This window comes from Desulfurispora sp. (genome assembly GCF_052744395.1).
The window spans coordinates 1-115343 of sequence record NZ_JBRAJI010000001.1; the positions used below are offsets into that span (position 1 = coordinate 1).

Genomic DNA, 115343 nt, shown 5'->3' on the forward strand with positions numbered 1-115343 from the left:
TGTGGATCAATTTTATTTGCACATAGTGGGTCAATTCTGTTGACAATCAACAGTCCGGTTTCGTTACTCTTATCGACGCGGTGCTCCCGCACGTGATCCCGTTGATATGTTTCGCTCTCTGTTACTAATGGAAATGACTCATTGTAATTCTGTAGATGATTGGGTCAAGGAGCTGAAAACTTTTTAAAAAGGTACGCAAACCAAAACGTAAACCTAAGAAAGGCAAGAAAAAAGGGGAAAAGGCACCAATCCGTAAGCCTGGTATTGTGAAACGTCTGGTGGATCGCTTTTTATCCCACCCGCCGAAATTTAAAATTCGTCCCCATGACCCCTTGCAGCGGATTTTTAAACAATGTTTTGTGCTGCCTTCCGCTAAGCTGGGCCTTTTGGGGGATATTGAACATCTCCGTATTGCCGGAGATGGAACTTCCGTCCGTACCGGTGCCGGCCGGTACGGAAAAATGACCTGCACCTGCAGAAAGCAGGGGGTCTTTAACTGCCGGTGTCCACGCCGTTACAGCGATCCAGACGCTTCATGGGGCTGGGATAATAACCGTGAAGAGTATTATTACGGACGCGGCCTTTACGCGTTCTCGGCAGCCGATAGCCCCTACGACATTTGTTGCGTCGATTGACATTTCGTATGACCATCCTTTCCTGTGTTTTGCCTGCTCCCGGTTGGTTATCCACCCGTGCCGCGTGGAGGCGGCAGGCTTTGCAGGCACCGACGGTCTTAACTCGCCGCCGTCATGTAGTCGTAAAGCTTGGCCGCCTTCATGGCTTCCTTCAGGCTGTCTATCTCGTAAGCGTACCTTTGGGCTCTTTCGCTGGTTTCTTCCAGCGCCTTTGTGGTGCCCCGGTGAGCGCTCTGTACACCTTCCAACTCCGTCTTGACTGTGGCAAGTTCCTTCTTGGCTCTATTCTCGTTCTCGTCGTCCTTGATGGCCCGGTCGATGTATTCCTGTGTGGTGATGCCCCAGTCGTTCTCGATGTTCTGTTCTGCGAGCTCGAATGCGCCGGTAAAGGCGGCTGCCAGGTAGCTGTTTTCGCCGAGTTCGGTGACCATCTGCTTGATTTTCTCCAGGGTCTTGCGTTCCTGTTCCTTCGTGGCTATCATTGCTGCTCCTCTTTCTTGGCTATCCAGTTTTCCTTCGCCTGTCTGCATGCTTCCAGGGTGGGTTTAACGCAGAAGAATAATTCTCCATCTGTGTGCCGGTAGTCGTATTGAACTACCGTCTTCCTGGTGATGTTGCTCTTGAAGGTTTCATACTGCTCTTGGACGTTGGCCAGGTTTCTCGGGTTTAACATTTCGCTCTCTCCTATTCTTTGTATATGTTCTTGTTTATAATATAAACATTAATGTTTATGTAGTCAATTCATTTTTTAACGTTTCTCAATAAAAGAGAAATAATAACGTTGATTTATTAAATGGTTTCGTTTATAATGAGAATATTGGAAGGAGTGGTGATATGTCAGTATCCGAACAGCTTAAAATACTGTGTGTCAAGCTCGGGATAAGCGTTTCCGAACTCGGACGAATATCAGGGAAAAGCCCGCAAGCTTTCAGCCAGAAAATGAAACGGGAGAGTTTTACTGTCGACGAATTGAAGCAAATTGCGGAGGCCGCTGGTTGCCGATATGAGGGGGCCTTTATTACGCCTTCCGGCGAGAAGGTCACGTACTGAAAAAGGAGGATTGTCCTATGAAGGTGGAGAAAAGTTCTTACACGTGCACAGCTTGCGGTAAAAATTTCAGCATATCTATTTCGAATGCCGGTTATCCGGGCGGAAAAGACCGCGAAAGCATAAACTGCCCTCGGTGCAGTACGGAAAATGGCACAATTATAACCAGCGGGTTTATTACCTCATATCGAGAGGAAAAAGGCGGTGATAGCCGGTGACCATATATGAAAAAATCGACCGCTGCCACAAGGCAATAAGCGAGGTTCGCCCCTTCGAGGGGCATATGCTGAAGCAGTTGAAGGACTATTACCGCATCGGGCTTACATGGTCGAGTAATGCCATCGAGGGGAACACCCTCACCATCAGCGAGACAAAGGTGGTGCTTGAGGACGGTCTAACCATCGGGGGCAGGCCGCTCCGGGATTTCTTTGAGACGGTGGGCCACGGCCAAGCCTATGATTTCATGTTTACCCTGATTGGGGAGCGGCGCATAACGGTGGAGGACATTAAAACCATGCATCGCTTGTTCTACAAAAGCATTGACGAGGCAAACGCCGGCACATGGAGGAAGGAGAGCGTTATCGTCTCCGGTACCGATTATGTGTTCCCCAAGCCACAGGAGATTGAGGGGCAAATGCGGAAGCTGGAGAAATGGGTAAAGGCCGAGCGAAAAAATTACCATCCCGTAACCTTTGCCGCGCTGCTGCACCTGAAGTTTGTGTCAATCCACCCGTTCATCGATGGCAACGGCAGAACAAGCCGTCTTATCATGAATTTGGCGCTGATACAAGATGGTTATCAGTTGGCAATTATTCCTCCTGTGCTCCGACTAGAATATAACGACACCATCCGGCAGTATCAGAATAAGGGTAAGTCTGAGCCGTTCTGTGAATTCATTGCCGAGCGGGTGTATGAAACGCAGAAGGAAATCATGCGGCTGCTGCACATTCCGTTTCCCGAACTGTCATAAAACGAGAGCGGGTATCCCAACACAGGAATCCCGCTCTTTCTGTATTAAAGCCGTCCTGGGCCTGCTTGGCTCGTGGCGGCTTTTGCTATTATGTTCTACGAAGGCGCCTGCAATCTGTCGCCGACGTTTAATACTCACTGGGGAATAGAATCGTCGTCGCTGACCTGTCCCATTCGGTTATAATCCAGATTTTCCCCTTGCTGGTCAGGTACGCAGCCATTACCCGGTCTCCGCTTTCAACCGCCCGATCGTTCAGGGCCTTATCCTCTTGGCAGAGGTCGCCCCAATCGTGCCGCTGGTACCTGCTAAAGGCTGCAGCAATCTCCCGAGCAAATGCCAGATCGCTCTCCATCTCTTCCGCTATGCCTCGGGTTGCCACAAGTCCGCCGTATTTCATCGTACTCGCCCCTTTCCGTTATGGTTTTAGTCCATGGTACCCGCCGGGTCGCCGATGGTTAAGGCGTACTGGGTGGGTAATTTCCTGGCTTTTGGGCCGCCGCTCCGAGAGCGCTGGCGTCAATCTTGACGTTCATCGAGCGAGGAGGTGGCTTGCCCCATGATTACCGCCACCCGCTACACAGTGGAGTAAGACGAAGCCCGGAGCGTTTATAGAATCCGAGATATGGAGGCGCCGGTTTGTCCGCAGTGTGGTCTGCTGCTCTCTGGGTATGATACAAAAAAGCGACATGTAATCGACAGCTACGGGGCAGTCCGCTGGTTCCTGTTACGTCGCCTCAGCTGCCCCGGCTGCGGCAAGCTGCACATCGAACTTCCCGACTTCATACAGCCAAAGAAGCACTATGAGGCCCAGTTGATTAAAGACATTCTGGCCGGCCACTCTGATTGCTGCCCGGCTGACGACTGTATTTGCTAGAATAAAAATTGACCACCAGAAAAGAAAATGCTAAAGAAAAAGTTGTCCACCTTGACCATCAAACCTGCTATGCTGGAAGTTGCCAAACCAACAGCAAAGGCAGGAGAAAGAGAGATGATCAAAGTGGACACATATAAGTATATCAAAGAACAGCACATCAGGGAAAGGAAATCTATCCGCCAGATATCCCGCGAAACCGGCCTGGCCCGGCAAACAATCCGCAAAATCCTGTATGGCTCGGTGGAAGAAGTTACAAAATACAAGCGCAAAATTGAGCCCCCTTATTTCCTTGCCAGTGAAATGGCTCGCGGCTGCAAGCTCTCCGGCGTTAAAAAAATACGTGTTCATGACATTCGCCACTCCCACACATCGCTGCTGATTGAACTCGGTTTTTCTCCGCTTCTATTATCTGAACGCCTTGGGCATGAAAGCGTAGAGACCACCCTACAAACCTATGCCCATTTATACCCCAATAAGCATGGCGAAGTTGCCGAAAATTGGATGCCCTCAATTCTCCAGAAAATGGCTCCAAATCAGATAAAAATCCCGAAAAACCGGAATAATGTTGCCATTCTGCTGCCACGGCCAATAATTAAAGCCTGTAAACCCTTTATTTATCTGGGTTACAGGCTTTTTCTTTCCTATTCCCACTCGATGGTGGCCGGCGGCTTGGAGGTAATATCGTAAACCACCCGGTTTACCCCCGGTACTTCGCTAACAATCCGGCTGGAGATGCGTTCCAGCACTTCATGCGGCAATCTGGCCCAGTCCGCGGTCATGCCGTCGTGACTGAGCACGGCCCGCACGGCCACCGTATAGGCATAGGTGCGCTCATCGCCCATCACACCCACACTGCGCATACCGGTAAGCACGGCGAAATACTGCCAGATTTCCCGGGCCAGGCCGGCCCGGGAAATTTCGCCGGTGACGATAGCATCGGCCCGGCGCAGGATTTCCAGCCGCTCCGCCGTCACCTCGCCAATGATGCGCACGGCCAGACCGGGGCCGGGGAAAGGCTGCCGCCAGACAATCTCGTCGGGCAGTCCCAGGCGGCTGCCCAGCACCCGCACTTCGTCCTTGAACAGCCAGCGCAGCGGCTCCACCAGGCTGAACTGCATGTCGGGCGGCAGACCACCCACATTGTGGTGCGACTTGATCACGGCCGCCGTAGCCGTACCGCTTTCCACCACATCGGGATAGAGCGTGCCCTGCACCAGAAAATCAATCTGGCCCAGGCCGCGGGCCGTCTCCTCAAAAACGCGAATAAATTCATGGCCGATGATCTTGCGCTTTTGTTCCGGGTCGGTAACACCGGCCAGTTTGCTTAAAAACCTTTCCGAGGCATCCACATGGATCAGGTTGATTTTAAATTTCTCCCGGAAGGTACTGACCACCTGCCGGGCTTCATCCAGGCGCAGCAGGCCGTGATCCACAAAAACACAGGTGAGCTGGTCCCCCACCGCCCGGTGCACCAGCACGGCGGCCACCGAGGAATCCACCCCGCCGCTTAAGGCACACAGCACAGGCCGGTTACCCACCCGGGCGCGAATTTCGGCCACAGCCGCGTCGATAAAAGAGCCCATGTTCCAGCTACCGCTGCAGCCGCAGACATCATATAAAAAGGCCCGCAGCACTTCCCGGCCACGCGGCGTGTGCACTACTTCGGGGTGGAACTGCACGGCGTACAGGCGACGGGCCGAGTCGGCCATAGCCGCCACCGGGGTTTTTTCCGTGCGGGCGGTAACGGTAAAGCCGGGCGGTGCCTGTTCCACCAGATCGCCGTGGCTCATCCAGCACTGCTCCGGATTGCCCAGACAGCCCAGCAGAACATCAGCGGGTGCGGTCTTTTCCAGCATGATTTTGCCATACTCCCGCTGTTCGGCCGGCCGTACCACACCGCCCAGCTGACGGGCCATCAATTGCATGCCGTAACAAATTCCCAGAATGGGAATGCCCAGGTGGTAGATCTGCGGATCGCACCAGGGGGCGTCTTCCTGGTAGACGCTGGCCGGCCCGCCGGAAAAGATTATCCCCCGCGGGTTTTTCTCGACCAGTTCGGACAGCGGCGTATTATAGGGCAGCATCTCACAAAAGACGTTCAACTCCCGCACACGGCGGGCAATCAGCTGGCTGTACTGGCCGCCAAAATCCAGTACAATAACCATTTCCTGCTGGCCAGACACCATGACACACAAAACCTCCAGTAAACCATGAAAGCTTTAGCTTCTATACACCTCGGGTTTTAAGACCAGGATCTCGCGCAAATTCCGGTAGCGTTCGGCATAGTCCAGACCATAGCCCACCACGAACTCATCGGGAATGACAAAACCGTTGTAGTCCACCTGTACCGGCACTTTCCGCCGCCCGGGCTTGTCCAGGAGCGTACAGATGCGCAGGCTGGCGGGCCGGCGGGTCGCCAGGTTGTCCCGCAGATATTTCAGGGTCAGACCGGTATCCACAATGTCTTCCACTATGAGCACGTGCCGGCCCTCGATGCTCTGTTCCAGGTCCTTGATAATTTGCACCACCCCGGAGGAAGCCGTAGTGGCCCCGTAGCTGGAAACCGCCATAAAGTCCAGGCAAAGGGGTACGTCAATATGCCGCACCAGGTCGGCCAGAAAGAGCACAGCGCCTTTCAGGATGCCCACCACCAGGATTTCCCGGCCGGCATAATCCCGGCTGATCTGCCGGCCCAGTTCGGCCACCCGGCTGGTTATTTGCTGTTCAGTAATCAAGATTTCTCTGGCATCGGGGTGCACAGAAAACCCTCCCATGGCTGCATTTTTCGCCAAAATACTGGATCATTATATCAAGTAGCGGTAAAGCGTGTCAATGAAAAGGGCCAGCGCCCGTTTAACTGGCGGGCGCTGGCTCGGGCACATTGATCTGCACTGGTACCCCCGGATCACGAATAGCGACCTCCAGGGTGAGCCCCGGCCGGTTGTCGGGGGGAAGGTAGGCCCGGGCCGAAAGTTTACTGATATAATGCTGCTCCTGATCGATATACACCCGGTATTCCAGGAAACTCACGCTCCGCTGTGGCCAGGCCGGAGGCAGGGAAGGGCGGAATGTGAGCACATAGCAGGATCTTCCGGCCACTTTTTCCTGACCGCTCAATTTCACCGGCCCGGTCTCCTTAAATTTCAACAACACCAGCGGGTTGAACTGCACGCCCAGCAGTTCTTGATTGCTGACCGCACCGGCCGTCTGCAGGGTGATCCACTGCTCCGACCAGGGGTCTTTCAAGTACAGTGCCTCCCCCAGCTGGATAAACTCCAGGCTGGACTTTTGCATGGCTCCCTTGATGTGCACCCGACCGGGCTCGGAACGTTCCCCGCTCAGCGCCACCAGCTCTTCGCCGCTGGCCTTGCGGATATACAGGTCAAACTTGTAACTGGAAGCGTTCAGGGTATTCTGAATGGCCGTGCTCAGCAAAGCATCGGGGGCCAGGGGAGGAGCAGCGGACCACCCCCACAGGAATTTGAGGAGCAAAAGGGCCAGCAACAGCAGGGCCCCTCCTACCGCCCACAGGAACACCCCGGGCCGGCGCCATCCGCCGTAGTAACGCCTGCCTGACCAGCGCAGCATAATGACCCCCCCGGCCTGTATATTGCTTTTATGAGCATATATACTGACCGGCAGAGCAAATTATGACCGCTTTAAACAATGGAGAGTGGCAGCCAACCGTCAATTGTGCTAAAATAACCTTGTTTTAAATCTCCGGCAAGAATTTGCCAGGTGGTGAGAATAAACTGTGCAGCTTAAAGATGTGCAGCAAATTGTCGACCGCTGGATCAGCCAGTTTGCCGAGGGATACTGGCACCCTTTGGCCATGCTGGCCCGCCTGACCGAGGAAGTGGGCGAACTGGCCCGAGAGGTCAATCACCATTACGGCCAGAAGCCCAAAAAAACCGGTGAGCCACCGGGCGATATTGCCATGGAACTGGGGGATATATTGTTCATCCTGGCCTGCTATGCCAATTCACTAAACATCGACCTGGAGGAGGCTTTCCGCCGGGTGATGGACAAGTATTATCAGCGGGACTCCGACCGCTGGACCAGAATAAATGACGATAACAACCATTGATGAAAGGAGTTTTGCCAGACATGGCCACCATCCAGCCGCTGCGCGGCCTGCGTTACCATGCCGCTCATGTACCCAACCTGGCCGACGTGATCACCCCGCCCTATGATGTAATTGACGAAGCCGCCCAGGAGGCATTTTACCGGCGCCACCCCTACAACATCATCCGCCTGGAATATGGCAGAAAGCAGCCCACAGACAGCGAGCAGGACAACCGTTATACCAGAGCAGCAGCGGATTTTGCCGCCTGGCAGGAGCAGGGCGTGCTGCAGCCCGATCCGCCGGCGGTGTACATATACCACCAGTACTTCACCCTGGGCGGCACGACCAGGGTGAGAAAGGGGCTGGTCTGCGCCGTAAAACTGGAACCATACGAAAAGGGTATTGTCCTGCCCCACGAGGAAACCCTGCCCAAACACAAAGCCGACCGCCTGGCCCTGATGCAGGCCTGCCGGGCCAATTTCAGCCCCATCTTCGCCCTCTATGAAGATGCCGCCTGCCGTGTGGAACAGCTGGCCGAAACCGGATTGTGCGGACAAAAGACCTGCCTGGACTTCACCGATGAGCAGGGGCAGCGCCACCGGCTCTGGGCGGTGTCCGATCCCAGTATGCTGCGGGAAATCGCGGCCATCTTCGACCCGCTGAAGGTTTACATTGCCGATGGGCACCACCGTTATGAAACCGCCCTACAATACGCCCAGCTGCGCCGGCAGGAGGAAAACGTCCTGCCCGGCCAGACCAGGCCCTATGATTATGTGTTGATGGTACTGGTCAATATGCACGATCCCGGGCTGGTAGTCCTGCCCACCCACCGCCTGGTGCGCAATGTAAAAGACCTCGACCCGGATCGACTGATCCAGGACCTGCAGGAACATTTTACGGTGGAGGAATATGCGATTTCCCGGTTTACGGGCGGCCTGCCCGCCTTTTTGCAGCAGATGCACAGTGCGCTGGCCGGCACAGGCAAGGCCAGCCGGCACGCCCACATATTCGGCCTCTATACCGGCCGGGACCGGCTGTTCAGACTGCAATTAAAAGAGGGGCTGGACCTGGAGGGACTGCTGCCGCCCGGCCACTGCCCGGCCTGGCAACAGCTGGACGTGACCATCCTGCACAGTCTGGTGCTGGAAAAAAGACTGGGCATCGGCCGGCAGCAGCGGGAGGGAGAAAACTTCCTCACTTACACCCGGCAGGAAGAGGAAGCACTGCAGCTGGTGGACAGCAGCAGCTACCAGATGGTCTTTTTCCTCAATCCTACACTGGTGAGCGAAGTGATGGCCGTTGCGGCAGCCGGGGACCGGATGCCCCAGAAGTCTACTTACTTCTATCCCAAACTGCCTACCGGCCTGGTGATCAACAAGCTCTAACCATTAATCAACCTGTTAGCTGACGCAGCCGGTCCTCCGGACTGATGATGCTGGTCAACCGCACGCCGAAATTTTCATTGACCACCACCACTTCGCCCCGGGCTACCAGCGTGCCGTTGACCAGCACTTCCACCGGCTCATCCACCAGCGCATTGAGCTCCACAATAGCTCCCGGGGTCAAATTGAGCACCTCGCGAATGGGCCGCCTGGTACGCCCCAGCACCACGCTGACCTTGAGCGGTACATCCAGCAGCAGTTCCAGCTTGCGCTGTTCCTCGGGGGTGAGCAGACCGGCTGATGGATAAGAAGGCGCTGCAGAAACGGCTGGCCCGGTAGCCGGCACCGCTCCGGATGAAGAATCCGGATCACGGGTTGCCGCGGCCGGAGCGCGGACGGCCGCAGCCTGCCCGGCGAATTCCTCCGGAATATCCGCGGGCGGCTCGAGCGGCAGTTGCAGGCCGTCTCCGTAAATTTCCCCGCCCAGCTGCTGCTTGACATTGTCGGCCACGGCCTGGGCGGGCGCATCACCCACCACCGCCGGCCCACCGCTCAAATAGGCCATCAGCAATGCCGCCTGCTCCCGGGCGGTTTCCAGACTCATGATCTGCATCAGTTCGGTATCCACCAGATCGCCAATTTTCATCTGGAAAGATACCACCACCACCGGATCCCCTACCGGCAGCACCAGGCTGTCCTTGTCCTCTTCGCGCAAAATAATACTGTGGGGCGGCGCAATGTTAATTGCCTGGCCAAACATATTGGCCAGGGAAGTGGAAGCCGTGCCAATCATCTGGTTCATGGCCTCGGAGGCGGCGCTCAGTTCCAGTTCGCCGATTTCACCGGTTACCTGTACTTCACCGCTGCCGCCCATCATCAGATCGGCAATAATCATGGCGTCGTGCATTTTGATGACCAGCACGTTAAAACCCTGCAGTCCTTCGGTGAATTGCACCTGAATCAGGATGTAGGGAATCTGGAAACTGGCAAACAGCTGTCGCTGGGTGAATATATGTACCCGGGGGCTGGTTATTAGAACTTTCTGGTTCAGCAACTGGGACAGCGTGGTGGCAGCCGAACCCATGGAAATATTGCCCACTTCCCCCAGAGCGTCTTTCTCCTCGGGTGAGAGCATATTTCCATAATCATCATTCCCACCGGTACCGGCCAGATTTTCCGGGAGAGGTTGATCCGGTTCATCCGCCGGAGCCAGACCCTCGGCTGCGGCGCGCAGCAGAGCGTCTATCTCAGCCTGGTCCAGAATCTTGTTGTCATTCAATGATATCCCCTCCCTCCTTCATCGACACCACCTGCACCGCCAGGTGATCCCGCACCCGTCCGGGCTGCACACCAAATTTCAGTTCCCCTTCGATATAGAGGTCGAGATCCTGGCTGACCAGGCGCTCCAGCACCAGCACATCGCCTTCCTGTAATTGCAAAAACTCCCGGATGCTGATCCGGGACTCGCCCAGCACGACATGCAATTCCAGAGGCGAAAATCCCAGCCAGTGCTTGAGCCAGTGCAACTCCTCGGGCCGGGGCTGGCGCGATTTGCGCAGGAACTGCTGCCGCACCGAAAGGTGGGATATCACCGGTTCCAGCAGCATATAGGGCAGGCACAGGTTGAGCAGGCCTCGCTGCTCATCATTGATGGAAATATTCAAAGTGATCAGCGCAATGATCTCGTTTGGCGCCAGGATCTGGCTCATGCGCGGGTTGGACTCGATGGCTTCAATGCCAGCTTCTACAGGAAACAGGTCGCTCCAGGCCTGGGACAGATGCTCCAGCACCCGGCCCAGCAGGCGACGTGCCACGGTCAATTCAATATCGGTCAGTTCGCGCAACACATCGGTGGGCGAGCCCGGTCCGCCAAACACCAGATCCAGCATGGGCAAAATGACCGGTGTCCCAGCCTCCAAAATGGCCTGGCCGTCCAGAGGTGCCAGGTTGAAAATACTCATGACCGTGGGAGTGGGTATGGAGCGGATAAACTCGTCATAGATGAGTTGCCCCACCGAAACCAGCTCGATGGACACCGGAGCCCGCAAATAACCGGAAAGAAAGCTGGAAAGCAGACGGGCGAAGTTCTGGTGCACCATTTCCAGGGTGCGCAGGTGCTCGCGGGAAAACTTGTTGGGACGGCGAAAATCGTAGGGCTTGCTGGCCGGTGCCTGTACCGACTGCTGGGCTTCCTCTGGCTGCAGCTTGCCGGAAGTGAGCGCTTCCAAAAGCTGGTCAATTTCCAATTGTGAGAGTACTTCCTGCAAGAAACCACCTCCGTCCCGCTGCGGCTATTACAAGCCAGGTTTATTTTCTGGCCAGCACACGCTCAATGGCCTGCAGCAGGCGATCCTGCTGGAAGGGCTTGACAATAAAATCCTTGGCTCCCGCCTGGATGGCCTCCATGACCATGGCCTGCTGACCCATGGCACTGCACATAATGATGCTGGCGTTGGGATCCAGGGCGCGAATGGCCTTGACGCCCTCGATGCCGTCCATTTCGGGCATGGTAATATCCATGGTTACCAGATCGGGCTTGAGCTCGGCATACATCTGTACCGCCTGTTTGCCGTTTTCCGCCTCGCCCACCACTTCATAGCCATTTTTTACAACAATATTTTTAATCATCATGCGCATAAATGCCGCGTCGTCAACAATCAAGATTCGCTTAGCCAAAGCTCCAAAACCTCCTTAAATTTTCTCCTCGAGTTTTATAAAAACGCCGTCAGGTTACGGTACGGACAGCATTGTTTAAGCCAGGCCAAGGGCTGCAAACAGTTTGTCAATGGATCCGGGGTCGGTGAGCAGGAAAAAGTGGCCGTTGATCACCATTTCTCCTTCATGCACCAGGTCGGTGCCAATCACCAGCACATGATCCTCCACCCGGCCGCTGGCAATCATTAAATCGGCCATCACCGCCCCCAGCATATCCATAGCAAACATGGGGACTGTGGTAATCATGTTCAACATGGTCAGCTGGGACAGGGCGTTAATAAAGGCTCCCGTCAGTACATTGCCAATTTCTTTAACCGCCGACTGGCCAATTTCATCCAGTTCTACCGTGGTGCCGGGTGGCATCCCCATCAGCAGGTCGACCAGCCGGCGGGCACTGTCCCCGCTGAAAACAAACAATACCGTCCCCGGCACGTCACCCAGGATGCGCAGGCTGACACAGGCGACCTCTTCTTCCAACCCCCCCACCAGGGCAATGGTTTCCTCAAAGGGCATAAACTGTGCCCGGGGCACTTTCATGTCAATGCGCCGGTTTACCAGCTGGGCCAGAGCGGTCACGGCATTGCCCATACCGATATTGCTGATCTCCCGCAGCGCATCCAGGTGCATTGCGGATAATTCCGGATAGTCGTTCATTTTTTCTCATCCTCTCCTGGCTGACTTCCGGTAGAAGCAAGGGGTCATTTTTTCCAGACCCAGCTCCTGATAATTGAAAATCATCTCGCTCCCGCCAATGAACAGCACTCCCCCCGGTACCAATGACTGGGAAAACTGCCGGTTGATTTTATCCTGGGCCTGGCGGGTGAAGTAGATGGTTACATTGCGGCAGAGAATCAAATGATAACCCGTATCGTATTTGTCGGCCAGCAAATCATGCCGGAAATACTGCACTTTGTTTTTAATCTGTTCTTTGATTATATAACTATTTCCCTGCTGCTGAAAATACCTGCTCAGGCGTCCGGGCGGGACATGGCGTACGGCGTCGGCATGGTAAATGCCCTGCTGGGCCTGCTGCAAAATGCTTTTGTCCAAATCTGTGGCCTGGATCACATGCTTCTTCCCGGGGGACAATTCCTCCAGCAGAATGGCCACGGAATAGGGCTCGGCCCCAATGGAACAGGCAGCACTCCAGATCTTCAACTGGCCGAAACGGCGTAGCAAATCGGGCAAAATATTCTGCTCCAGATCCTGCCAGCGCTGGGGATCGCGAAAAAACTCGGAAACATTGATGGTCAGGTAATCCAGAAATTCCTCGTAAGCCTGCCGTTCACGGCTGATCTGGTCGAACAGCTGCTGATAATCACCCAGTTTGCGACGCACCAGCAGGTTGTCCAGACGGCGCCTCAATTGGTTTTCCTTGTAACTGGTCAGATCCAGCCGGAAGGTCTGCAGTACCCGCTGGCGAAAAGTATCAAAATCCATGTTCAAATCACCTTTAGTTTATTACCCAGAGTGCGAATGGTCACATCCCCGGTCAACGTATCCACAATCATGGTCCGCCCCCGGTTGCCCCCCACATCTTCGGCCACTATGGGAATATGGTACCTGGCCAGCATCTCCCGCGCCTTTTCGGTATTGCGCTGGCCGATATTCAGGGTCATTTTGTCGTCCAGGCCGGAAAACATCTGCGCCCCACCCACCAGCTTGGCCTTGAGCCTCTGCAGCCGGGCACCTATTTTTTGCATTTCCTCAATCATCAGCGGAATACCCAGGTCGGCGAATTTGGCCGGTTTGGTCACATTGCTGAACTGTTTGCTGTCCGGCAGCATGATGTGCAAAAGCCCGGCAATTTTTTCCTGCGGATCGTAAAGACTGACACCCACACAGGAACCCAGTCCCAGAGTGATCAATTTTTTGGGCTGGGTGGCAATTTTATAGTCGGCAATGCCCACCTGGATTTCCAGTTCTTTTTTGCTCAGCTCCATTCTCTGCCCCCTCGGTTCTCCTTACTTGCGCAGATTATTGGCCATATTCCAGAGCTCATCGGCCGTTTTTAAACAACGGGCATTCAGCTGGTAGGCTCTCTGCACTTCCACCAGACCGGCCATCTGTTCCGCCAGATCGACATTGGACATCTCCAGGCTGGCAGGAACAATACTGCCAGCCCCCGCCTCGCCCGGCGCCAGTTCTGCCGGTTCGCCGGCCGCTGGTGCAGCCAGATAGAGATTCTCTCCCGCCCGGGTCAGGGCCTGCGGCGCCGGGAAAACTGTCAGGTAGATTTGCCCGGCCTGCTCCCGCTGGCCCTGACCGTCCAGCACCCAGACCACTCCCCGGGAATCAATCTCCACCTGCTGCCCGACCGGAACAAAGATCTCGGGCATAAGGGGGCGACCCTGGCTGTCGCAAAGGCGGCCCTGGCTGTCCAGAGTAAGACTGCCGTTTCTGGTGTAGGCTATCTGATCCTCCCCGGCCTGCACGGCCAGAAAGCCCGGACCGGCAATGGCCAAATCCAGCTGGCGACCGGTTTCCACAATCACTCCATCGGTCCAGATATGTTGAACAGCCTGAATCAGGGCACCCCCGCCCAGGAACAGGGGCTCTTTTCCCTGCGGCTGGCTGGGCAGGCGCTGGGCCGCCAGGGGAACGTAAAGAGCATCGGCAAAACTGGCTGCCGCGGCCTTGTAACCTGCCGTATTGACATTGGCCACATTGTTGGCGATTATATCCATGGCCTGTTGCTGGGCCGTCAGGCCGGCCGAGCTCACACGCATAATGCCCAGCATATTACTTGATCACTCCAATCTGGTTAATCGCTGTATGGAGCAGCTCATCGTGCACCTGAATAATTCTCTGTCCCGCCTCGTAGGCCCGCATCAGTTCCATGAGCCCGGCCGACTGTGCCACCACGTCCACATTGGACTTCTCCAGGAATCCCTGTTTGATACCCGGCTGCTGCGCCGGCAGGGGAGCCTGATCGGTAAGATAATAGTTGTTTCCCAGCTTGCGCAGCAGTTCCGGACGGGCAAAATCCACCAGCAATAGTTTCCGCCGCTGACCGTCAGCCGTTTCTACCGTCCCGTCGCTGTACACTGTAAATTTGTCCTGACCCACCTGAACGGGACCATCCTCGGCCAGCAGGAGATTTCCCTGCCGATCCTCCAGGTAACCCTGTGCATTTACCTGAAAACCGCCCGCCCGGGTATAGCATTGATAGGTCCGGCTTCCGTCACTCACCTGAACGGTGAAATATCCCGGCCCGGTGATGGCCAGATCAGTATACTGGCCGGTTTCCTGCAGCAGGCCGGGGCTCCAGTCCGTGTGCACCGCGGTAACCGCCGCGCCATAAGCCACCTCCCCCAGCTTTCTTGGAACAGCGGGCAAACCGGGACCCCGGCCTTCGCCCAGAGCCAGCAATAAATAACGGGCGAAAGGCTCAACCTCCAGCTGCTGTTGCTTAAAACCGGGAGTAGAAGCATTGGCCAGGTTGTTGCTGATCAGTTCCAGTCTGGCCTGCTGCACTCCCAGCCCGGCCAGGGCACTGTATATTCCCCGCAGCATTATACCAACCTCTCCTGTAAGATCTGCCTCAGGCGTCTGATGGCCCGCCCGTGCAACTGACAAACCCGGGACTCGCTGATGCCCAGCACCGCCCCCACTTCTTTCAGAGTCAGTTTCTGCTGGTAATACAGCGAAAGCAGGAGCTGATCCTTCTCCGGCAGTTCTCCAATGGCCTGCGCCAATTCCCGGGTTTCCACCCGGGACAGCAGGGAAGCCAGCGGCCCGGTTTCTTCTTCCGCCGCCAGAAGCTCGCCCAGGTGCAACTGGCTGCCATCGGCGGATACCACCGGTTCATCCAGCGATACCAGGCAGGACTGTTCCTGCAGCACCTGCAGGCGCCGGTACTCCTCGGCACTGATGTGCAGGCGGGAGGCCATTTCGGTTTCACTGAAACTAGCACCCTCCTCCTGCATGAGCTTTTGTTTCTGGTCCTGCCAGCGGGTAAGCTTCTGCCAGGCGGAGCGGGGCAACCAGCTCATGCGCCGCATTTCATCCAGCATGGCCCCCCGCACCCGGGCGTAAGCATAGGTGGCAAAATCCTTGCCCAGATCGGGGTCGAATTTCTCCACCGCTTCAATCAGGCCGATGATACCGCAGTTTTCCAGATCCTCGGCACTCACACCGGGCGGCAACCGCACCGCCAGGCGCCCGGCAATATGCCGGACCAGCCACAGGTAATGCAGCACCAGCTGATTGCGCAATTCGGTTTGTCTGCTATCCCTGTACTGTTGCCAGCATTCGCGCAATTCCGCCGCGTTCAACACACCCACCACCCGTCTTAACCGAAAAGGCGCAGCAGTTTGCGCACAAAACCACCCGCCCCCTGCTCCACATCCGGCATGTCCAGCCGGGCGGCAATTTCCTTGAAACACCTGGCCGCACTGGTCCGGGGGTCCAGCAAAAATACCGGCTTTTGCTGTTTGACCGCCCGTCCCACCGCCCTATCATCCGGGATGAAGCCCAACGGCAGTGTCCTGATGGTTAAAAACTGGCCAATCACCTTTTCCAGACGCTGCATGGTCTGTCTGGCCTCCTGCTGATCCTGGGCCCGGTTGACCACAATGTAAACGCTGCTGTGCAGCCGGTAACGGTCAATGATTTTGATCATGCTGTAGGCATCGGTCAGAGAAGTAGGTTCCGGAGTTAGGACGATAATCACCTCGCGGGCCGCCGCTACAAAGCCCAGCACCTCCTTGCTGATACCGGCCCCGGTATCCAGCAGCAGGTAGTCGGCTACCGCCTCCAGATAACCAATGGCCCGGGCCAGTTGCTGCCGGCGCTCCTGATTCAGGTTGGCCAGCTCCACAATGCCGGAACCGCCCGAGACCAGCCAGAGACCCCGGGTGACCGGGTAGATAATTTCTTCAATACTCCGCCCACCGTACAGGCAATCGTACATACTCAGAGGGGGAGCCACCCCCAGGAGCACCTGGGCATTGGCCAAACCCAGATCAGCATCGAAAATAACCACTTTTTTTCCCAAATCGACCAGGGCGAGAGCCAGGTTGACCGTAAGGTTGGTCTTACCCACCCCTCCTTTGCCGCTGGATATGGCCACTACCCGAGCGCCCGGCATTGCCGGAACGGTTCCGGATGTTTCCACAGCCACCTGCCCGGCGGGTTGTTTAATAATTCTGGAGAAGGTTCCGGTAGCTCTGGGCCACAAGCTGCTCCACACCCCCGATCAGCACGGCCGCCAGGCGCTGCGCATCAACCACGGCAATATCGTCGGGTATGTCCTGCCCGAAGGTGACATGGGATACCGGTACCCGGTGCCGGCAGATGATCTCCAGTGCGGCACCGCAGGAATCGGTTTCATCCAGCTTGGTCAGGATCACCTGCTCGTATTCCAGACAACGAAAATCATCCGCCAGGCGGAACAAATCGCGGCCCTTGGTGGTTGAAGACAGCACCAGCACTACCGCCGCCTTTTCCGGCAGCATGTCCAGCTGGCTGCGCAGCCGGAGCATCTGCCGGACACTGCGGGCCGGAATGCCCCGGGTGTCGATTAATATACAGTCCGCCTGCCGGTTTTTTTCCACCAGCCCCACCAGTTTTTCGGTGGAATCGGCAAAATGGAGAGGTATTCCCGCCAGCCGGGCGTGATACTTCAGGCAATCCAGATTGTGGTGGCCATTTCCGGTCAAAGCGACCAGCAGTACATTTTTTTGCTGGACCTTCTTCAGCCGCACCGCCAGCTTCACCGCCGTGGTGGTTTTACCCACCCCGGTCGGACCGACCAGCACGCAGACCCGCCCGAGCAGGGGCTGCTGGTGGCTGTACAGCGGCTGTACCAGCTGGCTCACCCGCTCCTGCAGAGCTTCCTGGATTGCCCCGACCGGCAGCTCCGCACCCGCAGGACCCCGGGAAAGGGCTCCCCTGATTTCCTCCAGCAGCTTGTGCACCCGCTGCTCCTGGAATTCCATTTCCCGCAGCGCACTGTGCCAGCGGCGCAGCTCGGCCAGCAAAACGCTTTCCGTCCCGGAAGATAGGTAGGGAGCTGTCCGTCCCGGCAAAGCCGGCGGGTCGACCGGCACAGGAGATTCATCCACCGCCGCGGTCACCTCAATCTGGCGGGGACGGAAAAAATCCCGCCAGCCCCGCCGGGGCAGCAGGCGGTTGCCGATGATCACCGCTTCCGGACCCAGTTCGGCTTTGACCTGGCGCAGCGCTTCGTGCATGCTGGCCGCTACATAGCGCTTGATTTTCATGGTTTAACCACCGTTCCCACAACCTCCACTTCATATCCCGGCACCACTTCATTCAGGGAGATTACCGCTACCTGAGGCAAATAACGCTCCAGAAAGCGCCGCAGCGGCAGCCGGATCTGGGGTGTGCAGATCAACACCGGTTGGGTTCCCTGCTGCAAAACTTTTTCCACCGCTATTTGCACCTGCTCGATCAACTGGCGGGATAGCACCGCGTCCAGCACCGGGTACTTGCCCCACTGGGTCAACTGCACAGCATCGGCAATCAGTTGTTCCCATCCCGGGTGCAGGGTGAGCACGCTGATTTTATTTTGGGCCGTGGCGTATTGGCGGCAAATGGTGCGGGCCAGCTGCTGGCGCACATGCTCGATGAGGAAGTCCTGCTCGCGGCTCAAACGCACGCCATCAGCCAGCGCTTCCAGAATAGCTACCAGGTCGCGCACGGGCAAACGCTCCCGCAAAAGCGCCTGCAGCACTTTCTGGATGTCTCCCAGGCTGATCAGTTCGGGAGGCAAATCTTCCAGCACGGCCGGATCCTTCTCTTTTACCGCATCCAGCAGCTCCCTGGTCTCCTGCCGCCCCAGCAGCTCGTGGGCGTGCACCTTGATAAACTCGGTGAGATGGGTGACCAGCACGGTGGCGCAGTCCACCACGGTCAGGCCGCGCATTTCCATCTCATTGCGCCGGGCGGCCGGCACCCACCAGGCCGGTAAGCCAAAAGTGGGCTCTTGAGTGGGAATGCCCGGTATTTCGCCGCCCATGTGCATGGGATCCATCACCAGATAGTGATCCACCAGCAATTCACCATTCGCCGCCTCCTCCCCCCGCAATTTAAACACATAGCTGTTGGGAGGAAGCTGCAGGTTGTCCCTGATCCGGATGGGCCGCACATATATGCCCAGCTCGGCGGCGCACTGGCGGCGCACCAGGGACAGGCGGGGCAACAGGTCCCCGCCGTTTTCTTCATCAGTAAGCGGGATCAGGTTATAGCCGATTTCAATTTGCAGGGGATCCACCTGAAAATAGGTAATCACATTTTCCGGCTCGCTGCGCTTTTGTGCCTGTAACTGCCGGCTGGCCTCTTGCTCCCTCTGCTCAGCTTCCGCCCTCTGCCGGCTTTTTTGCAGGCTGTAACCGGCCCAGCCGGCCAGCCCCCCGGCAGTCAGAAAAAGCAGGTTGGGCATGGCCGGCACCAGTCCCAGCAGCAGAAGAATACCGGCTACCAGAAAAAGTATTTTGGGAAACCGGCCAAACTGCCCGACCACATCGGTACCGAAGCTGGCATCCGAAGTAGCCCGGGTGACCAGAATGCCCGATGAAGTAGAGATAAGCAGAGCGGGAATCTGGGTTACCAGCCCGTCGCCGATGGTCAAAATGGTATAGGTGTGCAGGGCACCGCTTAAATCCATACCCATCTGCAGTAGCCCAATGCAAATGCCCCCCACAATATTGATCAATGTGATCACAATGCCGGCAATGGCGTCGCCCCGGACAAACTTGCTGGCACCGTCCATGGCTCCGAAAAAATCTGCTTCCCGCTGCAATCTTTTGCGCCTTTCCCGGGCTTCCGCCTCGCTGATCAGGCCAGCATTGAAATCGGCATCGATACTCATCTGCTTGCCCGGCATGGCATCCAGGGTAAAGCGAGCGGCCACTTCGGCCACCCGCCCGGCACCGCTGGTAATCACCACGAACTGGATCACCGTAATGATGAGAAAGACAATAAAGCCGACAATATAATTCCCGCCCACCACAAAGGTGCCGAAAGACTCAATCACCCGCCCGGCTTCAGCCTGTCCCAGAATCAAACGGGTGGAGGAGATGTTGAGTGCCAGCCGGTACAGGGTGGTGACCAGCAGCAGGGTGGGGAAAACGGCAAATTGCAGCGGTTCGGTGGTAAACATGGTGATGAGCAGGATCACCAGCCCCAGCGTCATGCTCAACACCAGCAAAACATCCAGCAGGCGCGGCGACAGGGGGATGATGATCATTAAAATGATCAGCAGCACCAGAGCGGCCACGGCCAGATCGGTGTTTTTCTTCACTTGTCCCAGCCAGCGCGATGTAGCAGGCGTTGCCAACCGTGTTACCCCCCGACCAACCTCAATTCCGGCGTTTTAACCGGTAAACCAGGGCCAGCACTTCGGCTACCGCCCGGTAAAGCTCTACCGGTATCTCTCGCCCTACTTCCACCTGGCGGTAAAGCTGCCGGGCCAGGGGCGGATCTTCAATCACCGGCACCCGGTGCCGGGCGGCGATCTGCTTGACCTGTACCGCCAGATCACCCGCACCTTTGGCCACCACCACCGGTGCCCGGTCCACACCATCCCGGTAGCGCAGGGCCACCGCATAGTGCACCGGGTTGGTCACCACCACGGTGGCCCGCGGCACCTCGGAACGAATGCGGTTCATGGCAATTTCCCGCTGCCGGCGCTTGAGCCAGCCCTTGACCAGCGGATCGCCCTCGGTCTGCTTGTACTCGTCCCGCACTTCCTGTTTGGTCATGCGCAGACTCTTAAAATAGTCATAACGCTGGTAAAAGTAATCCGCCGCACCCAGCAGCAGAAAGGCCGCTCCCCCCGCCGCCCCGACGGCAATCAGCACATCCAGCAGCGCCCGCAGTTCACCGGCGGCTGGACGGAAGTACAGATTGAGCAGCCCGGGGACAAAATGCAGCGCCACCTGCCAGGTGACCAGCCCCACCAGCACAATTTTCAAAATGCTTTTTACCAGTTCCAGCAGGCTGCGCAGGGAAAATATTTTTTTCATCCCTTCCAGGGGATGCAAGCGCTCCAGTTTGGGAACCAGCACGCCGGGCGCGGAGAGAAAACCAAACTGGGCCACGTTGGCCGCCAGCGCCGCCAGCACCAGCACCAGGAACAGAGGCAGCCACAGCAGCCCCTCGTCCAGAATGTACCGGATGATCACATAGGGACGGCTGCTGTCCGGCAGCTGCCAGTTCAGACAACTGCTGAAGTACCAGGCCATGTGCCGGCTGATTTTATCCAGCGCCAGGGGGCTGAGCAAATATACGGCCAGCACCCCGGCCAGCAGGATCAAGGCGGCGGACAAATCCTTGCTGCGCGCCACCTGCCCCCGGCGCCTGGCTTCCTGCAGGCGCCGGGGTGTCGGCTGTTCGGTTTTTTGCTGCGCACCGGACATCGTTCAGACCAGCCCTTTGAACAGTAAATACAGGTTGTTTTCCAGAATTCGCATCAATCCGGCTGTAAACCGGCCCAGCAGCGAGGAAACCACCAGCAGGGTCAGAAAGCCGGCAATTATTTTCAAGGGAAAACCCAGCATAAAAATATTCATCTGGGGAGCCGTGCGCCCCACCAGCCCCAGGGCGATGTCCACCAGCAGCACCACAGCCACCACCGGCAAAGCCAGCTGCACTCCCAGGGCCAGCATATCGGCAAACACCCGGATGAGCAGCAGTGCGGCGCTGCCTTTGAGCAGGGCCGTGCCCGGAGGTATCAACTGAAAACTTTTGTACAGGGCGGCAATGAGCAGGTGATGGCCATTTAAGGCCAAAAACATGACCAGCCCCAGCATATAGATCAATTTGGCCAGCAGCGTAACCTGACCGCCGCTCATCGGATCCAGAATGCTGGCCATCAAAAGACCGATGTGCATGTCGATATACTGGCCGGCAATGAGCAGGCTGTGCAGGACAAACCCGGCCACCGCCCCCATGGCCAGCCCTACCAGCACCTCCCGCACCGCCAGCGGCACCAGCACCAACCACCCGGCAAGCTGCAGATCCGGGGGAGTGACCGCCGGAGCCAGCATGGCCGCCAGCAGCACCGCCAGAAGCAGACGAAACTGCCGGGGCAGGGACGGTCCGGCCGTGACCGGCAGAACGGCCAGCGCCGTGCTCAGGCGCACCAGCACCAGCAAAAAAGTTACCACATAGGCCTGGTTCAAAACCATGGTTCATCCACTTTAACGGACCACCCGTGGCAGCTGCCCGAATATTTCCGCCGTGTAGCGCACCATAACATGGATTACCCAGGGCGCCAGCACGGCCAGAGTGAGAAAAACCGCCACCAGTTTGGGCACAAAACTGAGGGATTGCTCCTGAATCTGAGTGGCCGCCTGCAGGATGCTCACCACCAGACCCACCAGCATGCCGGCCGCCAGGGGGGGCAGAGAAATCAGCAGCACCATGTAAAAAGCATCGCGGATCAGCTTGATGACCATTGTATCGGTCAATTGTTCCACCTCACTGTCAGCGGGCAAAGCTTTCCACCAGGGACTTCACCACCAGGTACCAGCCGTCCACCATTACAAAGAGCAGAATTTTAAAAGGCAGGGAGATCATCACTGGCGGCAGCATGAACATGCCCATGGACATCAGGGTACTGGCCACCACCATATCAATGACCAGGAAGGGTATGTACAGCATCACGCCCATTTGAAAAGCGGTTTTCAGCTCGCTGATCATAAAGGCGGGGATGACCGTACCCAGTTCCAGCTCTTCAGCGTTGCGCGGCCGCTGTTTCTGGCTTAAAGCAACAAATAACTCCAGATCCTTTTCCCGCGTATTTTTTAACAGAAACTGTTTTAACGGGGCGGCCGCCGCAACAAAGGCCTCCTGCTGAGAAACCTTGTTTTGCAAGTAGGGCTCCAAGGCCTGCTGGTTGATCTGCTGGGCCACCGGCGTCATGATAAAGATGGTCAGAAAGATGGCCAGGGCAATCAGCACCTGGTTGGGCGGGGTTTGCTGGACACCCAGGGCGCTGCGCAGCAGGGAAAGCACCACAATGATGCGGGTAAATGAGGTCACGGTAATGAGAATGGCCGGGGCCAGCGACAGTACTGTCAGCAGTACCAGTATTTTGACACTATCCACCACCTGCTGGGGACTGCCGGGTGAAGTAAGCTGCAGGCTAAGGGCGGGCAACTGCATCGCCCCTACCGGACCCTGCTGGGGTGCGGCAACTGCCGGAGACGGCAGACCAATTAACCAGATGGCCAGAAATAACAGCACAATACCAAACTTTTTCATGGGTTTGAACTCCCGTCAACAGCCGCCCGGTGATCGGTCTTCGGGCAAAACAGGCAGCCCGGGGTAATGCTTGAGCAGATGCAGGCGATTTTCCTCTCTGGCCAGAAGCAGATACTCTCCGCCCACCTGCACCAGTACCAGGGCGCTGCGCGTCCCCAGGGGCAGCTGCTCCACAAAACGCAGGCAGCGCCTGTTTACCACACCCGCCGGCAGCAGCCGGCCCGAAAGTATATATTTGATCAAGAAGTAGGCCATGAGCAGCACCAGAGGCAGAAACAGAGCCAGGCGCAACGTATACAGCCACATTTCCTTATCCATCAGGTCCGGCCCTCCTCTTCCTCCCGGGTGACACTTTTTTTCTCCCGGCGGTAAATGTTTTCCATGCGCAGACCAAAATTGCTGCCCAGCACCACCACCTCGGCCCGTCCCACGGGCTGACCGTTGACACACACATCAACCGACTGGCCTACGGGTTGATCCAGCTCGATAATTGCTCCTTCTTCCAGCTTCAGGATCTCCCGGATTTTCAGAGTGGCCGAACCCAGCCGGGCCGACAGCACCACTTCAATATCGGAAAGATAATCTATGCTGATAGCCATTTGTCCGGCCGGCGGGGGCACCAGTTCGGAAAAAACCGCCCGGCGAACTGCCGGCCGGTCCTGCTGTGCTTTTTTCAGAAAATCCTTCAGCTGTTCTGCGGTCATCATCATTTACCCTGCTCCCCATCTCTGCCGGCTGGCTACTGGACAATGAAATCGGTGAAATAGACGTGTTCCACCTTGCCCAGCTTAAGCCGGGCATTGATTACCTTGAGCACTTCCTCTTTCAGCTGCTTGTCTTTGCTCAGTGGCAACACATCATCCACCTTTTTCTGGCGGAAGACATTGATGATACCCTCGATAATCTGGGGCTTTTTTTCCTCAATTTCCTTGGCCAGTTTTTCATTTTTCTGAATCTCCACCACCACTTTGATGCGCAGGTAGCGGCCGCCGCTGTCATCCAGCAGGTTGATTACCCTCTCACCCAGCTCAATATTTTCATAAACAGGCGGCTTGGCCTTGGCCAGTTTGGGAACCACTCCCGGTATGCCCACAAAATAAAGAATTAAAAAAAACACGACTGCTCCAGCCAGCAGGCCACCCAGGACGATGAACAATATTTTCAGCAAGCCGCCCGATTTTTTTTCGCCGTTATCCTCTTTGGTTTTCGCAGCCATTTTTTCACCTTTTGCTGGCCGGGCGGCCTTTTGCCGCCCGGCGTAATCTTTAGTACCCTACCGTTTCAAATTAATCAATTCCTCCAGCAATGTATCGGAAACCGTGATAATGCGGGCATTGGCCTGGTAACCGCGCTGGGTGGTGATCATGGTGGTGAACTCGTCGCTCAAGTCGGTGTTGGACATTTCCAGGTACCCGGCTTCCAGCGTACCCACACCTTCCTCACCCGGTGTGCGCGGGTTTTCCACTCCACCACCTTCTCCGGAAGCAGCTGTAGCCCGGAAAAGGTTTTTGCCCACTCGCTCCAGGCCCTCGGGATTGCTAAAGGTGGCCAGCCGGATATTTCCTCTTTCCTCGCCGTTCACCACTACTCGACCATTTTGCTCAATGTTTAATGATGTAATGGCCGGGTTGTCGGGCAGGCGCACCTGAATGGCTTCACCGTCTCCACTGACCACAAAATATCCGTCGGCCGTAACCAGGTAACCCTGATCGTTCAAATAAAAGTTGCCGTCCCGGGTATAGTACACCGTACCGGATGGCGCGCCGTCCACGCTGGCCTGCACCATGAAGAATCCTTCCCCGTTGATGGCCACATCCAGATTGCGGCCGGTCATCTGCAGTGGACCCTGCTCCATGTTGATGCCCACGGTTGCCAGGCTCATGCCTGTACCCACCTGGATAGCATTGCGACCTCCACCGGCTCCTTTCAGCGTCTGGCTGAGGGTGTCCTGAAAAGTGGCTCTGGCACCTTTAAATCCAAAAGCGTTCACGTTGGCAATATTGTTGCCAATCACATCCATGCGCACCTGGTGGTTGCGCATACCGGAAACACCGGCATAAAGCGATCTGATCATCTGCGCCCACTCCTTTTAGGCTTTAACAATCCGGCTTCTGTCGTTCCACCGGATACCAGCCTCCTTGCGGACCGGCTGGAAATTAATTTTGCTCAGTCAACAAAAACAGCACTGTCAATGTTGGTGAAAATATGCTCTTTTAATTCCTCTCTGGGCACTGCTGTGACCACCGTCCGGTTGACAATACTGGCCACCAGCGCCACATCGCCCATGATCAGCAGCGAGGAGCGCGCTCCCCGGGCCGCCGCCCTGTCCATGGCTGCGGCCACCCCGGCCAGATGTTCTCCGGCCAGCACAATCTGGCGCTCGGCCATGCGCCGCGCCGCATGGGCGGATATCTTCACCGGTTGGTTCTGAACAAGCTGCGCCTCCAGCACCCGGGCAAAAGAGGGGTTGCCGGAGGGAGCACCGGCACCGGCCCCTCGTCCGGCGGCGGGAGAGGGCTGCCCCGGCAAAGCGACCGGCGGTAGATAAAGCGGCTTAACCGCCAACCTGTCCACTTTCCCCCACCTCCTGTCCGGAAGATGCCGGCGTAATTTCCAGCAAATTTTTCAGGGGATAGGCCTTTCCCTGCACATAAACATTTACCTGCCCGTCGGTCAGGGTCACCTTTTCCACCATACCCGACACATTCTCCTGTTTTTCGCTGTCTTTGATCAGCACAGGATGGCCGATGAGCTGGGTGGCCCGCAACAGCTGGGTGCTCACATCCAGGGAATTCAGCAGTTTCAGAGTGGAAAACTGGGCCATCTGGGCGATGAACTGCTCGTTGCTCTGGGGTTCCAGGGGGTCCTGATTGCGCAGCTGGGTCATCAGGAGTTGTAGAAAGTCTTGCTGTCCCAGCTCTTTTTTGGGAACCCGGGTGGTCTTTTCCGGCAAACTGAAATCGGTTGCGTTGACCTGCATTTTATGACCCTCCTTATACCAGCCGGTCCAGGCCGGACCGCAGGGCCTGCTGTCTTTTTTCTTCCTGCTGCTCTTCCCTGTTCACCGGTGCAGCAAGTTGACTCCCGGGCTGCCTTTGACCGCCTCCGGCCCCGTAATGCCCAGCAAATTGATGCGCCAGGCCGGACTGTCCATCCGCCAGAGTTACGCTGGCCCCGGTCAACTGCAAATTATGCTGCTGCAACGCCTCCCTCAACTGGGGCAGGGCTGCCTGCAACATATCTTTAACTTCCGCACTGGAAGCCACAAAATGCACACTGGTCTGTTGACCGGATAGCTGCACTTCCACCTGCAGTTCGCCCAAACCTGCCGGGTGCAGCTTGATCTGCGCAGTCACGCCCCGACCCGCCGTGGCCCGGGCAGCCCAAACCGGCAGCTGGCTTTGCAGCAAGGGTACCAGCTCGTTGATATTGACCAAACGGATGGGTACGGGCGGATTATGATGCGCGTTTCCCAATCGTTGCAGCCCGGTAAATTGCTGAGCGGAAATCTGGTCATCAGCCGCGCCCACCGCCGTACGCCCTTTTAGCTCCGGAAAACCTTGTTCCGTCACTGCTGCCGGCTCAGAAGAAAGAGGGGGGTCCACTGGCCGGATGCCAGACCCCTGCCCAGCGCCTGCCTCAGTTCGGTCCGGCCCGGCCAATAACACAGAGCTTGCCGGGTGGACCGGCCTCACTTTTGTTTGCCCGACCGTATCAAATGTTGTGGTTTCAGAAACGTTACGCGGCGCAGGCAATTTATCACCAGCAATCTCCACGCCACCGGGGGCCGCTACTGGCAGGTTAACCGGGCGCGTCTCCCGTAAACCGGGAAGATTATACTCGACCCTTACTGCCTCGGGTGAACCGTTTGATGCAATTACTAAGCGGTCATATACCGGTAAAACACCGCCCGGCGCATGGTAATCACCGGGTTGATTTGTACCGGCAAACTGCTGAGCGACAACCGGATGTGCAGCTGTCGACCCGGGATCAGTTACCCGTCCGGAAGGAATCCGCACTTCCGCCTTTATGCTGGCTTGTGCCGGTGACCCGGATGACTCAACACTGCCTGACAGGGGATTTACCGCCGAATCTGCCGGCTGGCCCTCTTCAACAGTTCCGTAAGCGATTGCTTCAGACATAAACCCGCTGCCGGGAATAGAGGGAACTATAACATTGCTTTCGACATCTCCCGGCTTAACCAGATGCACAACAGGCGAACCGTTAATGTTAATATCAGCAGGGATAAATTCATTTCCACTGCCACATCCTGCACCCGACAACACCCCACTACCGGGAACCTGCAACGGATTACCGGTTATCCAGCCTGACCCGGCCGGCACAGTTGGCAGGGTAAACACTCCGCCATATTCCTGAGCAGAGGATTGAGGCCCAGTCAATTGACCAACGATCTCCCGGTTGATCCGGGCCGGTATTCCCCAAACACCGGTTGCGGTATCCGGCAACAGCTCCTGCCCGTCGCTCTGCGGCACAGGGCACGCTACCCCGTTTCCCACCCCAACCGGCATCACCATACCGGCCAGGAGGGCCTGCATCATCCCGGCAAAATCACCCGGCGCTTGTTTTGCTCCCGGCAGTTGCTGCACCTCTCCACCCACCAGTAATAAGCTCAAATTTTCCAAACGCACGATCTGTTTCACCTCCTTTCCATGATGGAATGGTTGCTGATATAGCCAACCCGTTACCACTCCTGAAGATGCTTATATTTCTCCAGAAGTGGAGGCGGATTGCTTTAACTAAACACCTGTCCTGGTCTTATGCCAGTGACGAACACCGGACAGGTCATCCAGCTTTTTTTGCTCGTGCACCTGCAGGCTATAACAGAAATGCTGGTACTGTTTTTCTTTTAACTTCTCCAGCACCTCTCGGTTACGGCGGCATTCCAGATACCGCTGCGTTTTTTCCGCCAGCTGCTGTTCGGCTTCCCGCAGCGCCTGGCAACAGGCCAGCACCTGCTTGTGCAAATGTTCCAGGTAAACCGCCCGGTTTTGCACATCCGCTCCTGTCAGCGGCAGAGGCGTTTGCCGGGCGGCAGCCAGCGCCCCCTCCAGAGCCTGCAGCCTTTGCCGTATCTGCTGCCAGTGACGGCGGGCCAGAACCTGCTCAGCCAGGGCCTGTTCCTCCAAATGACTGCGCCAATCCAGAGCGCTCTGGAGAGGAAAAACAAATTTCGGCAAACTGACCGCCTCCCTGCATTTACCAGATCTTTATTCCAGGGTATAAACATAAGCAGCCTTTTTTCATATCCTAGCCGGCCAGCCCGGCCAGTAGTTGCAGGGTCTCCTCCCAGTCCACCGCTTCATGCATGTGCTGCTGCAGGAAATTTACTATCTGGGAATGGCGCTGTACTGCCAGGTCAATCTGGGGGTTGGTGCCGGCTACATAGGCTCCAATACTGATCAAATCCTCCGCCTTCTGGTAAGTGGCCAGCAGGTCGCGCAACCGGCTGGCCTGCAGCAGATGCTCGGAAGTCACAATCTCCGGCATCACCCGGCTGATGCTGCTAAGAACATCAATAGCCGGATAGTGGTTGCGCGCCGCCAGCTGGCGGGAGAGGACAATGTGCCCGTCCAGAATACCGCGCACGGCATCGGCCACCGGTTCGTTCATGTCATCGCCATCCACCAGCACGGTGTAAAAGGCGGTTATGGTACCGCTGATGCCGCAACCGGAACGCTCCAGCAAACGGGGCAGCAGGGCAAAGACCGATGGAGTGTAGCCCCGGGTGGCCGGCGGTTCACCTACGGCCAGACCCACTTCCCGCTGGGCCATGGCAAAACGGGTTACCGAGTCCATCATCAGCAACACGTCCTTGCCCAGATCCCGGAAATATTCGGCTATGGCACTGGCCACAAAGGCACCTTTTAAGCGGATCAAAGCCGGTTGATCCGAAGTAGCCACTACCACCACCGAACGGGACAGGCCCTGCTCCCCCAGATCGCGCTCCAGAAACTCGCGCACCTCGCGACCCCGCTCGCCAATCAAAGCAATCACATTAACATCAGCCTGAGCCTGCCGGGCCAGCATGCCCAGCAGGGTACTTTTGCCCACGCCGCTACCGGCAAATATTCCCACCCGCTGCCCGCGCCCGCAGGTGAGCAGGGCATCAATGGCTTTTACACCGGTTACCAGTACCTCCTGAATGCGCTTGCGGGCCAGGGGGTTGGGGGGCGGTGCATCCACGGAGACCGTATCCAGTCCCTGCCAGGGAAAATGTTCCTGCCAGTCCAGGGGACGCCCCAGGCCATCCAGCACCCGGCCCAGGAGGGGCAAGCCAACCGCTACCTGCAAGGTCCTGCCCAGCGGCACCACCCGGCAGCCCGGTGCAATACCCCGCAGTTCGCCCAGGGGCATCAGGATGGTGTAGTCCTCCCCGAAGCCCACCACCTCGGCCATCACCGGCTCGGATTCTCCGGGCACCATAATGCGGCAAATCTCCCCCACCCGGGCACTCATCCCTTTCACCTGCACAGTCAGGCCAATCACCCGGGTAACCTGTCCCTGGGCCCGCAAAATGGTGGCTTGGGCCACCCGCTGCTGCAAACGGCGCAGGTCCAGCTCATTAATACCTCGCCCATCGCGCCACGGTTTCATGCTTCATTACCTTCCAGGATTTCTTTTACCGCCTGCCAGCGTGCCGCCCAGCTGGCATCCACCCGCCCGTGCGGCGACTCCAGAACGCATTCGCCCGGAGAGAGCGAGCTATCGGCCAGCAGACCCAGGCGGCTGCCGGGAGGCAAAAGCCGCTGCAGCTGTTCCAAATTCCGGCTGTACAGAGCCATTTCCTGGGGTGGCACATAGAGCACCAGCTGCTCCTGCTGGCGCAACAGCTCAATAGCCGCCCCAGCTGTGGATAACACGGTTTCCGGATCCAGCTCCAGCTGCCGGTGCACCAGCTTTTCCGCTATTTGCCGGGCCAGATCGATCACATCGCCGGCCAGCGCATCCAGGCGCTGGCGGTAGAGCTCCTCGGCCTGCCGCAGCACCTGGCGGGCCTGCTCGCGAATGGCCGTAGCGTCAGCCATGGCCTTGCTCAGAATTTCCTGCCGCCCCTGCTGGCGCGCTTTTTCTTTTTCCTCCAATGCTTCTGCGGCAGCCTGCTGGCGGGCCTGTTCTAACAAGCTTTCCGCTTCCTGCCGGGCGGCGGCAATAATCCTGTCGGCCTCCTCGCGAGCCCGCTGGAGCTCTTCCGCAGCCTGGCGCAAAAGCTGCTGGCTTTCTTCTTCCTGTTTTTTTGACGCATCGTTCTCCGGCTGAGAAAGCTCCGCCTGACCGTCCCGGGCTATAAACATGTGCACCGGCTGAATACTGGCCCTCTCTTCTTCCACCACATAAGCGGTGCGAATAATTTTACAGGATAAGGGCATCTTCTCCCCCCCGGGCGATAAAGATTTCACCGGCCTCATCCAGACGGCGGATTATCTGCACAATGCGTTGCTGGGCTTCTTCAACATCGCGCAGGCGCACCGGTCCCATAAAGGTAATTTCTTCCCGCAGCATGTCGGCCGCCCGCTTGGACATGTTCTTAAAGATGCGATTGTTCACCTCTTCTGTGGAACCGCGCATGGCCTTGGCCAGGTCTTTTTGATCTACCTCGCGCAGCACCCGCTGAATGGCCACGTCATGCAGCTTGACAATATCCTCGAAAACAAACATTAGCTTGCGAATCTCGTCGGCCAGTTCGGGGTCGCTGCCCTCCAGCTCTTCCAGAATGGTCTTTTCCGTAGCCCGGTCTACGCGATTTAGAATGTTCACCAGCGACTTGATGCCGCCGCTGGATTTGTCCTGGGGCACAATCACCGACATTTTGCGTTCCAAAATGTTTTCCACTTCTTTGATCACTTCGGGGGAAACGCGATCAATAATGGCCACCCGCCTGGCTACATCGGCCTGTACCTCGGAGGGCAATGCCGCCAGCAACATGGCCGACTGCTCGGGATGCAGATAATTGAGCACCAGCGCAATGGTCTGCGGATGCTCGTCCTTGATGAAGTTGAACAGGTGCCGGGGTTCGGTACGGCGCAGGTTGGCAAAGGGAACTTTCTGGATGCTCACGGATACCTTCTCCAGAATTTCCGCCGCTTTCTGGGGACCCACCGCTTTTTCCAGCATATCCCGGGCATAATCCAGACCGCCCTGTATCAGGTACTCCCGGGCCCGGCTGATTTGAGCAAATTCTTCCAGCACAATACGCTGCACTTCTTTAGGAACATTTTCCAACAGAGAGATCTCCTGAGTCAAGCGCTCTACTTCTTCATCGGAAAAATTCTTCTTCAATACCCGCGCGGATATTTCCGAACCCAGAGCAATCAGCACAATGGCCGCCTTCTGCCAGCCGTTCAAGTTGCCGGGCGAAAGCTCGGGCATACTTGCTCACTCCTTCAGCCACAACTTCAGAATATCCGCCACTTCCTGCGGGTGCTCGCGGGCAAATTCTTTCAACTCATCCTGCACAGTACGCTCTTTTTCCTCCGGTTTTAAGAAGGAAGAAGGCCCTTCTTCCTTCTGACCCGCCTGTTCGACCGCCCGGCGTAGCTCTTCCTGCTCCCGCAGCCAGACCTGATAGCGCCGGCGACGCCGCCAGAGCAGCAGCCCTACCAGCAGGCTGGCCAGCAGCAAACCTCCGGCCAGATAAAGCCACTGAGGCGGCACATAAAGCGTCCCCCGGCCGGAAACCGGTTCTGCGGCGGCAAATTCTTTCTGCAGGCTGTCATCAAAAGCCATTCCCGAAACCGCGATGCTATCCCCGCGTGTTTCATCATAACCCACCGCGGTAGCCACCAGTTTGCGGATCTCATCGATCCGGTTTTGCGGATAATTGCCGTTCAGCACCACGGAAACCGAAAGCTTTTTCAGTGTCCCCGGTGGTTTGATCACAGTCTGCTGCTGGGAAGGGACCTGGTAGTTGGTGGTTACCTGCTGTTTGCTGTAACTGCTGCTGTTTTCCCCGCTCTGCGCGGGGATGCTGCTGCCCGGCAGGTTGCTCTCCGCTCCCGGGACACCACCCGTTCCGCTGCCTCCACTACTGGTCTCGCTGACCTCCTGCCTGCTGAGCAACTGGCCGGCACCGTAATTGACACTGGTGGTCTGCTGCTGGCTGAAATCCAGCTCGGCACTGACCATGGCCACCGCCTGGCCGGGACCCAGGATCCGGCCAAGCAGCTGCGCTACCCGGCTCTCCAGCGCTTTTTCGTATTCCCGCTGCACCTCGTAATGCTGCAGGGCCAGGCCGGAAAGCGCCGCTGCGTCATTACCTAGATTCAGAGCATCCGTGAGAGAATTGCCGGCCAGATCGATAATATGTACGTTTTCCGGCTTCAAATCCTGGACGCTGCCGGCAATCAGATCGACCAATCCTTTGACCTGGGCCGGTTCCAGGCGGGCCCCGGGTTTAAGTTTGAGCACCACGGAAGCCGAAGGGGGCGCCTGGTCGTCCAGAAACAGGCTTTTGCGCGGCAAAACCAGATGCACCCGCGCCTGTTCCACTTCTTCCAGTTGAACAATAGTTCTTCTTAATTCTTCCTGCAGGGCTCGCTGGTAGGCTACCTGCTGTTCATAATCGGTCACGCCAAATTTTTGCTGGTCGAAAAGCTCAAAACCCGCCCCATTGAGCAGAACACCATTGCTGGCCAGTTTGATCCGGGTGCTGTAAACCTGATCGGCCGGCACCTCAATATTGCGTCCCTGATTGGTCAACCGGTATGTTACTTTTTCTTTCTCCAGTTCCGCTACAATCCGGCCAGCATCCACCGGATCCAGATCCGCAAACAGCGGCGCATACTTTACACCCCAGAGCAATTGCCCGGCCCAGACCAGCAGAGCCAGCAAAGCCACCACAATCACCGGCACGGCAACCTGCTGCCAGCGGGACATATTCTGCCAGCGCTGCCCGAGCCGGTCTCTTATTTCTTTTACATTCACTCAACCACTTCCCGCTGCTATACAGGCATACGTGATATTTCCTGGTACGATTCTACCAGCTTATTGCGCACTTCCACGGCCAGCTGCAGCATCAATTTGGCCTGTTCCATGGTTATAGTTACCTGGTGCACATCCTGCACCTGACCGGTTAGAAATTGCAGCGCAGTCCGGTCAGCCACCTGTTGCGCCTGGTTAACCTTTTCCAGAGCTTCCACCAACCAGCCGGCAAACCCCTTCTCCATCGTTTCCCGGTTACCGGAGCTGGCCGGGGCGTCCGGCACCGCTCCCGGCAACAACTGGGGTACAGGCATGATTTGCATCAAACCGTTCCCTCCCGCCCATCAGCGGCCCAGTTCCAGCGCTTTTACCGCCATGCCCTTGGCCGCATTGAAAACCGTGGCATTGGCCTCATAAAATCTGGCCGCCACCAAAAGATCGGTCATTTCATTGGCGATATTAATATTAGGGTATTCCACATACCCCCGGGCGTCGGCCAGTGGATGCCCGGGCTCGTAAACCAGGCGGGGAGGAGAGGGATCCGGCCGTACCCGGCTCACAGCCACCCCGCGCAGGTTTTCCCCTCCCTGCCTGGCCCGGCGCAACTCCTCGGCAAAAACCGGCATCAGCCTTCGATAGGCCGGCCGCCCCGGATCGCCCGGCCGGCCAGCCGTGTTCAAGTTGGCAATGTTGTTGCTGATCAAATCCAGCCACAGGCGTCCGGCCGTCATCCCGGAAGCACTGATGGCCAGATTCTCAAACAAGGACAATGCACTTACCTCCCTTTAATGGTATAGCTGAGGGTGTTCAGGCGATCCCCCAGGGCGCGGATGCTGGCATCATAGAGCAGGGTGTTGGTGGCCAGGCGCACCATCTCCTGCTCGATGTCCACATTGTTCCGGTTGGGCTGCAGCAAAGTGCCGCTCTGTTCCACCACCTGCGGCGCCAGCTCGGCCAGGGCCTGACGCCCACCCAGATGCCGGGGGTGATCCGTACGCAGGGAAAGCGTTCCTTCATCCACATCCAGCGCCCGGCGCAACAAATCGGTAAAAACCACTTCCCGCCGCTGATAGCCGGGAGTGACAGCATTGGCGATATTGTGGGCGATAACGCGCTGGGTCAGGGCGGCAGCATCCAGCTGCTTGGCCAGCACCTGCAGGACAGGGGCATCAAATAAAGCCAAGGGAATCCCTCCCTGGATTAATTTCACATATTCTCGGAAAAATTCGGGCTGCATTATAGTGTAAGTTGCTTAATTCAACAAAAAAGTGTTTTTTCCTTCCCGAAATATTTCCATTAAATACTGTTTTTCGCTGGAAAATAAAGACAAAAGTCCTGCCCTTGCTACCCGGACAGGACTTTCAGCATTTAACTTTGCCCCAAAAATAATTCAATTTTAAAACCGTGCATAGTAATGTTTACACAAAATCAAATAAATTTATCCACAATAATACCCAGCATTTCCTTAAAATAAGCCACCATTTCCAAGACCTGGTGCGGAGGTATTTCCCGGATCACGCTCTTGTCCTTCTCATTAATCACTTTTACCATATATTCGCCGCTTTTTTCATGATACTCAAAACGCAATTCGGTACCATAAGTTTCCATAGTACTGTTCAGCTTATCCACGGCTGTCTGTACCTGCTGAGAAGTGAGCACAGTTACCTGGCTCCCGACCCGGCTGTCTTTATTTTTCTCGTCCGTCTGTCCAGTATTTTCCCCCGCTATCTGTTCCGAACTGCTCCTGCTACCGCCGTTTCTCCCGGGCCACACTTTTTCTACTCCGGCCACCGCGCCATCCACAGCACGCCAACCTTCCACCCGCATTGCCGGTCTACCTCCTTGCTTTTTCCCTATTGTTTTTCTTCTACAAACATCCCCCTGGGCTGCAGCGACGGTTGCCGGTAAGTATCCAGGGCCCGGCGCATTTGCCGGCAGGATTGCCACTGCTGACGCAGGACCAGCAGCTTTTGCTCGGCCTGCTGCACCAGCCGGCGATCGACCTCCAGAATGGCCCCGGCCAGTTGCTCCCGTTCCAGCAAACCACCCGGTCTGACATCCAGACCGGCCAGCCGGTCGATAGCCGCCTGCCTTTTTTCCAGAACAGCGGCTATCGAGTCGATTTCATCCCGTTCCAGCAACCGCAGCGCCTGTTCAGTCAAATCAAGTACATCCTGCAGCAAAGCCCGGTAACTCATGTTGCCTTGCCCTTTACGGCCTGTAACGCCCTGCCCCAGGTATCGCGCAGGTCTTCCAGCAGAGGCAGGACTTCCTCCACCGGACTGGTCTCTTTTTTAATATTGGCCTGACAGAGCCGGCGCAGCATAAAATCATACAGGGCTGCCAGATTGCCGGATATTTCATACTGCATATCCAGTGTGTCATGTAAATACTGAACAATTTCCTGAGCCCGCACCAGCGCTTCGTGGGCGCCGGACACATTTCTTGTTTCCAGGGCCTCCCGGGCCTGGTAGAGAAATTTGATCGCCCCGTTATACAGCATCAGGGTCAACTCACCCGGTGCCGCACTGCTGATGGCATTCTGACGGTATTGCTGGTAAGGATTGGGTAAAGACATGGTTACTTACTACCTCCTCCCCCGAACTGCTGGGACAACCAGGCGCTTTGGGAGTTCATCTGCGCCACGGCTTTTTCCAGAGCGGTGAACTGTTTCCACAGCCGGTCTTCTTCCTTCTGCAGGCGCTCGTCATATTGCTGGATGCGCTGATCCAGGTCCTTAACTCTGCGGGCAATTTCACTGTTATCATAAAGGCTGGTGGTGGAATCATACCCCGCCTTGCCGCCCAGTTGATTGATCGCACTGTTCACCTCATCGTACAGGCGCACGGCCAGCCCTTTTTCCCCGGCCACCTCGGAAGAGTTGGCAAAAAGCTTCATCACCCCTTCCGGGTCCACCTGCAGGGCCGCCCGCAGTTTGGTTTCATCAAGATAGAGCTTGCCCCCTTCCGCATAAGAACCGGTAGTAATGCCGGCAGATGCCAGGGTGTTGTATTTGCTTCCGGTATTGCTCACGGTGGAAGACAGGGCCGTGCGCATATTACCCAGAATACTGCGCAGCAGGGGATCATTGCGCAAAAGGCCACTCCGGGCCCTTTCCTCCCATTTTTTTATTTCCTCATCCGACATTTCTTTTTTCTGTTCTTCGGTCAGGGGCTGGTAATCCTTGTAACGGGTCTCGGACAGCTTGGCATTAACTTTGGCCAGTGTATCATTGTAGGCACTGACAAAGTCCTTAAGGGAAGCGATCACCATATCGGTATCGGCAGTCACGTTAATGTTTACCGCTCCGATTTTTTTTGCATTAACTGTAATACCGTTAATTGTAAAAGTATTGCTGGCAAACTTCAGTCCAGTAGTATCACCGAAATCCACCACTGCGTCCTGGCCGGTTTTGGCCAGGCCAGTTGACAATTTCAGCCCCAGGGTGTTGGCTCCGGCACCTCCGCTATCAGAAAGAAAACTGCTGCTGTCCTCAGTCACCTTGATGTAAGCACTTTCTCCTGTAGAGGTAGTAGTCAGGTAAAACCGGTTGTTTACCGCATCATAGCCGGCACTGATCCCTAGGCCGGCGGAATTGATAGCACTGACCACACTGTAGATACTGGCGCTGGCCGCATCAAAAGAGAAACTCTTGCTTCCCTTCGCGCCTTCCAGAGTAAAATCCACTGTACCCGAAAGGCCAAACTGCTCGGCCAGCGTCTTGGTACCACCACTCCCATTATCCTCATCAGCCAACACCACCTGACTGCCCACTGTCACACCCGCAGCCAGTTGGTTAATTGTCACACTGTACACACCCGGCGCAGCAGCAGCACCGGCGCTGGCCGTGAGCACGTTTTCATCAGAACTGGCGGCCCGGCGGGCCAGGAAAGAGCTCTGCAGCTTGATATTGAAAACCTTGTCCCGAAAAGTGCGCAAAGCGCTGTTAATAGCCCGGTAGTCCTCCCTCTGCCATTCCAGGAGCTGTTTTTGCTGTTTCAGCTTATCCTGCGGTATTCGCCTGGCCTGCATGGTTTCTTTGACAATGTTATCAACATCAAGGCCCGTAGCCAGACCGCCAATGCGCAATGTGCTGGACATGGCAATTACCTTCCTTCCGGATCAAAATCGCCCCTATTAGACACGCCTCTATTTATGATTTCGGCCCGGCAACCCGGGAACTTTACTCCGCCGCCCGGTTCGCTCAAATAAAAAACGCCTCAGGCGTAGGTATCCACACTGCGGCGTCGGGGTATAGTTGCCCTGCCGGGCTGTCCGGGGTGGTATCCCTGTCCGGCAGCGCTTTTTTCTCCGGCCAGAACCGGCTTGCTCAAGTGAGGGGACTTTTTTTCTTTCTTCTCCACCTCAGCCAGGTCGCCCGGAATAATGCGGGCAGCATTGTGGTCGGTACGGGGGGAAGTAATGGTATCGTGCAGCACGGCCGATTGCAAACCACCCGAGCTTATCTTCATAGCCCACCCTCCGCTTTTTAATATTATTTTACAACCCGGCCAAACCCGTAGCAAGCGTGGTCCAGAAAATTGCTCCATAAATTCAACCTGACAACCGGAGCAGGAATATGCCTCCGGTGGCAGAATATTTGTAAAAAACCCGAAAGGGGAAGAACATGACCCGAGAGCGCCTAGCTGCCGGCAAAATTGGTGAGCAGGCGGCCGCCCGCTACCTGGCGGCCCGCGGCTATAAAATACTGCAGCTCAACTACCGCTGCCGGCTGGGAGAAGTGGACATTCTGGCCCTGGACGGAAACTGCCTGGTGCTGGTGGAAGTAAAAACCCGCCATAGCAACCGGCACGGGCTTCCCCAGGAGAGCGTGCATTACTTCAAGCAGGAGAAACTGCGCCGCCTGGCCGCCCATTTATCCTCCCTGCCGGCATACCGGCACTACCAGCTGCGCTTCGATGTGGTAGCCGTCTGGCTTACCCCGGATCACCGGCCGGCCCGCCTGCAGCATATTGTCAATGCCTTTTGCTAATGTATAAATTTTTCCGTAGTCCCATATACCAATTGGCTGGTTCCGGTTTTCGACCAAATGCAAACGACAGGAGAGAAAAACATGCTGGTATTTTTCCCGCGAGGACTGCCCGGCTTTGAGGAATGGCAGGAGTATTACCTGTACCAGACACAGCCTGAAAGCCCCTTTTACAACCTGCAATGCCGCGCCCAGCCCCGGGTGAGTTTTCTACTGCTCAACCCTTTTGGCTTTACCAGGAGCTATGAATTCGATTTACCCGAAACAGTCCGGGAACGCCTACAAATTGCCGATATGTCCGATGTGGCCGTCTTCAACATTATCAATCCCCGGAATGGGCTGGCCAGCGCTACAGTCAATATGCAGGCTCCGGTGGTAATCAACATCCGCCGCCAGCTAGGAGAGCAGGTTATACTGGAAGAAACCCGCTATTCACTGCGCACTCCGCTCCAGCAACTGATCACCCGCGGGGAGGTATGAGACGTGCTGGTGCTCTCCCGCAAGAAAAACCAGACCATTTATATCGGTGCCGATATTCAGCTGACCGTGGTGGAGATCAGCGGCGACACGGTTAAACTGGGCATCACCGCTCCGCGTCAGATAGATATTGTGCGGGCGGAAGTGCGGGATGCCGTCAGCCGGGAAAACAGGCAGGCCGCCGGCCGGGATGACAGTGCCCGGCAATTGCTGGACATGCTCAACCGCCACGCCTCCCGCCCGGACATTCCGGGGGCCAGCGACAAGCGGCACCCGCCAGAAACCGATTAGCAGACAAAAACCTCCGGACTCCGGACTAATATTTCAAATTGTTTTATTTATTTGATTATTGCATATTCCCAAAGTTATATTTTTGTTTTATCTTTTAGTTAGTAAGTGTAATTACATGAAGGAGGTTTTGTTATGTCCTACCGGCTTTCTGAAGATCTGGAAATGCTGCGCCGAACCGTGGCCAAAATGGCGGAGGACCGTGTCGCACCCCGGGCCGCAGAAATAGATGAACAGGACGCCTACCCCTGGGATCTGAAAGAGCTGTTTGCTGAGCAGGGCCTGCTGGGCGCCGGGGTACCGGAAGAGTATGGCGGCACCGGCATAGGATTGCCCGCCGTTTGTCTGATTGTGGAAGAAATCGCCCGGGTTTCAGCCTCGGCATCTTTGATCGTGGCCGCCCAGGAACTGGGACTGATGCCCATACTGGTGGGCGGTTCCGAGGAGCAAAAACGAAAATATCTGCCGGCTCTGGCCAGCGGAGAGCAAATCTGCGCCTTCGGCCTCACCGAACCCAACGCGGGCTCGGATGCCGGATCGGTGAAAACCCGCGCCGTGCGCCAGGGTGATGTTTACATCTTAAACGGCCAGAAATGTTTTATCACCAACGGCGGCATAGCCGATGTGTACACTATCTTCGCCAGCACCGATCCGGGCAAGGGTCTGAAAGGTTTAAGCGCCTTCATAGTGGAAAAGGACTACCCGGGCTTCTCCGCCGGTAAAAAAGAAAAGAAAATGGGCATCCGCGGTTCGCAAACCACGGAACTAATCCTGGACAACTGTCCCGTTCCGGCGGCCAACCTGCTGGGCAAAGAGGGCGACGGCTTTAAAATCGCCATGATGACGCTGGACCGCACCCGCCCGGTGATCGGCGCCCAGGCGGTGGGCATTGCCCAGGGCGCTCTGGATTATGCAGTGAACTATGCCCAAGAACGGGTCCAATTTGGCAAGCCCATTGCATCTTTCCAGGGCATCCAGTTTATGCTGGCCGATATGGTCACCAGGATTGAGGCTGCCCGGCAGCTGGTTTACAAAGCGGCCTTTTTCATCGAGGAGGCGGCACATGGCGGCGCCAGCCCGGCGGAAATCAGCCGTTTCTCCTCCATGGCCAAGCTGTTCGCCTCGGATGTGGCCATGCAGGTCACCGTGGATGCCGTACAGGTACTGGGCGGTTATGGCTACATGCGGGAGTACCCGCTGGAGCGCATGATGCGGGACGCCAAAATCACCCAGATTTATGAAGGCACCAACCAGATTCAGCGGCTGGTGATCGCCAGAACTTTGCTGGACTAAAACGGGCGCCGGCGGCGCAAAGCCGCCGGCGCTTTTGCTGATTACTTCCCACAATCTGCTTTCCCACCACCTGCCGGCAGACTCAAACTGCCCTGCCGGACCAAATCGCTCAAGCGGTGGGCCTGGAGGATGGTGGGAGAAATGGTATAAAGGGTATCGTTAATGTAGACAGCCCGCTGCACATTCCTGCTGCTGTCATACCAGTAATCACCAGCCCGCCGGTAATCCTCAGCGGTCAGGTGGGTGATCCGCCCTTTGTATTGCAGGCCGTGTGTCAAATCAATATTGTACACGTATACTCCCTGGAAGGCAAAACGGCCGTACTCCAGACGCTGATCGGGCAGCGGGGAACCGGTGGACTGGCTGACCGCATTTTTTTCCATAACGGTCACCGGGAAGGCCAGCAAATTTTTTTCTTTGCTGAACAGCAGCGCCCGGTGGTTGTACAGCAAATCCGAGTACGTACCCCGGTCACCGATGATTACAGGTGCGAACATCTCTTTGGGTTTGGTTACGTCGGTCACATCAAAGATGGATATTTTCATGCCGGCATAATAGGCCATGGTTTCCCCGGTATCCCGGCCCTGACCATCTTTCACGGGCAGCTCGAATGTTTCCTTGCCAAAGCCAATGATGTGGTTTTCATCATAAGGATGCAGGTAATCGCTGTACCCCGGCATTTTCAGGTAGCCCAGCACGGCGGGTTTTTGCGGATCTTTCAAATCGATGACGAACAGCGGGTCCACGGTGCGAAAGGTGACCATGTAAGCCCGGTCCCCCGCAAACCGGGTGGAGTAGATGCGCTCGCCCGGCGCCAGCCCCTCTAACTTACCTGTAACCGTCAGCTTCTCGTCCAATACGTAGAGATTATTTTTGGAGGTGTGCTCATCTCTGGCCCAGATTTCCCCGCTGGTGGTGGCAATGCGAAAATATCCGTTGTATTCATCCATGGAAAATTGGTTTAATATATCTCCCGGCACACTGCCGGCCGCCGTGTACTCCAGGCGCCCCCGGTTCAGCTTGAAAGAGTATATTTTGGTCTCCCGGCGGGATTCAGGCAGCAGCGTTTGCCGACCGTCACCGGTCAGAGGTTGCACCTGCGGCTCGGTCACCGCCACATAGAGCTTTTGCCGGGAAGCGTACACAACCTCTCCTGCCCCCAGATAGCTGCTGATGTCCAGCTGCTGATCCGGCTGCTCCAGATCCAGCCCGGCCACCACCAGGTAGCTGGGCCGGGGGATTACACCCGGGAAATAGTAAATCCGGTCATAGCCTATGTTTTTATAGCCCCGGCCTTCCCGGCTATCCCGGTAAGATGGAGCAAGGGACGGGTTGCCGCCCTGCTGCTGGATTTGATAGTACCCGGCGTAGCGGCTGCTGACCAGATAAAGGGCGCTGTCAACCAGCCGGGAGGAAATGTAGCGGCCTTCCACTTCCAGTTCCCGCTCCAGGAGCGGCCTGAACCGGTTGCTGATGTCGTAGACATACAATCTGGTTGTGCTGTTGTCGATGTAGACAGGATAAGGCAGTATGGAAATCTTGTTTTGCTGCGGCTTGACCGGTGCCGGTTCCGCAGGCTGAGGTACTTCCCGCCAGCTGCTCCCAATGATCACCAGCCTGTTGGCCCGCAAGTAGAGTTCCTGCGGCGCAAAATTCTGATCGGCAAAGGTGATGGTACTGGCCAGCTTCATCTGCTGCGGCGGGTAAACCTGGCTGATGATCACCTGCTGGTTGCTCACCTGATAAAGGTACTGGCCGTCGGTCTTGACCACGTCGGCCTCATCCACTCCCTGCACCTGCACATTGGTGGTGGAATAATCCACCCGGCCGGTATCGGCCGCGCCGGCAGCAGCCGGAGCCTGTTCGGCCGCACTTTTCAGCATAATTCCATAACCGTACGGATTACCATTTTGTGATGCTTGCTGCAATAACTGACGCAGCTTATAAAGGTTACTCACTGGCTGCGGTTTGGCCGGGGCGGCATCGGCCGGTGATACTTTCAGGTACCACGCTCCCCCGGCCAGCAGCCCGAGCACCAGTAAAAAACTGGTCACGATCAGACCCCGGTTTCTGCGCATTTTCATCTACCCCCCGTCAGTTGTTTGTGCTATATTGACGATATAATCAGATAATTGGTTCGGTAGAAAAATGCTTTTTCCGGGCCTTGCATTTTACTGTAGCATCAGCTATAATAGATAACGCAGCTTGCGCAATAGTTGATGCGCCCGTAGCTCAGGGGATAGAGCGCCGGCCTCCGGAGCCGGGTGCGCAGGTTCGATTCCTGCCGGGCGCACCATTTAAAACCCCGCAAAGCCAGTAAAGTCAAGGCTTGCGGGGTTTTGGTTTTTCAGTAAATCAAAATTTCATCCACTCGCGAACCCCGGAAGACTTCTGACAGTCTAATTATATAGAATTAATCGGGCGAAAGGTCTGGTTTAGCCGTGCCAAAATTTAAATATTTCCCTTTAATGACTATCATTTTACTCATTATGTTCCTGCTGCTTTTCTCCTCGTCCGGCTGCACCAGACCGGAACAGCAGATCACCAGCGAAAGCCTCCGGCCAGGCAGCACCAAAGTAACTGTGCCGCTTCCTATTTACATGCAACAGTCAAACAGCCAGACAACTAATTATCATAACCCTGTGCCGGCACCTTATCCAAGCAAACCCACCACCCCGACAAATGGAAAAGAGCCGGATAAAACACCCGCTCCACCAGCGGAACCAGCCGAAAAAAACCAGAACAGGCCAGCTATCGCCGAAACCAATAATCCAGAAGACAAAGTTGCCTACCTGACCTTCGATGATGGTCCCAACAGCACCTTTACCCCGCAAATCCTGGATATCCTGGAAAAATGTAATATTAAAGCTACTTTTTTTGTGATTGGCCGCAATCTGGAGAAAAACCCGGATGTAGCATCCCGGATCATATCAGAAGGACATGCCCTGCTCAACCACACCTATAGTCATGATTACAGGTACATCTACAGCTCTCCGGAAAATTTGCTGGCCGACCTGGATAAATGCCGCACCCTGCTGAAGAACCAGTATAACGTAACAAGTATGGTCTTCCGTCCTCCGGGTGGAACAAATATGCTCAATGGAGACACCCGCCGGTTGCTGGCCGAGCGCGGTTACCGGGCCGTCGGCTGGAATATCACCGGTGCCGACGCCTCTCCCCGGGAGGTACCGGCAACGCAGATATACCAGAATGTGGCCGGCGGGCTGGAAAAGGTAGAAAAAATGCACCTGGCGCCCATCATCCTGCTCCACGACGGTACCCAAATCGATCGCCGGTCTGCGCAAAAGCCCCACAGCAGCGCCGCCATTTACTGGCACAACCGGTCCAGTGTGGTGGAAGCGCTGCCTAAAATATTAGATCTGCTCAAGCAGAAAGGCTACACCTGCCGGGTGATCGATGAAAACACCCCTCCGGCCTGGCCGGAAAAAAGCAAGCTTAAAAACTAGAATTCAGTTCCAGCCACATAATGATGGCATCTTCATTGTTATCGCTGTAATATTTACGCCGCCGCCCGTTTTCCACAAAGCCCAGCTTCCGGTACAGATGGCGGGCCACCTGGTTGGACTGGCGCACTTCCAGGGTCATCCGTACCACCCCTTTTTGCCTGGCCCGCCGGATCAGTTCCTCCAGCAAACTGCGACCTAGCCCCCGCCCCCGCCAGTCCGGATGCACGGCCACATTGGTGATGTGACCCTCATCAATCACCACCCACATCCCGGCATAGCCAATTACCCGTTCAGCAGCCAGCAGGACCAGGTAATAAGCGAAATCATTGCGAGTCAGCTCAAACTCAAAGGCCTGCCTCGACCAGGGAACCGGAAAGCTCTGACGCTCAATTTCCAGCACCTGATCCAGGTGGCCAACTTCCATTTGCACTATCCGGATGGACAATTATATTCCTCCAGCATTTTGCGCCTGAAGCCTGGCCTCGGCCTCGGACAGGCGCACATATTCGGGCATCAGGTCAAAAGCGCTGCTCCAGCAGCCTTCCCGCAACATGGCCAGACCCAGCTCGGCAATGCAGTCCGCCCCCGGCAGATTTAAAGCCCCTCCGGACACGACCAGGTTCTCCACCCGGGAGAAAATTTCCCCATAAGCCAGCACACCATCGCCCACACAGAGCACTTCCTCCCCGTATCCTGCCAGCTCTCCGGCCACCTGCTGCGGTGCTGCGGCCTGGAGCGGCGTGAGCCGGGATATTTGCCCGCCGCCACAACTGTAAAGGGCGTAATACACCTCGTTTTTCCGGGCATAAAGCATGGCACACACGTAGCCCCGGGTAAAGCGCAGGCGATAGGCCAGGGCGTCCAGGGTACTAACTCCGCAGAGAGGAATGTTCAAAACCTGGCCCAGAGTTTTGGCTACGGCCAGCCCTATGCGCAAACCCGTAAAAGAGCCCGGACCACTGGACACCGCCAGCCCCTGCAAGTCAGTCATCTGCAGACCGGCCCCGGACAGAGCGGATTTGATCATGGGCCCAAGCTGCACCGAGTGCGTTCTCTGGCTGTGCAGGCTGTGTAAAACCTGCAGCTGCTCCTGCCGGTACACCGCGACGGAAGCTACCGGTGTGGCCGTTTCAAGGGCCAGCAGATTCAATCGCCCTCACCCCCTCCAAGATCTGGGCCGCCCGCGGGCCACAGGCCCGCAGGACCACTTCCCTTTCGCCGGGTGAAAGTACGCGCAACTCAACATCCAGGCGCTCCCCGGGCAAAGCCGGCGCTATCCTGTCCGCCCATTCAATCACACATACACCGCCGCCGGCCAGATATTCTTCAAAGCCCACATCAAACAGTTCATCAGCACTGGTCAGGCGGTAGACATCAAAGTGATAAAGGGGTAGCTCGCCCGGATATTCTTTCACAATAGTAAAAGTAGGGCTGTTCACCCGGGCTGCTATGCCCATACCGCGGGCCAGTCCCTGCACAAAGCAGGTTTTTCCCGCTCCCAGTTCACCGTATAAGCAAATGACATCACCCGGTTCGAGCATATTACCCAGCCGCCGGGCGATCTCCCGGGTGCTGTCGGAAGAATCACTGTGTATTCTGTACTCCAATTTAGCTTCCCCGCCCAAGTTCATTTTCCGCAGTAATAATATAACACAAAACAGCAGAGGAAAAAATAAACACCCCCGCAGCTTTTCCCGGAGGCGGCTAGAAATACAGCATCATCCTCTTACATCACCTCTAACCGTGCCGGGGGAAAAAACTTCTCCCGGGCAACGTCGGCCAACAGTTCCAGAACCTGCTGCAGTTCAAAGGGCTTTTGCATAAAAGTGCGAGCCCCACCGGCCAGTGCGCCCTCCACCGCTTCATCGGCCACAAAAGCCGACATCAACACGATTGCTGTCTGCGGCGCGATCACCTTAATACGTTCCAGGGCCTCCAGCCCATCCATGACCGGCATGCGCACATCCAGAAAAACCAGGTCGGGGGCCTTCTTCTTAACCTCATCCAGAGCCTGCCGGCCGTTTTCGGCCTGCCGTACCACATGTCCCGCCTCGCTAGCCAGAATCGACAGTAAACTGCGCACACCGGGCTGGTCATCCACTACCAGCACATCCAGCCGCATTTTCTCGCCCGACATTTTTCCCTCTCCTTCGACAAAACATAACATTACATGGTAATTTTACATTTTATTACCATTAATGAGTATTCTACATGCAAATTTATTCTCCTGCCGCATATAACAAAATTTCCCTCAGAAATTATGCCGGGCATATCGATTTATCGCCGGGAAAACATTGTGTATTCACCGCACAGGATCTTCCTGTTGCTGGTACACCGTCCGGCCGCTGATCAGCACCTGCACCACCTGGCTGCACAGGTCGAAAGGATGGCCGCGCATGAGCACTATGTCGGCCTGCTTGCCCGCCTCCAGACTGCCCAACCGGTCGGCCAGCCCCAGTATCCCGGCCGGCCGGATGGTTACCGCAGCCAGAGCCGCCGTCTCGGAAAGTCCACCCCGCAGGGTCAGGCCCGCCGACAGGGCCAGATACTGCACGGGCACCACCGGGTGGTCGGTCATCACAGCAAAGGGTACGCCCGCCTCCTCCAGCCGGGCGGCAGCCGCCAGAGAAATATCTTTCATTTCCACTTTAGCCCGGTTGGTGATGACCGGACCAATCACCGCCGGGACATCATGCCTGGCCAGAATATCGGCCACCTTGTAGCCCTCGGTACAGTGTTCGATCACCAGCTTGATGTCAAATTCCCGGGCAATGCGCAGGGCGGTAAGAATGTCGTCCGCCCGGTGAGCATGCACCCGCAGCGGAATTTCCCGCCGCAGCACCCTGGCCAAAGCCTCCTTCTTCAGGTCCTTCTCGGGCGCTTCTCCCTTGCCGTCCGCAAAGCGCCGCCATTTTTCCAGATAAACGGCGGCGCCGGTCAGGGCCTCCCGCAACAGGGCCGCCGCCGCCATGCGCGTGGCGGGCGCTTTGCTGCGGCTGCCGTAACTGCGCTTGGGATTTTCCCCCAGGGCGGCCTTCACCCCCACGGGCTGCTTAATCAGCATTTCCTCCACAGTGCGTCCCGCCGTGTGCAGAGCCACCATTTCTCCTCCCAGCACATTGGCACTGCCAGGCGCCACCACCACCGTGGTTACACCGGCCGCCAGGGCATCGGCAAAGGCCAGATCGGCAGGATTGACGGCATCCATGGCCCGCAGGTGCGGTTGCAGCGGGTCGGTCACCTCGTTGACATCATCTCCCTCCTGGCGATAAATTTCTTCCATGATGCCCACATGGCAGTGCGCATCAATAAATCCCGGCAGGACGGTCAGCCCCTCGGCATTGATCACCTGCGCACCGGCCGGCACCCGGCGGCCCGGCAGCACAGCGGCAATTTTCTCTCCTTCCACCAGCACGGTCCCGTATTCAATTACCGGTGCCGTGACCGGATATATTTTTCCCCCTGTGATGGCCAGCATCATTCACACCCCCACATAATGATTTCCGGGCATTTTCTCGCCCCGGCTGGCTTGCACCAGCGCGTTAAACAGTTCCAAAAAAACCGGGCTTTGCTGCCACATGGCTTCCGGGTGGAACTGTACGCCCAGCACAAAAGGCCAATCGACATGCTCCACCGCCTCAATCACCCCGTCGGCCGACCGGGCGGTCACCCGCAAGCCCTCAGCTAAACGGCATACGGCCTGGTGGTGAAAACTGTTCACCCGCAGTTCCCGGCAACCCAGCAATCTGTCCAGCAGTGAACCCGCGGTCAGGCAGATCTTGTGCGTGGCATAAGAGCGAGGCGCCTGCTGGCTATGTTTTAACACACCAGTCAGTTGAGTATGGATATCCTGATAAAGAGTTCCCCCCGCCGCCACATTGAGCACCTGCATCCCCCGGCAAATACCCAGCAAGGGCTTGCCATACTGCAGGCAACCGCGGGCCAGTGCCAGTTCAAACGCATCGGCGGCCGGCACAATCTCCCCGCAGCCGGGCAGCGGCTCCTCGCCCCAGTGTACCGGGTCCACATCCACCCCGCCGGCCAGGATAACCCCATCCAGGCGCTCCAAAATAACGGCCGCCCCTCCGGGATCACCGGGCAGCAGAGCCACCGGCAGGCCGCCGGCCCTGTACACGGCGGCCGCATAGGCTTCTCCCAGCAGCCAGGCCTGCCGGGCAGCATCATAATGGCAGCTGATGCCAATCAGCGGCTGGCGCACCTTCTTCCCTCCTCATATAAAAAGCACTCCTCACATAACGGGAGTGCCTTTTGAGCAAATTATGGCCGGGTACGGGCTACAAATCCACCAGTCCCAGGCTGATTTCAATGGCATGGTTGACCTTTTTCATCATCTCTTCGTTCAAAGCAGCCACTTTTTCCATCAGCCGGCTTTTATCAATAGTGCGAATTTGCTCCAGCAGAATAACCGAGTCCTTTTCCAGCCCACCCGGACCGGCAGCCATTTCTACATGGGTGGGCAGTTTGGCCTTGGCGATTTGCGAAGTAATAGCCGCCACGATGGTTGTCGGGCTGTACTGGTTGCCAATGTCATTCTGCAATATGAGCACGGGCCGGGTCCCTCCCTGCTCCGAACCCACCACCGGGCTCAGATCAGCGAAAAAAATATCGCCCCGCCGTACCAGAATATTACTTTGCCTCCGCAAATTGCTCATAGGGAATGGCCACCTCGGACTCCAGGCAATATTGCTCCACCGCCAGAGCCAGATTGATTTTCGCCATTTCCAGGTAGCCCTGTTTCATCTGTTCACGCAAGAGGCGACGCTTGCGTTCGGCAATATAGAGCTTCATAGCTTCCCGGATCAGCTCGCTGCGACTTTGCCTTTCCGCCGCCACAATACCGTCCACTTCGGCCAGCAGACTGTCCGGAAGACTAATCATGATCCTTTTCACCTGGGCCACCTGTGCTAACCTCCTGTCGGCACCAACCATGTCAGTATCATACATATGCATGACTGGTACGGGATTATGTATATATTGTTAGCAACACAGTATTTAATAATTCGCTTCTGCAGAGAAAATTCCTCTTAATAATAACTGGCAATGCCTGCTAATTTATCATATCCTGTCGTGAACCGGTTATTGATCAATATTTTTACTGGCATTGGGATTGCGCCAGAGGGCGATTTTGCCCGTGCGCACCATTTCTACAATACCGTGGTCTTCCAGAACAGCACAAAGAGCGTTGATTTTGCGTTCATCGCCCGTCAGCTCAATGACCATGGTTTCCCGGTTCACATCCACGATGTTAGCCCGAAAAATGCTGACAATATCCACAATGTCCGACCGTCTGTTGGGACAGGCCTTCACCTTGATCAGGGCCAGTTCGCGTTCAATGACCTCTTCGTCCTGCAGGCGGTGAATTTTAATCACATCAATCAATTTGGAGAGCTGCTTGATCACCTGATCCAGGATGCGGTCGTCGCCCTGGACTACAATGGTGATGCGGGTGATATCGGGCTCTTCGGTATACCCGGCGGCAATACTTTCAATGTTGAAAACCCGCCGGCTGAGCAAACCGGCAATGCGGGCCAGAACGCCCGGCTTGTTCAACACCAGAACAGCCAGTGTGTGTCGCATATTCCATAACCTCCCAACTCTACTGCCCGGCAGCATTGATTGCACTTATTTTAACACTTTATAGCCGCTCCCGACACCATTTTTTAACTGGCCGGGCAGGAACAATTCCACCCTTTCTCCCTGCGGCAGCTGCTGGCAGCGCATCCCATACTCCCGGCCGCAGAATAGCTGCAGGCGGTAATGCACGTGGCGCAAATTGCGCTCCAGGTTTTGCCCGGAAAAGGCGTTGGTCTGTACATAAAGTCGCCAGCCCGCCTTTTCCTCCCGTCCGCCAATTTCCAGATGCAGGGTACTGGTAGTATGCTCCAGAGAAAGCAGCAGTTGCTCTACCACCGGAAAAAGGGACATAAACGGGATGACCCGGCTATGCAAATTGCCGGGTATATGCATGCTGAATTCCAGCCGGTGGCAAAAGCGGATCTTCTGGATGGTCAGGAAATTGCGCACACACTCCAGTTCATCGGCCAGCACCACCAGATCGCCGTAGCGGTCCAGGTTGTAGCGCAACAGCCCGGCCATGCTGTAGACCACCTGCAGAGCCTTGTGCTTCTCCTCCAGCTCTACCAGACCGGTGATGCTGCTCAATGTGTTGTAGATAAACTGGGGCCGAATGTGGGACTGCAACTTTTTCAGCCTGGCGGTCTGCCGGCCGGTAGCCAGACGGGCCCGCGCCACTTCCCGGGTGAGTTCCCGGATTTTCTGGCTGGCCGCCTTTTCCTGTTGCCGTTGGTGATAGATCAATTCCAGGATATAATCGATCATATAACTGATCAGGCTGGTGGCCGCCTGGCATTTTTCCAGCGAGCATACCGCCACCTCCCGGTAGGTGCGCAGTAACAGCTGGCGATCCAGCCCCAGGTCCGCAGTAGCGGCCAGCATTTTTTCCTCGGCCTGATAATCCGGCTTTTGCAGGTGCATCTGCCCGCAGGTGATGGAACCAATGAACTCACCTTCCAGCATGATGGGCACCGCCACCAGCATCATGCCGGCATGACAGGTGAAGTAGGCCACCTGGCTGGTGCGGGCGGTGAGAAAACCCGCTTCGGCATTGGAAGCAATACAGCGGCGCAGACCTTCGGCTGTGGAGCGGATATAATTGCAAAAACCGTAAAAATAGTCGTGGCTGACCACGGGGAATCCTTTTTCGTCATTGATGTCGATGGTGATATCGGTGGCCCGGGTAAAATTATTAATAATTTTTAATAGTTTTTCATTTTCCAGCAGGTAGAGCGGGTTTTGCGTCTGGCCAGACAAGGCAAATACCTCCAGGATAAAAATACTGCGGCTAAAAAAGACTTCGCCGCCGACCGGAAAATACCTGCCGGCAATAACCGGTAGCCACACAGGAGCGGCCTGCACACCTGTACAGGCCGCTCCGTAAAGCGACATTTATTAGGGAAGCCGCGTTTCGCCCATCAAAAAACGATCGCACTCCCGGGCGGCACCGCGCCCCTCGTTGATGGCCCAGATCACCAGGCTCTGCCCACGGCGCATGTCGCCAGCCGCAAAAACTCCGGGTACGCTGGTGGTAAATTTGCCGTATTCGGCCGCCACATGGCCCCGCTGATCCTGCTGCACCCCCAGCTGGCGCAGCAGCTCCTCCTCGGGTCCCAGAAACCCCATGGCCAAAAGCACCAGCTGGGCCGGCCAGAGCTTTTCACTGCCGGCAATTTCCCGCGGTACCGGACGACCGTAGGCATCCTTCACCCACTCCAGCTGCACGGTCAGCACGCCCTGCACCCGGCCCTGCTCATCGCCCTGAAAGGCCCTGGTCTGTACACAGTAATGGCGCGGGTCGCTGCCGAACAGGGCGGCGGCCTCCTCCTGGCCGTAGTCCACTTTGTAAACCCGGGGGTACTGGGGCCAGGGGTTGTCGGGCGCCCGCCGCACCGGCAGGGGCGGCATGATCTCCAACTGGACCACGCTGCGGCAGCCCTGGCGCAGGGCGGTGGCCACACAGTCGGTACCCGTATCACCGCCCCCGATGACCACCACGTCCTTGCCCCGGGCGGAAATGTAGCGACCGTCCCGGTGACCGCTGTCCAGCAGGCTCCGGGTGTTGGCACTCAAGTAGTCCACGGCCATATGGATGCCGGACAGATCCCGCCCCGGTACAGGCAAATCCCGCGGCCGGGTAGCGCCACAGCACAGCACCACTGCATCGAACTCGGCCAGCAGCTTTTCGGCCGGATAATCACGTCCCACAAAAGTACCGGTAACAAAGCGTACCCCTTCGGCGGCCATCAAATCCAACCGCCGCTGCACCAGGCGCTTATCCAGCTTCATGTTGGGAATACCGTACATCAAAAGGCCCCCCGCGCGGTCGCTGCGCTCAAACACGGTCACCAAGTGACCAGCCCGGTTCAGCTGGTCAGCACAGGCCAGGCCGGACGGACCGGAGCCCACCACCGCCACCTTTTTGCCCGTGCGGCGGCGGGGCGGCCGCGGAGTCATCCACCCCTGGGCATAGGCCTTCTCAATAATCGACCATTCAATGCTTTTCGTGCACACCGGCTTGCCCACCAGGCCGGCCGTGCAGGCCCCCTCGCAGAGCGCCGGACAAACCCGGCCGGTAAATTCGGGAAAGTTGTTAGTCATAAGCAGCCGCTCCAGAGCCTCCCGCCACAGCCCGCGGTAGGCCAGATCGTTCCACTCGGGAATCAGGTTGTGGTTGGGACAGCCGGCAATCATGCCGCCCAGCACCATACCGCTGTGACAGAAGGGCACGCCGCAGTCCATGCAGCGGGCCGCCTGCTGCCGCAGCTTTTCCTCCGGCAGGGGCAGGCGGAATTCCTGCCAGTCTTTAATCCGTTCCAGCGGCGGTCTTTCCGCCGGCACTTCCCGCCGGTATTCCAGAAATGCACCCGGTTTACCCATCAGCCTGCGCCTCCCTTCAGTTACCGCTGACCCGGGTTTTATCCCGCTTGTTTTCTTCAAAGGCGGCCATAACGGCTTCCTCGCCGGTCAGACCACTCCGGCGCGCCCTCTCCATGGCTTCCAGCATACGCTTGTAGTCGCGGGGGATCACTCGCACGAAACGGGTCAGCATTTCCTCCCAGTGGGCCAGAATGCGCCAGGCATACTGGCTTCTGGTGTAGTGTACATGCCGCATAATCATATCTTTCACTTCGTTAATTTCCCGGCTGTCGGTCAGTTTTTCCAGCAGCACCATCTCTTTGTTGCAGCGGCCGGCAAAGCTGCCTTCCAGATCCAGCACATAGGCTATGCCCCCGGACATACCGGCAGCGAAGTTGCGGCCGGTCCTGCCCAGTACCACTACACGCCCGCCGGTCATATACTCGCAGCCGTGATCGCCTGTACCCTCCACCACGGCGTGTACGCCGCTGTTGCGCACACAGAACCGCTCGCCGGCCATGCCCCGGATGTAAGCCTCACCGGCCGTAGCCCCGTAAAAAGCTACGTTACCAATGATGATGTTTTCTTCAGGAGCGAAGTCAACCCCGTCCGGCGGCAGAACAATAATTTTGCCGCCCGACAGGCCCTTGCCGGTATAGTCGTTGGCATCTCCCTCCAGGATCAGCGTGATGCCCCGGGGCACAAAGGCTCCGAAACTCTGACCGGCCGAACCGGTAAAATGCAAGCGGATAGTATCTTCGGGCAACCCCTGCTCACCGTAGCGCCGCGTTACTTCACTGCCCAGAATAGTACCCACCGCGCGGTGAATATTGCGCACCGGCAGCCGCGCTTCCACCGGCTTTCGCTCCTCCAGAGCGAGACGGCAAATATCCAGCAGCACAGTGTGGTCCAGGGTTTTTTCCAGGCCGTGTTCCTGAGCCCGGCAGCAGTAACGCTGCGTGCCGGCCGGCAGAGGGGGCTGGTACAGAAGCGGGCTCAAGTCCAGACCCCGGGTTTTCCAGTGCCGCTCCACCAGGGTGGCATCCAGCAGATCGGTGCGCCCCACCATTTCATCTATGGTGCGGAAGCCCAGTTCGGCCATAATCTCCCGCACTTCCCGGGCGATAAAGTGCATCAGGTTGACCACATGCTGCGGGTCACCCCGGAAGTTCCGGCGCAGTTCCGGGTTCTGGGTGGCGATGCCCACCGGACAGGTGTCCTGGTTGCACACCCGCATCATCACACAGCCCAGGGCCACCAGCGGCAGCGTAGCAAAGCCGAACTCCTCGGCACCCAGCAGGGCGGCGATCACCACATCCCGGCCGGTCATCAGTTTGCCGTCCACTTCCACCACAATGCGATCGCGCAGTTTGTTCAGCACCAGCGTCTGGTGGGTCTCGGCCAGACCCAGTTCCCAGGGCAGGCCGGCGTGGCGGATGCTGGTACGGGGCGATGCCCCCGTGCCGCCGTCATAGCCGCTAATCAGCACCACATCGGCCCGCCCTTTGGCCACCCCGGCAGCCACCGTGCCCACGCCGGCCTCGGAGACCAGCTTGACATTGATGCGGGCCCGCGGGTTGGCGTTTTTCAAGTCAAAGATCAACTGGGCTAGATCCTCGATGGAATAAATATCGTGGTGGGGCGGCGGTGAGATCAGCCCCACCCCCGGAGTGGAGTTGCGCACCCGGGCAATCCAGGGATAAACCTTGGCCCCCGGCAGCTGGCCGCCTTCCCCCGGCTTGGCCCCCTGGGCCATTTTAATCTGAATTTCATCGGCATTGACCAGATAATGGCTGGTCACTCCGAAACGGCCCGACGCCACCTGTTTGATGGCACTGCGCCGCAGGTCACCGTTGGCATCGGGGATATAGCGGGCCGGATCCTCTCCGCCCTCACCGGTATTGCTCTTGCCGCCAATGCGGTTCATGGCTATGGCCAGGCATTCGTGGGCCTCCTGGCTGATGGAACCGTAGGACATGGCCCCGGTCTTGAAGCGGCGGCAGATGCTCTCCACCGGTTCCACCTCATCTATGGGTACGGGCTGGAGTGGTTTTTTGAATTCCAGCAGACCGCGCAGTGTGCAATAGCGGTGGGTCTGCTTGTTGATCTGCTGTGTAAACTGCTTGAACAGCTGATAGTCGCCCTGCCGGCAGGCCTGCTGCAAAGTAAAAATGCTCTGCGGGTTGTACAGGTGCTGCTCGCCGTCATGGCGCCACTGGTAGGTGGAGCCGGTATCCAGCACGATCTCCAGCTCGTTTTCGCCAAAAGCCTTCATATGGCGCAGGCGCACTTCCTCGGCCATTTCCGCCAAACCGATGCCGCCCAGGCGGGAGACCGTCCAGGTAAAGTAACGGTCCACCACATCCCGGTCAATACCCACCGCCTCGAAGATCTGTGCCCCCCGGTAGCTCTGGATGGTGGAAATGCCCATCTTGGACATCACCTTGACCACACCCTTGGTCACGGCCTTGATGTAGTTTTTCACCGCTTCACCGGCACTCACTCCGGTGACCAGACCCCTTCTCACCAGATCCTCCAGGGCAGCAAAGGCCAGGTAGGGATTGATGGCCGCCGCGCCGTAGCCGATGAGCAGGGCGAAATGATGCACCTCCCGCGGCTCGGCCGACTCCAGCAGCAGGCTCACCCTGGTGCGGGTGCCCTGGCGAATCAGGTGGTGGTGCAGACCGGACAGGGCCAGCAGGGCCGGTATGGCCGCCAGGTCCCGGTTAATCCCCCGGTCGGAAAGGATCAGAATATTGGCTCCCCGGGCGATGGCCCCATCGGCCCGGCGGAACAGTTCCTCCAGCGCCCTTTCCAGCCCGTCGCCCCCCTCCTGCACCGGAAAGAGTATGGGCAGGGTCTCCACCGCAAAGCCCTCTCGCTGTACATGGCGCAGCCTGGCCAGTTCCTCATTGCTCAGAATGGGCGTCTTGATCCTGATCTGGCGGCAGCTGTCGGGCTGCGGATCGATCAGGTTCTTCTCCGGCCCAATGGTGGTCAATGTGGAGGTGATGATTTCCTCCCGGATGGCATCGATGGGCGGGTTAGTCACCTGGGCAAACAGCTGCTTGAAATAGTTGTACAAAAGCTGCGGCTTTTCGGACAGCACCGCCAGAGCCGCATCATTGCCCATCGCCCCCACCGGATCCACACCGTCCCGGGCCATGGGAGCCAGCATTTTCACCAGTTCCTCATGGGTATAACCAAAAGCTTTCTGGTACTGCCCCGGGGAAAACCCGGTCGCGCTGGCCGGGCGGGGAGCCGGCGGCAAATCCTCCAGGCTGATCAGATGCTGGTCCAGCCACTGCCGGTAGGGCCGGGCCGCGGCCATCTGATGTTTCAGCTCCTCATCGCTGATGATCCGCCCTTCCCCGGTATCCACCAGCAACATGCGGCCGGGACGCAGGCGTTCTTTCAGCACCACCCGCTGGGGCGGAATATCCAGTACGCCCACCTCGGAAGCCAGTACAATCAGATCATCGCTGGTCACGTAGTAGCGGGCCGGCCGCAGACCGTTGCGGTCCAACACTGCACCGATGAACCGGCCATCGGTGAAAGCCACGGCGGCCGGTCCGTCCCAGGGCTCCATCAGGCAGCTGTGGTACTCGTAAAAAGCCTTCTTCTCGGCGCTCATGCTCTCGTGGTTCTGCCAGGGCTCGGGAATCATCATCATCACGGCATGGGGCAGGGAGCGGCCAGCCAGGTACAAAAACTCCAGGCAGTTGTCCAGCATGGCCGAGTCACTGCCCGCCTGATCGATCACGGGCAAAATCTCCTCGATGTCCACGCCGAAGATGTCCGTGCGGCACATTTTCTGCCGCGCGTGCATCCAGTTGACGTTGCCACGCAGCGTGTTGATCTCACCGTTGTGAATGATATAGCGGTAAGGATGGGCCCGGTGCCAGCTGGGGAAGGTGTTGGTGCTGAAACGCGAATGCACCAGCGCCAGGGCGCTCTCCACCTCCGGCCGGCGCAGATCGGGATAAAACCGGTCCAGCTGTTCCGGAGTGAGCATTCCCTTATATACCACCGTGCTGGCCGAAAGGCTCACCCAATAGAAATCTACCGCGCCTGCCGGGCAAAGGCGGGCCACTTCTTTTTCCGCCAGACGGCGGATTACATACAGCCGGCGCTCCAGAGCCAGGCGATCGGACAGCGGCTCGGACGGCGTAATAAACACCTGGCGCACAAAAGGCCTTACCGCGCGGGCGGTTTCACCTGGCACGTCCGGGTCCACCGGCACGTCGCGCCAGCCCAGGAGCCGCATGCCCCGCTCCCGCACCACCCGGGCCACTATTTCCGTACACTGCTGCCTGAGCTCGGCCTGGCGGGGTAAAAAGAGCATACCCACCCCATAGGTGCCCGGCGCGGGCAGGGTAAACCCCAAACCGGCACATTCCCTGGATAAAAAAGCATGGGGTATCTGCAGCAGAATACCGGCTCCATCACCCGTATCGCTTTCCGCTCCCTGGGCTCCCCGGTGATCCAGGTTACGCAATATTTGTAATCCCTGCTGAATGATGGCGTGGGACTTCCTCCCTTTGATGTCGGCTACAAAGCCAATGCCGCAGGCATCGTGCTCAAACTGCGGATCGTACATTCCCTGAGCACAGGGCAGTCCTTTGGGCTGCATAATTTATAACCTCCCCGTTGGAAATTGGCGGGCAATTAGCACAGTGCCCTGACCGGGCCGCACCGAAACCCTGGCCCCAAGAAAACAAAAAACGCCCGAAAAGAAAGGACGGCACAGTAAGACACTGTGTGCTCCTTTCTTTTCGGACGTCCTTGCCCGAATGCGTACACCCTTGTACTTGGTCTAAAAAAGCCGGCCGAATAACCCTCCGGCTCTAGAACTTGCTCAAATACTCCTCAATTTCCCAGGGATGCACCTGGGTACGGTAGCGATCCCATTCAATGCGCTTGGCCGCCATAAACCGCTCGTACACATGGGGGCCCAGAGCATCTCTGACCACTTCGTCCTGCTCCAGCGCCCGCATGGCCTCGTCCAGGTCGGCCGGCAGGCTGCCGATACCCAGCTCCTCCCGCTCGGCGGCGGTCATTTCGTATATGTTCCGGTCGCAGGGCGGCGGCGGCATAATCCGGTTCTTGATCCCGTCCAAGCCAGCCCGCAGGCAAACGGCCAGGGCCAGGTACGGGTTGCAGGAGGGATCGGGACTGCGCAGCTCGATGCGGGTGGACTGGCCCCGCTTGGCCGGCACCCGGATCAACGGGCTGCGGTTGCGGGCCGACCAGGCCACATATACCGGCGCCTCATAACCCGAAACCAAACGCTTGTAGGAGTTCACCGTGGGATTGGTCACGGCGGTGATGGCAGGAATGTGCCGCATCAGGCCGCCAATATAGCACAGGGCCTCCTGGCTGAGCTGCATGGGTGCGTCCGGGTCGTAAAAACAGTTGTTGCCGTCTTTCATCAGCGACTGGTTCAAGTGCATACCCGACCCGGCGATGCCGAAGATGGGTTTGGGCATAAAAGTGGCGTGCAGACCGTGCCGCTGAGCGATGGTGCGCACCACAAACTTGAAGGTAACCACTTTATCGGCTATATCCAGCGCATCGGAATACTTGAAATCTATCTCGTGCTGACCGGGTGCCACCTCGTGATGGGATGCTTCAATCTCAAAACCCATCTGTTCCAGAGTCAGCACCATGTCCCGGCGGGCGTTTTCGCCCAGGTCCACCGGAGTCAGGTCAAAATAACCGGCCCGGTCGTGGGTTATGGTGGTGGGTCGCCCGTCATCATCCACATGAAAGAGGAAAAACTCGGCCTCGGGTCCTACATTCATGGTGTAGCCCAGGGCCGCCGCATCCTGCACCGCTCGTCTGAGCACATAGCGCGGGTCGCCGATAAAAGGCTCTCCGTCGGCGGTGTATACATCACAGATCAGGCGGGCTACCGCTCCATCCCGCGGCTTCCAGGGAAACACCACAAAAGTGTTGGGATCGGGGCGCAGGTACATATCGGACTCTTCAATGCGCACGAACCCTTCTATGGAGGACCCGTCAAACATCAACTCGCCGGCCAGCGCCTTGTCCAGCTGTTCCACAGTGATGGAAACGTTTTTAAGTACACCAAATATGTCGGTAAACTGCAAACGGATAAATTTTACACCCAGCTCTTTGGCTAAACTGCGGACATCGTCGTTCGACAGTCGAGGCACTTGGGGTTTGCACACCTTTCTATAATATCATTTACAAAAAAAAGCCCCCCACACTAAAGAGACACACCTCGCCTCTTTCTGTGCCAGCAGGCTCCCTTGCCCTTATATGGTACCACGTTGTACCGGTCGTATGCAACAGCATTTTACAGGCAATTGCTGATTTAGGTTAAGTATAGCATAAAAGAGGCCGGCGAATAAAGGGCTGTTTGTTCATAACCGCCAAAAATACAATATACTTTTAATGTGATTGCTAAAAAAATACCCGCCAGATGGCGGGTCAGATCAAGAGGATGGAAAAAAGACTTTAAAACTTGCTCAAATACTCTTCCACTTCCCAGGGATGCACCCGGGTGCGGAAGGCATCCCATTCTTTGGTTTGTGCTTCCACCAGTTTGGTGAAGATATGCTCGCCCAGGGCCGCCCGCACCACTTCATCCCGTTTCATTTCTTCCACCGCTTCAATCAGGCTGCCCGGCAGGCTACCGATGCCCAGTTCGGCCCGCTCCTCTTCGGTCATCACATAGATGTTACGATCACAGGGCGGCGGCGGAACAATCTGGTTCTTGATTCCGTCCAGACCAGCTTTCAGGCAAACCGCCAGGGCCAGGTAGGGGTTGCAGGACGGGTCGGGGTTGCGCAGTTCAATGCGGGTGGAAAGGCCGCGCTTGGCTGGGATGCGAATCAGCGGGCTGCGGTTGCGGCCCGACCAGGCGATGTATACCGGGGCCTCATAACCGGGTACCAGACGTTTGTACGAGTTGACCGTGGGGTTGGTCACGGCGGCCATTGCCCGGACGTGCTTCATAATCCCGCCGATATAATACTTGGCCTCCCGGCTCAGTCCGTCCGGCGCGCCCGGATCGAAAAAGGCATTCTCATTGCCCCGGAAGAGCGACTGGTTGGTATGCATGCCTGAACCATTGATGCCGAAGATGGGTTTGGGCATAAAGGTGGCATGCAAACCGTGCCGCTGGGCGATAGTACGCACCACAAACTTGAAGGTGACGATCTTGTCCGCCGTGTCCAGCGCATCGGAATACTTAAAGTCAATTTCATGTTGCCCGGGTGCCACCTCGTGGTGGGAAGCCTCGATTTCAAAGCCCATTTCTTCCAGGGTGAGCACCATGGAGCGGCGGGCGTTCTCGCCCATGTCTACCGGCGTCAGATCAAAGTAGCCGGCTTTGTCGTGAGTCTTGAGGGTGGGACGGCCTTCTTCATCCACCTGGAAGAGGAAAAATTCGCACTCCGGTCCCACATACATAGTGTAACCCAGCTCTTTGGCCTCGGCAATGGCTCTTTTTAAAGCGTAACGCGGGTCTCCTTCAAAGGGCGTGCCGTCCGGGTTGTACACATCGCAGATCAGCCGGGCCACCGCCCCGTCCCGGGGCCGCCAGGGGAAGACCACAAAGGTGTTGGGGTCGGGACGCAGGTACATGTCGGACTCCTCGATGCGGGTGAAACCGTGAATAGAAGATCCGTCAAACATGAGCTCGCCGTCCAGGGCTTTTTCCAGCTGCTCAATGGTAATGGCCACATTTTTCAATACGCCGAAGATATCGGTGAACTGCAGGCGGATGAATTTCACCTGCATTTCCCTGGCTTTGCTCATTATTTCATTTTTCAAGGCTTTTTCCATAAATCAACCATCCTTTGCTATATATTGCCTGACGGTCAATCACCCTGCAGGCTGTAGGTCATGATAATGGCTTCGGCCACCTGGCGCATGGAAATGCGCTTGTTCATACTCTGCCGCTGCATTCGCTTGAAGGCTTCCGGTTCACTGAGCCCCAGTTTCTGCATTAAAATGCCCTTGGCTTTTTCCACCAGTTTGCGGGTTTCCAGCGCCTCCTTCAGCTCTTTGACCTGATTCTCCAGGCGCACGATTTCCTGGTAATTGGTCATGGTCAGTTCAATCAGCGGCAGGAGAGCAGCTTCATCCACCGGTTTGACCAGCAGCGTGGCTATTCTGGCTTCCCGGGCCTTTTCCACCAGCACCAGACCGGGGGTGGATGTGGTCATGATCACCGGAGCCAGTTTATCCTCATAAACGATCCTGGCTATCTCATAACCATCAATGCCACTTAAACCCGCATCAACGATCACCAGGTCGGGTTGGCGGGCCCGCACCATTTTCAGCGCCGTCAGGCCATCGCTGGTATCGCCAATCACCCAGTAACCAAGCTTTACCAGCATGGCTTTGAAGTTTTTTCTCCAGCTGGCATCACTGTCTACCAGCACAATCCTGTACTCGGCCACCTCGGTGTGCCTCCCCAACTGCTATTTAAACCTGCCGCCCGGCTTATTTATTATAACCCTTCTTTTTCCACCGGCAAAACATGCATCTTGCTACAAACACTGCCCTCCTTTTGACCGGACGTGGCCAGCGCCGGTCAAATAAAAATGCCCTGTACAGAGACATGCATCCCTGTCAGGGCATCGTTGCCAATTTGCCGATACAGCGCTGTATCTTCACTATAACTTTTATAAGCTGATTATACTGCTAACCAAACCGTATGGCAAGTATTTTTCCCGCGGTTAATCCATTTTTAACACAAACCAATCATCAACCCAGGATTTGCTCCACTTCTTCAGCATCCAGATCCATGATGTAGCGGATGCCGGAGATTTCCGCGGCTTCTTTGGTCAGAGCGGCGATATCATCGCGGGTGATGTAGTCAAGCGCAAACTTGCGGGCGCCGCACATGAACTGGCGCAGGCCCTGGGCCAGGCGCTCGAAGTAGGAGTACACGCCAATGGCTCCCACCGGCAGTTGGGCAAAGGCTTCGGCACCCAGTTTGTTTTTCAGCTCGCAGGCAAAGACAAATATTTGCTCCAGGGATTCACCGTATTTCTTGTACTCGGCCGGGATCTTGCCCGACTTGATCGCTTCCCCGATGTTTTTGCCCACCATGGCCGCGGTAAGGGCGGAACGGGCCATGCCGATGGCCTTGATGTGGGGCGCACCCATGGCCAGGCCTTTGAACATGTGGTCTTCCAGGGTAAACCCGCCGGCAATGGCCACCGGTGGCACATAGGCTCCTTTGGCCGCCAGGCGATCCAGGTACTTGACCAGCAGAGCCTGGATGTACACAGTGGGAATACCCCATTCATTCATCATCCGCCAGGGGCTCATGCCGGTACCGCCACCGGCACCGTCCACGGTGAGCAGATCCAGTTTGGCGTCCGAGGCGTACTTGACCGCCCGGGCCAGGTCGGCCGGCCGGTAAGCACCGGTTTTCAGGAAGACGTATTTGGCACCGCAACGGCGCAGTTCTTCCACCCGGGCCATGAAGGACTCGTATTCCACCATGCCGATGCGGGAATGGCGTTCAAACTCGGCGAAAGCACCGGCCTTATATGCTTCCTGCACTTTGGGATCGGTGGGATCGGGCAGAACTATATAACCACGGCTCTTCAGCTGCAAGGCGCGCTCCAGGGTGTTCAGCTTGACCTCGCCGCCGATGTCCTTGGCCCCCTGGCCCCACTTCAGCTCCACAGCTTCCACGCCCAGTTTTTCCAGGGCATATTCCTGCACCTTGAGCGTGGTGTCCTCCACGTTGGCCTGTACCGCCACAAAGCCCCGGCCGTGGGACCAGTTCTGGAAGTCCTTCACCCGGCGCTCCAGGTTGGGAGAATGCACCACCCGGCCGTCCTTGATCTCCACATTGGGGTCCATGGCGCACACGTTTTCGCCTATGGCAATACCACAACCGGAAATGGCCACACCGGCCGCCAGATGATCCCAATTGTCGGCTGCCACATTGGTGGAACCCATGGCCGCAATCACAATGGGCAGGTCCAGCACCAGGTCGCCATTCTGCCCCAGGCGGGTCTCCAGATTGACCGCGGGGAAAATGGCTTTGTCCGGATCGGGCTCTATACCGTGGGCCCCCACGGCGGTACCCATAATGTTAAAGTGGGAGTAGTCAATGGGGTAGTCCTTTTCGGAAGCGGAAGTGATCTTGCCGAACGGCTGCGGGTAAAGCACTTCCTTACCCCGGACAGCCGACTTGCCGATTTCGCACAGGCCCGGACAGCCGTCCAGACAGGTGACGCACATGCCGCTGTAGGGGCAGCGGCTTTCCCCGGTGCGCAGTTTGGTAAGCGTTGCCGCACTGGCATTGACTCCCTTGCTGTAGCTCATTTTTCCATCCTCCTGATCAAAACATGATTATTTATTTACAGGCAGCATTTATTTTTTTACGCTGCCCACCATCCGCAAACAACAGAGCCTTCCGCAAACATTAATAAAAATTAAACCGGGGCATTAAATCAGGGCGATCTTAGTAGTTTACCAGATATTCATTGATCTCCCACTCGTGCACAGTGGACTGGTAACGCTGCCACTCCTCCCGCTTATACTGCAGGTAATGTTCGGCCAGCCTGGCCCCCAGCAAATCCAGTAGCAGCCTGTCCCCCTCCAGAGCCTGCAGCGCCCCGGCCAGATCTACCGGCAAGCAGTATTCCCGGTAAAGCTGCTCCCACCTGTCAGCCGGTTCCTCGTCCGGCAGCCAGCAGGGCACCAGCCCGTTTTCCACCCCGTCCAGCCCGCAGCCCAGCACTGCGGCCAGTACCAGATAGGGATTGCCGGCCGGATCGGGACTGCGCAAGAGCAGACGGGTGTCAGCACCTCGACCGGCGGGTACCCGCAACATGGCCGCCCGCAGTTGTTCGGCACAGCCGGTCAGGCAGGGTACCATGGGGCTGCTGCGCAGGCGTTTATAGCTGTTAACCAGGGGATTGGCCAGCGCGGTCAGGGCCGGCGCATGGTGCAGAATGCCGGCAATAAACTGTTCGGCCAGCGGGCTCAGTCCCCGCATTCTCCCGGGATCGGCCAGCACATTATCACCATCCCGCCAGAGGGAAAGGAACAGGTGTAAGCCACTGCCGTTAGCATAGTTCAGAGGACGGGGCATGAAAGAGGCATGCAGGCCGTGCCGCCCGGCAATGGTGCGCACTACAAACTTGAAGGTGATCAGGTTGTCCGCCATGGCCAGCACATCGTCATCTTTAAGGATAATCTCGTGCTGACCGGGCCCGATTTCATGGTGGGAGGTGGCCACATCGAAGCCCATTTCCTGCAGGGTGAGCACCATGTCCCGGCGGGCGTTTTCCCCTCGATCCACCGGGGTGAGGTCGCAATAACCGGCCCGGTCGTGAGTGCTGGTCAGCGGACGCCCCTGCTCATCCTGGTGAAACAGGTAAAACTCCACTTCCGCCCCCACCTGCAGCTGGTAGCCGCCGGCCATAGCCTTTTGCCGGCACTTTTTCAATATGGAGCGGCTGCAGGCAAAAAAGGGCGTCCCATCGGGCTGCAGTACATCGCAGAGCAGGCGGGCCACCGCCCCTTCCCGCGGTCGCCAGGGGAAAATCATGAAGGTACCTGGATCGGGCAGCAAATAAATATCGGACTCATAGCTGCCCACCCGGTCCAGCACCACCGAGCTGTCAAAACGTACCTGCCCGTTCAGGGCCCGGGGCAGGTCTTCCACGGTGATGGCCAGGTTTTTCAATGTACCCAGCATACTGGTAAACTGCAGGCGGATAAACTTGACATTGTTCTCCTTGACTTTTTCCAGCACATCTTCGGCCGTGTATAAGCGCATGGGCTAAAGCCTACCTCCATCCAGTGGCGCGGTACGCAAAAGGCGACAAAAAACAAAAAAAGCCCGCACACAGGCAATGCTGGTTAAAAGCTTAGCGCTTTTCCACCAGGCCCGTGCTGGGACGCCGTTGTCCCGCGCGCACTATTGTTATTTATTTTACCAGCATACGCTGCATTTGCAAGAGAAAATGTGATTTAATATTGTATACTTCATCATTGCTCCCTGCGCCCTCACTACAGGCTTAATGCCAGAATCACCCGCTGGGCCACTTTGGCCATGGGCAAACCATTGTCCATGGCCAGTTTTTGTAAGTATCTATGGGCATCTTTTTCGGTCATCTGCTTCTTCTCCATGAGCAGCAGCTTGGCCCTCTGCACCAGTTTGCGGGTTTCCAGCTCCCGGCGCAGATCTTTTAGTTCCCGCTGCAGGTTTTTCACCCGGGCAAAAGTGGCCAGCGCCACCTCCACCACCGGACAGAGCGCTTCCTCATGCAAGGGCTTGCCCAGCAAGCCATACACTCCCGGATAAGCGGCCACCTCCTGAAACAGCGCCGGTTTCGCTTCCACTGCCGCCACAATGGGGGCCACCCTGTGCTCGTCTATAATTGTGCAAATATCCACACTTTCACTGCCTGGCAGATAGGGGTCCAGCACCACCAGATGCGGTTCGGTTTGAAAAACCAGCTGCAACGCCGCCCTGGCCTCGGCCACTTCGCCCACACAAACGTAATCCAGATGCCGCATAACCTCTTTTATAGCCCGCCGGAACCCCATATCAGCATCGGCAATGACAATTCTGGTTCCATACATGCCCGTGTCCTTCTTGAATACTTAGATTTTGTCTGAAGAATACGCCCTTATTTAAACCCAATTATATCATAATTCGCCTCCAGGCAAGAAGCAAAGAAAAAGCGGGACTCGCCCCGCGCCATCTTTCAGCCAATTTTTATTCCCCCAGCAATTGTACCCGATACATCCTGAGCCAGATATCCAGCTGGATCAGATAGGCCATTAACTGCACCCGTCCCATCAGCTGACCGAACCAGGGCAAGGCAGCATCCAGCGCTGCTTCCCGCTTCCAGAGGTCTAACGCGGCTTCCCGATCAATGATCTGCCAGAGCGGCGCGCCGGTTTCCTCCAACAAATTGCCCAGCCACTGCCGGACCGCCGTCCGGAAGGCCGGGTGATGGGTTTTGGGATAAGGGCTCTTGCGCCGCCAGAGCACAGCCTCGGGCAACAGATCGATTACCGCCCGGCGCAGCAGTCCTTTCTCCCGGCCCTGCATCGTTTTCCACTCCCAGGGGATATTCCAGACATATTCCACCAGGCGGTGATCGCAAAAGGGCACCCGCACCTCCAGCCCGCTGGCCATGCTCATGCGATCCTTGCGATCCAACAGCGTGGCCATGAACCAGTACAAGTTGAGATAGGTCAACTCCCGCTGCCTGGCTGCCGCTTCATTTTCCCCAGGCAGACGGGGCACCTGCTGCACTGTTTCCAGATAACGCTGCCGGATGTAACCGGGTATGTCCAGCTCGGCCGCCAGACCACGCGCCAGCAAGCGGCTTTTTTCCTCCACCCCCCGGATCCAGGGAAATGTCTCCCCGTTCAACTCGGGACGGTGAAACCAGGGATAGCCGCCAAAGACCTCGTCGGCACATTCCCCGGACAGGGCTACGGTCACTTTTTGCTTGATCTGCCGGCAGAAAAGCAGCAGCGATGCATCAATATCGGCCATGCCGGGCAGATCCCGGGCCCGCACCGCGGCCGTCAGGGCATCCACCAGTTCCGCCGGGTTTACCAGGAAGCGCAGGTGATCGGTCTGATAATACCCGGCCACCTTTTCCACCCAGGGGGTATCGGCAGAGGGCTGGAAATCGTCGCTTTGAAAGAACTGCTCATCTTCGGTAAACTCTATGGAAAAAGTGGGTAGCGCCGGCTTACCCTCCCGCTGTGCGGCCCGGGAGGCTATGGCCGTAATGATGCTGGAGTCCAGTCCACCGGAAAGTAACGTTCCCACCGGCACGTCGGAGACCAGCTGGCGGATGATGCTGTCTTCCAGCAAATACCGTACTTTTTCCACCGTTCGCTCCGGAGGATCGGTGTGGGGCTGACTGACCAGCTGCCAGTAGCGCCCGAACCGCTAACCATCCGGCGTAACCTGCAAAAAACCACCGGGCAGCAGTTCCCGCAACCCGCGGAAAACGCCGTGTCCCGGTGTGCGCGAAGGTCCCAGGGCCAGCACTTCGGCCAGACCTTCCCGATCCACCACGGGAGATACCAGCGGATGGGCCAGCAATCCTTTCAGTTCGGAGGCAAACAAAAATGAACTGCCCTGCCGGGTGTAAAATAGATTTAGCACCTAAAACCGGCCAGATGCATATATCTATAGCGGGTATTTTCTTCAGGCAACGGCGCCGTGAAGAGCTGCACGCTTCCCTCATGGTGCCTTTTTGTTTGCCTGGCAAATGTTAAATGAGGAGGTCAGGGCAAATAATGGCACAGGGCAGACTAAAAAAGGTGTTTCCCGGCGGCAACACTTCCCAGGGGTTTTACTCTTTTTATGATTACATTATTGCTGCCGATGCCACCCGCATCTTTGTGATCAAAGGTGGGCCGGGTGTGGGTAAGAGCACATTTATGCGCAAAATTGGCGAAGCCATGCTAGAAAAAGGTTACGATGTAGAGTTCCACTGCTGTTCGTCTGACAACAACTCCATGGACGGTGTGGTCATTCCCGCCATCGGGGTGGCCCTGCTGGACGGCACGGCCCCGCATGTTGTGGACCCCAAGAACCCGGGAGCGGTGGATGAAATAGTCCATTTGGGCGATTACTGGGACGAAGAAAACTTGCGCCGGCATAAAAAAGAAATACTGGCCAGCAACCGGGAAGTAGGCCGCCTGTTCCGGCGGGCTTACAGTTACCTGGCTGCTGCCAAACTCTTCCTGGACGAAGTGGAGTCCTACTATCAGGATACCCAGGCCCTGGACACCGGTGGGCTGGATAAACTCTGCCTGGAGCTGGTACACGAGATCTTCGACGGCCAGCAGCGCCAGACCGAAAAGCCGCGCGCCCGGCACCTGTTTGCCACCGCCATCACTCCCCAGGGCCCGGTCAGCCATCTGGAAACCATTGTCGGACACTTGGGCAAACGCTATATCATCAGCGGTGACGACGGTACGGGCAAGACCACCCTGGTGGCCCGTTTGAAAGACGCCGCCATGATGCGCGGCTTCCACGTAGAAGCCTACCACTGCGCTTTAACTCCCTCCCAGGTGGAACACCTGGTCATCCCGGCCCTGGATGTGGCGATCATCAACTCGGTGGAACCCCATTATTACCAGCCCAAACCGCAGGACACGGTGATTGACACCATGCAGTTTGTCAACCCGGTACTCAACGAACACTATCTGGCAGAGAAAACTACCGCCCGCGAGATGTACCGCCGCTGCATGGAGCTGGCGGTGGAATACATCGCCCGGGCCAAAGCCGAACATGACCACATGGAAACCTACTATATCCCGGCCATGGACTTCACCGCCATCGCCGCCCGCCGTCAGGCCATCCTGCAGCGCATCCTGGGCTACGCGGCAGAACAGGGAAAGGCGAAGTGAACAGGTAAAAAACCTGTTCACCCACTACTGGCCCGCACCGGCCACCGCTGAAAAAAACACCCCGGCCGTATCTTGCCGCCGGGGTGTTTTTTCTTGGTTCATTTGTTTTCATAACAATAACTATACATCTCGGGCCAGCCAGGCCGCACTGAAACCCAGGGCGAAACTGGCGGCCACATAGAGCGCGGCCATACGCCAGCGCCCTTTCTCCAGCAACTGCAGCGATTCCAGCTCCAGGGTGGAAAAGGTGGTAAAAGAACCCAGAAAACCAGCCGACAGTCCGGTTACCAGCTGTGGGGAAAGCTGTACTGGCGGGGTGGGATGCAATAATAGCAACCCCAACAAAAAACTGCCGGCAATATTGACCAGAAAAGTGCCCAGGGGAAAATCGCCCCGCCAGTAACGAGCTGTGTACTTGCTCACCAGATAGCGGGATACTGCCCCGGCAAAACCACCGGCCGCCACATACCACGCCTGGCTCAATATTGTTCCCCCCTTCCGCCGTACCGTTCCCGCCGCCGTTCCAACCAGTCTACCACCCGGTAGCCCAGCCGCCGCCCCACCCAGGCCAGCCCCAGGCCCAGCCAGAAGCTGACCAGCACATAGAGCAACGCCACTGCCGGATGGTCGCCGGACAGTCTGACCATCTCCACACTGAGCGAGGAAAAGGTGGTAAAAGAACCGATAAAACCTGTAGCCACGGCCGGCGCCAGCCAGGTGTAATGGTAAAATTGTTGCAGCACCACGGTCAAAAAAAAGGCCAGCCCAAAGCTGCCCAGCAGGTTCACCGCCAGCGTCCCCCAGGGCCAGGCACCCGGTGTATTACCGGCCAGAGCCATGGCGTAGCGGGCCAGCGCCCCCAGTACACCGCCGCACCCCACGCTAATGATGATTCTCATGAATCTGTTCCCTCTCTGGTCAGATATTGAGCCGCCCGAGGATTGATCACGGTCACCGGACAGGTCGCTTCCCGCAGCACCCGGCTGCTGACACTGCCCAGCAGGGCCCCCTTGATACCACCCAGTCCCCGCGAGCCCAGGACGATATGGGCCACAGCATTTTCAGCCGCATATTTCAAAATCTCCCGTCCCGGATCACCTTCCCGCAGCACCATACTGCAGGACTGGCTTCTGCTAGGAAACGCCTCACGAACAGCAGACTGCAGTTTTTCCTGCAGCTTTTCCCGGGCCAGTTCAATGGCACCGGCACTGGCCCCCAGAAAAGCGGCTTCCTCACCGGTAAAGCTGACCACCGCCAGCACCACACACTCCACCCCGGGCATTAACCGCTGCATGCGGGCAGCCCAGCGCACAGCCAGCATGGATGGTTCCGAACCGTCAAAAGCTACCAGTATTTTGCCGGACAATGATCGCCACCTCCTCCTGTCCTTCTAAACTATAGCACCTGTAAAATGCAGGGTCAATAACATCCCATTGCGCCTAACTCTGAGAAAAATCGTGAAAACAGTGCCGGCCCCGGGCACTGGGAGGCAACAATCTTCCTCCCTAAAGCCTCCATAGGGCTGTTCAATCACAACATGACAGACAAATATGTTTGCTATATAATAATAACCAACCAGACAATTAATGGAATACTGAAAAACAATATTAAGGCCTTGAGGCTGATCACAGAAAGAGGTGCTGGAATGGGAGAAGGAATTTTCGTCCAAAAATGCGGTCTGGTAGCAGTAGACCTGGTGGCCGCCTGCGGCGTCATGACCCCGGAACAGCTTTCCGGCCTGGCCCGGCTGATTCAGGAGGCAGAAGCCTTCCGGGTCAAGATGACCAGCCGGCAGACCATGGTGGTGGTCTTACCCTCCGATAAGGTACCGGTCCTGCTAACCGGCCTGCCCGCCCTGGGCCTGGTAGTTTCCCCCTACGGCAACGTAGTGCGAGCGGTTAAAGGCTGCGCCGGCAATGCCGCCCTGTGCCCGCGGGCTATTGCCAATGCTCTGGACCTGGCCATTGAGCTGCAAGAAAAATACCTGGGTCAGGAAGTGCCCAAGGATTTCAAAATTGCCGTGGCCGGCTGCCCGCGCGGCTGTGTGGATCCCCACTGTGCCGATTTCGGCCTGCTGGCCAGCGGCCAGGATGTATACGATGTAATTGTGGGCGGCATTGGCGGCAGCAAAAACCCCCGGCACGGCCAGGTCATCGCCCGGAGGGTCAGTGCGGAAAAAGCGCAAAAGCTGCTCGACCACATCCTGACCCGCTTCCGGGAGCTGGCCCAACCGCGGGAGAAGCTGGGCCGCACCATCCAGCGGGTGGGGCTGGATCAGTTTTTGCCCCCGGCCGAACTGGCCGAAAGCGAGCCAGAGCAACCTGCCGCCGACTTTGTGCAGTTTCTGCAGCAGGAAGAGGTGAAATAAATGGCTGTAGAGAAAAACAACACCATCGATTACAACGCTCTGCTCCAGCCGCTGCTGAGTATATGCGCGCACTGCGACCAGCAGGAGGCCGGCCAGTGTCAAAAATCGGCCTGCCTGGTGGGTTATGCCCGCAAAGTGCTGGAATTTGCCCGCAGTAAAAACTGCTACAACATTCCCGGCGGGGAAAAGCTTATTCCCCAAAACGATTTCAAACCCTACTATCATGACGCGGTAGCACCGGCCCTGGCCGAAACCTGCCGCCAGTGCAAAGAATGCCGGGACAACCATAACGACGATTGTGTCATCGCCCTGGTGCGCCACACTCTGGAACACTGCGTTTTGCCTGAAAGTGTGGACTACCCGGGCAGCGTCTTCATGTATCTGGCCAGGATCAAAGAGCTCAACCCCGAACTGGCTGCCAGCCTGGCCGCTGCCTATAAAAAATAATAAGGCAAGGGTTCTCCCATTGGGGAGGACCCTTGCTCATTTTCAGGCTTCCTTGATTACCAGCGCTCCTACCGGGCACACCCGGGCACAAGCCAGACAGCCACTGCAACCCGCACTGCCCAGGGGCTGCTCGGCAAAGGTGCTCACCCGGCGGGCAAAACCGCGCCGCACAAAGCCCAGTACCCCGTTTCCCTGCTGGCGGCAAACCTGCACACAACGCCCGCAGAGCACACATTTACCCGGATCATAGAGCAACTGCGGGTGGCTGTCGTCTACCGGCAGATCTCTTTCCAGCAGAGGTAAGTCTTTGGGTCTTAAACGCAGACCCCTTTTTTTGGCAATTTCCTGCAGGGCACAGTGGCCGTTTTTGGGACAGCTCTTGCACTCCAGACGGTGTGCCGCCATGATTAAAGCAAAGCCATCCGCCACCAGCTGATCTACCGCCGCGCTGCGGGTATGCACCACCATGCCCTGGGCTACCGGCAGAGTGCAGGCGGTAACCGGTGCAGGCATTCCTTCCACCTGCACAAAGCACAGCCGGCAGGCAGCCGGCGGATGGGAGTGGTCACCGTCACTGCACAGGTGGGGAATAAAAATGCCGTTTTCCAGGGCCACCGCCAGCAGCTTTTGCCCGGCCCGGGCCTGCACCGTCTGCCCGTCAATGGTTAATGTCACCTGACTCACTTCTCGCCACCCCCTCCCGGCACTGCCTCGGGCGGCGACAGCTTTACTACTGCTGAATACTGGGGTGGACAGGCCACGCGGCAGCTGTCGCATTTGACACATTTGGCCTGGTCAATCACTTTGATGCGATCGGCATTGCTGGCAATGGCCTCCACGGGACAACTGCCCACACAGGCGTCACAGGAACGCTCACATTTATCGGGCAGAATGTAATAGGCAATCAAATCCTGGCACATAAGTGCCGGGCAGCGCTTTTCCTTGATATGCGCTTCATACTCGTGGCGGAAATAGCGCAGGGTGGAGAGCACCGGGTTGGGCGCCGTGCGCCCCAGGTTGCACAGCGAACCGGCCTGTACCGAACGGGCCAGATTTTCCAGCAAGTCCAGATCCTCTTCCTGCCCCTGACCGCGGGTGATGCGCTCCAGAATGCGTACCATCTGCTCGGTACCCAGGCGGCAAAAAGTACATTTGCCGCAGGACTCCTGGCGGGTGAAGTCGAGAAAGAAACGGGCGATTTCCACCATACAGTCATCCTGGTCCAGCACCACCAGGCCGCCCGAGCCCATCATGGCCCCGGCCTGCCGCAGGCTGTCAAAGTCAATGGGAGTGTCCAGAACCTCTTCCGGCAAACAACCACCGGAAGGCCCGCCGATCTGCACCGCCTTGAACTGCCGGCCGTTGGCTATACCGCTGCCCACGTCAAAAATAAGCTGGCGCAGAGTGGTGCTCATGGGTACCTCGGCCAGGCCGGTGTTGACTACCTTGCCGGCCAGGGCGAAAATAGCCGTGCCCGGACTTTGTTCACTGCCCAGGGAGCGGAACCAGTCCGCTCCTTTGCTGATGATATGCGGCACATAGGACAACGTCTTGACGTTGTTGATCACTGTGGGGCTTCCCCACAGCCCGGACTGGGCCGGAAAGGGCGGCCGCACCCTGGGCAACCCCGGCTCACCTTCCAGAGAAGCAATCAGGGCGGTTTCTTCACCGCATACAAAGGCACCCGATCCCTGAAAAACAACCATGTCGAAGTTAAAACCACTGCCCAGGATGTCCTTACCCAGCAGTCCTCTGACCCGCGCCTGCTCAATTGCCGTGCTAATGCGCTGCACGGCCAGGGGATACTCGGCCCGCACATAGATATACCCCTGGGTGGCGCCAATAGCGTAGGCGGCGATAATCATGCCTTCCAGCAACAGGTGGGGGTTGGACTCCAGGATGGTCCGGTCCATAAAAGCTCCGGGGTCGCCTTCATCGGCGTTGCAGATCAAATATTTAACCTCGCCCGACGCTTCCCGGCAGGCCTGCCATTTCCGCCCGGTGGGAAAACCGGCTCCCCCTCGGCCGCGCAGCCCGGAACGCATCACTTCTTCCAGCACGGCTTCCGGCTGCTGCGCCAGGGCCCGGGCCAGCGCCCCGTAACCGCCTGTAGCCAGGTAATGGTCAATGTTCTGCGGGTCAATCAGCCCGCACTGGTCCAGCACCACCTTTTGCTCATAGGCTCCCCGGGCAAAGTCAGCAAAGGTGGGGATGAGATCATTGGGCTCCAGGGCAGCCAGGGCAAATTCGATACAGGGGTCGTCGTTTACCAGAAAATCTTCCACAATCCGCCCGGCCACCCCCTCATCTACATAACCGTATGCCACCATGGGCCAGCCGGGTTTGGCCACCACCAGCAGCGGCTCGGCATAACAATGTCCCAGGCAGCCTACTTCGCGCACCTCGGCCGGCAGACCCAGCCGCTGCACGGTTTGCCGTACCGCCTCCAGCACGGTCAGCGCTCCGGCCGCCCGGCCACAGGTGGCCGCCCCCACCATCACTACCGGCCGGTCCTTTCCGTCCTGGTAACGGCTGGCGGCCTCCTGCACCAGTTGATTGATCCTTTGTTCAATTACTGTCGTTCGGTGCAAGGTCCTTTCCCCCTTCCTCCTGTTCCCTGACCAGCTGATGAGCGAACAACAGGCCATCCACCCGAGTGGGGGTAACCCGGGCATGCACTTCTTCATTTACCAGCACCACAGGCGCCATGGTACAGCAGCCCACGCAGGCCACCCGTTCCAGGCTGTATTCCCGGTCGGGTGTGGTTTCGCCCACCTTGATCTTCAGCCGGCGCTCCCAGGACTCCAGAATAATCTGGCCCCCCTTCATATGACAGGCAGTTCCCATACATACCTTGACCTGTCGCCGGCCAGGAGGGGTGAGCCGAAACTGGTTGTAAAAGGTTACCACTGCGTATACATCTACCGCCGGCACACCGAAAAGCTGCGCCACTTCCTGCATGGCCACAGCCGGAATGTACCCCAGGGCCGCCTGAATCTCCTGCAGGACAGGGATCAGGCTGCCTTTGTCCGGCCGGTGGGATGCGGCCACCTGCCGGGCGGTTTGCACAGCCAACTGTTTTTCTTCTGCGGTCAATTGCACAGGCAGGACCCCTTTTATAAGGTTTTCGAACAAAATAAATATAGCACAATTTTTTAAAAATATAAACAGCATCCTGCTAAACTGCTATCATCCCGGACTGACCCGAAAATTTACCGGTTATCCGCTGCGGCATCTTTACGTAATTACGGTACCGGCCATTTATCTCCCCCGGTTGTACCGGCCGGGGGCTGCGGCCGGGATGGAGCAGGCACCCCGGCTGGTGAACCGGCCTGATCGCCCGTCACCGGTGTCGTCACCTCCGGAGCGGATGATTCGGGCTGGACATTGCCCGGTGCCATTCCTCCATCCACCGGTGTACTGCCGTTGTTTACAGAATTTTCCTCCAGCTCCTGGGCATCTCCCCCGGCATCCTGCTCTCCCGGTACCGGGAGGTCACCGGCAGCGGCGGGATTTCCTTCCGGAGGCAACAGCTGTCCATTACCCCCGGACGGCTGTGCCGACGGCGGCTCGCTGTCCCGGGTAATAGGCTCCTCCGGCTTGTAAATCCGGAAAATTAAATCGTGGAAAATGCTGGCCGGCAGGCCGCCACCATAAAAGCGCAGATAGTGGCTCCGGTCCATGTCCTTTTCATCATAACCCACCCAGACGGCACAGGTGAAGCGGTCGGTATATCCCACAAACCAGGCGTCCTTGTTGCCGGAAAGACCGCGAAAAACGGCGGTTTTGGGCAGCTCGGTGGTACCGGTCTTGCCGGCCACCAGCACACCGGGCACATAGGCCCGGCGTCCGGTTCCCGCCCGAACGGCATTTTGCAAAACATCAGTCATCTTTTCTGCTGTGCTCTGCTGCATCACCCGCCGGGGAACCGGGGCCTGGTACAGGATGTTGCCCTGGGCATCAATAATCTGTTCAATGGCATGGGGCTCGCAGTACAGCCCTCCGTTGGCGAAAGCGGCATAAGCACCGGCCATTTGCAGCGGCGACACTCCCCGGGTGAGCCCGCCCAGGGCCAGCGGCAGGTGGGCGTCTTCGGGTACCAGATCAATCCCCAGACGGCGGGCAAACTCCATGCCTCTTTCCACACCTATCTCATTGAGCAACCACACCGCCGCCGCGTTGCGCGACCACTGCACCGCAACAGTGATGGGAATATCGCCATAATAGCTCCCATCGGCATTGCGCGGAGCATAACCATCGCCATATCGCTGAGGTATATCCTTGATCAGGGAGCCGGGCCCATAGCCCATTTCAAAAGCCGGGCCATAAACAGCTAGCGGTTTAAAAGTACTGCCCGGCTGCCGGCGCAAACTGGTGGCCCGGTTGAAACCCAGACGGGCCTCGTGCTGCCGCCCGCCAATCACCGCTTTAATGGCTCCGGTCCGGTTGTCCACCAGCACCAGCGCACCCTGCATCAGATTATCGGCAAAGCCGGCCCGGGCAAAAGCCTCTTCTGCTGCCTCCTGCAAAGCCGGCTCGAAAGCCGTCTTGATCTGCAGCCCGCCGTTGAACACCAGGTCATCGCCGCCCATATCTTTCAGGCGGGCAATAGCCTCGCTGATGACCTGGTCAATATAAAAGGCATACTTCTGGCTCTGCTGATTCTTTTCCGGCCTTTGTAAATTAAGCGGCTCGGCCAGCGCCTGATTGTACTGCTCCCGGTCAATCAAACCCTGTTCCAGCATTTTGGACAGTACCGTATTGCGCCTTTGCAGCGCCAGATCCGGATTGACATAAGGATCATAAAGGCTGGGCGCCCGGGTCAGTCCCGCTAGCAGGGCACCCTGGGCCAGGGTCAGTTGGCCCACATCCTTATTGAAGTAAGACCGGGCCGCCGCCTGCACCCCGTAAGCCCCCTCACCCAGGTAAATGCGATTGAGATACATCTCCAGGATTTCATCCTTGGAATGAGTACGCTCAAAGCTTAGAGCCAGAAAGATTTCCTTGAGCTTGCGGCTGAAGGTCCGTTCGGGAGAAAGGTAATAAGTCTTGATCACCTGCTGAGTGATGGTACTGCCTCCCTGGGCAATGCGCCGGGCCGTGATATTACCCACCAGCGCCCGAAAAATGGCCTTGATGTCCACCCCCGGATGTTGATAAAAGCGCTCATCTTCAATAGCTATAAAGGCCTGCCGTACAGGGAGCGGAATTTGTTCCAGCTCTACCGGCACCCGGTTGATTTCCCCGTGCAGCTCATACAGGACATTGCCCTGAGCATCATAGATGAAAGAATTCCGGGCCACCGCCCGGGCATCGGTCGGCCGCCCCAGAAACCAGAAGGTATAGGTGAAAGCGGCCGTACACATCAGCACTGTTAGCAAAGCAACCAGCACCAGCCTGCGATACACCATCAGCCTGCCGGGCACCAAACCTCACCCGCCCTTAAGTTTTAGTTTGTGTTAGCAAATGTTTACACTCAGATCCATTATACAAAAGATCGGATGTATCAAGGTAGCTTTTTTGTCTGGTGCCAGAGGTATTTACCGCCAAAAAAAATCCCGGCGCTAACGCCGGTAATAATGTGGGGTATGGAGAAGAGAGATATAATCGAGCTTACGTTTCCAGAGAATCTACAGGTACAAATTTATCTTTTTTGGCCCCACACCAGGGACATCTTTTGGGTGGCACTTCCTCCGGATGCTCATAGCGGCACACCAGGCAAATCAGTTTGCCCGTACCCGGACCGCCGGCCGCTTTGGCGAATTGCTCGGCTCGTGCAGTTTTCTCTTGCTCTTTTTCCTGATTTTCCATCAAGCACCACCCCCTGCATATATTTCTGAAACCAGGGTAAGCTCTCTTTATTTAACCACAAATGTCGGTGCCTCGTGGGACAAAAGGGCCAGCTTACGAATGTGTTGTCTTTCCTCATCAATCAGTTTTTGTACAATCTCCTTGCCGCTTTCATCCACTACGTTCAAAAACTCCTGAAAGATCATGATGGAGTCTTTCTCAAAGCGGAAAGCAACGGCTACCGCCTCTTTAAATACGGTAATGTTCTTCACCAGTTCGGCAACATTGTTCTGGTTGAAAATATGGCTGTCAATGATGGCCTTGATATAGTCACCGTACTCGCCCACATAACTCTCATTGGGAACCACATCTTTGGCCAGCTTCTCACCCAACCGGGTGAAATCGGCAATATGCTGTTCCTCTTCCCCGGCCAGGTAGGTAAATACCTTCTTCAGCTCCGGGTCGTCCACTTTTTGCACCATAGCGTCATAAAAAGCCTTGCCCGCCTTTTCTATTTCCGTAGCCAGACGGATGATTTCCTCACCGCTGAAATTGATGATGCTCCAGGCCATATTGAATTCCCCTCCTGTTTATAGATTGCCGGCCTATAGTCATCACAATGGGAGTTCCCGCCTCGCCGGCCGGACAAAAAACACCCTGTGAGGGCGGGGCAAGCCGCCCCGCCCGTTAATTATCTTAAAACTGTTTAAAGGATTTGGCCAGGGCACCGCAGATGGGGCACTTTTCCGGTGCCTCGCCGTGGGCGATATAACCGCAAACCGGGCAGAGATGCAGCGGATCGTCAGCAATATCGCCGCCTGCCTGTACCACTCCTGCCGCCTTTTCGTACAGGGCACCGTGCACTTTTTCGGCCTCATTGGCAAAGTTAAACGTGCGCAGAGCGTTCTTGTCACCATCGACCTCGGCCTGCTTGATAAATTCGGGATACATCTGGGTGAACTCGTAGTGCTCCCCGCTCTGGGCCGCTTTCAGGTTATCCAGAGTGCTGCCCACCTGGCCAGCCACTTCCAGGTGTTTTAAAGCATGAATGGTTTCGGCCTCGGCAATGGCCCGGAAGAGGCGGGCGACATTTTTAAAGCCCTCTTTTTCCGCTTTGGCGGCAAAGGCCAGATATTTGCGGTTGGCCTGCGATTCTCCGGCAAAAGCGGCCATCAGGTTCTCCATGGTTTTGTTGGACATATTCACTGCTCCCTCCATTACCAGTTCGAATTGTTCTTTGGTCGCACTGCAAAGCGGGCATTTCTCGGGTGGAGCCTCTCCTTCGTGGATATAGCCGCAAACCTGGCAGATCCAGCGTTTTACTCCCGGTTTGGGCGGACCGGCCACCAGCGAGGCATTGCGCCGGTTTTCCCGGTAGAAGGCGTAGGTCATGGGCTCGGCTTGGCTCTTTACGCCGCCTTCCACCACTTCGCCCACAAACATGGTATGGGTACCTACATCAACCGTGGCGCTTTCATCCACCCGGCACTCCACCCAGGCCAGGCAATCTTCAACAATGGGCACACCGGTTACTCCCCGGCGATAAGCCACGCCGGTAAATTTATCCACTGTACGGCCGGAACGGAAACCAAATTGCTGCACCAGGCGCATACCGTCCTTGCCCAGAATGCACAGGGAGAAAAAGCCGCTCTTGCGAATGAGCTCATTGGTGTAGTTGTTTTTGTTGATGCCAATGACCACCCGCATGGGAGTGCTGGTAATCTGAAAGGCCGTGTTGACCACCTGGGCGTTGAGTTTATCCCCGTCAAAAGAACCCACAATGTACAGCCCGTAAGAAATCTTGAACAAGGCCGGTTCAATGCGTTTTTTGTCTTCAGGGGTGAGTTCCCTGAGGGCTGCTACCGCTGCAGCAGCATCCTCTGCTTCGTCAAACAAGTATTCAGACGGATCCACCAGCTCGAATTTTTCCCGGGGTGCCCCGCAGCGCGGACAAAACTCGGGTGGTTCGTCCCCTTCGGTCAGCCAGCCGCACACAGTGCAACGCCAGATTTTTATTTCTTCCACAAAACCAACCTCCTGGAAATCATCATTTTGCTGTCGCCCGGGTAAAGCGCTGGTTCACATCCCGCCAGTTCACCAGATGCCACCAGGCCTCCACAAAAGCGGCCCGCTTGTTCTGGTAGGCCAGGTAGTAGGCGTGTTCCCAGACATCCACACAGAGCAGCGGAACAACACCCCACTGGGTGAGGTCCTGGTGCTTTTCCGCCTGCAGGATCACCAGCTTGCCAAACACGGGATTCCAGCACAGAATGGCCCAGCCCGACCCTTCCACCGCCACGGCCGCCGCACTGAACTCTTTTTTGAAGGTATCAAAGTCGCCAAAATCTTTGTTGATTTGATCAGCAATCGGACCGGTGGCCGGCCCGCCCCCATTGGGGGACATATTCTCCCAGAACATGGTGTGCAGGATGTGCCCGCTGCCGTGGAAGGCCAGCTCCCGCTCCCAGTGCTTGATCAGGCTAAAGTCGCCCTTCTGGCGGGCCTCCGCCAGTTTGGCCTCGGCATTGTTCAGGCCGTCCACATAAGCTTTGTGATGGGCATCATGGTGTAAACGCACAGTCTGTTCATCGTAATAGGGCTCCAGCGCATCATAGGCATAGGGCAGGGGCGGCAGTTCATAAGCCATAACGTTTCCAACCTCCTGATGATTTGGCCATGTTTTTTACAAATAACTACCCGTACCGCAAAATAGCCGCTAACCCTGCTGCACAGCAGCGGCAAACTGGCGGCCGAATTCCCGGGCCCGGGCCAGATCCTCCCCGGACGGAGCAAAGTTCACGCGCAGCCCGGCCACCGGCACTTTCAACTGCAGATCTTTGAGACGTTGCTCAATAAATTTCACGGCTTCGCCGCTCCAGCCATAGGAACCGAAGGCCCCGGCCGGCTTGCCCTTGTTAATGATGGCCGAAACGCCGGACAGCAGCTGCCACACCGGCGGCACCGCATCCCGGTTGATGGTGGGCGAGCCAATCAGGAAGCCATCGGCCGCTTCAATTTTGTCCACCAGTTCGGACAGCGGGTGCATGATAATTTCCAGCAGCTCGGCCTGCACGCCGCTTTCCTGCAGGCCGGCGGCAATCTCTTGGGCCAGGGCACCGGTATAACCGTAGGCCGAACTGTACAGCACGGCCACTTTTGGAGGCGCGGCCAGATCTTTTTCCTGCCGGGACCACTGGGCGTAAATCTGCACATATTTCCAGGGATCCTGGCGCAGCACCGGCCCGTGGGAAGGAGCAATAATGGCCACATCCAGGCCCTGAATCTTTTCGGCCGCTTCCAGCACATACTGGCGGAAGGGCTTGACAATCACATCGAAATAATATTTATAGGCGTCGCTGATATCGCCCACTTCATCGTTGAAGATGGATTCCCCGCAGTAGTGGCAGCCAAAAGCGTCACAGGTAAAGAGAATTTTATCCTCGGGCAGATAAGTGAACATGGAATCGGGCCAATGCAGGAAGGGAGCATTGATAAAGCGCAGTGTCCGGCCGCCCAGGTCCAGATGGTCCCCATCGCCCACCTCGCGGCTGGGAAAATCCCGGTTGACCTGCTGCTTTAAAAATTTGAGGGCCACTTTAGAGCCCACCACTGTAGCCCGGGGAGCATCGTCCAGCAGGCGCACCATGGAGCCGGAATGGTCGGGCTCGGTGTGGTTGACAATAATGTAGTCAATTTTATCCAGCGGCACCACCGCTGTAACGCGTTGCTGCAGTTCCTCATAAAACCGCATTTTCACCGTTTCAATCAGGGCGGTTTTTTCCCTTCCCTGCACCAGGTACGCATTATATGTGGTACCGTATTTGGTTTCCATAACAATGTCAAAGACGCGCAGGTCGGGGTCCTTGGCCCCCACCCAGTACACACCGGGAACGATTGAGATGGCCTGTTTCATCTTATCTCTCCTCTTCTCAAAGCATTATGGCCAATTCTAACAGCCAGGCCTGTCCGGCAAACTCAGGATTCTTTGCTGAACTGGCTTTTGTCGGCACCGCATACCGGACAGGTCCAGTCATCGGGCAGCTTTTCAAAGGGGGTACCCGGAGCCACTCCGTCAGCACCTTCCGCCGGATCATAAACATAGCCACAAACCTCACAAACCCATTTTTCCATTCTTGTTTACCCCTTTCTGGCATATTTTATAAACTTATCATTTCCCTGCCGGATATGCTTTAATTATATAGAACATACTTTAACTTGTTCTTACCGGACTCTTAATCTTTTCTGACAATTAATTAAAAATTCCTTACAGAATAAACCGATCAAAAAACCGCGGGATCGGCCGGAGCCTTTTCCCGCGGTCACTTGACTATTCCCAACACTTTTCTCCACCAGCTGCCCGGTGCCCTGCCCGCACCGGGCAACCTTACCGCTGCCACATCCTCTCCTTTTAAGAGCCGGCGGGGGTTTTCGTAAAACAGCCGGCGGGCGATGCTTTCGCCTCCTATGGCGGCCACCTTTTGGGCGGCCGCACTTAGCTGCGGTGTCCGCCCCCGGCAGGAATGAGCATCGGAAGCCACCAGGTGCACAATTCCCCGGGCCAGCAGTTCTTCCGCCGCTTTTTGCACACTGCGCCCCATCTGCCCGGTCAGGCTGGCTGCCGTCAGCTGCAGCAGCGCTCCCCGGTGCACCAACCGCTCCAGCAAATCCGCATTGACCAGCTCGGGATTGCGCTCGGGATGGGCAATCACCGGCCGGCAGCCGGCCAGGAACAGCTCATAAAAAAGGCTTTCCGCATATGCTGGTACCTGCTGGGCGGGAAACTCCACCAGCAAACTGCGACTTTCCCTGTTCAAAAAAAGGACATCATCCTCCACCAACCGGCCCAAAATGCCGGGCTCCAGGAAATACTCCGCCCCGATCCGCACTTCCAGCTGCAGACCGGCTTGCTGCAACTCTGCCTGCAATTGGGCCCGGACAGCCTCAATGCTCTGTGGAGTGTTCTCGTATAACCCGGGATAAACATGGGGAGTGGCCACTACGGTTACCACCCCGTCCGCCACGGCCAGCGCCGCCATGGCCACGGCGTCGGCCATGGTCCCGGGCCCATCATCCAGACCTGGAAGTATATGACAGTGAATATCGATAAACAAACCCCATCTCCCTCGCTCATTCCAGGCTCAAATAATACTGGTACAGCGGCTGGCCTCCGCAATGCAGCTCTATGTCCAGTGAGGGAAAACGCGTTTGCAAGAACTGCACACATTGTCCGGCCTGCTCTTCGGTCACCTCGGCCCCGTAATAGAGGGTGAGCAGGCCGTGTTCCTCCCGCAGCAGGGCTTCCACCAGTTCGGCCAATACCCGGTGTACGTCCGGACCGCTGGAAACAATGCGCTCACCATCCAGGCCCAGGTAATCGCCGGCAGCTATATCCCGTCCCTCCATCCGGGTATGGCGCACGGACCGGGTAACTTCCCCGCCGACCACCTGGCCGGCCGCCCTCTCCATGCCGGCCAGCAGTTCAGCCGGCTCGTGATAAGGATTGAAGGCCAGCATGGCCGCCATGCCCTGAATAATGCTGTGAGTGGGTACAACCAGCACCCGTTTTTCGGCCAGCCCGGCCGCCTGCCGCGCTGCCAGCAGCACATTTTTGTTGTTGGGCAGCACCACCACCGTGCCGGCCGGAACCGCCCGCACCGCGTCCAGAATTTCCTCCGCGCTGGGGTTCATCGTCTGACCGCCGGGCAGGATCAGATCCACACCCAGGCTGGTCAGGATCTGGCTCAACCCTTCCCCCACGGCTACTGCCACCACCCCCACCGGCCTGGGAGCAGGAGCGGGGGATGATTCACCGCTTTTTTCCCGCACCTGTTCTTCCATATTGCTAATGTGCACCTGGTGCACCGAACCGTACTTCAAACAGCACTCCAGCACCAGGCCGGGATGGTTGGAATGAATGTGCACCTTGGCCACTGCTCCGTCTCCCACCACCAGCAGACAATCACCATAGGGCGACAGTTCCCGGCGCATGGTTTCCAGGGGCAAATTCTGGCCGCGCAGAACAAATTCCGTGCAATAAGTGTAATTGAGCAGAGCGGCCGCATCCTGCACCCGGCCGATAAACTCCTTCTGCTGGCTGGCCGCCAGATCAAAAAGCTCCAGCTGGGAGCGTGCGGCGGCCACTTTCAACGCGTAAACTATCCCTTCCAGCACCACCACCAGTCCCCGCCCGCCGGCATCCACCACCCCGGCCTCGCGCAGAACCGGCAGCAACTCCGGCGTGCGGGCCAGCGCTTCCCGGCTGCGGCGCAGCACATGTACCATTGAGCGGAGCAAATCATACCCCCGGTCCGCGGCTTCGGCAAAAGCATCGGCCGTCGCCCGAATAACCGTAAGAATGGTCCCCTCCACCGGATTGCTGACGGCCTGGTAGGCCGCCTGGGCCCCGGCATCAAAAGCCCTGGCTACATCGGCCACCCCCGCCTGTTGACAACCAGCCAGTGCCCCGGCAAACCCCTGCCAGATCTGCGACAGGATAACGCCCGAATTTCCCCGGGCTCCCAGCAGCGCTCCCCGGGCCACAGCTGCAGCAATTTCTCCAATGGCGCTGGCCGGCACTGCCTCTGCTTCCTGCAGTCCGGCCCGCAAGGTCAGGTACATGTTGGTGCCCGTGTCGCCATCGGGGACGGGAAAAACATTGAGCGCATCTATTTCGGCCCTGTGCCTGCCCAGCATGTGCAGGCTGCCTGTTAGCAAATGGCGAAAATCCTCGCCCTGCAGGTATTCAAAACGCATGCTGATTCCTCCATCAAGAACGCTTCAGCATATTAATTCTTGCTGGTGCAGGCGAAAACCTTTTTAGCAACAATAATTGCCAGGAATTTTCTCCCGGCAATTAGTACCACCGCGTAATTTTGCATTTTGCCATGGCGTTCAGGCATCCGGCACGGGTGTCCGGATTTTGTGTAACGGACAGCCTGAGCCAGAAAGAGCATTACTCCACCGGCAAACAGACCAGCCCCAGCACGCCGGGGCCAACATGACTGCCCACCACACAGCCCAGCTGGCAATCAATCATTTCTACGCAATTAAGCTGCTGACTAACCAGCTGGCGCAGTTCCTCCAGACCCCCGGGATCCTGGCCGTGTACCAGAACGCACTGCAGCGCCGCCCCTGGTCCATATTTTTCCTGCATAGCTGTAACCAAGCGCTGGATGGCCTTTTGCCGCCCTCTAACTTTTTCAAAGGGGTGAATATAGCCTTCCCGCATGGTCAGGATGGGCTTGACATTGAGCAGCGTCCCTAAAAAGGCCTGGGCCCGGCCGATACGCCCGCCCCGCTGCAGATATTCCAGGGTATCCACGGCAAAAAACACTTCCAGGTCCCTGGTCTGGCGGGAAATCAGCTCTATTATTTCGCTTTTGCTGGCCCCCCGCTGCGCCGCCCGGGCGGCATTGAGCACCACCAGACCCAGGGCAGCAGAAACCCGGGTGGAATCTATTACCTCGATCGGCCCGGCAGCAAGCATGCTCCGGGCCAGACCGGCCGATTGCAGCGTACCGCTCATGCGGGAAGAAATGTGCAGGGAAACCACCTCCCGGCGCGCTTCCAGCAATGGCCGGTAAGCCTCCACAAATTCAGCCGGGGAAGGCTGCGAAGTAGTGGAATATTCCTTTAAAACCGCCTGGCGGTAGAAAAACTGGTCGGGCGTAATCTCCACCCCGTCCAGCAGCATCTCCTGTCCGAAGATCACCTTGAGCGGTACCACCGTAATGTCATGCTCCCTGTAAAAATGCACCGGCAAATCGGCCGTGCTGTCGGTGACAATAGCCACTCTGTTCAATACCAGCCCCCCCTCCCGGACGTTATTCCTCACACATTAAACCGGAAGTTGATAATATCTCCATCCTGCACCACATAGTCGCGTCCCTCCAGTCGGGAGAGACCGGCCTCTTTTACTGCGACCATACTGCCCAATCGCTCTAGGTCGGCGTAAGCTACCACTTCCGCCCGGATAAAACCCCGCTCAATATCCGAGTGAATTTTCCCCGCTGCCTTCTGGGCTACGGTACCCCGCCTGATGGTCCAGGCTTTGACCTCATCTTCCCCTACAGTAAAGAAGGAAATCAGCCCCAGAGCATGGTAGATGGCCCGGGCCAGGCGGGCGGTACCCAGTTCCGCCAGGCCCAAATCGGCCATAAACAGTTCCCGGTCCTCCCCGCTCAGCTGGGCAATTTCCATTTCCATCTGCCCGCACACTTCCAGCAGTAAAATGCCCCGCTGTTCCGCCAGCTGTTTCAGCCGGGCACCGCCCGGATAATCTCCGGTCTTGAACTGCTGCTCGTCGGTGTTCACCACCCAGATGACCGGTTTTTCTGTAAAAAAGTTATAATTGCGCAGGGCCAGGCGCTCCTGTTCGGTCAAATCCAGCCGGTGCAGGGGCACCTCTGCCTCCAGCGCCTGAAGGCACTTTTCCAGCACGGCCAGTTCGGCGGCATTCTCTTTGGTAATTTTTTTGCCGCCCTTGATGCGGCCAATGCGCTTTTCCAGCAAATCCATATCAGCCAAAAGCAGCTCCAGTTCCACGGTTTCCACATCGCGCAACAGATCAATGCTGCCGTCCACGTGCGGCACATCCGGATTGGCAAAAGCCCGCAGCACATGCACCAGCAGATCCACCTGGCGTATGCCGTCCAGAAACTGGTTGCCCACCCCCGCTCCCTGGGCCGCACCGCGCACCAGCCCAGGCACATCGCTGCACTGCACCTGAGCGTAAATGGTGCGGCGCGGCCGGTACAGCGCACTTAAAAAATCCACCCGGCGGTCGGGAACGGTAGCCATACCGGTGTTGGTTTCGGTGCGACCGCTGAAAAATTTCGAGGTCTCCGCACCGGCGTTGGTCATCAGATTAAAAATTGTGGTCTTGCCTACCATAGGCAATCCGACAATTCCCGCTGTCAGCAACTCTGGTCTACTCCTTTACACTGTTCTCCTGCAATGTATAAATGTCGGTACGCCGGTGCCTGAGCAGGGGCAGCTGGGAGCGCACCCGGCTGAGCCGGCTCAAATCCAGGCGGGCCACCAGCAATTGCTCGCCTGTGCCGGCTTCGGCCACAATTTCCCCCCAGGGATCAACCACCAGGGAGTGGCCATAGGCTACATAGGAAGCGTCCACATTGCGGGCCGGCGAAGCAGCCACCATAAACACCTGGTTGTCCACCGCCCGCATTCGGAACAGCAGGTGCCAGTGTGCCGGCCCCGTGGTCATGTTGAAAGCGGCCGGTACCACAATGATCTGTGCTCCTCGCAGCACCATCAGACGAGCCAGTTCGGGAAAACGGATATCATAGCAGATGGCTACTCCAAATGATCCAAAGGGAGCCGGTACCACGGTAACCTGTTCACCATAACCCAGGGTGGCCGACTCCTTGACCGAAACCCCGCCCGGCAAATCCACATCAAAAAGATGCACTTTGCGGTGCCGGGCCAGCAGCTGCCCGTCCGGAGCAAAGATAAATGAGGTGTTGTACAGACGGTCACCCTCTTGCTCGGCAATGGATCCACCTACCAAATACACACCGTTTTCCCGGGCGGCCGCCGCCAGTACCCGCACTGTTTCCCCTTGCGGCCAGCTCTCGGCATAGGCCTTGAACTTGGCGGTGTGATAAGGGCAGTTGAACATCTCGGGCAGCACCACCAGGTCCGCGCCGGCCCCGGCCGCCCGGCCAATCATCTGCACCGCTTTCTTGATATTGGCCGGCTTGTCCTCCAGTACATCCAGCTGGCAAATACCAACGGTTACGCAATCCTTTTCCTTACCGGACAAAACTATCACTTCCTGTTCAGCAAGTTGCTCCGGGGCAGGCGGCCCCCCCGTTCCCCCAGTATTATGGACCAGACAATTCCCTGACATAGCGCCCGGGGGGTAACCAGGCAGTGACCGGACCCATCACTGCCCGCAGTCCGTCCCGGGCCGCAGGTAACAGCTGCCGCCGGTGCCGGTGGTTGGGACGGCAGACGGGAAGCTGGAGAAGCAGCAACGGTTGCCGCATCTGCCTCTCCGGGCAAACATGCCGCCCCCCGTACTTCTTCGTCTTTATTTGTTGGAGACGGCAACCGGCCGGTCATGCCCTCCGACCATGGACCGGCCACATAGCCTTCCGGCCGGCTCTCCGGCAGAGATTCCGGGGGCAGTCCACCCCGGTTTTCCCAGGGCGACAGGGTTTTCCCCCGGGCCAGCACTTTGTACAGCACATAAAACAGTATTAACAGCCAGAGCAGTTTCATTTTGTACCCGCGCCACCTTTACCTGCTGCCATCGCCGGTATGGTTCCGGCCGGCCGGCTCGCCTCCCAGGCCGGAGATGCTTTCCCGCATCCGGGTATCGGCCAGCAGATTTTGCAGGTTGTAATAATCCAGCACTCCCAGTCGTCCACTGCGCAACGCCTCGGCCATGGCCCGGGGCACTTCGGCCTCGGCTTCCACTACCCGGGCCCGCATTTCTTCCACCGCCGCCTTCATTTCCTGCTCCCGGGCTACCGCCATGGCCCGCCGCTCCTCGGCCTTGGCCTGAGCAATGCGCTTGTCGGCCTCGGCCTGATCGGTCTGCAACTGGGCACCGATATTGCGCCCCACATCCACATCGGCAATATCAATGGACAATATCTCAAAAGCTGTACCGGCATCCAGTCCCTTTTCCAGTACCGTGCGGGAAATGGAATCCGGGTTTTCCAGCACATGCTTGTGGGTTTCGCTGCTGCCAACCGTGGTCACCACACCCTCGCCCACCCGGGCCAGTATAGTTTCTTCCCCGGCCCCCCCGACCAGGCGGTCGATGTTGGCTCGCACCGTCACCCGGGCCACCACCTTGACCTCAATGCCATCCTTGGCCACGGCGGAGACCAGCGGGGTTTGAATGACTTTGGGATTGACGCTCATCTGTACGGCTTCCAGCACATCCCGCCCGGCCAGATCGATGGCCGCCGCCCGCTCAAAAGGCAGGGGAATGTTGGCTCGCTCGGCGGCAATCAGGGCATTGACCACCCGGTCCACATTGCCGCCCGCCAGGTAATGGGCCTCCAGCTGGTTGACCGAGATATCCAGACCGGCTTTGTCCGCTTTAATCAGCGGGCCCACGATCTGGGCCGGAGGTACGCGCCGCAGGCGCATGCCGATCAGGGTGAAAATACCGATTTTCACGCCGGCCGCTAGCGCGGAAATCCACAGCCCCACCGGAATAAAGCTGAAAACCACCATTACAGCTACCAGGATAATGATCATAAACAGTATTGAAGATACGAAGGCCAGTGAAATAATAAGCTTTCCCTCCTTAAAAATTAACTATTTTCATTCCGCCCGGCGCACCACAATTTTGCCTCCGGCCAGAGAAACCACCTGCACCGGGCTGCCTGCCGGCACATACTCCCCGGCAGTGACTACATCAAAGCGCTGTCCGCCCAGTTCCATTACCCCGGCCGGCCGCAGCGGCGTCACCGCCCGGCCGGTACAGCCCACAGTCAGCAGTGGACTGGCGCTGCTGGAAACATAACCCGCCTCTTTGTACTGGCGGGTGGACAAAAACAGCCTGCTCCACAGGTTGGTCCGCCGCAGGAAAATCACCCCGGCAATAAAGATGCCCAGTGTTGCTACCAGGGCCAGCACCAGCGCCATTGTGGCCCGGGTGAAGTCAACCGTCAGCAGGAGCACCCCCCAGGCCAGGGCCATCACGCCCGCCAGTCCGGCCACGCCAAAACCCGGAATAATAAAAATTTCCAGCACCAGTGCCGCCAGAGCGCTGACAAAAGCCAGCACGGACAACATGGTCAGCATTTGCTGACTCACAACCCCACCCCCGCGACCTGGTTTGTTATCGCCTACCATATTATCCTATTTCAGCAAAAATGTAAATAAAATACCCGGCGCTGGGCAGCACCGGGTACCGGTTGGTTTCCTCGATTAACGATATCGGCGTTTCCTGGCGGCTTCGGATTTTTTCTTGCGCCTTACGCTGGGCTTCTCGTAGTGTTCATGTTTTCTGGCCTCCGCCAGCACGCCTGCCTTCTGGCAGCTACGCTTAAAGCGCCGGAGGGCACTATCCAGTGTCTCGTTCTTGCCGACACGTACCTCTGCCATTCTATTATCCCTCCCTCCGCGCAAACAAACCTGCCTGCATTCACCACATACCACACCTTAATTACCTGATTAAAAGCACCCTTTAATTATACCGCCGATATGCGGATAAGTCAACTAGCCCGGCGGCCACTTCAGCTCCCGTCCGGCCAGCAGGTGGTAATGGATGTGAAAGACCAGTTGACCGGCATCCCGGCCGATATTGCTGACCAGGCGAAATCCATTGGACAAACCCAGCCGGCGGGCTACTTCGGCCGCCGCTGTCTGAAGCTCTCCCATTAACATTACATCCTCGGGCCCCAGTTCGAAAAAAGTCGGAATATGTTTTTTGGGGATGAGCAAGAGGTGAACAGGAGCTGCCGGCCGGATATCTTTAAATACCAGTACGTTGTCGGTTTCATAAATAATTTCCGCCGGAATTTCCCTGTGGATAATCTTGCAAAAAATACAGTCTTGCATCTTTGCACCTCCTCCCCGGCCCAGAATGCCACTTGCTGCTTAACAAAAAGTTTATTCCACATCCAAAGTTAAATTCCTTGTCATCCCGGCGGTATTTTTTAAAAATTCGCCCAGCAGCACTTCTCCTGCAGTGGATCGCCCCCGCACCTCCACAATCCGGCCGCGCAGGTGGGGCGAACCGGGAAAAAGCACCGGCAGGTAGTGGTCGGTATAACCCTTCACCCAACCGGGCTCGGTCGCTTCTTCTTCCACCAGCACCTCCACCGGCCGGCCGATGAAGCCGGCGGCAAAGCGCCTAGCCAGCTCACGGCCCAGTTCAATGAGCTGCCGGCTGCGTTCTTCTATTTCCGCGGCCGGCAACCGGCCCGGCAGGCTGGCGGCAGGTGTCCCCCGGCGGGGGGAAAATTTAAACACATGCAGCCGGGCAAAGGACATCCGGCGCACAAACTCCATGGTCCGCCGGTGCTGTTCCCCGGTCTCACCCGGGAACCCCGTGATTAAATCTGTGGTAATGGCCAGCTCTGGTATGGCCTGACGCAGCATCTCCAGCAGCCCGGCATACCGGTCGGTTGTATAACGGCGCCGCATACTGTGCAACACCTGATCGTCCCCGCTCTGCAGGGGAATGTGCAGGTGCCGGCAGACCGGCGGTCCGGCGGCCAGTTCGTCCACCAGGCGGGGGGAAAAGTCCAGCGGCTCCACCGAGCCCAGGCGCAGGCGTTTTAACCCGTCAATCCGGCGCAATTGGGCCACCAGCCGGGCCAGGTCGGTGCCATCGGCCAGATCCTGCCCGTAAGCGCCAATGTGTATACCTGTGAGCACCAGTTCGGGATAACCCTGTTCCACCAGACGGCGGGCTTCCTCCAGCACCCGGTCCGGCGGGCGGCTGCGCACCGGCCCGCGGGCGTAAGGAATGATACAGTAGGCACAGAAATTATTGCAGCCTTCCTGCACTTTGATCAACGCTCTGGTCCGCTCTGTAGCGGCCACCGCCGGCAATTCCTGAAAATGGTGGCTGTGCATGATATCCCCCACCTGTACCAGCAGGTCTTCCCCGCCGGCTCCCTCCACCATTCCCCGGCCCTGCAGGGCTTCCTGCACCTTTTCCACCAGAGCGGCTTTTTCCTGATTGCCCAGCACCAGGTGCACACCGGGTATCTGCCGCACCTCTCCGGGGGATACCTGGGCATAGCAGCCGGTTGCCACCACCAGGGCAGCCGGGTTTTGCCGCCCGGCCCGGCGGATGAGCTGGCGGGATTTGCGGTCACCCAGGTGGGTAACTGTGCAGGTGTTGATCACATAAACGTCGGCTACCTGATCAAACTCCACCACTTCAAAACCGCCGCGCTCAAAAGCGGCGGCCAGAGCGGCCGACTCGTACTGGTTCACTTTACAGCCCAGTGTAGCTATGGCCACTTTAGGCCTGCAAACAGGCACAGCTCCACCCCCGGTATCATCCCAGATCTCCCCAGTGAAACATCAGCGCGGCCAGTACGGCCGGCCCAGCAGTTTCGGTGCGCAATATGCGTGGGCCCAGCGAAACCGTTCTGGCCCCATAAGCCCTGGCCAGCTCCACCTCCCGGGGCTCCCAGCCCCCCTCCGGTCCCACTGCCACGGCCACAATAGCGGGCGGCGAACCGGTCAACACATTTTTCAAACCGGCCCCGGTTTCCTCCTCCCAGGGCAAAACCAGCAGCCCGCCCGCCGGCAGGGCGGACAATGCTTCCTCCCAGGCCAGAGGCAACCTCACCTGCGGCACCGCCGGGCGGCGGCACTGTTTGGCCGCTTCACAGGCCACTCTTTGCCAGCGGCTCTGCCGGGCCACTGCTTTTTCTCCCGCCAGTTGTACCACACAGCGCCTGGTCTGCACGGGCCAGACCTCGGATACGCCCAGTTCCACCGCCTTTTGAATAATCTGCTCCAGCTTGTCCCCTTTGGGCAAAGCCTGCAGCAGGATCACCCGCAGGGGCGGCTCCCCCGATACAGCAGTGTATTCTAATATGCTGCAGGCAACCATATCTTTATGTACAGATTCAATGCGGGCCCGGGCCGCCCGCCCGCAGCCGTCCAGCAGCAAGATCTCATCGCCCGGCCCCAGGCGCAGCACCCGGCTGATATGCCGGACATCACCGCCCTCAATGTGCACCAGCGGACTGTCCAGCTGCAGCGGCGTAACGAAAAAACGGTGCACCATCCGGACACCTCCCCGCCTCAGGTTTTTCCGGCCGGGTCGCCCAAAGAGCATACCACTCCTCCCGGTCAACCACCCGGCGCACCAGCATTCCACACCCCTGTACTGCCTGCAGCACTTCCTCCTGCCGGCCCTCAATAATGCCCGCCGCAATAAAGTGCCCACCTGGCAGCAACAACCGCTCCAGCTGGGGCACCAGCTCCAGGATGACGCTGGCCACAATATTGGCCACAATCACCTGGAATGGCTGGCTGGCCCAGGCCAGCAGGTTCCCCTGCCGTACCTGTATTTTTTCCTCCAACCCGTTGCGGGCTATATTCTCCCGGGCCACCTGCAGAGCAGTGGGGTCCAGATCGCCAGCCAGCACCTGCGCCGCCCCCAGCCGGGCCGCCGCGATGGCCAGAATACCGGAACCGGTGCCCACATCATAGACCGTTTCTCCGCCCTGGATTACTTCTTCCAGCAGTTCCAGACACATGCGGGTGCTGGCGTGAGTACCGCAGCCAAAAGCCATACCGGGATCCAGCTCCAGCACCAGGCGCCCGTCCTGTCCGGGCGGCATCTCTTCCCAGGCGGGCTTGATCAGCAGGCGCTGCCCCACCGGAAAGGCATGATAATACCGGCGCCATTCCCTAGCCCAATCGCTGTCGGCCACTTCCCGCACCAGCACCTCTCCGGTACCGGACGGCAGCAGGTCGAACAGGGACTGGCGCAGCCGGCTTAGCCTGTCTGCCGTCCGGCCGTCCACCGGCAAGTAAGCTTTGAGCAGGGCACGTCCCGACAGCGATTTCAGCTGCTCATACAGGGCGGGGGCAACAGTATCCGGCCGCCCCTGTTCCAGGTAAGATTGAATTAAGGCGGGGTCTTCAATACTGACCCCGCCGCTGCCGCAGGCTATGCAAATGTCGGCCGCCGCTTCCACCAGTTCGGACGGCACACTGACAGCTATTTCCATGTAATGCAACAAAGAACATCTCCCATTACTTTACCCGATAAAGGCGTCCCTGACCTTCTCGAAAAAACCTTTTTCCACCCCGCCGGGCACGTTTTCCCCGCTCAGCCGGGCAAACTCCCGCAAAAGCTCCTTCTGCTTCTCGGATAGCCGGGTGGGAGTTACCACCTGCACCCGCACATGCTGGTCGCCCCGCCCGTAACCGTGTACATCGGGTATGCCCTTGCTTTTGAGGCGGAAAACCGTGCCGCTCTGGGTACCCTCGGGCACCTTCATTCTGGCCGTACCCTCCAGGGTGGGAACCTCGATTTCATCACCCAGGGCCGCCTGGGCAAAGCTGATTTTTACCTCGCAAAGCACATCATTGCCATCCCGCACAAAAACCTTGTGCGGCCGGACATGGATGAACACATACAGATCGCCGCGCGGCCCGCCCCGCAGGCCCGGCTCGCCCTCACCGGCCACCCTGAGCCGCGTGCCGCTGTCCACGCCCGGCGGCACCTTGACATGAATGCTGCGGGTGCGGCGCACCCTTCCCGCTCCGTGGCAGGTGGGACAGGGCTTTTCCAGCACCCGGCCGGCTCCCCGGCAGCGATCGCAGGTGCGGGTCTGCACTATCCGGCCGAAAGGCGTGCTCTGAGCATACTGCACCTGCCCGCTGCCGTGGCACACCGGGCAAACCTGCGCCTTGCTGCCCGGCGCCGCCCCGCTGCCGCCACAGGTGGTGCACTCCTCCTCCCGCGGTACCTTGATGTCCCTTTCCACACCAAAAGCAGCTTCCTCCAGGGTCAACTCCAGATCGGCCCGCAGGTCGGCCCCCTTTTCCGGGCCGCGCCGCCGCCGGTTACTAGCGCCGAAAAACATCTCGAAAATATCGCCCAGACCGCCCAGATCGGCGCCAAAACCCTCAAAACCACCAAATCCATGTCCGCCGAAGCCCTGCCCGTTAAACCCGGCATGACCGAACCGGTCATACCGGGCCCGTTTTTCCGGATCGCTCAGCACTTCATAGGCTTCGGCAATTTCCTTAAACTTGGCCTCGGCGTCCTGGTCATCGGGATTGGCATCCGGGTGGTACTGGCGGGCCAGCTTGCGGTAAGCCTTTTTGATCTCCTCCGCAGAGGCCTGGCGGGAAACCCCCAGCACCTCATAATAATCGCGCTTGGCCAAGCTTTACCACCACCTGTTAGCGGTCGCCGTCTTTTACTTCAAAATCGGCATCCACTACATTCTCCTTTTTCTCCTGTTGCCCGTCACCGCCCGCACAACCACCGGTGGCGCAGCTACCGGCTTGCTGCTGTTGGGCCTGCTGCTGGTAGAGCAGCGTGGTCAGTTCAAACAGCGGCCCGCTGACCGCCTCCAGCTTTTGCTTGATTTTTTCCAGGTCATTGCCTTTGAGAGCCTCTTTCAATTCCTCCACGGCCCGGTTCACGGCGTCCACCTTGCTCTGGTCCGCCTTATCGCCCAGATCCTTGATGGTTTTTTCGGCCTGGTAAATCAGGCTATCGGCCTGGTTGCGCAGTTCGGCCTCCTCTTTGCGGCGCCGGTCGGCCTCGGCGTTGGCCTCAGCTTCCCGCACCATGCGCTGGATTTCCTCCTCGGAAAGACCGGTATTGCCGCTGATGGTAATGCTCTGCTCCTTGCCGGTACCCAGGTCCTTGGCCGAAACATGCACAATGCCGTTCACATCGATGTCGAACTTGACCTCGATTTGCGGCACACCGCGCGGCGCAGGGGGAATACCGGTGAGCATAAAACGGCCCAGCGTCTTGTTGTCGGCCGCCATGGGCCGCTCGCCCTGCAGCACGTGGATCTCCACCTGGGTCTGCCCGTCGGCGGCCGTGGAGAAGATCTGGCTTTTGGAAGTAGGAATGGTGGTATTGCGCTCAATCAGTTTGGTAAACACCCCGCCCAGGGTTTCGATGCCCAGGGACAGCGGTGTCACGTCCAAAAGCAACACATCCTTGACCTCGCCGCCCAGCACACCGGCCTGGATGGCCGCCCCGATGGCCACGCACTCGTCCGGGTTGATCCCTTTGTGCGGCTCCTTACCCAGGAACTTGCGGATAGCCTCCTGCACCGCCGGAATGCGGGTGGAACCGCCCACCAGCAGCACCTTGTCTATGTCCTTGGGCTCCAGGCCGGCATCGGCCAGGGCCTGGCGGGTGGGTCCCATGGTCATTTCCACCAGGTCAGCGGTCATTTCCTCGAATTTGGCCCGGGTCAGGTTCAGATCCAGGTGTTTGGGCCCATCGGCATCGGCCGTAATGAAGGGCAGGTTGATATTGGTGCTCACCACCCCGGACAGTTCAATCTTGGCCTTTTCCGCCGCTTCTTTCAGCCGCTGCATGGCCATGCGATCCTTGCTCAAATCAATGCCGGTTTCCTTTTTGAACTCGCTGACCATCCAATCGATGATGCGCTGGTCGAAGTCGTCACCACCCAGCCGGTTGTTGCCGCTGGTGGCCTTGACTTCGAATACACCGTCCCCCAGCTCCAGAATGGAAACGTCAAAGGTGCCACCGCCCAGGTCGTAAACCAGGATGGTCTGGTCCTCTTCCTTGTCCAGACCGTAGGCCAGAGCCGCGGCCGTGGGCTCGTTGATAATGCGCAACACTTCCAGGCCGGCGATACGCCCGGCATCCTTGGTAGCCTGGCGCTGGGCATCGGTAAAATAGGCCGGCACGGTAATGACCGCTTTTTCAATTCTGGTTCCCAGGTAAGCCTCGGCATCGGCCTTGAGTTTTTGCAGGATCATGGCCGATATTTCCTGGGGGGTATATTCTTTGCCGTCGATATTCACCTTGTAATTGGAACCCATATGGCGCTTGATGGAGATCACGGTGCGATCGGGATTGCTCACGGCCTGGCGCTTGGCCACCTGCCCCACCAGCCGCTCACCCGTTTTGGAAAAGCCCACCACCGAAGGAGTGGTCCTGCCTCCCTCCGCATTGGGGATTACTACCGCCTCGCCGCCCTCCATGACGGCCATGCAGGAGTTGGTAGTACCCAGGTCGATACCCAGAATCTTGCTCATTTTAGAGTTCATCTCCTCCGCAAAAAGCAATTATTTATTATTTTATTCCTGACAGGCGACACAAACCATGGCCGGCCGGATCACCTTGCCATGCAGGGTATAACCTTTTTGCAACTCGGCCAGCACCGTATTCTCGGGCTGCTCACCCGCCGGCTGCCGCATCACGGCCTCGTGCCGGGAGGGATCGAAGGGCTGGCCCACACACTGCAAGGATTCCAGACCCTCCCGGTGCAATATGTCCATAAGTTGCCGGTAGATCATTTCCACGCCCGAGCGGAAGGCCGCACCATCCCCTTCGGGCGCGGCCAGCGCCCGCTCGAAATTGTCCAGCACGGGCAGAAGCTGCCCGATCAGCTTTTCGGCGGCGAACTTGAGCAGGTCCTCCTTCTCGCGCAGGGTACGTTTGCGAAAGTTCTCAAAATCGGCCTGCAGGCGGGCCAAGCGCTGGAAATGCTCCTCCGCCAGGGCGGTTTTTCGGGCCAGTTCGGCCTGGAGAGCAGCCAGGTCCACATCTTCCGGTGCTGCCTGTTCCTCAGCCTGCCCGGGCTCTGCCGGCGCTGCCGGCTCACCGGCCTGCTCATCCGGCACAGGCCGGCTTTCTGCCGGTTCGGCCCTGGTTTCCTCCAGGGAAAGATCCTGTTCGGTCACTATTACCCCTCCTTGTGCTGGGCGGGTTTATCTTCACGCTTTTTTATGATGGTATCAATGCGTAAAATGGCCCCGGCAATCTCGCCGGCCGCCCGCAGGGCATGCAGCTTGACCGGCGCCGGGTCCAGAACTCCCAGGGACAGCATATCGGCCACCTGACCGCTGTCGCAATCAATGGCCAGACTGTCGCTGTCCCGCTCGGCCTGGGCCGAGAGTACATCACCCATCTTTTCCAGGGGGTTAAAACCAGCATTGGCCACAATCTGGGCCAGGGGACGGCGCAGCGCTTCCACCACACAATCCACACCGTAGGCAGCCATGCCTTTTAAGCGGGCGCGCATTTTTTCCACCTGCCGGGAGGCCGCCAGCTCTATGGCACCGCCGCCCGGTACAATGCCGCCCCGCACCGCCGCCTGCACCGCCGAAGCCGCATCCCGGGCTATTCTCTCCCGCTCGCCCACCACTTCGGCCGTAGCCGCTCCCACCACCACAGTGGCGGTGGGTTTGCCGTTACCTTCCACAATCCAGACCTGCGCCAGCTTTTCATCGTGATACACGCGGCGGGCCCGGCCCAGCCAGCTGCGCAGCACGTCCACATCCTTCTTCAAGCCGGTGCGCTTGATCATGCGCGCTCCCGTGTGTTCGGCCGCCCGGCGTAATTCCCGGGCCGCCACCCGCTGCACCACCATGATGCCCGCATCGGTGAGCATCTCCTCGGCCGTATCGTCAATTCCCCGGTCCACCAGTACCAGGCCTACACCCAGATCGATAATTTTCTGCACTGCCGAGCGGTGTTGCTGCAGCAGTTCCATGTAGCGGGCGAAGCCAGCCTCGGTGGCCAGAGCTTCCTCTTCTATTTCCTCGGGCTGCAGCGCATCGTCAATCACCAGTATCCGGCAATCCTCAACCTCCCGGGGCATCTGGCGATTGACCGGCTCCTTGTCAATGATAATGCCGGTCAGAACCTGGTTTTCCGCTCCCGCCCGGGCAGTGATGTTATCGGCAAATTTATACCCCCGCTCCAGCAGTTTTTCGCGCCCCACCAGGCGGGCCGCCTGCACCACCAGCTCGGCAATATCCCGGTGTTCCCGTCCGGCAATCAGTGCCACCTGCCAAAGGGCTGGATCTTCCATTTCTACCAGCGGACGGGCTTTCCGGCCAATATACTGCAGCGCCTCCTGCACCCCGGCCTTCAGCCCCTCAATCACCCGCGATACGGGTACCCCGCGGGCCACTTGCTCCACCCCGGCGGCCACCATGGCGCCAGCCATGACGGTGGCAGTAGTGGTGCCGTCACCCACTTCCTCCTGCTGGGCCCGGGCAATATTGATCACCATGCGGGCCGCCGGGTGGTTGGCTTCCATCATGGTCAGGATAGTCACACCATCGTTGGTAATCACCACTTCGCCAAACTTATCCACCAGCATGGTATCCAGACCCCGCGGCCCCAGCGTACCTTCCACCGCCGCCGCAATGGCCCGCACGGCATTGGCATTGTTTACCAGGGCAGCCATGGATTCATTGACTTCGGCCCCGGCACTGGCCTGCTGCTTCAAACTCAAGGCACAGCCCCCTCAAAGATTAGTTTTTTCTGTTGTTCAGGATTCTATCTAGCGCTTCGGAAAGCGAGCGGGTCATGCACTCCATCACGCTGACCACCCGGCTGTACTCCATGCGGGTGGGCCCAATCACACCCAGAGTGCCCAGTGGCTGCCCACCGGCCTGATAGGTACCCAGCACCATACTGCAGCCCGACATCTCCTCCCGGGCCAGCTCGCTGCCAATGCGCACCGCCACACCCTGTTCCGGTTTCTGGTTCTCCAGCAGGCTGCAGAGCAGCTCTTCCTGCTCCAGCAGGCTGAGCAGGGTTTTCACCCGGTCCACATGGTGAAATTCGGGCTGGTTTAAGATGTTGAAGACACCGCCCAGGTAAATTTTATCCTCCCGGCCCGGGACAAGGCTCTCCTGCACCAGGTGCATGGCCAGGTCCAGAATGTTTTTATGCTTGGACAGTTCAAAGTAGATTTCCCGGATCAGGGTCATCTTAATGCTTTCCATATTCTGGCCGGCCAGCTTGGCATTGAGCACCTGACTGATTAAATCCAGATCGGAACGGGTGATGCTCTGGGGTACATCAAAAATCCGGTGCAACACCGTACCGGTGTTTTGCACCACGATTACCAGAGCCTTGCCCGGGTCCAACAGCACCATCTGAATATGCTTGAAGCGGCCCACATCCAAACGGGGCATCACCACTACCGCCGCGTAATTGGTAATCTGGGACAAAAGCTGTCCGGTGATCTGCAGCACCTGTCCCACATCCCGCACTTTGGTTTCATAACCCCGGCGAATAATGTTTTCTTCCTCCGGAGTCAGTTCCTGTCGCTGCATGAGAAAGTCCACATAGTAGCGATAGCCCCGCTGCGAAGGTATCCGCCCGGCCGAAGTGTGCGGCTGCTCGATATAACCCATTTCCTCCAGGTCGGACATTTCATTGCGAATGGTGGCCGGGCTCACCCCCAGCCGGTATTTTTTGGCAATAGTGCGCGAGCCTACCGGCTCGGCAGTAGCAATATAATCGGTGATAATGGCCATCAGGATTTGCTGTTTGCGGGCGTCCATTTTCATATCAGACACCTCCTGTTAGCACTCTAATATGGCGAGTGCTAAAGCTCCTGGTTAAAAAATATCACCGCCGCGCGCAATTGTCAAGCATTGCCGGCCCATCAGACCAGCTCTCGCAGCACCGCATTGGAAAGCAGCAGTCCTCGCCCGGTCAGGCGCAGAAAACCCCCCACCATTTCCAGCAGCCCCAGCCGGACGTAGCGGGAAATCACCGGCCGGTAATCGGCCAGCAGATCCACACCGTAACGCTGCTGGAAGGCGGCCAGGTCTATCCCCCGGCGCAGCCGCAGGCCCATCAACAAGGCCTCGACCAGTTCCTCCCGTGGCTCCAGGGGTGCTGCCAGATGGAAAGAAGTAGTACCTGACGCCACCAGGCCCATATAGTCCGCCGGTTCCGCCGGATTGGCAAAGCGGTGTCCGGCCAGATAAGACCAGGCCGCCGGCCCCACTCCCAGGTATTCTCCCCCCAGCCAGTAATTCAAATTGTGCCGGCATGAGTGCCCCGGACGGGCGAAATTGGCTATCTCATACTGCTTAAGGCCCGCTGCCGGCACCACTTCCAGCAGCAGTTCATACTGATCGGCCACCTCGTCCTCATCGGGAAGGATTACCCGCCCGGCGGCCACCAGGCGGCCCAGCGGGGTATCTTGCTCCACGGTCAGGGCATAGGCTGAAAGGTGCGTCACCGGCCAGTCCATCACCCGGCGCAATGTATCGGCCCATTCCCGGCCACCAAGCCCCGGTATCCCGTAGATCAGGTCCACGCCGATATTGGCAAATCCGGCCGCGCGGGCGGCCTGCACAGTTTCCTCGGCCTGCTGCGCTGTGTGCCGTCGGCCCAAAAAACGCAGATGCTTTTCCTCAAGGCTTTGTACTCCCACGCTCAGCCGGTTCACCCCCAGCCGGCGCCACTCGGTCAGCTTGTCCGGCTCCACTGTACCGGGGTTGGCCTCCAGAGTGATTTCGGCTGCCGGGTAAACCGCGAAATTGCGCCGCACAGCAGTCAGCACACTGCCGAGCGTTTCCGCCGGCAGCAGCGAAGGTGTGCCTCCCCCTATATATATGGTAGCCAGCGTACGCCCGCTACAAACAGGCAGCCGGGCCCACAGAGCCAATTCCTGCTTTACAGCGACGGCCCAGCGCCCGGCTGCTTCATCAGAGTAAGTATAGGAAACAAAATCGCAATAATGACATTTGGCCAGGCAGAAGGGGACGTGAATGTACAGGGCCAGCTCATTTTTCATCGTCAATGCTGAGCACCGCCATAAAGGCTTCCTGAGGGATTTCCACACTGCCCACCTGCTTGAGGCGTTTTTTACCTTCCTTTTGTTTTTCCAGCAGCTTGCGCTTGCGGGTTACGTCGCCGCCATAGCATTTGGCCAGCACGTCCTTGCGCCGGGCCTTGATGGTTTCCCGGGCAATCACCCGGTTGCCGATGGCGGCCTGCACCGGCACGTCGAAGAGCTGCCGGGGAATCAAACTGCGCAGCTTTTCCACCAGGGCCCGTCCGCGGTAGTAAGCCTTGTCCCGGTGCACAATGCAGGTCAGGGCATCCACCGCTTCGCCGTTAATCAGTATATCCAGCTTGACCAGGTCGCTTTCCTTATAGCCCAGCCACTCATAATCCAGGGAGGCATAACCCCGGGTGCGCGACTTGAGCTGGTCGAAGAAATCAAAAATGATCTCAGCCAGGGGCAGCTCGTAGCTGAGCATGACCCGGTTCTCCCCCATATATTCCATGTTCTTAAATATGCCGCGCCTTTCCTGCACCAGTTCCATAATGGTACCCACGTATTCTTTGGGCACCATGATGGTGGCCGTGACATAGGGTTCTTCCATGCGCTCAATCTTGCCGGGCGGCGGCATTTTGGTGGGATTGTCGATTTCCAGCACCTCGCCCGTCGTAGTGGTAACCCGGTACACCACGCTGGGGGCCGTGGCAATCAGGTTGAGGCTGTATTCCCGTTCCAGCCTCTCCTGAATGATCTCCATGTGTAGAAGGCCCAGAAAGCCGCAACGAAAGCCAAAACCTAGCGCCTCACTGGTTTCGGGCTCGTAAATTAGGGAAGCATCATTGAGCTTCAGCTTGTCCAGAGCGTCCCGCAGGTCGCCGTAGTCCACATTGTCCACGGGATAGAGGCCACAGTAAACCATGGGCTTGACCTGGCGGTAACCGGGCAAAGGTTCGGGAGCCGGATTTTCTGCATCGGTCACTGTATCGCCCACGCGGGTGTCCTTGACGTTTTTAATGCTGGCGGCCAGAAAGCCCACCTCACCGGTCTTCAGCTCATCCACTGCCGCCATGTCGGGCAGAAAAACTCCTACCTCGTTCACTTCAAATTCCTTACCTGTATACATCATGCGGATGCGCATACCCCGCCGCAGCACGCCCTGCACCACCCGTACATAGGCAATCACCCCTTTGTACGAATCGTAGTGCGAGTCAAAGATCAACGCCTGCAGCGGTAGATCGGCCCTGCCCTCCGGCGGTGGAATGCGCTGGACAATACTTTCCAGTACCTCGTCCACGCCCTGACCGGTCTTGGCCGACACCAGCAAGGCATCGGAAGCATCCAGACCGATGACGTCCTCTATTTCCTTTCGCACCCGCTCCGGGTCGGCACTGGGCAGGTCAATCTTGTTGATCACCGGAATTATTTCCAGGTTGTTTTCAATGGCCATATAAACATTGGCCAGGGTCTGGGCCTCAATGCCCTGGGCCGCATCCACCACCAACAGCGCCCCTTCGCAGGCGGCCAGGGAGCGGGAAACTTCATAAGTGAAGTCCACGTGCCCCGGGGTATCGATCAGGTTGAGCTGGTACTCCCAGCCGTCCCGGGCCCGGTACCGCAGGCGCACGGCCTGCATTTTAATGGTGATGCCCCTCTCGCGCTCCAGGTCCATTTTATCCAGCACCTGCTCGGTCATTTCCCGCTGGCTGAGGGCCCCGGTCATTTCCAGCAGGCGGTCGGCCAGGGTGGACTTGCCATGATCGATATGGGCGATAATGCAAAAGTTACGGATATGTGCCTGCGTCAAAATATCTCTCTCCTTAAATTACTACTACAGCCTGACTTGCAAACCGCTAATTGCGGGCATGCGTCCTTCGCTCACATCTCTGTAGTATTACTATCAACCCGGATAATGTATTTGCCGTAAAATAACCGGTCATTACAGGATTATAACATCCCGGCCCGCAAAAGCATAGCCTCTGACACAGGAATAACCGGCCCAATGCCAGGCCGGTTATTCACCAGAATTTGCGCACATAGCCCGGCCAATCGACCCGGCCCGGCAGATTATGCCAGAATTGCAGCCAGGAAGCAGCGCCGGGGACACCCGTAACCTTTGGAACCGCCAGCAGATCCTGGGAGCGACAGTACACCACAGTGATCCCCCACAGAGTCAGGCCCAGAAAAATACCTCCCAGTACAGCCAGGAGCCAGGCATGATTATTGGTTCGCAAACACCCTTCCCGCCTTCTGATGAGATTGACAGTTAAATATTGTTGGCAGAAAAGGCTCTTTTTAAACACCACCCACCACTAACGGCGCCCCCGCCAGACCTTGAGTACATTCCAGAGCAGGATGGCCAGGGCTGGACGGCGCAGGATAAAATTCAACATAGGCCATACCCCGCTTTTCTTTTCGGCAGATCAGGTTATAGCTGGTATATAATACGCCATCCTGCGCCATTTGTCCTGCCCGGTGTTCAGATATTTTATTCCATCACAGGGTCAATATTCCTTGCTTATTGTCGATTTTTGGAGTTATTTTGCAGATAATCCGCCAGAATATCCGCAAAAAGCTCCCCCGCATAAATTGCTTCCGCCCGGCTGTTGCCGGAATTACCCACCTCCAACAGGATGGCCCCGGGATGCAGGAACTGGTTGTAGCGGCCCTCCTTAACCTGTACGCCCTTAAGCAGCCCCGGATATTTTTTGCCGGCCAGGGCCACCAGTTCCAGAGCCAGCTGGTAGTTCTGCCGCCAACCGGGAAAGGGCGCCCGGGCATCCGAACCGGTCACCAGCAGCAATCTGGCCGCCTTCCGCCCCTCTATGCCCACCGTACTCGCCGCAGCAGCACCAGCAGCATCCCGGTGCACATCCACCAGCACACCTAGATGGGGATAATTCTGCAACAGGCTGCGCACCACTTTTTCTGATTCCAGGTAGGACCGGCTGTAAACAGCGTCATTAATACGGGCTACATGCACCACCCCGATGCCATATTCTTCGTGCAAACGCCGGGCCAGCGCCGCCCCCACCGCCACCACCCCGCCGGGCTGGCCGTTCAGCCTCTCCACCCCGTCATCCGGGCGGTAGGTCTCCCCGGTATGGGTATGATATATGGCCACCCGGACATCTTCTTTTTTTACAGCCAGCGCCCCGGTATCAGGCAAAACAATGTCGGTTCCGGTATTTTGGCCGCTATCCGGCTCAGCGATCACACCGGCCGGTTCCGGCTTCAGTCGACCCGTACTGACCGGCCACAACTCACTGATAATTATTTCCTGAATAGAAAAATCACCCCGCCCAATCAGAGGCAGGAATATATGCGGCCCGGCATAGTCGCGAGAAAAAATATCTTCATCTTCCCCCTCTCCGGAGGAAATCAGCCATCCGGGCATGACCGACCGGAAAAGAGCCAGCGGCAGCCCGGGCTTTTCTCCACCGGCCCACAGCTGGTAGACCAGCCCGCTCACCAGCAGGGCCAGAGCCAGGACCGGCAGCGAGGCCAGAACAACCGAACGAAGTATCCGCACTCCGCTCGCAGAGTGGCCCGGTAGGGACCGGACTCTCCTCCATCCCCGGGTACGGCCGAAGAACAAGCGGCATATCATTTACGTCCCGCCTCCCGGTACAGCCTGCGGCCGGGTTTCGGGCCACCGGCTGCCCATATATAATCAACTATTACTATGCAGTTGATTGGCCAGTTAGTACAAGCCGGATGTTTGGACACCAGTGGAGGAAAATGCTGCAAAGCGCGGGAGGAATGCTTTCCCGCGCTTGCTTCTGGCATCATTAAATTAATACGCTGCGGTTAGCGCAACATGGTCGGTACTACCGCATCAATCAGCCCGATGATAAAAGCGGCGATAATGGCCCCCAGTATGTTCACGCTAACCACACCGGGAATAATAAACTGGGCCAGATAAATCACCACCACCGCCGTAACAAAACCTACCACACCACGGGAGCGCGGTGACACCCGCTCGCCCAGAAGCAGTTCTGCCAGATATCCCAGTATGGCAATCACGGCCGCCGCAATCAGGGCACCCACTACGCCTCCTCTAACACTGAAGCCGGGGGAGAGCCAGCTGACCGCAATTAAAACCAGTGCTGATATGATAAAACGAATTACTCCTGCTGCCAGTCCCATCTGTATCCACCTCCTTTGCATTTCTTTATCTTAAAGCATTTACTAATTTTGCCCGGTTCATACCATCTTAAACCTTGCTTTTTTTACTGGCCCGTGATAGAATTGTGCCTGTTGGGAGGTGAGAAAATGCCTAATGTCAAGTCCGCGGCGAAGAGAGTCAAGGTCATCCGGAAGCGTACGCTGCGCAATGCCAGCCTGCGCTCGGCCCTGCGCACTTATATCCGCCGCTTTGAAGAAGCCATGGCCGGTGCCAACCGGGAAGAGGCCCAGCTCAAGCTGAGAAGGGCTCTGCGGGCCATCGACAAAGCGGTGACTAAGGGTATCCTGCACAAGAATACCGCCGCCCGGAAGAAATCTCGCCTGACCCGGCGCTTCAACAAATTCATGGCCAGCTAACCACCTGTGGCCGGCAACGTTGGAAAGACAGCCACCTGCTCTTGACGGGTGGTTTTTGCTTTACGGGGGGATACATTTGCTTTACTTCCTGCAACTGCTGGAAGAAATCAAAAACGATCGACTGGCACCGGTCTATCTGTTCTACGGGCCGGAAGAATATCTGCGCCGGCAGGCGCTGGAGCGCCTAAAAGAACATCTATTCCCCAATGCTAATCTACGGGAATTCAACCTGACCCGGCTGGACGGCAGCACCGCCAGTGCGGCCGAGATTCTGGATACTGCCACCACTCCCCCCTGGGGGGCCCGCAAACGCCTGGTCATCGTGCGGGAAGCACCCTATTTTGCCGCCGTCGCCCGCAGTGAGACGGACAATCAGTCCTCTCCGGCACCCCGAGGGACCGGCAAATCCAAAAGCCCGGCGAAGGATGAGAATAAAGACCTGCTGGCCTATCTGCAAAACCCCAGCCCGGCCACCTGTCTGGTTTTTGACATTTCCTACTCCCCCGACCGGCGGCGCAGCCTCTACCGTCAGTTGGAAAAATCGGGACGGACCATCGAGTTCGCCTGGCTCAGCCCGCCCGACATCAGACGCTGGCTGAACCAGCAGGCCAGGCTATCCGGCCTGACCCTCGACCCGGAGGCAGCCGGCGAGCTGCTGCTACGCTGCGGGCGCAGTCTGAATCTGCTGTATCAGGAGATGCAAAAGCTGACCCTTTACTGCCAGGATCGAGGCATCATCGACCGCCAGGCGGTGCAGGCAGTCTCACCACCTGCGCTGGAGGAAGATATTTTCGCCGTTGTGGATGCCATGGGCCAGCGCCAGCCGGATCGAGCCATTGACGGATTGAGAAACCTGCTGCTCCAGCGCCATCCTCCCCAGGTGATCCTGGCCATGCTCGGCCGGCAAATTCGCCTGATCTGGCAGATAGCCATCGCCCGCCGGCAGGGCGCCCGTGACCACCAGCTGGCCGCTCTTCTGGACCTGCACCCTTTTGTGGCCCAGAAAATGAGCCGGCAGAGCGGCAATTTTACTGAAGAACAACTCCGCCGGGGCCTTAAGGAACTGCACCGCATTGACGTAGACATAAAAGAAGGCCGTGTGGACTTTGCCACCGCGGCCGAACACTTCATCCTGCGCTTCTGCGCTATGGCTTGATCCTGCCACAAACCGGGCATTCCGGATCAGGCTGGATTTTCACTTCCATGAAGGAACCCGGCAGGGCATCATAAATCAGCAGGCGACCCACCAGCAGATCGCCGTTGCCAGTCAAATACTTGATAGCCTCCACGGCCTGCAGGGTGCCAATCACCCCGGGCACCGGAGCCAGGATACCGTACCGGGCGCAGTCCGGTGCCCCTTCCGGGGGTTCGTCCCGGTAAAGGCAGGCCAGACATGGTCCCCGGCCGGGCAAAATGGTCATCAATTGCCCGCTGTAGGCCAGCACACCACCGTAAATCAACGGCCGGCCCAGCCTCCGGCAGATGCGGTTGAGCAGGTAGCGAGTGGGAAAGTTGTCCAGGCAATCCACCACCAGATCATGGTTTTCCACCAGTTGCGCCGCATTCTGTACCGTCAAGCCTTCCGGGCAGGTAGAGATATGTATTTCCGAGTTCAGGGCATGCAACTTTTGCGCCGCCGAATCCACCTTGCGGCGTCCCAGGTCGGCGGTGCTGTGCAAAATCTGCCGCTGCAGGTTGGACAAATCTACAACATCGGGATCGGCCAGGGTGATCCTCCCCACCCCCGCCGCCGCCAGATAAAAGGCCACGGGAGAGCCCAGGCCGCCAGTTCCTACCACCAGCACCGCTGAATTTAATAGCCGGGCCTGACCGGCCGGTCCCAGGCCGCTTAACACCACATGACGCTGGTAACGCCGGCGCTGCTGTTCGGTCAACATCCCGTATTCCTCCCTTTTAGCCCCAACCTCTCCACCAGATAATCCACCAGCTCGTCCAGCCGGCCCCAGCCGAAAACCGGCACAGCGGCAGCGGGCAGCCCGTCGGCCACCACGGCCAGAAGCCGCCCGGCCGGTGTGACCGGCCTGGCTGTACCGGTGATCTCCGGTCGCATTACTTCTACCCCGGGCAGGCCGGCATGCCGTTTGTAACCTTCCAGCAGCACCAGCTCCAGCCCGGGATCCAGAGCAGCCAGGGCAGCCACCAGCCGCACCGGATCTATGGGATACGGCCCGGCACCTTCCCGGTGGCTGTCATAGTGCCACACCAGTCCCCCGGCGGCAGCCAGCACGGACCAGGCGGCACCCGCCTGCCGGTAGCGCCAGGTGTCCTTGCCGGGCTGATCGGGCGGCAGGTGGCCGTGGTGGTGTTTGATCACAGCCAATCGATATCCCCGGGCAGTAAATTTGTTGATCAACTGCTCCAGCAGGGTGGTTTTTCCCGTTCCCGAGCGGGCCGCGGTAATGCAAAGAAAAGGCGGCAAGCCGCCTCTTTCTTCAAGCCAGGACCTCAATATCATCCCCCACCTTGACCGGTCCGCCCTCCAGCACACGGATGAAAATACCCTCGCGGGGCATGACACAATCTCCGGCCTGGTAGTAGATGGCACAGCGATGGTGACATTCCTTGCCGATCTGGGTTACTTCACCCACCGCCTGCGAGCCAATTTTCAGCCTGGTCCCCACTGGCAAACTGACCAGATCAATCCCCCGGGTGGTGAGATTCTCGGCAAAATCGCCGGGGTGCACATCCAGACCCTGCTGGCGCATTTTTTCAATGCTTTCCAGGGCCAGCAGGCTCACCTGGCGGTGCCAGGTCCCGGTATGGGCATCCCCTTCCAGGCCGTGTTCCGGTACCAGCAAGCCCTCCCCCACATTTTTCTTGCGCATCCCTTTTTGCGGGCTTGTACATACAGCAACTATTTTACCCACCGGCCAGCAACTCCTTTCCCCAATCCATGCTCCACAATCAATCGCGCACAAAGGTACCACTTTTACCGCCACTTTTGCGCAACAGGCGGATATTGCCCAGCACCATGCCCCGGTCCACAGCTTTGCACATATCATAGATGGTCAATGCCGCCGCCGATACTGCCGTGAGCGCTTCCATCTCCACCCCGGTGCGTCCGGTACAGCGCACACTGGCCTGGATGAGCACACGGTCGGGAGGAGCGATGGTAAACTCCACATCCACCCCGGTAATCATGATGGGATGGGCCATGGGAATCAGGGCGGCGGTGTTCTTGGCCGCCATGATGGCCGCCACCCGGGCCACTCCCAGCACGTCGCCTTTTTTGTGTCCACCTGCGGCGATCAGCTCCAGTGTGGACGGCTGCATCACCACTTCGCCCTGCGCCACCGCCTCGCGCCTGGTTTCCTCCTTTTCTCCCACTTCCACCATGCGGGCCTGCCCGCGGGTATCAAAATGAGTAAGTTGCACTGGTCATCCCCCAATCTGTGACATGACGCGCCGTTCGTCCGGCCAGCCGGTGGCAAAGCTGTGCCCCGCCGGCTTGAGCAGCACCGCCCGGCGAAAAAGAGCAGCCAGTTCGTCCGTACCGGCACCCCGCCGGAGCGCGGCACGCAAATCAATCTCCCGCGTATCGTAAAGGCAGGGACGCAGCCGGCCGTCCGCTGTCAGGCGCAGCCGGTTGCACTGGTGACAGAAATGGTCGCTTAAGGGGCTAATGAAACCCACTGTACCTTTCGCCCCGGGTATGGTGTAATAACGGGCCGGGCCGTATCCGGCCGGCCGGCGTACCGGCCTTAAGGGACCATATTGCTTTTCTATAATCTCCCTGATTTCGGCCACCGCTATGTGCCGGCTTCTGGCCCAGCCATCGGCCACCCCCACCGGCATCAGCTCAATGAAGCGCAGGTGTAGAGGCCTGTCCAGAGTCATGGCCACCAGATCACCTATTTCATCGTCATTAAAACCGCGAATGGCCACCGTGTTTATTTTCACCGGATGGAACCCGTACTGGAGCGCAGCGTCAATTCCGGCCAGCGCCTGCTCCAGTTTTCCCAGGCGGGTGATCAGCGTATAGCGGAAATTTTGCAACGTGTCCAGGCTGATATTGACCCGCTGCAAGCCGGCTTTCAGCAATTCCGGGGCGTATTCAGGCAGCAACAGGCCGTTGGTGGTGAGGGCCAGGTCATCAATCTGGGGTATGGCCGCCAGTTCCCGGATCAGCCCGGTGATTCCCTGCCGCACCAGCGGCTCGCCACCGGTCAGGCGGATCTTTTTGATCCCAACTGCTGCCGCAGCCAGCACCAAACGAATTATTTCCTCATGGCGTAGAATCTGGTCATGCTCCAGCGGCCGCACACCTTCCGGCGGCATGCAGTACGTGCAGCGCAGATTGCAGCGGTCGGTTACCGAAATGCGCAAATATTTTATTTCCCTTGCCTGGCCATCTTGCATACATAACCCTCGCTTTAAGCCAGCAGCCGGGCTGGCCTTCGTTATGAAGCGATAAACATATCGCGGTGACAAAAAAACAGCCTGCTAATCAAACAACTGCTGAAAAACCTGCCAGACGGCCCGTACCGCTTCCTGCCGGTATTGCTCATACCGGTGTAGCAAATCCAGCGCCTCCCGGGTGAGGGCGGCACCGCCACCGCACTCGCCACCCACTCTGGTTTCCACCAGCCTGAGGCCCCAGTTTCTTTCCGCCTGTTTGATTTTGCCCCAGGCCGCCCGGTAGGACATGCCCAGTTCACCTGCCGCCGCGCTGATGGAGCCTTTTTCCCGCACCAGATGGAGCAAATGGAACAGGCCGTCACCATATATTCGCCCGTCTTTCTCCAGCCAGAGCTTGCAACCCGGCTTGAAACCGCCGGCTACCATCAGCCACCACCCACCGGAGGAAACAGGCCCACCCGGTCTCCGTCCTGCAACAGCCCGTCGAAGGGCAGGTGCCGCCCGTTTCTCAACACGGTAAAAACCTGCTCCTCCGGAATACCCAGCCGGTGCAACAGATCACGCGGTGTGCTGCCCTCGGGCAAATCCACCGCCAGCGCCTGGCCGAAAGCCACCCCGGAGAGATACTTTTCCAGACCGCTGAATACACGCACCTCAATCCGCATCATCTTCACCTGCCCGGTTATTTGCTGCTTCCGGTAACTCCAGCCGGTCGATCCCCATCCCGCGGGCCGGACCATTTTTCCTTCCAGGGCCGGATGACCATGACCCTATCACACCCGCCGGCTGGTCAGTAAACAGGCCAGGGCAGACCGCACTGTCATTATAGCACAAAACCGGTCCCGGCCGGCAAAAATCTTTTTGTTCCCCGGAAAGGGAAGCGGAAACCGCCGCACCGGGCGCCGGCTTCCGCTACTCTACCTGCTAACCGCCGGTCTCACCTTGCGGGAGAATTAGAAGTTGAAAACGCTGTCCAGTTCCTCGTCGGTCAGATCGAACTTGACATTGTGTGATTCAATGGGTTCTTGATAGAAGAATTCGGGCAGGCGATCGTCCTTGCTGGTAAAGCCGGCCAGTCTGTTGAATTCGCGCTCCACCTTCAGGATATTCTGACCCAGCTGGACCACATCGGCCGGAGTGATGCTGAGCCCGTACTGGGCATTGAGCATTTCACAGATGGTGGGCACACCCTCGGGATTGTCCAGGATGGCAAAAGCGACAAACAGACACAGACCGGTAGCATCCACCGCCGCGGTGGCCACCTGCAGATCCCGGGACAGTTCCACCTGACCCTGCTTGTTCAGCGGATCGACAAAACCGCCCACCTTCAGAATGTTGGCCGTTACGGCATAACCGGCGGTGTGGTCGGCACCCATAGGAGAAGTAGCATAGGTTACCCCGTTACCTTTGCAGGCCCGCGGGTCATAAGCCGGAATACCCTGTCCTTTTACTGCGGGCACGCGGGTTACGCCGAATACCTTGCCGGCCACAGTTGCACCCGAACCAATAATGCGGCCCAGAGCGGTACCTTTGGCCACTTCCTCCAGAGCAGCAATGGCCGCCTGACCATCACCGAAGGAAACCACCCCGGCCTCCATCAGCACACCCAGAGTGCAGGCGGTTTCAATGGTATCCAGACCCACATCGTTGCAAATGTAGTTGAGGCGGGCCACCACATCCAGGTCGCCGATTTCCAGGTTGGGACCAAAACCCCAGGCGGTTTCGTACTCAATGGGAGCGCACACCTTGCCATCGGGCAGGGGGTACACGTTGGAGCAACGCATGACACAGCCAGGATGGCAGGCGTGGGTAGCTTTGCCGCCGCGGGCTACCGCCACTTCGGCCAGCTTTTCGCCCGATACGTTGGCCGCCTGCTCAAAGCGACCGAAACGGAAGTTGCGGGTAGGCAGCGCGCCCGCTTCATTGATGATGTTCATCAGTACATTGGTGCCGTAGGAGGGCAGCCCCTGACCGCAAACCGGGTGATCCAGCAGGATTTTGGAAAACTTCCTGGCTGCCGCTTTAAATTTTTCCGGGTCCTTCAAAGGCACGTCGAAAGTAGTGGGGCTGTCCACCACAATGGCCTTGATGCGCTTGGAGCCCATCACCGCTCCCAGACCGCCGCGGCCGGCGTAGCGGGAAGAGTTGCCTTCGCCATCGTTGTTGGTCACACCGGCGGCCTGCATGAGCATTTCCCCGGCCGGACCAATGGTAATCACGCCGACTTTCTCCCCAAAACGCTGCCGGCAGATGGCGGTCACTTCATAAGTGCCCTTGCCGGCCAGATCGGAAGCGTCAAACAATTCGGCACCGTTTTTGTCTATTTTTACGCCGAACCACTTGTCGTCAGCCGGTTTGCCTTCCAGAACCACGGCCTTGATGTCCAGATTGGCCAGCTTCTGAGAGGTAATACCTCCAGCATTGGCCTCCTTGATGGTGCCGGTGAGCGGACTCTTCCCGCCTATCGACAGGCGCCCGGATGAAGGAGCGCTGGTACCGCTTAATAGTCCTGGAGCAATCACCAGCTTGTTATACTCACCCAGCGGATCACAGGTGGGCGGCACTTCATCAAACACCAGCTGCGAGGTCAGCGCCCGGCCTCCCAGGCCCAGGTACTTCTCCGGGACTTCTTCCATTTTTAGTTCCCTGGTCGATACATTCACTCGCAAAATTTTGGGCATCCCAAACTCCCTCCTTGTTTTAGCAGATGGCTAATAATTCGCTTTCCTGACCGGTCAATCCTGCTGCCAATCAATGAACCCGTAATGAACTTTATAAAGTTGTCCATGTGCAATATCTATACCACAAAAATGCAACACAGGAAAAGCCGGAACGGCAGGGCATTCGGCACAGCGGCTTCCGCCTGCCACCTGGCCCCCGGCAGCCCGCCTGTACCCACAGCCTGCACCCGGCTGTGTCATAACGGCACAATGTGCCATAACGGCACAGCAAGCTGTGCCTCGGCCAGGTGGTGCGCCGACCACCGCCCGGCATAACCGCTACGAACAGTGTGGTAATATTAGTTCGGCCGGCGGACAGTCAGGAGGAGAGAATTGTTCTCTCCTCCTGACCGTGTCGCCAACTCTATTTTGAAAGGGCGGGGAGGCCGGTGTTATCGGACCCCCTACATGGCCGCCTTGTAGATCCCAATCACATCATCCAGTGTGGCCAGACGCGGGTTGGTCAGGCTGCAGGCATCCTTCATGGCATTTTCAGCCATGATCTTCAGGTCGCCCTCTTTTACGCCCAGCTGGGTCAGGCCGGAGGGAATGCCCACATCCTGGGACAGCTTTTGAATAGCGGCGATAGCCACATCGGCGGCATCGCGCACGCTCAGCCCGGCAATATTTTCACCCATGGCCGCCGCAATGTCGGCAAAGCGCTCGGGACAGGCAATCAGGTTGAAGCGGCAGACATGGGGCAGCAAAATGGCATTGCAAACACCGTGGGGCAGGTTGTAAAAGCCGCCCAGCTGGTGAGCCATGGCGTGCACATAACCCAGGCTGGCGTTATTGAAAGCCATGCCGGCTAGAAATTCGGCATAAGCCATCTTATCCCGGGCCACCATGTTCTGCCCGTTGGCCACGGCCTGGCGCAGGTTCTGCGAGATCAACTTGATGGCCATCAGGGCAGCCGAGTCGGTTACCGGAGTAGCCGCAACGGAAACATAGGCTTCTACCGCATGGGTCAGGGCGTCCATACCGGTAGCCGCAGTCAGGGCCGGCGGCATGCCCATCATCAACAGGGGATCGTTGATGGCCACATTGGGAGTGCAGCGCCAGTCCACAATGGCCATTTTGACATGGCGGTCGGTATCGGTAATAATGCAGAAGCGGGTCATTTCGGATGCCGTTCCGGCCGTGGTGTTGATGGCAATAAAGGGCGGCATGGGACGGCTGGATTTGTCGATCCCCTCGTAATCACGAATGTTGCCGCCGTTGCTGGCCACAATACCAATACCCTTGGCGCAGTCGTGAGAGCTGCCGCCACCCAGTGAGATGATCATGTCACAGGCGTTGTCCTGGAACACCTTCAAACCGTCATGCACATTCTTGTCTGTGGGGTTGGGCTCGGCACCGTCATAAATCACGGCCTGGGCGCCGGCTTCTTCCACCATGCCCTTAATTTGATCGGCCATGCCACTTTTGGCCAGGTAGGCATCGGTAACAATCAGGACTTTTTTGCCGCCCAGCACGCGCACCTGGTTGCCCACCTCTTTGTGCGACCCTACACCCATCAGGTTGACCGTGGGAATGTAGTAACCAAATACTTGTTCGCCAAGAGCCATTTAAACCAACCTCCCGAATTTTTTTGTTTATCTGTCCGGATATAAGAGCAACCAGTATGCCAGAAACGGTTTGAAAAGCGACGAGACGGGGGCCCGCGATAGTTACAGTGCGCACAAAGCTCGTTTTTATTGAATTTTGCCATTTATGCAATCTGCAAAAATTGTTTTGGAATTATTTCATGCGACACCGGCCAGTATATTTTGTTATTTGTGAATTGCGCGACTTGTTTGTTTATGGCGCAGCCCGCCCGCCCGGAGCGTACCAAAACAGCACAGCCTGTCCTTTTCAGGACAGGCCGTATTCTTTCATCTTGCGGTACATGGTATTGCGCCCGATGCCCAGGGCCCGGGCAGCGGAGGATATATTGTTTTTGTAGTAGGACAGGGCGCTGGCAATGGCCTGTTTTTCCACTTCGGACAGGCTGGCGGGCTGCTCGCGGGGCAGTCCCAGGCTGTCCATGACCCGCTCCAGCCGCCTCAACAGAGCCCGGGCCAGGCGGTAAGAAGTGAGAATCTGCTCGGCAGGTAACTGCTCCCAGGCAAAGTCCTCCCCCGAGTAAGCGGCCAGGTGCTGCACCGGCTCCGGCGACCCAGCATTCCTCTCCCCCGCTGCAGCCGGAGGTAGCACAACACCGTCCCGGCTTTCCGGCTGAAAAAATTTTTCCCCCAGGTGATGGGGCCTGATCATCTGCCCTTCGCAAAGAGCCACAGCCTTTTCCAGCACATTGGACAGCTCGCGAATGTTTCCCGGCCAGTGATAGTTCTGCAATGATTGCAGGGCCTCGGGCGTAATGGCCGGCGCCGTCCTACCGCCCCGCGCCGCACAGCGCTGTACCAGATGCCCGGCCAGGAGAGGAATGTCCTCCCGGCGCTCGCGTAGAGGAGGCAGGATCAGGCGCACCACATCCAGACGATAAAACAGGTCCTCCCGGAAGGTTTTTTCCTGCGCCGCCTTTTCCAGATCGACATTGGTGGCCGCAATAATCCGCACATCGGTCTGAATGGGTTTTTCGCCACCCACCCGCAAAAACTCGCCTGTCTCCAGCACCCGCAACAGCTTCACCTGAATGGCCGGACTGGCCTCCCCCACTTCGTCCAGAAATAGCGTGCCGCGGTGCGCCAGCTCGAAAATTCCCCGGCGCTGCGCGGCCGCCCCGGTAAAGGCCCCCTTTTCGTGGCCGAAAAGTTCGCTTTCCAGCAGACTCTCGGGAAAAGCTCCGCAGTTGACCGGGATAAACATATGGCCTGCCCGCGGACTGGCCGCATGGATAAACCGGGCCAGCACTTCTTTGCCCGTACCGGTTTCACCATGGATCAGTACATTGATATTTTTGCGAGCAATCTTGCTGGCCACATCGGCCAGCCGGCGCATCACCGGGCTCCTGCCCACCACAAAACCGGTCCGGCGGGCCAGTTCTTCCCAGCCCGCCTGCCTCCCGCCCCCTTCCTGCCGGCTCTGACCGGCCTGAAGGGCTCTTTCGACAATGCTCTCCAGCTGAGCAATATCTTCAAAGGGCTTTTCCAGATAGTCAAATGCACCCAGCTGGATGGCCCGGACCGCCGTACGGGTGGTACTGTAACCGGTCATCATGATCACCTCGCAGCCAGGCTGCCTGGTTTTGATTTCCTGCAAGAGGTCCAGGCCGCTGGCATCAGGCAAACGCACATCCACCAGAGCCACGGCGAACTCCTCTTTTTCCCAGGCCCGGCGCGCCTGCTCCCCGCTTTCCGCCAGCACCGCCCTCAAATTTTTGCGCTCCAGGAGGCGGCGGAAAAACATACCCACGGCCACTTCATCATCAATCACCAGGATACGCGCTTTCTCGGTCAAGCACTCTCACCTCGCCATGGCAAAACCAGGGTGAAAGAACTGCCCTCACCCGGCCGGCTTTCTACCTCAATGGTACCGCCGTGGGCCTGGGCTATACCCAGGCTCACCGAAAGTCCCAGCCCGGTGCCTTTGCTGGCTTCCTTGCTGGTAAAAAACGGGTTGAAGATTCTGGACAGGTTTTCCGGAGCAATACCTTCACCATTATCGGCAACTGTCAGGGTGACCGCTCCGGGCGTACCGGGCCGGCGGGCAGTCCGCACTGTAATCAGGCGTGGCCCGGTAGTGTTTTCCAGGGCATCGCGGGCATTGAGCAGGAAATTGATCAGCACCTGATCCAGTTGCTGCCCATTGGCCAGCACCGGCGGCAAGTCTTCGGCCAGCTCACACTGGACTGCAAGGCCGCCCCGGCTGAGCTGATACCTGAGCAAACTCAGAACCCTCTCCACCACATCGTTGATCCGGGTGGGGGCCAGGGGATGCTGATCCTGACGGGCAAAGGTGAGTAGATTCTGGATGATCTTTTTGCAGCGCAAACCGCAGTTCAAGACGTCCTGCACCAGTTCCACCGCCGGATGGTCGGACGGCAGGTCGCGCAGCAACATCTGGGCATTGCCAATGATCACGGTTAGAGGACTGTTCAGTTCGTGGGCCACCCCGGCGGCCATCTCGCCGATAGCCGCCAGCTTGGCCGACTGCAGCAGCCCGGCCTCCATTTTCACCTTTTCAGTTACATCTTTGATGTGATGGATCACCGCATAGATCTGTCCCTGCCGGTTGAATACCGGGTAATAGTAAACATCCCACACCTGACCGCTGTCCATCTGCATCCGCCGGTAAGCATCGTTTTGCGTCCGGCAGACCTCGTCCAGCAGGCAGACCTCGCACTTGGTACGCCGTCCCCAGAGCAGTTCATAACATTTCCGTCCCTGCCAGCTGCCGGATGACAGGCGGCAGGCGCCTTCCAGGCGCTCATTAGACCGCAGGATGTTGAAATTCAGGTCAATTAAAAAAATGGGATCAATTACCGCGCGGAAAGTTTCCTCCCATTCGTTCTTGCCTCGCAACACTTCTTCGTACAGCCGGGCGTTCTCTATACATATGGCCAGCTGGTCGGCCAGCTGCTGCACAAAATTGAGCTCGCTTTCCTGATAAGCCTCTTGCTGCTGGCTGCCCACCATGAGCACGCCAATCACCCGGTTTTTGACCAGCAGGGGCATCAGGGCCACGCTGCC

125 protein-coding genes and 1 tRNA gene (1 of these 126 running past the window's edge) are annotated in these 115343 nt (G+C 57.7%); 17 read left to right on the forward strand and 109 right to left on the reverse strand.

Annotated features, from left to right (window positions below):
- Positions 1-733 precede the first annotated feature (733 nt).
- Both ACUVTU_RS00005 and ACUVTU_RS00010 read right to left on the reverse strand, forming a co-directional pair.
- Complete coding sequence (locus ACUVTU_RS00005) at positions 734-1117, reverse strand: hypothetical protein (protein WP_445887902.1); 384 nt, start codon at positions 1115-1117, stop codon at positions 734-736.
- Positions 1114-1308, reverse strand: a complete 195-nt coding sequence (locus ACUVTU_RS00010) for a DUF3873 family protein (protein WP_445887903.1) — start codon at positions 1306-1308, stop codon at positions 1114-1116. The genes ACUVTU_RS00005 and ACUVTU_RS00010 overlap by 4 nt, the downstream gene beginning before the upstream one ends.
- A gap of 588 nt (positions 1309-1896) precedes the next feature.
- Here ACUVTU_RS00010 and ACUVTU_RS00015 point away from each other — a divergent pair.
- From ACUVTU_RS00015 to ACUVTU_RS00025, 3 genes are all read left to right on the forward strand, one after another.
- On the forward strand, positions 1897-2652 hold the full coding sequence (locus ACUVTU_RS00015) for a Fic family protein (RefSeq protein WP_445887904.1): 756 nt from the start codon (positions 1897-1899) through the stop codon (positions 2650-2652).
- A gap of 622 nt (positions 2653-3274) precedes the next feature.
- The gene (locus tag ACUVTU_RS00020) at positions 3275-3526 is read left to right on the forward strand and encodes a DUF6431 domain-containing protein (RefSeq protein WP_445887905.1); all 252 of its coding nucleotides are present in this window, start codon (positions 3275-3277) and stop codon (positions 3524-3526) included.
- A gap of 27 nt (positions 3527-3553) precedes the next feature.
- The gene (locus tag ACUVTU_RS00025) at positions 3554-4213 is read left to right on the forward strand and encodes a tyrosine-type recombinase/integrase (RefSeq protein WP_445887906.1); all 660 of its coding nucleotides are present in this window, start codon (positions 3554-3556) and stop codon (positions 4211-4213) included.
- Here the strand turns inward: ACUVTU_RS00025 and guaA are convergent.
- From guaA to ACUVTU_RS00040, 3 genes are all read right to left on the reverse strand, one after another.
- Complete coding sequence (guaA, locus tag ACUVTU_RS00030; protein ID WP_445887907.1) at positions 4168-5712, reverse strand: glutamine-hydrolyzing GMP synthase; 1545 nt, start codon at positions 5710-5712, stop codon at positions 4168-4170. The genes ACUVTU_RS00025 and guaA overlap by 46 nt on opposite strands.
- Positions 5713-5745: 33 nt before the next feature.
- On the reverse strand, positions 5746-6285 hold the full coding sequence (hpt, locus tag ACUVTU_RS00035; RefSeq protein ID WP_445887908.1) for a hypoxanthine phosphoribosyltransferase: 540 nt from the start codon (positions 6283-6285) through the stop codon (positions 5746-5748).
- Between the two features lie 94 nt (positions 6286-6379).
- Positions 6380-7114, reverse strand: coding sequence for a hypothetical protein (locus tag ACUVTU_RS00040; RefSeq protein ID WP_445887909.1), 735 nt, complete (start codon positions 7112-7114; stop codon positions 6380-6382).
- Between the two features lie 166 nt (positions 7115-7280).
- Between ACUVTU_RS00040 and ACUVTU_RS00045 the strand changes: the two genes are divergently transcribed.
- Together ACUVTU_RS00045 and ACUVTU_RS00050 are read left to right on the forward strand one after the other, a co-directional pair.
- Positions 7281-7613, forward strand: coding sequence for a nucleotide pyrophosphohydrolase (locus ACUVTU_RS00045; protein ID WP_445887910.1), 333 nt, complete (start codon positions 7281-7283; stop codon positions 7611-7613).
- Positions 7614-7633: 20 nt separating this feature from the next.
- The gene (locus ACUVTU_RS00050; protein ID WP_445887911.1) at positions 7634-8977 is read left to right on the forward strand and encodes a DUF1015 domain-containing protein; all 1344 of its coding nucleotides are present in this window, start codon (positions 7634-7636) and stop codon (positions 8975-8977) included.
- A gap of 7 nt (positions 8978-8984) precedes the next feature.
- On the opposite strand, the gene fliY is transcribed toward ACUVTU_RS00050, so the two are convergent.
- From fliY to ACUVTU_RS00165, 23 genes are all read right to left on the reverse strand, one after another.
- Positions 8985-10253 carry a flagellar motor switch phosphatase FliY gene (fliY, locus tag ACUVTU_RS00055; RefSeq protein WP_445887912.1) on the reverse strand — a complete coding sequence of 423 codons (1269 nt, stop codon included), beginning with the start codon at positions 10251-10253 and terminating at the stop codon, positions 8985-8987.
- A complete protein-coding gene (gene fliM, locus ACUVTU_RS00060) occupies positions 10246-11241 on the reverse strand; it encodes a flagellar motor switch protein FliM (protein WP_445887913.1) in 996 nt (331 codons plus the stop codon). Before fliM ends, fliY begins: the two co-directional genes overlap by 8 nt.
- Before the next feature lie 40 nt (positions 11242-11281).
- Entirely contained in the window at positions 11282-11650 is a 369-nt protein-coding gene (locus ACUVTU_RS00065) for a response regulator (protein ID WP_445887914.1), read from the reverse strand.
- Positions 11651-11725: 75 nt separating this feature from the next.
- A complete protein-coding gene (locus tag ACUVTU_RS00070; RefSeq protein WP_445887915.1) occupies positions 11726-12343 on the reverse strand; it encodes a chemotaxis protein CheC in 618 nt (205 codons plus the stop codon).
- A gap of 6 nt (positions 12344-12349) precedes the next feature.
- A complete protein-coding gene (locus ACUVTU_RS00075) occupies positions 12350-13129 on the reverse strand; it encodes a CheR family methyltransferase (protein WP_445887916.1) in 780 nt (259 codons plus the stop codon).
- A gap of 2 nt (positions 13130-13131) precedes the next feature.
- Positions 13132-13632 (reverse strand): chemotaxis protein CheD, encoded by a 501-nt coding sequence (locus ACUVTU_RS00080; protein ID WP_445887917.1) that lies wholly within the window; start codon positions 13630-13632, stop codon positions 13132-13134.
- A gap of 21 nt (positions 13633-13653) precedes the next feature.
- On the reverse strand, positions 13654-14430 hold the full coding sequence (locus tag ACUVTU_RS00085; protein WP_445887918.1) for a flagellar hook-basal body protein: 777 nt from the start codon (positions 14428-14430) through the stop codon (positions 13654-13656).
- Between the two features lies 1 nt (position 14431).
- Positions 14432-15205 (reverse strand): flagellar hook-basal body protein, encoded by a 774-nt coding sequence (locus tag ACUVTU_RS00090; RefSeq protein WP_445887919.1) that lies wholly within the window; start codon positions 15203-15205, stop codon positions 14432-14434.
- Positions 15205-15966 (reverse strand): sigma-70 family RNA polymerase sigma factor, encoded by a 762-nt coding sequence (locus ACUVTU_RS00095; RefSeq protein ID WP_445887920.1) that lies wholly within the window; start codon positions 15964-15966, stop codon positions 15205-15207. Before ACUVTU_RS00095 ends, ACUVTU_RS00090 begins: the two co-directional genes overlap by 1 nt.
- 17 nt (positions 15967-15983) lie before the next feature.
- Positions 15984-16808, reverse strand: a complete 825-nt coding sequence (locus tag ACUVTU_RS00100) for a MinD/ParA family protein (RefSeq protein ID WP_445887921.1) — start codon at positions 16806-16808, stop codon at positions 15984-15986.
- Between the two features lie 22 nt (positions 16809-16830).
- On the reverse strand, positions 16831-17916 hold the full coding sequence (locus ACUVTU_RS00105) for a flagellar biosynthesis protein FlhF (RefSeq protein ID WP_445887922.1): 1086 nt from the start codon (positions 17914-17916) through the stop codon (positions 16831-16833).
- Entirely contained in the window at positions 17913-19994 is a 2082-nt protein-coding gene (flhA, locus tag ACUVTU_RS00110; RefSeq protein WP_445887923.1) for a flagellar biosynthesis protein FlhA, read from the reverse strand. Before flhA ends, ACUVTU_RS00105 begins: the two co-directional genes overlap by 4 nt.
- A 22-nt stretch (positions 19995-20016) precedes the next feature.
- Entirely contained in the window at positions 20017-21075 is a 1059-nt protein-coding gene (gene flhB / locus ACUVTU_RS00115) for a flagellar biosynthesis protein FlhB (RefSeq protein WP_445887924.1), read from the reverse strand.
- A 3-nt stretch (positions 21076-21078) separates the two neighbouring features.
- Complete coding sequence (gene fliR / locus ACUVTU_RS00120) at positions 21079-21846, reverse strand: flagellar biosynthetic protein FliR (protein WP_445887925.1); 768 nt, start codon at positions 21844-21846, stop codon at positions 21079-21081.
- A gap of 12 nt (positions 21847-21858) precedes the next feature.
- Entirely contained in the window at positions 21859-22128 is a 270-nt protein-coding gene (gene fliQ / locus ACUVTU_RS00125; RefSeq protein WP_445888039.1) for a flagellar biosynthesis protein FliQ, read from the reverse strand.
- A 16-nt stretch (positions 22129-22144) separates the two neighbouring features.
- Complete coding sequence (gene fliP, locus ACUVTU_RS00130; protein WP_445887926.1) at positions 22145-22924, reverse strand: flagellar type III secretion system pore protein FliP; 780 nt, start codon at positions 22922-22924, stop codon at positions 22145-22147.
- Positions 22925-22939: 15 nt separating this feature from the next.
- Entirely contained in the window at positions 22940-23242 is a 303-nt protein-coding gene (locus ACUVTU_RS00135; RefSeq protein ID WP_445887927.1) for a flagellar biosynthetic protein FliO, read from the reverse strand.
- On the reverse strand, positions 23242-23634 hold the full coding sequence (gene fliN / locus ACUVTU_RS00140; protein WP_445887928.1) for a flagellar motor switch protein FliN: 393 nt from the start codon (positions 23632-23634) through the stop codon (positions 23242-23244). Before fliN ends, ACUVTU_RS00135 begins: the two co-directional genes overlap by 1 nt.
- A 29-nt stretch (positions 23635-23663) precedes the next feature.
- The gene (locus tag ACUVTU_RS00145; RefSeq protein WP_445887929.1) at positions 23664-24140 is read right to left on the reverse strand and encodes a flagellar basal body-associated FliL family protein; all 477 of its coding nucleotides are present in this window, start codon (positions 24138-24140) and stop codon (positions 23664-23666) included.
- 57 nt (positions 24141-24197) lie between these two features.
- Positions 24198-24998, reverse strand: coding sequence for a flagellar hook-basal body complex protein (locus tag ACUVTU_RS00150; RefSeq protein WP_445887930.1), 801 nt, complete (start codon positions 24996-24998; stop codon positions 24198-24200).
- 92 nt (positions 24999-25090) lie between these two features.
- Entirely contained in the window at positions 25091-25498 is a 408-nt protein-coding gene (locus ACUVTU_RS00155; RefSeq protein WP_445887931.1) for a TIGR02530 family flagellar biosynthesis protein, read from the reverse strand.
- Complete coding sequence (locus tag ACUVTU_RS00160) at positions 25479-25904, reverse strand: flagellar hook capping FlgD N-terminal domain-containing protein (protein ID WP_445887932.1); 426 nt, start codon at positions 25902-25904, stop codon at positions 25479-25481. Before ACUVTU_RS00160 ends, ACUVTU_RS00155 begins: the two co-directional genes overlap by 20 nt.
- Positions 25905-25917: 13 nt before the next feature.
- Positions 25918-26496 (reverse strand): flagellar hook-length control protein FliK, encoded by a 579-nt coding sequence (locus ACUVTU_RS00165; protein WP_445887933.1) that lies wholly within the window; start codon positions 26494-26496, stop codon positions 25918-25920.
- A gap of 828 nt (positions 26497-27324) precedes the next feature.
- Between ACUVTU_RS00165 and ACUVTU_RS00170 the strand changes: the two genes are divergently transcribed.
- Positions 27325-27549, forward strand: coding sequence for a hypothetical protein (locus tag ACUVTU_RS00170; protein ID WP_445887934.1), 225 nt, complete (start codon positions 27325-27327; stop codon positions 27547-27549).
- Positions 27550-27681: 132 nt separating this feature from the next.
- Here ACUVTU_RS00170 and fliJ read toward each other — a convergent pair whose 3' ends face one another.
- The 13 genes from fliJ to ACUVTU_RS00235 all read right to left on the reverse strand — a co-directional run bounded on the left by fliJ (position 27682) and on the right by ACUVTU_RS00235 (position 37335).
- Positions 27682-28122 carry a flagellar export protein FliJ gene (gene fliJ / locus ACUVTU_RS00175; protein WP_445887935.1) on the reverse strand — a complete coding sequence of 147 codons (441 nt, stop codon included), beginning with the start codon at positions 28120-28122 and terminating at the stop codon, positions 27682-27684.
- Between the two features lie 70 nt (positions 28123-28192).
- Entirely contained in the window at positions 28193-29539 is a 1347-nt protein-coding gene (gene fliI / locus ACUVTU_RS00180; protein ID WP_445887936.1) for a flagellar protein export ATPase FliI, read from the reverse strand.
- Positions 29536-30312, reverse strand: a complete 777-nt coding sequence (locus tag ACUVTU_RS00185; RefSeq protein WP_445887937.1) for a FliH/SctL family protein — start codon at positions 30310-30312, stop codon at positions 29536-29538. The genes fliI and ACUVTU_RS00185 overlap by 4 nt, the downstream gene beginning before the upstream one ends.
- Positions 30296-31312, reverse strand: a complete 1017-nt coding sequence (fliG, locus tag ACUVTU_RS00190; RefSeq protein ID WP_445887938.1) for a flagellar motor switch protein FliG — start codon at positions 31310-31312, stop codon at positions 30296-30298. The genes ACUVTU_RS00185 and fliG overlap by 17 nt, the downstream gene beginning before the upstream one ends.
- A 6-nt stretch (positions 31313-31318) precedes the next feature.
- Entirely contained in the window at positions 31319-32866 is a 1548-nt protein-coding gene (gene fliF, locus ACUVTU_RS00195; protein ID WP_445887939.1) for a flagellar basal-body MS-ring/collar protein FliF, read from the reverse strand.
- 17 nt (positions 32867-32883) lie between these two features.
- On the reverse strand, positions 32884-33186 hold the full coding sequence (gene fliE / locus ACUVTU_RS00200) for a flagellar hook-basal body complex protein FliE (RefSeq protein WP_445888040.1): 303 nt from the start codon (positions 33184-33186) through the stop codon (positions 32884-32886).
- Between the two features lie 21 nt (positions 33187-33207).
- The gene (gene flgC, locus ACUVTU_RS00205; RefSeq protein WP_445887940.1) at positions 33208-33633 is read right to left on the reverse strand and encodes a flagellar basal body rod protein FlgC; all 426 of its coding nucleotides are present in this window, start codon (positions 33631-33633) and stop codon (positions 33208-33210) included.
- A gap of 5 nt (positions 33634-33638) precedes the next feature.
- Positions 33639-34046, reverse strand: a complete 408-nt coding sequence (gene flgB / locus ACUVTU_RS00210; RefSeq protein ID WP_445887941.1) for a flagellar basal body rod protein FlgB — start codon at positions 34044-34046, stop codon at positions 33639-33641.
- Between the two features lie 245 nt (positions 34047-34291).
- On the reverse strand, positions 34292-34690 hold the full coding sequence (locus tag ACUVTU_RS00215) for a flagellar protein FlaG (protein ID WP_445887942.1): 399 nt from the start codon (positions 34688-34690) through the stop codon (positions 34292-34294).
- 26 nt (positions 34691-34716) lie between these two features.
- A complete protein-coding gene (locus tag ACUVTU_RS00220) occupies positions 34717-35061 on the reverse strand; it encodes a hypothetical protein (RefSeq protein ID WP_445887943.1) in 345 nt (114 codons plus the stop codon).
- Entirely contained in the window at positions 35058-35441 is a 384-nt protein-coding gene (gene fliS, locus ACUVTU_RS00225) for a flagellar export chaperone FliS (protein ID WP_445887944.1), read from the reverse strand. Before fliS ends, ACUVTU_RS00220 begins: the two co-directional genes overlap by 4 nt.
- Positions 35442-35443: 2 nt before the next feature.
- Positions 35444-36964, reverse strand: a complete 1521-nt coding sequence (fliD, locus tag ACUVTU_RS00230; RefSeq protein ID WP_445887945.1) for a flagellar filament capping protein FliD — start codon at positions 36962-36964, stop codon at positions 35444-35446.
- 119 nt (positions 36965-37083) lie between these two features.
- Positions 37084-37335: a hypothetical protein gene (locus tag ACUVTU_RS00235; RefSeq protein WP_445887946.1), complete on the reverse strand. Its 252-nt coding sequence runs from the start codon at positions 37333-37335 to the stop codon at positions 37084-37086.
- A gap of 155 nt (positions 37336-37490) precedes the next feature.
- Here ACUVTU_RS00235 and ACUVTU_RS00240 point away from each other — a divergent pair, with 155 nt between their 5' ends.
- From ACUVTU_RS00240 to ACUVTU_RS00255, 4 genes are all read left to right on the forward strand, one after another.
- Positions 37491-37856 (forward strand): YraN family protein, encoded by a 366-nt coding sequence (locus ACUVTU_RS00240; protein ID WP_445887947.1) that lies wholly within the window; start codon positions 37491-37493, stop codon positions 37854-37856.
- 81 nt (positions 37857-37937) lie between these two features.
- A complete protein-coding gene (gene fliW / locus ACUVTU_RS00245) occupies positions 37938-38333 on the forward strand; it encodes a flagellar assembly protein FliW (protein ID WP_445887948.1) in 396 nt (131 codons plus the stop codon).
- 3 nt (positions 38334-38336) lie between these two features.
- The gene (gene csrA / locus ACUVTU_RS00250) at positions 38337-38621 is read left to right on the forward strand and encodes a carbon storage regulator CsrA (protein ID WP_445887949.1); all 285 of its coding nucleotides are present in this window, start codon (positions 38337-38339) and stop codon (positions 38619-38621) included.
- A 132-nt stretch (positions 38622-38753) separates the two neighbouring features.
- Entirely contained in the window at positions 38754-39911 is a 1158-nt protein-coding gene (locus ACUVTU_RS00255; protein ID WP_445887950.1) for an acyl-CoA dehydrogenase, read from the forward strand.
- Between the two features lie 41 nt (positions 39912-39952).
- On the opposite strand, the gene ACUVTU_RS00260 is transcribed toward ACUVTU_RS00255, so the two are convergent.
- Positions 39953-41989 (reverse strand): beta-propeller domain-containing protein, encoded by a 2037-nt coding sequence (locus tag ACUVTU_RS00260; RefSeq protein WP_445887951.1) that lies wholly within the window; start codon positions 41987-41989, stop codon positions 39953-39955.
- Positions 41990-42132: 143 nt separating this feature from the next.
- Here ACUVTU_RS00260 and ACUVTU_RS00265 point away from each other — a divergent pair.
- Positions 42133-42207 (forward strand) — tRNA-Arg (locus ACUVTU_RS00265).
- A gap of 304 nt (positions 42208-42511) precedes the next feature.
- Positions 42512-43378 (forward strand): polysaccharide deacetylase family protein, encoded by an 867-nt coding sequence (locus tag ACUVTU_RS00270; protein ID WP_445888041.1) that lies wholly within the window; start codon positions 42512-42514, stop codon positions 43376-43378.
- On the opposite strand, the gene rimI is transcribed toward ACUVTU_RS00270, so the two are convergent.
- The 20 genes from rimI to ACUVTU_RS00370 form a co-directional block, all read right to left on the reverse strand.
- Positions 43368-43802: a ribosomal protein S18-alanine N-acetyltransferase gene (gene rimI / locus ACUVTU_RS00275; RefSeq protein WP_445888042.1), complete on the reverse strand. Its 435-nt coding sequence runs from the start codon at positions 43800-43802 to the stop codon at positions 43368-43370. The two genes, ACUVTU_RS00270 and rimI, sit on opposite strands and share 11 nt — an antisense overlap.
- 21 nt (positions 43803-43823) lie before the next feature.
- Positions 43824-44528, reverse strand: a complete 705-nt coding sequence (gene tsaB / locus ACUVTU_RS00280; protein ID WP_445887952.1) for a tRNA (adenosine(37)-N6)-threonylcarbamoyltransferase complex dimerization subunit type 1 TsaB — start codon at positions 44526-44528, stop codon at positions 43824-43826.
- Complete coding sequence (gene tsaE / locus ACUVTU_RS00285) at positions 44509-44985, reverse strand: tRNA (adenosine(37)-N6)-threonylcarbamoyltransferase complex ATPase subunit type 1 TsaE (RefSeq protein WP_445887953.1); 477 nt, start codon at positions 44983-44985, stop codon at positions 44509-44511. The genes tsaB and tsaE overlap by 20 nt, the downstream gene beginning before the upstream one ends.
- Before the next feature lie 119 nt (positions 44986-45104).
- Positions 45105-45515: a response regulator gene (locus ACUVTU_RS00290; RefSeq protein ID WP_445887954.1), complete on the reverse strand. Its 411-nt coding sequence runs from the start codon at positions 45513-45515 to the stop codon at positions 45105-45107.
- A gap of 165 nt (positions 45516-45680) precedes the next feature.
- Complete coding sequence (locus ACUVTU_RS00295; protein ID WP_445887955.1) at positions 45681-46856, reverse strand: amidohydrolase; 1176 nt, start codon at positions 46854-46856, stop codon at positions 45681-45683.
- 3 nt (positions 46857-46859) lie between these two features.
- Complete coding sequence (locus ACUVTU_RS00300; RefSeq protein WP_445887956.1) at positions 46860-47597, reverse strand: gamma-glutamyl-gamma-aminobutyrate hydrolase family protein; 738 nt, start codon at positions 47595-47597, stop codon at positions 46860-46862.
- 76 nt (positions 47598-47673) lie between these two features.
- Complete coding sequence (locus ACUVTU_RS00305; protein ID WP_445888043.1) at positions 47674-48024, reverse strand: type II toxin-antitoxin system PemK/MazF family toxin; 351 nt, start codon at positions 48022-48024, stop codon at positions 47674-47676.
- A 1-nt stretch (position 48025) separates the two neighbouring features.
- Positions 48026-48298 (reverse strand): CopG family ribbon-helix-helix protein, encoded by a 273-nt coding sequence (locus ACUVTU_RS00310; protein ID WP_018084713.1) that lies wholly within the window; start codon positions 48296-48298, stop codon positions 48026-48028.
- A 177-nt stretch (positions 48299-48475) separates the two neighbouring features.
- Positions 48476-48976: an acetolactate synthase small subunit gene (gene ilvN, locus ACUVTU_RS00315; protein WP_445887957.1), complete on the reverse strand. Its 501-nt coding sequence runs from the start codon at positions 48974-48976 to the stop codon at positions 48476-48478.
- A 45-nt stretch (positions 48977-49021) separates the two neighbouring features.
- Complete coding sequence (locus ACUVTU_RS00320; RefSeq protein WP_445887958.1) at positions 49022-50230, reverse strand: sensor histidine kinase; 1209 nt, start codon at positions 50228-50230, stop codon at positions 49022-49024.
- A gap of 138 nt (positions 50231-50368) precedes the next feature.
- The gene (locus ACUVTU_RS00325) at positions 50369-51853 is read right to left on the reverse strand and encodes a glutamate synthase subunit beta (RefSeq protein ID WP_445887959.1); all 1485 of its coding nucleotides are present in this window, start codon (positions 51851-51853) and stop codon (positions 50369-50371) included.
- A 16-nt stretch (positions 51854-51869) separates the two neighbouring features.
- Positions 51870-56465, reverse strand: a complete 4596-nt coding sequence (gene gltB / locus ACUVTU_RS00330; RefSeq protein ID WP_445887960.1) for a glutamate synthase large subunit — start codon at positions 56463-56465, stop codon at positions 51870-51872.
- Positions 56466-56679: 214 nt separating this feature from the next.
- Positions 56680-58011 carry a type I glutamate--ammonia ligase gene (gene glnA, locus ACUVTU_RS00335; RefSeq protein ID WP_445887961.1) on the reverse strand — a complete coding sequence of 444 codons (1332 nt, stop codon included), beginning with the start codon at positions 58009-58011 and terminating at the stop codon, positions 56680-56682.
- A gap of 304 nt (positions 58012-58315) precedes the next feature.
- Positions 58316-59647, reverse strand: coding sequence for a type I glutamate--ammonia ligase (glnA, locus tag ACUVTU_RS00340; RefSeq protein WP_445887962.1), 1332 nt, complete (start codon positions 59645-59647; stop codon positions 58316-58318).
- A 35-nt stretch (positions 59648-59682) separates the two neighbouring features.
- On the reverse strand, positions 59683-60267 hold the full coding sequence (locus ACUVTU_RS00345; protein WP_445887963.1) for an ANTAR domain-containing response regulator: 585 nt from the start codon (positions 60265-60267) through the stop codon (positions 59683-59685).
- 307 nt (positions 60268-60574) lie between these two features.
- Entirely contained in the window at positions 60575-62155 is a 1581-nt protein-coding gene (locus tag ACUVTU_RS00350; protein ID WP_445887964.1) for an FMN-binding glutamate synthase family protein, read from the reverse strand.
- A gap of 139 nt (positions 62156-62294) precedes the next feature.
- Positions 62295-63617, reverse strand: a complete 1323-nt coding sequence (locus ACUVTU_RS00355) for a glutamine synthetase family protein (protein WP_445887965.1) — start codon at positions 63615-63617, stop codon at positions 62295-62297.
- A gap of 233 nt (positions 63618-63850) precedes the next feature.
- Positions 63851-64426 (reverse strand): ANTAR domain-containing response regulator, encoded by a 576-nt coding sequence (locus ACUVTU_RS00360; protein WP_445887966.1) that lies wholly within the window; start codon positions 64424-64426, stop codon positions 63851-63853.
- A 136-nt stretch (positions 64427-64562) separates the two neighbouring features.
- Positions 64563-65699, reverse strand: a complete 1137-nt coding sequence (locus ACUVTU_RS00365; protein ID WP_445887967.1) for an asparagine synthetase B family protein — start codon at positions 65697-65699, stop codon at positions 64563-64565.
- Positions 65700-65759: 60 nt separating this feature from the next.
- On the reverse strand, positions 65760-65978 hold the full coding sequence (locus ACUVTU_RS00370) for a hypothetical protein (protein WP_445887968.1): 219 nt from the start codon (positions 65976-65978) through the stop codon (positions 65760-65762).
- Positions 65979-66112: 134 nt separating this feature from the next.
- Here ACUVTU_RS00370 and ACUVTU_RS00375 point away from each other — a divergent pair, with 134 nt between their 5' ends.
- A complete protein-coding gene (locus tag ACUVTU_RS00375; RefSeq protein WP_445887969.1) occupies positions 66113-67231 on the forward strand; it encodes a PRK06851 family protein in 1119 nt (372 codons plus the stop codon).
- A gap of 120 nt (positions 67232-67351) precedes the next feature.
- On the opposite strand, the gene crcB is transcribed toward ACUVTU_RS00375, so the two are convergent.
- From crcB to ACUVTU_RS00390, 3 genes are read right to left on the reverse strand one after another with little or no spacing between them, the layout of a single operon-like run.
- Positions 67352-67714, reverse strand: a complete 363-nt coding sequence (crcB, locus tag ACUVTU_RS00380) for a fluoride efflux transporter CrcB (protein WP_445887970.1) — start codon at positions 67712-67714, stop codon at positions 67352-67354.
- Positions 67711-68130 (reverse strand): fluoride efflux transporter FluC, encoded by a 420-nt coding sequence (locus tag ACUVTU_RS00385; protein ID WP_445887971.1) that lies wholly within the window; start codon positions 68128-68130, stop codon positions 67711-67713. The genes crcB and ACUVTU_RS00385 overlap by 4 nt, the downstream gene beginning before the upstream one ends.
- Positions 68127-68597, reverse strand: coding sequence for a universal stress protein (locus ACUVTU_RS00390; protein WP_445887972.1), 471 nt, complete (start codon positions 68595-68597; stop codon positions 68127-68129). Before ACUVTU_RS00390 ends, ACUVTU_RS00385 begins: the two co-directional genes overlap by 4 nt.
- A gap of 279 nt (positions 68598-68876) precedes the next feature.
- On the opposite strand from ACUVTU_RS00390, the gene ACUVTU_RS00395 reads away from it, so the two are divergent.
- Together ACUVTU_RS00395 and ACUVTU_RS00400 are read left to right on the forward strand one after the other, a co-directional pair.
- On the forward strand, positions 68877-69599 hold the full coding sequence (locus ACUVTU_RS00395) for a nitrite reductase (RefSeq protein WP_445887973.1): 723 nt from the start codon (positions 68877-68879) through the stop codon (positions 69597-69599).
- Positions 69600-70046, forward strand: a complete 447-nt coding sequence (locus tag ACUVTU_RS00400) for a hypothetical protein (protein WP_445887974.1) — start codon at positions 69600-69602, stop codon at positions 70044-70046. It begins immediately after the preceding gene.
- Between the two features lie 42 nt (positions 70047-70088).
- Here the strand turns inward: ACUVTU_RS00400 and ACUVTU_RS00405 are convergent, their stop codons facing one another.
- The 33 genes from ACUVTU_RS00405 to ACUVTU_RS00565 all read right to left on the reverse strand — a co-directional run bounded on the left by ACUVTU_RS00405 (position 70089) and on the right by ACUVTU_RS00565 (position 103216).
- Positions 70089-70730, reverse strand: coding sequence for a 2Fe-2S iron-sulfur cluster-binding protein (locus ACUVTU_RS00405; protein ID WP_445887975.1), 642 nt, complete (start codon positions 70728-70730; stop codon positions 70089-70091).
- A complete protein-coding gene (gene nuoF, locus ACUVTU_RS00410) occupies positions 70727-72544 on the reverse strand; it encodes an NADH-quinone oxidoreductase subunit NuoF (RefSeq protein WP_445888044.1) in 1818 nt (605 codons plus the stop codon). The genes ACUVTU_RS00405 and nuoF overlap by 4 nt, the downstream gene beginning before the upstream one ends.
- Before the next feature lie 70 nt (positions 72545-72614).
- Positions 72615-73148 (reverse strand): NADH-quinone oxidoreductase subunit NuoE, encoded by a 534-nt coding sequence (nuoE, locus tag ACUVTU_RS00415; RefSeq protein WP_445887976.1) that lies wholly within the window; start codon positions 73146-73148, stop codon positions 72615-72617.
- Between the two features lie 143 nt (positions 73149-73291).
- Positions 73292-75457 carry a PBP1A family penicillin-binding protein gene (locus tag ACUVTU_RS00420; RefSeq protein WP_445887977.1) on the reverse strand — a complete coding sequence of 722 codons (2166 nt, stop codon included), beginning with the start codon at positions 75455-75457 and terminating at the stop codon, positions 73292-73294.
- Between the two features lie 202 nt (positions 75458-75659).
- A complete protein-coding gene (locus ACUVTU_RS00425; RefSeq protein WP_445887978.1) occupies positions 75660-75857 on the reverse strand; it encodes a rubredoxin-like domain-containing protein in 198 nt (65 codons plus the stop codon).
- A 47-nt stretch (positions 75858-75904) separates the two neighbouring features.
- Positions 75905-76408 (reverse strand): ferritin-like domain-containing protein, encoded by a 504-nt coding sequence (locus tag ACUVTU_RS00430; protein WP_445887979.1) that lies wholly within the window; start codon positions 76406-76408, stop codon positions 75905-75907.
- 124 nt (positions 76409-76532) lie between these two features.
- A complete protein-coding gene (locus tag ACUVTU_RS00435) occupies positions 76533-77861 on the reverse strand; it encodes a flavin reductase (RefSeq protein ID WP_445887980.1) in 1329 nt (442 codons plus the stop codon).
- A gap of 22 nt (positions 77862-77883) precedes the next feature.
- The gene (locus tag ACUVTU_RS00440) at positions 77884-78483 is read right to left on the reverse strand and encodes a superoxide dismutase (RefSeq protein WP_445887981.1); all 600 of its coding nucleotides are present in this window, start codon (positions 78481-78483) and stop codon (positions 77884-77886) included.
- A gap of 69 nt (positions 78484-78552) precedes the next feature.
- Positions 78553-79749, reverse strand: coding sequence for an FprA family A-type flavoprotein (locus tag ACUVTU_RS00445; RefSeq protein WP_445887982.1), 1197 nt, complete (start codon positions 79747-79749; stop codon positions 78553-78555).
- Positions 79750-79811: 62 nt separating this feature from the next.
- Complete coding sequence (locus ACUVTU_RS00450; protein ID WP_018084685.1) at positions 79812-79967, reverse strand: rubredoxin; 156 nt, start codon at positions 79965-79967, stop codon at positions 79812-79814.
- Between the two features lie 188 nt (positions 79968-80155).
- Positions 80156-80947, reverse strand: a complete 792-nt coding sequence (locus tag ACUVTU_RS00455; RefSeq protein WP_445887983.1) for a tyrosine-protein phosphatase — start codon at positions 80945-80947, stop codon at positions 80156-80158.
- Between the two features lie 16 nt (positions 80948-80963).
- A complete protein-coding gene (locus ACUVTU_RS00460) occupies positions 80964-82589 on the reverse strand; it encodes a DAK2 domain-containing protein (protein WP_445887984.1) in 1626 nt (541 codons plus the stop codon).
- A gap of 199 nt (positions 82590-82788) precedes the next feature.
- Positions 82789-83628 carry a DegV family protein gene (locus ACUVTU_RS00465; protein WP_445888045.1) on the reverse strand — a complete coding sequence of 280 codons (840 nt, stop codon included), beginning with the start codon at positions 83626-83628 and terminating at the stop codon, positions 82789-82791.
- Between the two features lie 38 nt (positions 83629-83666).
- Entirely contained in the window at positions 83667-84758 is a 1092-nt protein-coding gene (gene ychF, locus ACUVTU_RS00470) for a redox-regulated ATPase YchF (RefSeq protein WP_445887985.1), read from the reverse strand.
- 7 nt (positions 84759-84765) lie between these two features.
- On the reverse strand, positions 84766-85620 hold the full coding sequence (locus ACUVTU_RS00475; protein WP_445887986.1) for a carbon-nitrogen hydrolase family protein: 855 nt from the start codon (positions 85618-85620) through the stop codon (positions 84766-84768).
- A 5-nt stretch (positions 85621-85625) separates the two neighbouring features.
- On the reverse strand, positions 85626-86081 hold the full coding sequence (locus ACUVTU_RS00480) for a hypothetical protein (RefSeq protein ID WP_445887987.1): 456 nt from the start codon (positions 86079-86081) through the stop codon (positions 85626-85628).
- An 18-nt stretch (positions 86082-86099) separates the two neighbouring features.
- Positions 86100-87080: a flotillin-like protein FloA gene (gene floA / locus ACUVTU_RS00485; RefSeq protein ID WP_445888046.1), complete on the reverse strand. Its 981-nt coding sequence runs from the start codon at positions 87078-87080 to the stop codon at positions 86100-86102.
- Between the two features lie 60 nt (positions 87081-87140).
- Positions 87141-87635: an NfeD family protein gene (locus ACUVTU_RS00490; RefSeq protein ID WP_445887988.1), complete on the reverse strand. Its 495-nt coding sequence runs from the start codon at positions 87633-87635 to the stop codon at positions 87141-87143.
- Positions 87636-87749: 114 nt separating this feature from the next.
- Complete coding sequence (gene rpsU, locus ACUVTU_RS00495; protein WP_018084676.1) at positions 87750-87926, reverse strand: 30S ribosomal protein S21; 177 nt, start codon at positions 87924-87926, stop codon at positions 87750-87752.
- A gap of 114 nt (positions 87927-88040) precedes the next feature.
- Positions 88041-88382 (reverse strand): histidine triad nucleotide-binding protein, encoded by a 342-nt coding sequence (locus ACUVTU_RS00500; RefSeq protein WP_445887989.1) that lies wholly within the window; start codon positions 88380-88382, stop codon positions 88041-88043.
- A 51-nt stretch (positions 88383-88433) separates the two neighbouring features.
- Complete coding sequence (gene mtaB, locus ACUVTU_RS00505; RefSeq protein WP_445887990.1) at positions 88434-89798, reverse strand: tRNA (N(6)-L-threonylcarbamoyladenosine(37)-C(2))-methylthiotransferase MtaB; 1365 nt, start codon at positions 89796-89798, stop codon at positions 88434-88436.
- 37 nt (positions 89799-89835) lie between these two features.
- Positions 89836-90576 (reverse strand): 16S rRNA (uracil(1498)-N(3))-methyltransferase, encoded by a 741-nt coding sequence (locus ACUVTU_RS00510; RefSeq protein ID WP_445887991.1) that lies wholly within the window; start codon positions 90574-90576, stop codon positions 89836-89838.
- The gene (gene prmA / locus ACUVTU_RS00515; protein ID WP_445888047.1) at positions 90518-91528 is read right to left on the reverse strand and encodes a 50S ribosomal protein L11 methyltransferase; all 1011 of its coding nucleotides are present in this window, start codon (positions 91526-91528) and stop codon (positions 90518-90520) included. The genes ACUVTU_RS00510 and prmA overlap by 59 nt, the downstream gene beginning before the upstream one ends.
- 30 nt (positions 91529-91558) lie before the next feature.
- Entirely contained in the window at positions 91559-92695 is a 1137-nt protein-coding gene (gene dnaJ / locus ACUVTU_RS00520) for a molecular chaperone DnaJ (protein ID WP_445887992.1), read from the reverse strand.
- A gap of 16 nt (positions 92696-92711) precedes the next feature.
- Positions 92712-94562, reverse strand: a complete 1851-nt coding sequence (dnaK, locus tag ACUVTU_RS00525; RefSeq protein WP_445887993.1) for a molecular chaperone DnaK — start codon at positions 94560-94562, stop codon at positions 92712-92714.
- A gap of 42 nt (positions 94563-94604) precedes the next feature.
- Positions 94605-95210, reverse strand: a complete 606-nt coding sequence (grpE, locus tag ACUVTU_RS00530) for a nucleotide exchange factor GrpE (protein ID WP_445887994.1) — start codon at positions 95208-95210, stop codon at positions 94605-94607.
- 2 nt (positions 95211-95212) lie between these two features.
- Positions 95213-96772, reverse strand: a complete 1560-nt coding sequence (locus tag ACUVTU_RS00535; RefSeq protein WP_445887995.1) for a TCP-1/cpn60 chaperonin family protein — start codon at positions 96770-96772, stop codon at positions 95213-95215.
- A gap of 19 nt (positions 96773-96791) precedes the next feature.
- On the reverse strand, positions 96792-97838 hold the full coding sequence (gene hrcA, locus ACUVTU_RS00540) for a heat-inducible transcriptional repressor HrcA (protein WP_445887996.1): 1047 nt from the start codon (positions 97836-97838) through the stop codon (positions 96792-96794).
- 98 nt (positions 97839-97936) lie between these two features.
- The gene (gene hemW, locus ACUVTU_RS00545) at positions 97937-99079 is read right to left on the reverse strand and encodes a radical SAM family heme chaperone HemW (protein ID WP_445888048.1); all 1143 of its coding nucleotides are present in this window, start codon (positions 99077-99079) and stop codon (positions 97937-97939) included.
- Positions 99069-100874, reverse strand: a complete 1806-nt coding sequence (lepA, locus tag ACUVTU_RS00550; protein ID WP_445887997.1) for a translation elongation factor 4 — start codon at positions 100872-100874, stop codon at positions 99069-99071. The genes hemW and lepA overlap by 11 nt, the downstream gene beginning before the upstream one ends.
- 211 nt (positions 100875-101085) lie before the next feature.
- Complete coding sequence (locus ACUVTU_RS00555; RefSeq protein WP_445887998.1) at positions 101086-101301, reverse strand: hypothetical protein; 216 nt, start codon at positions 101299-101301, stop codon at positions 101086-101088.
- Between the two features lie 284 nt (positions 101302-101585).
- The gene (spoIIP, locus tag ACUVTU_RS00560) at positions 101586-102599 is read right to left on the reverse strand and encodes a stage II sporulation protein P (protein ID WP_445887999.1); all 1014 of its coding nucleotides are present in this window, start codon (positions 102597-102599) and stop codon (positions 101586-101588) included.
- A 278-nt stretch (positions 102600-102877) separates the two neighbouring features.
- Positions 102878-103216, reverse strand: coding sequence for a phage holin family protein (locus ACUVTU_RS00565; RefSeq protein WP_445888000.1), 339 nt, complete (start codon positions 103214-103216; stop codon positions 102878-102880).
- 126 nt (positions 103217-103342) lie between these two features.
- Here ACUVTU_RS00565 and rpsT point away from each other — a divergent pair, with 126 nt between their 5' ends.
- Positions 103343-103612: a 30S ribosomal protein S20 gene (gene rpsT / locus ACUVTU_RS00570; RefSeq protein WP_445888001.1), complete on the forward strand. Its 270-nt coding sequence runs from the start codon at positions 103343-103345 to the stop codon at positions 103610-103612.
- 76 nt (positions 103613-103688) lie between these two features.
- A complete protein-coding gene (gene holA, locus ACUVTU_RS00575) occupies positions 103689-104768 on the forward strand; it encodes a DNA polymerase III subunit delta (RefSeq protein ID WP_445888002.1) in 1080 nt (359 codons plus the stop codon).
- Here holA and ACUVTU_RS00580 read toward each other — a convergent pair.
- The 11 genes from ACUVTU_RS00580 to ACUVTU_RS00630 form a co-directional block, all read right to left on the reverse strand.
- Positions 104758-105510 carry a HesA/MoeB/ThiF family protein gene (locus tag ACUVTU_RS00580; RefSeq protein ID WP_445888003.1) on the reverse strand — a complete coding sequence of 251 codons (753 nt, stop codon included), beginning with the start codon at positions 105508-105510 and terminating at the stop codon, positions 104758-104760. The two genes, holA and ACUVTU_RS00580, sit on opposite strands and share 11 nt — an antisense overlap.
- Positions 105504-106082, reverse strand: coding sequence for a molybdopterin-guanine dinucleotide biosynthesis protein B (gene mobB, locus ACUVTU_RS00585; protein ID WP_445888004.1), 579 nt, complete (start codon positions 106080-106082; stop codon positions 105504-105506). Before mobB ends, ACUVTU_RS00580 begins: the two co-directional genes overlap by 7 nt.
- Positions 106066-106500: an MOSC domain-containing protein gene (locus ACUVTU_RS00590; RefSeq protein ID WP_445888005.1), complete on the reverse strand. Its 435-nt coding sequence runs from the start codon at positions 106498-106500 to the stop codon at positions 106066-106068. The genes mobB and ACUVTU_RS00590 overlap by 17 nt, the downstream gene beginning before the upstream one ends.
- 37 nt (positions 106501-106537) lie before the next feature.
- A complete protein-coding gene (moaC, locus tag ACUVTU_RS00595; protein ID WP_445888006.1) occupies positions 106538-107008 on the reverse strand; it encodes a cyclic pyranopterin monophosphate synthase MoaC in 471 nt (156 codons plus the stop codon).
- Positions 107009-107011: 3 nt separating this feature from the next.
- Positions 107012-107992, reverse strand: a complete 981-nt coding sequence (gene moaA, locus ACUVTU_RS00600; protein WP_445888007.1) for a GTP 3',8-cyclase MoaA — start codon at positions 107990-107992, stop codon at positions 107012-107014.
- An 84-nt stretch (positions 107993-108076) separates the two neighbouring features.
- Entirely contained in the window at positions 108077-108418 is a 342-nt protein-coding gene (locus ACUVTU_RS00605; RefSeq protein ID WP_445888008.1) for a winged helix-turn-helix domain-containing protein, read from the reverse strand.
- Entirely contained in the window at positions 108418-108660 is a 243-nt protein-coding gene (locus tag ACUVTU_RS00610) for a MoaD/ThiS family protein (protein ID WP_445888009.1), read from the reverse strand. The genes ACUVTU_RS00605 and ACUVTU_RS00610 overlap by 1 nt, the downstream gene beginning before the upstream one ends.
- A gap of 285 nt (positions 108661-108945) precedes the next feature.
- Entirely contained in the window at positions 108946-110673 is a 1728-nt protein-coding gene (locus ACUVTU_RS00615) for an aldehyde ferredoxin oxidoreductase family protein (protein ID WP_445888010.1), read from the reverse strand.
- A gap of 443 nt (positions 110674-111116) precedes the next feature.
- Complete coding sequence (locus tag ACUVTU_RS00620) at positions 111117-112280, reverse strand: iron-containing alcohol dehydrogenase (protein WP_445888011.1); 1164 nt, start codon at positions 112278-112280, stop codon at positions 111117-111119.
- 286 nt (positions 112281-112566) lie between these two features.
- Complete coding sequence (locus tag ACUVTU_RS00625; RefSeq protein WP_445888012.1) at positions 112567-114111, reverse strand: sigma-54-dependent transcriptional regulator; 1545 nt, start codon at positions 114109-114111, stop codon at positions 112567-112569.
- The coding region annotated (locus ACUVTU_RS00630; RefSeq protein ID WP_445888013.1) for an ATP-binding protein crosses the window boundary (this coding region is incomplete at its 5' end): on the reverse strand, positions 114108-115343 show 1236 of its 1492 nt. Its footprint extends 256 nt past the window's final position. The genes ACUVTU_RS00625 and ACUVTU_RS00630, both read right to left, overlap by 4 nt.

Excerpts from the sequence above, each read along its gene's own strand:
- ACUVTU_RS00005 (WP_445887902.1), bottom strand. The coding sequence starts at position 1,117 with ATGATAGCCACGAAGGAACAGGAACGCAAGACCCTGGAGAAAATCAAG.
- ACUVTU_RS00010 (WP_445887903.1), bottom strand. The coding sequence starts at position 1,308 with ATGTTAAACCCGAGAAACCTGGCCAACGTCCAAGAGCAGTATGAAACC.
- ACUVTU_RS00020 (WP_445887905.1), top strand. The coding sequence starts at position 3,275 with ATGGAGGCGCCGGTTTGTCCGCAGTGTGGTCTGCTGCTCTCTGGGTAT.
- ACUVTU_RS00025 (WP_445887906.1), top strand. The coding sequence starts at position 3,554 with ATGCTAAAGAAAAAGTTGTCCACCTTGACCATCAAACCTGCTATGCTG.
- guaA (WP_445887907.1), bottom strand. The coding sequence starts at position 5,712 with ATGGTGTCTGGCCAGCAGGAAATGGTTATTGTACTGGATTTTGGCGGC.
- ACUVTU_RS00040 (WP_445887909.1), bottom strand. The coding sequence starts at position 7,114 with ATGCTGCGCTGGTCAGGCAGGCGTTACTACGGCGGATGGCGCCGGCCC.
- ACUVTU_RS00050 (WP_445887911.1), top strand. The coding sequence starts at position 7,634 with ATGGCCACCATCCAGCCGCTGCGCGGCCTGCGTTACCATGCCGCTCAT.
- ACUVTU_RS00070 (WP_445887915.1), bottom strand. The coding sequence starts at position 12,343 with ATGAACGACTATCCGGAATTATCCGCAATGCACCTGGATGCGCTGCGG.
- ACUVTU_RS00075 (WP_445887916.1), bottom strand. The coding sequence starts at position 13,129 with ATGGATTTTGATACTTTTCGCCAGCGGGTACTGCAGACCTTCCGGCTG.
- ACUVTU_RS00080 (WP_445887917.1), bottom strand. The coding sequence starts at position 13,632 with ATGGAGCTGAGCAAAAAAGAACTGGAAATCCAGGTGGGCATTGCCGAC.
- ACUVTU_RS00085 (WP_445887918.1), bottom strand. The coding sequence starts at position 14,430 with ATGCTGGGCATTATGCGTGTGAGCTCGGCCGGCCTGACGGCCCAGCAA.
- ACUVTU_RS00090 (WP_445887919.1), bottom strand. The coding sequence starts at position 15,205 with ATGCTGCGGGGAATATACAGTGCCCTGGCCGGGCTGGGAGTGCAGCAG.
- ACUVTU_RS00105 (WP_445887922.1), bottom strand. The coding sequence starts at position 17,916 with ATGAAAATCAAGCGCTATGTAGCGGCCAGCATGCACGAAGCGCTGCGC.
- flhB (WP_445887924.1), bottom strand. The coding sequence starts at position 21,075 with ATGTCCGGTGCGCAGCAAAAAACCGAACAGCCGACACCCCGGCGCCTG.
- fliR (WP_445887925.1), bottom strand. The coding sequence starts at position 21,846 with ATGGTTTTGAACCAGGCCTATGTGGTAACTTTTTTGCTGGTGCTGGTG.
- fliP (WP_445887926.1), bottom strand. The coding sequence starts at position 22,924 with ATGAAAAAGTTTGGTATTGTGCTGTTATTTCTGGCCATCTGGTTAATT.
- ACUVTU_RS00135 (WP_445887927.1), bottom strand. The coding sequence starts at position 23,242 with ATGGATAAGGAAATGTGGCTGTATACGTTGCGCCTGGCTCTGTTTCTG.
- fliN (WP_445887928.1), bottom strand. The coding sequence starts at position 23,634 with ATGATGATGACCGCAGAACAGCTGAAGGATTTTCTGAAAAAAGCACAG.
- ACUVTU_RS00145 (WP_445887929.1), bottom strand. The coding sequence starts at position 24,140 with ATGGCTGCGAAAACCAAAGAGGATAACGGCGAAAAAAAATCGGGCGGC.
- ACUVTU_RS00150 (WP_445887930.1), bottom strand. The coding sequence starts at position 24,998 with ATGATCAGATCGCTTTATGCCGGTGTTTCCGGTATGCGCAACCACCAG.
- ACUVTU_RS00160 (WP_445887932.1), bottom strand. The coding sequence starts at position 25,904 with ATGCAGGTCAACGCAACCGATTTCAGTTTGCCGGAAAAGACCACCCGG.
- fliI (WP_445887936.1), bottom strand. The coding sequence starts at position 29,539 with ATGAAACCGTGGCGCGATGGGCGAGGTATTAATGAGCTGGACCTGCGC.
- ACUVTU_RS00185 (WP_445887937.1), bottom strand. The coding sequence starts at position 30,312 with ATGCCCTTATCCTGTAAAATTATTCGCACCGCTTATGTGGTGGAAGAA.
- fliG (WP_445887938.1), bottom strand. The coding sequence starts at position 31,312 with ATGCCCGAGCTTTCGCCCGGCAACTTGAACGGCTGGCAGAAGGCGGCC.
- fliE (WP_445888040.1), bottom strand. The coding sequence starts at position 33,186 with ATGCAAATCATGCCTGTACCCCAGTTGTTGCCGGGAGCGGTGCCGGAC.
- ACUVTU_RS00215 (WP_445887942.1), bottom strand. The coding sequence starts at position 34,690 with ATGCGGGTGGAAGGTTGGCGTGCTGTGGATGGCGCGGTGGCCGGAGTA.
- ACUVTU_RS00220 (WP_445887943.1), bottom strand. The coding sequence starts at position 35,061 with ATGAGTTACCGGGCTTTGCTGCAGGATGTACTTGATTTGACTGAACAG.
- fliS (WP_445887944.1), bottom strand. The coding sequence starts at position 35,441 with ATGTCTTTACCCAATCCTTACCAGCAATACCGTCAGAATGCCATCAGC.
- fliD (WP_445887945.1), bottom strand. The coding sequence starts at position 36,964 with ATGTCCAGCACATTGCGCATTGGCGGTCTGGCTACGGGCCTTGATGTT.
- ACUVTU_RS00235 (WP_445887946.1), bottom strand. The coding sequence starts at position 37,335 with ATGAAGATAAGCTCGGGTGGTTTGCAATCGGCCGTGCTGCACGATACC.
- ACUVTU_RS00240 (WP_445887947.1), top strand. The coding sequence starts at position 37,491 with ATGACCCGAGAGCGCCTAGCTGCCGGCAAAATTGGTGAGCAGGCGGCC.
- fliW (WP_445887948.1), top strand. The coding sequence starts at position 37,938 with ATGCTGGTATTTTTCCCGCGAGGACTGCCCGGCTTTGAGGAATGGCAG.
- ACUVTU_RS00255 (WP_445887950.1), top strand. The coding sequence starts at position 38,754 with ATGTCCTACCGGCTTTCTGAAGATCTGGAAATGCTGCGCCGAACCGTG.
- ACUVTU_RS00260 (WP_445887951.1), bottom strand. The coding sequence starts at position 41,989 with ATGCGCAGAAACCGGGGTCTGATCGTGACCAGTTTTTTACTGGTGCTC.
- ACUVTU_RS00270 (WP_445888041.1), top strand. The coding sequence starts at position 42,512 with ATGCAACAGTCAAACAGCCAGACAACTAATTATCATAACCCTGTGCCG.
- rimI (WP_445888042.1), bottom strand. The coding sequence starts at position 43,802 with ATGGAAGTTGGCCACCTGGATCAGGTGCTGGAAATTGAGCGTCAGAGC.
- ACUVTU_RS00290 (WP_445887954.1), bottom strand. The coding sequence starts at position 45,515 with ATGTCGGGCGAGAAAATGCGGCTGGATGTGCTGGTAGTGGATGACCAG.
- ACUVTU_RS00295 (WP_445887955.1), bottom strand. The coding sequence starts at position 46,856 with ATGCTGGCCATCACAGGGGGAAAAATATATCCGGTCACGGCACCGGTA.
- ilvN (WP_445887957.1), bottom strand. The coding sequence starts at position 48,976 with ATGCGACACACACTGGCTGTTCTGGTGTTGAACAAGCCGGGCGTTCTG.
- ACUVTU_RS00325 (WP_445887959.1), bottom strand. The coding sequence starts at position 51,853 with ATGGGTAAACCGGGTGCATTTCTGGAATACCGGCGGGAAGTGCCGGCG.
- gltB (WP_445887960.1), bottom strand. The coding sequence starts at position 56,465 with ATGCAGCCCAAAGGACTGCCCTGTGCTCAGGGAATGTACGATCCGCAG.
- glnA (WP_445887962.1), bottom strand. The coding sequence starts at position 59,647 with ATGGAAAAAGCCTTGAAAAATGAAATAATGAGCAAAGCCAGGGAAATG.
- ACUVTU_RS00350 (WP_445887964.1), bottom strand. The coding sequence starts at position 62,155 with ATGAGCTACAGCAAGGGAGTCAATGCCAGTGCGGCAACGCTTACCAAA.
- ACUVTU_RS00355 (WP_445887965.1), bottom strand. The coding sequence starts at position 63,617 with ATGCGCTTATACACGGCCGAAGATGTGCTGGAAAAAGTCAAGGAGAAC.
- ACUVTU_RS00360 (WP_445887966.1), bottom strand. The coding sequence starts at position 64,426 with ATGTATGGAACCAGAATTGTCATTGCCGATGCTGATATGGGGTTCCGG.
- ACUVTU_RS00375 (WP_445887969.1), top strand. The coding sequence starts at position 66,113 with ATGGCACAGGGCAGACTAAAAAAGGTGTTTCCCGGCGGCAACACTTCC.
- ACUVTU_RS00385 (WP_445887971.1), bottom strand. The coding sequence starts at position 68,130 with ATGAGAATCATCATTAGCGTGGGGTGCGGCGGTGTACTGGGGGCGCTG.
- ACUVTU_RS00395 (WP_445887973.1), top strand. The coding sequence starts at position 68,877 with ATGGGAGAAGGAATTTTCGTCCAAAAATGCGGTCTGGTAGCAGTAGAC.
- ACUVTU_RS00400 (WP_445887974.1), top strand. The coding sequence starts at position 69,600 with ATGGCTGTAGAGAAAAACAACACCATCGATTACAACGCTCTGCTCCAG.
- nuoF (WP_445888044.1), bottom strand. The coding sequence starts at position 72,544 with ATGGTGGGGGCGGCCACCTGTGGCCGGGCGGCCGGAGCGCTGACCGTG.
- ACUVTU_RS00420 (WP_445887977.1), bottom strand. The coding sequence starts at position 75,457 with ATGGTGTATCGCAGGCTGGTGCTGGTTGCTTTGCTAACAGTGCTGATG.
- ACUVTU_RS00425 (WP_445887978.1), bottom strand. The coding sequence starts at position 75,857 with ATGGAAAATCAGGAAAAAGAGCAAGAGAAAACTGCACGAGCCGAGCAA.
- ACUVTU_RS00430 (WP_445887979.1), bottom strand. The coding sequence starts at position 76,408 with ATGGCCTGGAGCATCATCAATTTCAGCGGTGAGGAAATCATCCGTCTG.
- ACUVTU_RS00440 (WP_445887981.1), bottom strand. The coding sequence starts at position 78,483 with ATGGCTTATGAACTGCCGCCCCTGCCCTATGCCTATGATGCGCTGGAG.
- ACUVTU_RS00445 (WP_445887982.1), bottom strand. The coding sequence starts at position 79,749 with ATGAAACAGGCCATCTCAATCGTTCCCGGTGTGTACTGGGTGGGGGCC.
- ACUVTU_RS00450 (WP_018084685.1), bottom strand. The coding sequence starts at position 79,967 with ATGGAAAAATGGGTTTGTGAGGTTTGTGGCTATGTTTATGATCCGGCG.
- ACUVTU_RS00460 (WP_445887984.1), bottom strand. The coding sequence starts at position 82,589 with ATGCGTTTTGAATACCTGCAGGGCGAGGATTTTCGCCATTTGCTAACA.
- ACUVTU_RS00480 (WP_445887987.1), bottom strand. The coding sequence starts at position 86,081 with ATGAAACTGCTCTGGCTGTTAATACTGTTTTATGTGCTGTACAAAGTG.
- rpsU (WP_018084676.1), bottom strand. The coding sequence starts at position 87,926 with ATGGCAGAGGTACGTGTCGGCAAGAACGAGACACTGGATAGTGCCCTC.
- ACUVTU_RS00500 (WP_445887989.1), bottom strand. The coding sequence starts at position 88,382 with ATGCAAGACTGTATTTTTTGCAAGATTATCCACAGGGAAATTCCGGCG.
- ACUVTU_RS00510 (WP_445887991.1), bottom strand. The coding sequence starts at position 90,576 with ATGGTGCACCGTTTTTTCGTTACGCCGCTGCAGCTGGACAGTCCGCTG.
- prmA (WP_445888047.1), bottom strand. The coding sequence starts at position 91,528 with ATGGAAATAGCTGTCAGTGTGCCGTCCGAACTGGTGGAAGCGGCGGCC.
- dnaK (WP_445887993.1), bottom strand. The coding sequence starts at position 94,562 with ATGAGCAAGATTCTGGGTATCGACCTGGGTACTACCAACTCCTGCATG.
- hrcA (WP_445887996.1), bottom strand. The coding sequence starts at position 97,838 with ATGAAAATGGACGCCCGCAAACAGCAAATCCTGATGGCCATTATCACC.
- hemW (WP_445888048.1), bottom strand. The coding sequence starts at position 99,079 with ATGAAAAATGAGCTGGCCCTGTACATTCACGTCCCCTTCTGCCTGGCC.
- ACUVTU_RS00565 (WP_445888000.1), bottom strand. The coding sequence starts at position 103,216 with ATGGGACTGGCAGCAGGAGTAATTCGTTTTATCATATCAGCACTGGTT.
- rpsT (WP_445888001.1), top strand. The coding sequence starts at position 103,343 with ATGCCTAATGTCAAGTCCGCGGCGAAGAGAGTCAAGGTCATCCGGAAG.
- ACUVTU_RS00580 (WP_445888003.1), bottom strand. The coding sequence starts at position 105,510 with ATGTTGACCGAACAGCAGCGCCGGCGTTACCAGCGTCATGTGGTGTTA.
- moaA (WP_445888007.1), bottom strand. The coding sequence starts at position 107,992 with ATGCAAGATGGCCAGGCAAGGGAAATAAAATATTTGCGCATTTCGGTA.
- ACUVTU_RS00605 (WP_445888008.1), bottom strand. The coding sequence starts at position 108,418 with ATGGTAGCCGGCGGTTTCAAGCCGGGTTGCAAGCTCTGGCTGGAGAAA.
- ACUVTU_RS00610 (WP_445888009.1), bottom strand. The coding sequence starts at position 108,660 with ATGATGCGGATTGAGGTGCGTGTATTCAGCGGTCTGGAAAAGTATCTC.
- ACUVTU_RS00615 (WP_445888010.1), bottom strand. The coding sequence starts at position 110,673 with ATGCCCAAAATTTTGCGAGTGAATGTATCGACCAGGGAACTAAAAATG.
- ACUVTU_RS00620 (WP_445888011.1), bottom strand. The coding sequence starts at position 112,280 with ATGGCTCTTGGCGAACAAGTATTTGGTTACTACATTCCCACGGTCAAC.